Source organism: Deinococcus sedimenti, from assembly GCF_014648135.1.
GTDB classification, from domain to species: Bacteria; Deinococcota; Deinococci; order Deinococcales; family Deinococcaceae; genus Deinococcus; species Deinococcus sedimenti.
Genome location: NZ_BMQN01000011.1, coordinates 1 through 102649 on the forward strand (window position 1 = coordinate 1; position 102649 = coordinate 102649).

106 protein-coding genes and 4 pseudogenes are annotated in these 102649 nt (G+C 66.3%); 99 read left to right on the forward strand and 11 right to left on the reverse strand.

Annotated features, from left to right (window positions below; all coding sequences use genetic code 11):
* From IEY69_RS15930 to IEY69_RS15950, 5 genes and pseudogenes are all read left to right on the forward strand, one after another.
* Positions 1–291, forward strand: a pseudogene (locus IEY69_RS15930) (hypothetical protein); the annotation flags it as partial.
* A gap of 217 nt (positions 292–508) precedes the next feature.
* Positions 509–1126, forward strand: coding sequence for a hypothetical protein (locus IEY69_RS15935; protein ID WP_189074140.1), 618 nt, complete (start codon positions 509–511; stop codon positions 1124–1126).
* A 107-nt stretch (positions 1127–1233) separates the two neighbouring features.
* Complete coding sequence (locus IEY69_RS15940; protein ID WP_189074141.1) at positions 1234–1542, forward strand: hypothetical protein; 309 nt, start codon at positions 1234–1236, stop codon at positions 1540–1542.
* A 305-nt stretch (positions 1543–1847) separates the two neighbouring features.
* Entirely contained in the window at positions 1848–2840 is a 993-nt protein-coding gene (locus IEY69_RS15945; protein WP_189074142.1) for a tyrosine-type recombinase/integrase, read from the forward strand.
* On the forward strand, positions 2830–3045 hold the full coding sequence (locus IEY69_RS15950; RefSeq protein WP_189074143.1) for a hypothetical protein: 216 nt from the start codon (positions 2830–2832) through the stop codon (positions 3043–3045). Before IEY69_RS15945 ends, IEY69_RS15950 begins: the two co-directional genes overlap by 11 nt.
* Before the next feature lie 6 nt (positions 3046–3051).
* Here the strand turns inward: IEY69_RS15950 and IEY69_RS15955 are convergent, their stop codons facing one another.
* On the reverse strand, positions 3052–3585 hold the full coding sequence (locus IEY69_RS15955) for a hypothetical protein (RefSeq protein ID WP_189074144.1): 534 nt from the start codon (positions 3583–3585) through the stop codon (positions 3052–3054).
* Positions 3586–3940: 355 nt separating this feature from the next.
* Here IEY69_RS15955 and IEY69_RS15960 point away from each other — a divergent pair, with 355 nt between their 5' ends.
* The 5 genes from IEY69_RS15960 (at position 3941) to IEY69_RS15975 (ending at position 6499) form a co-directional block, all read left to right on the forward strand.
* Entirely contained in the window at positions 3941–4312 is a 372-nt protein-coding gene (locus tag IEY69_RS15960; protein WP_189074145.1) for a hypothetical protein, read from the forward strand.
* 62 nt (positions 4313–4374) lie between these two features.
* Complete coding sequence (locus IEY69_RS15965) at positions 4375–5352, forward strand: IS4 family transposase (protein ID WP_189074146.1); 978 nt, start codon at positions 4375–4377, stop codon at positions 5350–5352.
* Positions 5339–5473 carry a hypothetical protein gene (locus tag IEY69_RS21990; RefSeq protein WP_268243874.1) on the forward strand — a complete coding sequence of 45 codons (135 nt, stop codon included), beginning with the start codon at positions 5339–5341 and terminating at the stop codon, positions 5471–5473. The genes IEY69_RS15965 and IEY69_RS21990 overlap by 14 nt, the downstream gene beginning before the upstream one ends.
* Positions 5470–6042: a hypothetical protein gene (locus IEY69_RS15970; protein ID WP_189074147.1), complete on the forward strand. Its 573-nt coding sequence runs from the start codon at positions 5470–5472 to the stop codon at positions 6040–6042. Before IEY69_RS21990 ends, IEY69_RS15970 begins: the two co-directional genes overlap by 4 nt.
* Positions 6043–6046: 4 nt before the next feature.
* Entirely contained in the window at positions 6047–6499 is a 453-nt protein-coding gene (locus IEY69_RS15975) for a DUF2227 family putative metal-binding protein (protein ID WP_189074148.1), read from the forward strand.
* Here IEY69_RS15975 and IEY69_RS15980 read toward each other — a convergent pair.
* The gene (locus IEY69_RS15980; RefSeq protein ID WP_189074149.1) at positions 6479–7027 is read right to left on the reverse strand and encodes an HD-GYP domain-containing protein; all 549 of its coding nucleotides are present in this window, start codon (positions 7025–7027) and stop codon (positions 6479–6481) included. The two genes, IEY69_RS15975 and IEY69_RS15980, sit on opposite strands and share 21 nt — an antisense overlap.
* Before the next feature lie 134 nt (positions 7028–7161).
* Here IEY69_RS15980 and IEY69_RS15985 point away from each other — a divergent pair, with 134 nt between their 5' ends.
* The 24 genes and pseudogenes from IEY69_RS15985 (at position 7162) to IEY69_RS16100 (ending at position 35149) form a co-directional block, all read left to right on the forward strand.
* On the forward strand, positions 7162–9228 hold the full coding sequence (locus IEY69_RS15985; protein ID WP_189074150.1) for a GspE/PulE family protein: 2067 nt from the start codon (positions 7162–7164) through the stop codon (positions 9226–9228).
* A 14-nt stretch (positions 9229–9242) separates the two neighbouring features.
* A complete protein-coding gene (locus tag IEY69_RS15990; RefSeq protein ID WP_189074151.1) occupies positions 9243–10373 on the forward strand; it encodes a type IV pilus twitching motility protein PilT in 1131 nt (376 codons plus the stop codon).
* Positions 10370–11662 (forward strand): hypothetical protein, encoded by a 1293-nt coding sequence (locus tag IEY69_RS15995; protein ID WP_189074152.1) that lies wholly within the window; start codon positions 10370–10372, stop codon positions 11660–11662. Before IEY69_RS15990 ends, IEY69_RS15995 begins: the two co-directional genes overlap by 4 nt.
* Positions 11659–12267 (forward strand): type IV pilus inner membrane component PilO, encoded by a 609-nt coding sequence (locus IEY69_RS16000; RefSeq protein ID WP_189074153.1) that lies wholly within the window; start codon positions 11659–11661, stop codon positions 12265–12267. The genes IEY69_RS15995 and IEY69_RS16000 overlap by 4 nt, the downstream gene beginning before the upstream one ends.
* 1160 nt (positions 12268–13427) lie before the next feature.
* The gene (locus IEY69_RS16005) at positions 13428–13838 is read left to right on the forward strand and encodes a hypothetical protein (RefSeq protein ID WP_189074154.1); all 411 of its coding nucleotides are present in this window, start codon (positions 13428–13430) and stop codon (positions 13836–13838) included.
* A complete protein-coding gene (locus tag IEY69_RS16010; protein ID WP_189074155.1) occupies positions 13835–16096 on the forward strand; it encodes a secretin GspD/PilQ domain-containing protein in 2262 nt (753 codons plus the stop codon). Before IEY69_RS16005 ends, IEY69_RS16010 begins: the two co-directional genes overlap by 4 nt.
* Positions 16097–16147: 51 nt before the next feature.
* The gene (locus tag IEY69_RS16015; RefSeq protein ID WP_189074156.1) at positions 16148–17266 is read left to right on the forward strand and encodes a hypothetical protein; all 1119 of its coding nucleotides are present in this window, start codon (positions 16148–16150) and stop codon (positions 17264–17266) included.
* A gap of 115 nt (positions 17267–17381) precedes the next feature.
* Complete coding sequence (locus IEY69_RS16020) at positions 17382–18605, forward strand: type II secretion system F family protein (RefSeq protein WP_189074157.1); 1224 nt, start codon at positions 17382–17384, stop codon at positions 18603–18605.
* 150 nt (positions 18606–18755) lie between these two features.
* The gene (locus IEY69_RS16025) at positions 18756–20123 is read left to right on the forward strand and encodes a replication initiator protein A (protein WP_189074158.1); all 1368 of its coding nucleotides are present in this window, start codon (positions 18756–18758) and stop codon (positions 20121–20123) included.
* A 92-nt stretch (positions 20124–20215) separates the two neighbouring features.
* On the forward strand, positions 20216–20500 hold the full coding sequence (locus tag IEY69_RS16030; protein WP_189074159.1) for a hypothetical protein: 285 nt from the start codon (positions 20216–20218) through the stop codon (positions 20498–20500).
* A 322-nt stretch (positions 20501–20822) separates the two neighbouring features.
* Entirely contained in the window at positions 20823–21200 is a 378-nt protein-coding gene (locus IEY69_RS16035; protein ID WP_189074160.1) for a type II secretion system protein, read from the forward strand.
* Entirely contained in the window at positions 21197–21592 is a 396-nt protein-coding gene (locus IEY69_RS16040) for a pilus assembly FimT family protein (protein ID WP_189074161.1), read from the forward strand. Before IEY69_RS16035 ends, IEY69_RS16040 begins: the two co-directional genes overlap by 4 nt.
* An 11-nt stretch (positions 21593–21603) precedes the next feature.
* A complete protein-coding gene (locus IEY69_RS16045) occupies positions 21604–21990 on the forward strand; it encodes a hypothetical protein (RefSeq protein WP_189074162.1) in 387 nt (128 codons plus the stop codon).
* A 94-nt stretch (positions 21991–22084) separates the two neighbouring features.
* Positions 22085–23839 (forward strand): type II secretion system protein, encoded by a 1755-nt coding sequence (locus IEY69_RS16050; protein WP_189074163.1) that lies wholly within the window; start codon positions 22085–22087, stop codon positions 23837–23839.
* A 167-nt stretch (positions 23840–24006) separates the two neighbouring features.
* Positions 24007–24750 (forward strand): CAP domain-containing protein, encoded by a 744-nt coding sequence (locus tag IEY69_RS16055; protein ID WP_189074164.1) that lies wholly within the window; start codon positions 24007–24009, stop codon positions 24748–24750.
* Positions 24751–24830: 80 nt separating this feature from the next.
* Complete coding sequence (locus tag IEY69_RS16060; protein WP_189074165.1) at positions 24831–25703, forward strand: hypothetical protein; 873 nt, start codon at positions 24831–24833, stop codon at positions 25701–25703.
* 79 nt (positions 25704–25782) lie between these two features.
* Positions 25783–26607, forward strand: a complete 825-nt coding sequence (locus tag IEY69_RS16065) for an IS5 family transposase (protein WP_189074166.1) — start codon at positions 25783–25785, stop codon at positions 26605–26607.
* A 66-nt stretch (positions 26608–26673) separates the two neighbouring features.
* Positions 26674–26781: pseudogene (locus IEY69_RS16070) on the forward strand (IS982 family transposase); the annotation flags it as partial.
* A 21-nt stretch (positions 26782–26802) separates the two neighbouring features.
* Complete coding sequence (locus IEY69_RS16075) at positions 26803–28461, forward strand: gluzincin family metallopeptidase (RefSeq protein WP_189074167.1); 1659 nt, start codon at positions 26803–26805, stop codon at positions 28459–28461.
* 514 nt (positions 28462–28975) lie between these two features.
* A complete protein-coding gene (locus IEY69_RS16080) occupies positions 28976–30433 on the forward strand; it encodes a hypothetical protein (RefSeq protein WP_189074168.1) in 1458 nt (485 codons plus the stop codon).
* A gap of 60 nt (positions 30434–30493) precedes the next feature.
* On the forward strand, positions 30494–31201 hold the full coding sequence (locus IEY69_RS16085) for a hypothetical protein (RefSeq protein WP_189074169.1): 708 nt from the start codon (positions 30494–30496) through the stop codon (positions 31199–31201).
* A gap of 155 nt (positions 31202–31356) precedes the next feature.
* Complete coding sequence (locus tag IEY69_RS16090; protein ID WP_189074170.1) at positions 31357–32664, forward strand: RNA-guided endonuclease InsQ/TnpB family protein; 1308 nt, start codon at positions 31357–31359, stop codon at positions 32662–32664.
* Positions 32665–32682: 18 nt separating this feature from the next.
* Positions 32683–33696: a hypothetical protein gene (locus tag IEY69_RS16095; protein ID WP_189074171.1), complete on the forward strand. Its 1014-nt coding sequence runs from the start codon at positions 32683–32685 to the stop codon at positions 33694–33696.
* A gap of 31 nt (positions 33697–33727) precedes the next feature.
* Positions 33728–35149, forward strand: coding sequence for a type II secretion system protein (locus IEY69_RS16100; RefSeq protein ID WP_189074172.1), 1422 nt, complete (start codon positions 33728–33730; stop codon positions 35147–35149).
* 8 nt (positions 35150–35157) lie between these two features.
* Here IEY69_RS16100 and IEY69_RS16105 read toward each other — a convergent pair whose 3' ends face one another.
* Complete coding sequence (locus tag IEY69_RS16105; protein ID WP_308425469.1) at positions 35158–35832, reverse strand: C39 family peptidase; 675 nt, start codon at positions 35830–35832, stop codon at positions 35158–35160.
* On the opposite strand from IEY69_RS16105, the gene IEY69_RS16110 reads away from it, so the two are divergent.
* Positions 35717–36205, forward strand: coding sequence for a hypothetical protein (locus IEY69_RS16110; RefSeq protein ID WP_189074241.1), 489 nt, complete (start codon positions 35717–35719; stop codon positions 36203–36205). The genes IEY69_RS16105 and IEY69_RS16110 overlap by 116 nt on opposite strands.
* On the opposite strand, the gene IEY69_RS16115 is transcribed toward IEY69_RS16110, so the two are convergent.
* Both IEY69_RS16115 and IEY69_RS16120 read right to left on the reverse strand, forming a co-directional pair.
* Positions 36168–38813, reverse strand: a complete 2646-nt coding sequence (locus IEY69_RS16115; protein ID WP_189074173.1) for a MalT transcriptional regulator family protein — start codon at positions 38811–38813, stop codon at positions 36168–36170. The genes IEY69_RS16110 and IEY69_RS16115 overlap by 38 nt on opposite strands.
* A gap of 661 nt (positions 38814–39474) precedes the next feature.
* Positions 39475–39873: a hypothetical protein gene (locus IEY69_RS16120; RefSeq protein ID WP_189074174.1), complete on the reverse strand. Its 399-nt coding sequence runs from the start codon at positions 39871–39873 to the stop codon at positions 39475–39477.
* A gap of 130 nt (positions 39874–40003) precedes the next feature.
* Between IEY69_RS16120 and IEY69_RS16125 the strand changes: the two genes are divergently transcribed.
* From IEY69_RS16125 to IEY69_RS16155, 7 genes are all read left to right on the forward strand, one after another.
* Complete coding sequence (locus tag IEY69_RS16125; protein WP_229784036.1) at positions 40004–41029, forward strand: hypothetical protein; 1026 nt, start codon at positions 40004–40006, stop codon at positions 41027–41029.
* Position 41030: 1 nt separating this feature from the next.
* A complete protein-coding gene (locus IEY69_RS16130) occupies positions 41031–41870 on the forward strand; it encodes a hypothetical protein (protein WP_058979474.1) in 840 nt (279 codons plus the stop codon).
* Complete coding sequence (locus IEY69_RS16135) at positions 41867–42364, forward strand: hypothetical protein (RefSeq protein WP_189074175.1); 498 nt, start codon at positions 41867–41869, stop codon at positions 42362–42364. The genes IEY69_RS16130 and IEY69_RS16135 overlap by 4 nt, the downstream gene beginning before the upstream one ends.
* Positions 42348–43544 (forward strand): bifunctional DNA primase/polymerase, encoded by a 1197-nt coding sequence (locus IEY69_RS16140; RefSeq protein WP_189074176.1) that lies wholly within the window; start codon positions 42348–42350, stop codon positions 43542–43544. Before IEY69_RS16135 ends, IEY69_RS16140 begins: the two co-directional genes overlap by 17 nt.
* A 185-nt stretch (positions 43545–43729) precedes the next feature.
* Complete coding sequence (locus IEY69_RS16145; RefSeq protein WP_189074177.1) at positions 43730–43912, forward strand: hypothetical protein; 183 nt, start codon at positions 43730–43732, stop codon at positions 43910–43912.
* Positions 43913–44083: 171 nt separating this feature from the next.
* Positions 44084–44962, forward strand: a complete 879-nt coding sequence (locus IEY69_RS16150) for a single-stranded DNA-binding protein (protein WP_229784037.1) — start codon at positions 44084–44086, stop codon at positions 44960–44962.
* 210 nt (positions 44963–45172) lie between these two features.
* Complete coding sequence (locus IEY69_RS16155; RefSeq protein ID WP_189074179.1) at positions 45173–45541, forward strand: VOC family protein; 369 nt, start codon at positions 45173–45175, stop codon at positions 45539–45541.
* A gap of 14 nt (positions 45542–45555) precedes the next feature.
* On the opposite strand, the gene IEY69_RS16160 is transcribed toward IEY69_RS16155, so the two are convergent.
* Positions 45556–46041, reverse strand: a complete 486-nt coding sequence (locus IEY69_RS16160) for a GNAT family N-acetyltransferase (protein WP_189074180.1) — start codon at positions 46039–46041, stop codon at positions 45556–45558.
* Positions 46042–46353: 312 nt separating this feature from the next.
* Here IEY69_RS16160 and IEY69_RS16165 point away from each other — a divergent pair, with 312 nt between their 5' ends.
* The 8 genes and pseudogenes from IEY69_RS16165 (at position 46354) to IEY69_RS16200 (ending at position 53539) form a co-directional block, all read left to right on the forward strand.
* The gene (locus IEY69_RS16165; RefSeq protein ID WP_189074181.1) at positions 46354–46827 is read left to right on the forward strand and encodes a hypothetical protein; all 474 of its coding nucleotides are present in this window, start codon (positions 46354–46356) and stop codon (positions 46825–46827) included.
* Between the two features lie 100 nt (positions 46828–46927).
* Positions 46928–48937, forward strand: coding sequence for a hypothetical protein (locus tag IEY69_RS16170; RefSeq protein WP_189074182.1), 2010 nt, complete (start codon positions 46928–46930; stop codon positions 48935–48937).
* Positions 48938–48992: 55 nt separating this feature from the next.
* Positions 48993–50444 (forward strand): GreA/GreB family elongation factor, encoded by a 1452-nt coding sequence (locus tag IEY69_RS21795; protein WP_229784038.1) that lies wholly within the window; start codon positions 48993–48995, stop codon positions 50442–50444.
* A 159-nt stretch (positions 50445–50603) separates the two neighbouring features.
* On the forward strand, positions 50604–51260 hold the full coding sequence (locus IEY69_RS16180) for a putative Ig domain-containing protein (RefSeq protein WP_189074183.1): 657 nt from the start codon (positions 50604–50606) through the stop codon (positions 51258–51260).
* On the forward strand, positions 51257–52216 hold the full coding sequence (locus IEY69_RS16185) for a hypothetical protein (protein ID WP_189074184.1): 960 nt from the start codon (positions 51257–51259) through the stop codon (positions 52214–52216). Before IEY69_RS16180 ends, IEY69_RS16185 begins: the two co-directional genes overlap by 4 nt.
* Positions 52217–52224: 8 nt before the next feature.
* Positions 52225–52758: a hypothetical protein gene (locus IEY69_RS16190; protein WP_189074185.1), complete on the forward strand. Its 534-nt coding sequence runs from the start codon at positions 52225–52227 to the stop codon at positions 52756–52758.
* Between the two features lie 104 nt (positions 52759–52862).
* Positions 52863–53032, forward strand: a pseudogene (locus tag IEY69_RS16195) (transposase); the annotation flags it as partial.
* A gap of 159 nt (positions 53033–53191) precedes the next feature.
* Entirely contained in the window at positions 53192–53539 is a 348-nt protein-coding gene (locus IEY69_RS16200; protein ID WP_189074186.1) for an Imm51 family immunity protein, read from the forward strand.
* Between the two features lie 424 nt (positions 53540–53963).
* Here IEY69_RS16200 and IEY69_RS16205 read toward each other — a convergent pair whose 3' ends face one another.
* Together IEY69_RS16205 and IEY69_RS16210 are read right to left on the reverse strand one after the other, a co-directional pair.
* Positions 53964–54572 carry a hypothetical protein gene (locus tag IEY69_RS16205; protein WP_189074187.1) on the reverse strand — a complete coding sequence of 203 codons (609 nt, stop codon included), beginning with the start codon at positions 54570–54572 and terminating at the stop codon, positions 53964–53966.
* A complete protein-coding gene (locus tag IEY69_RS16210; protein ID WP_189074188.1) occupies positions 54569–56326 on the reverse strand; it encodes a hypothetical protein in 1758 nt (585 codons plus the stop codon). Before IEY69_RS16210 ends, IEY69_RS16205 begins: the two co-directional genes overlap by 4 nt.
* Positions 56327–56468: 142 nt before the next feature.
* Between IEY69_RS16210 and IEY69_RS16215 the strand changes: the two genes are divergently transcribed.
* From IEY69_RS16215 to IEY69_RS16255, 9 genes are all read left to right on the forward strand, one after another.
* On the forward strand, positions 56469–56825 hold the full coding sequence (locus tag IEY69_RS16215; RefSeq protein WP_189074189.1) for a hypothetical protein: 357 nt from the start codon (positions 56469–56471) through the stop codon (positions 56823–56825).
* A gap of 46 nt (positions 56826–56871) precedes the next feature.
* Positions 56872–57159, forward strand: a complete 288-nt coding sequence (locus IEY69_RS16220) for a hypothetical protein (RefSeq protein ID WP_229784039.1) — start codon at positions 56872–56874, stop codon at positions 57157–57159.
* Positions 57160–59748: a VirB4 family type IV secretion system protein gene (locus IEY69_RS16225; protein ID WP_189074191.1), complete on the forward strand. Its 2589-nt coding sequence runs from the start codon at positions 57160–57162 to the stop codon at positions 59746–59748. It abuts the gene before it with no gap.
* Entirely contained in the window at positions 59738–60814 is a 1077-nt protein-coding gene (locus IEY69_RS16230) for a hypothetical protein (RefSeq protein ID WP_189074192.1), read from the forward strand. The genes IEY69_RS16225 and IEY69_RS16230 overlap by 11 nt, the downstream gene beginning before the upstream one ends.
* A 185-nt stretch (positions 60815–60999) precedes the next feature.
* A complete protein-coding gene (locus IEY69_RS21995; RefSeq protein ID WP_189074242.1) occupies positions 61000–63498 on the forward strand; it encodes a hypothetical protein in 2499 nt (832 codons plus the stop codon).
* Positions 63499–63661: 163 nt separating this feature from the next.
* Positions 63662–66349: a type IV secretory system conjugative DNA transfer family protein gene (locus IEY69_RS16240; RefSeq protein ID WP_189074193.1), complete on the forward strand. Its 2688-nt coding sequence runs from the start codon at positions 63662–63664 to the stop codon at positions 66347–66349.
* Between the two features lie 39 nt (positions 66350–66388).
* Positions 66389–66895 carry a hypothetical protein gene (locus tag IEY69_RS16245; RefSeq protein ID WP_189074194.1) on the forward strand — a complete coding sequence of 169 codons (507 nt, stop codon included), beginning with the start codon at positions 66389–66391 and terminating at the stop codon, positions 66893–66895.
* 5 nt (positions 66896–66900) lie between these two features.
* Positions 66901–67296 carry a hypothetical protein gene (locus tag IEY69_RS16250; protein ID WP_189074195.1) on the forward strand — a complete coding sequence of 132 codons (396 nt, stop codon included), beginning with the start codon at positions 66901–66903 and terminating at the stop codon, positions 67294–67296.
* Positions 67297–67298: 2 nt separating this feature from the next.
* Complete coding sequence (locus IEY69_RS16255; RefSeq protein ID WP_229784040.1) at positions 67299–68321, forward strand: AAA ATPase domain-containing protein; 1023 nt, start codon at positions 67299–67301, stop codon at positions 68319–68321.
* Positions 68322–68381: 60 nt separating this feature from the next.
* On the opposite strand, the gene IEY69_RS16260 is transcribed toward IEY69_RS16255, so the two are convergent.
* Positions 68382–68813 carry a hypothetical protein gene (locus tag IEY69_RS16260; protein WP_189074196.1) on the reverse strand — a complete coding sequence of 144 codons (432 nt, stop codon included), beginning with the start codon at positions 68811–68813 and terminating at the stop codon, positions 68382–68384.
* 167 nt (positions 68814–68980) lie between these two features.
* On the reverse strand, positions 68981–69481 hold the full coding sequence (locus tag IEY69_RS16265) for a hypothetical protein (protein ID WP_189074197.1): 501 nt from the start codon (positions 69479–69481) through the stop codon (positions 68981–68983).
* A 1166-nt stretch (positions 69482–70647) separates the two neighbouring features.
* Here IEY69_RS16265 and IEY69_RS16270 point away from each other — a divergent pair.
* The 40 genes from IEY69_RS16270 to IEY69_RS16460 all read left to right on the forward strand — a co-directional run bounded on the left by IEY69_RS16270 (position 70648) and on the right by IEY69_RS16460 (position 101431).
* Positions 70648–70938, forward strand: coding sequence for a hypothetical protein (locus IEY69_RS16270; RefSeq protein WP_189074198.1), 291 nt, complete (start codon positions 70648–70650; stop codon positions 70936–70938).
* A 37-nt stretch (positions 70939–70975) separates the two neighbouring features.
* Complete coding sequence (locus tag IEY69_RS16275; RefSeq protein ID WP_189074199.1) at positions 70976–71113, forward strand: hypothetical protein; 138 nt, start codon at positions 70976–70978, stop codon at positions 71111–71113.
* Positions 71110–71304 (forward strand): hypothetical protein, encoded by a 195-nt coding sequence (locus IEY69_RS16280; RefSeq protein ID WP_189074200.1) that lies wholly within the window; start codon positions 71110–71112, stop codon positions 71302–71304. Before IEY69_RS16275 ends, IEY69_RS16280 begins: the two co-directional genes overlap by 4 nt.
* Before the next feature lie 77 nt (positions 71305–71381).
* Positions 71382–71993 carry a hypothetical protein gene (locus IEY69_RS16285; protein WP_189074201.1) on the forward strand — a complete coding sequence of 204 codons (612 nt, stop codon included), beginning with the start codon at positions 71382–71384 and terminating at the stop codon, positions 71991–71993.
* A complete protein-coding gene (locus tag IEY69_RS16290; protein ID WP_189074202.1) occupies positions 71980–72123 on the forward strand; it encodes a hypothetical protein in 144 nt (47 codons plus the stop codon). The genes IEY69_RS16285 and IEY69_RS16290 overlap by 14 nt, the downstream gene beginning before the upstream one ends.
* An 84-nt stretch (positions 72124–72207) precedes the next feature.
* The gene (locus tag IEY69_RS16295) at positions 72208–72900 is read left to right on the forward strand and encodes a hypothetical protein (RefSeq protein ID WP_189074203.1); all 693 of its coding nucleotides are present in this window, start codon (positions 72208–72210) and stop codon (positions 72898–72900) included.
* Positions 72901–72942: 42 nt separating this feature from the next.
* Positions 72943–73407, forward strand: a complete 465-nt coding sequence (locus IEY69_RS16300; RefSeq protein ID WP_189074204.1) for a DUF4326 domain-containing protein — start codon at positions 72943–72945, stop codon at positions 73405–73407.
* A 40-nt stretch (positions 73408–73447) separates the two neighbouring features.
* Complete coding sequence (locus IEY69_RS16305) at positions 73448–73876, forward strand: hypothetical protein (RefSeq protein ID WP_189074205.1); 429 nt, start codon at positions 73448–73450, stop codon at positions 73874–73876.
* 315 nt (positions 73877–74191) lie between these two features.
* The gene (locus IEY69_RS16310) at positions 74192–74626 is read left to right on the forward strand and encodes a hypothetical protein (protein WP_189074206.1); all 435 of its coding nucleotides are present in this window, start codon (positions 74192–74194) and stop codon (positions 74624–74626) included.
* A gap of 56 nt (positions 74627–74682) precedes the next feature.
* Positions 74683–75006 carry a hypothetical protein gene (locus IEY69_RS16315; protein ID WP_189074207.1) on the forward strand — a complete coding sequence of 108 codons (324 nt, stop codon included), beginning with the start codon at positions 74683–74685 and terminating at the stop codon, positions 75004–75006.
* A complete protein-coding gene (locus tag IEY69_RS16320; RefSeq protein WP_229784041.1) occupies positions 74999–75520 on the forward strand; it encodes a hypothetical protein in 522 nt (173 codons plus the stop codon). The genes IEY69_RS16315 and IEY69_RS16320 overlap by 8 nt, the downstream gene beginning before the upstream one ends.
* A gap of 76 nt (positions 75521–75596) precedes the next feature.
* Positions 75597–75719, forward strand: a complete 123-nt coding sequence (locus IEY69_RS22000) for a hypothetical protein (protein WP_268243875.1) — start codon at positions 75597–75599, stop codon at positions 75717–75719.
* A 140-nt stretch (positions 75720–75859) separates the two neighbouring features.
* Positions 75860–76147, forward strand: coding sequence for a hypothetical protein (locus tag IEY69_RS16325; protein WP_189074208.1), 288 nt, complete (start codon positions 75860–75862; stop codon positions 76145–76147).
* 146 nt (positions 76148–76293) lie between these two features.
* Positions 76294–77115, forward strand: coding sequence for a ParB/RepB/Spo0J family partition protein (locus tag IEY69_RS16330; protein ID WP_189074209.1), 822 nt, complete (start codon positions 76294–76296; stop codon positions 77113–77115).
* Positions 77115–77402 carry a hypothetical protein gene (locus IEY69_RS16335; RefSeq protein WP_189074210.1) on the forward strand — a complete coding sequence of 96 codons (288 nt, stop codon included), beginning with the start codon at positions 77115–77117 and terminating at the stop codon, positions 77400–77402. The genes IEY69_RS16330 and IEY69_RS16335 overlap by 1 nt, the downstream gene beginning before the upstream one ends.
* Positions 77403–77603: 201 nt before the next feature.
* Positions 77604–79124, forward strand: coding sequence for an AAA family ATPase (locus IEY69_RS16340; RefSeq protein ID WP_189074211.1), 1521 nt, complete (start codon positions 77604–77606; stop codon positions 79122–79124).
* 76 nt (positions 79125–79200) lie between these two features.
* The gene (locus IEY69_RS16345) at positions 79201–80697 is read left to right on the forward strand and encodes a vWA domain-containing protein (protein WP_189074212.1); all 1497 of its coding nucleotides are present in this window, start codon (positions 79201–79203) and stop codon (positions 80695–80697) included.
* A gap of 46 nt (positions 80698–80743) precedes the next feature.
* A complete protein-coding gene (locus IEY69_RS16350) occupies positions 80744–81856 on the forward strand; it encodes a hypothetical protein (protein ID WP_189074213.1) in 1113 nt (370 codons plus the stop codon).
* An 81-nt stretch (positions 81857–81937) separates the two neighbouring features.
* Entirely contained in the window at positions 81938–82342 is a 405-nt protein-coding gene (locus IEY69_RS16355; RefSeq protein ID WP_189074214.1) for a hypothetical protein, read from the forward strand.
* A 208-nt stretch (positions 82343–82550) separates the two neighbouring features.
* The gene (locus IEY69_RS16360; protein WP_189074215.1) at positions 82551–83162 is read left to right on the forward strand and encodes a 3'-5' exonuclease family protein; all 612 of its coding nucleotides are present in this window, start codon (positions 82551–82553) and stop codon (positions 83160–83162) included.
* A 104-nt stretch (positions 83163–83266) separates the two neighbouring features.
* Positions 83267–84001 carry a hypothetical protein gene (locus IEY69_RS16365; RefSeq protein WP_189074216.1) on the forward strand — a complete coding sequence of 245 codons (735 nt, stop codon included), beginning with the start codon at positions 83267–83269 and terminating at the stop codon, positions 83999–84001.
* A gap of 100 nt (positions 84002–84101) precedes the next feature.
* Positions 84102–84875, forward strand: a complete 774-nt coding sequence (locus IEY69_RS16370) for a type II toxin-antitoxin system prevent-host-death family antitoxin (RefSeq protein WP_189074217.1) — start codon at positions 84102–84104, stop codon at positions 84873–84875.
* Between the two features lie 35 nt (positions 84876–84910).
* Positions 84911–85762, forward strand: a complete 852-nt coding sequence (locus IEY69_RS16375) for a ParB/RepB/Spo0J family partition protein (RefSeq protein WP_189074218.1) — start codon at positions 84911–84913, stop codon at positions 85760–85762.
* Positions 85763–86173: 411 nt separating this feature from the next.
* A complete protein-coding gene (locus IEY69_RS16380; protein WP_229784042.1) occupies positions 86174–91408 on the forward strand; it encodes an N-6 DNA methylase in 5235 nt (1744 codons plus the stop codon).
* 40 nt (positions 91409–91448) lie between these two features.
* The gene (locus IEY69_RS16385) at positions 91449–91928 is read left to right on the forward strand and encodes a hypothetical protein (protein ID WP_189074219.1); all 480 of its coding nucleotides are present in this window, start codon (positions 91449–91451) and stop codon (positions 91926–91928) included.
* Positions 91929–92180 (forward strand): hypothetical protein, encoded by a 252-nt coding sequence (locus IEY69_RS16390; protein WP_189074220.1) that lies wholly within the window; start codon positions 91929–91931, stop codon positions 92178–92180.
* A gap of 63 nt (positions 92181–92243) precedes the next feature.
* The gene (locus IEY69_RS16395) at positions 92244–92453 is read left to right on the forward strand and encodes a hypothetical protein (RefSeq protein WP_189074221.1); all 210 of its coding nucleotides are present in this window, start codon (positions 92244–92246) and stop codon (positions 92451–92453) included.
* A 43-nt stretch (positions 92454–92496) separates the two neighbouring features.
* A complete protein-coding gene (locus IEY69_RS16400; protein ID WP_189074222.1) occupies positions 92497–93708 on the forward strand; it encodes a hypothetical protein in 1212 nt (403 codons plus the stop codon).
* A gap of 35 nt (positions 93709–93743) precedes the next feature.
* Positions 93744–94004: a hypothetical protein gene (locus IEY69_RS16405; protein WP_189074223.1), complete on the forward strand. Its 261-nt coding sequence runs from the start codon at positions 93744–93746 to the stop codon at positions 94002–94004.
* 36 nt (positions 94005–94040) lie between these two features.
* Complete coding sequence (locus IEY69_RS16410; protein ID WP_189074224.1) at positions 94041–94268, forward strand: PRTRC system protein C; 228 nt, start codon at positions 94041–94043, stop codon at positions 94266–94268.
* Between the two features lie 165 nt (positions 94269–94433).
* Positions 94434–95423, forward strand: coding sequence for a hypothetical protein (locus IEY69_RS16415; RefSeq protein WP_189074225.1), 990 nt, complete (start codon positions 94434–94436; stop codon positions 95421–95423).
* A gap of 38 nt (positions 95424–95461) precedes the next feature.
* The gene (locus tag IEY69_RS16420; RefSeq protein WP_189074226.1) at positions 95462–96172 is read left to right on the forward strand and encodes a PRTRC system protein B; all 711 of its coding nucleotides are present in this window, start codon (positions 95462–95464) and stop codon (positions 96170–96172) included.
* A 36-nt stretch (positions 96173–96208) separates the two neighbouring features.
* The gene (locus IEY69_RS16425; protein WP_189074227.1) at positions 96209–96397 is read left to right on the forward strand and encodes a hypothetical protein; all 189 of its coding nucleotides are present in this window, start codon (positions 96209–96211) and stop codon (positions 96395–96397) included.
* A gap of 26 nt (positions 96398–96423) precedes the next feature.
* Positions 96424–97371: a hypothetical protein gene (locus IEY69_RS16430; protein WP_189074228.1), complete on the forward strand. Its 948-nt coding sequence runs from the start codon at positions 96424–96426 to the stop codon at positions 97369–97371.
* Positions 97372–97588: 217 nt separating this feature from the next.
* On the forward strand, positions 97589–98035 hold the full coding sequence (locus IEY69_RS16435; protein ID WP_189074229.1) for an Xre family toxin-antitoxin system antitoxin: 447 nt from the start codon (positions 97589–97591) through the stop codon (positions 98033–98035).
* Positions 98032–98541: an RES family NAD+ phosphorylase gene (locus tag IEY69_RS16440; RefSeq protein ID WP_189074230.1), complete on the forward strand. Its 510-nt coding sequence runs from the start codon at positions 98032–98034 to the stop codon at positions 98539–98541. Before IEY69_RS16435 ends, IEY69_RS16440 begins: the two co-directional genes overlap by 4 nt.
* Before the next feature lie 134 nt (positions 98542–98675).
* Positions 98676–99362: a PRTRC system protein B gene (locus IEY69_RS16445; protein ID WP_229784044.1), complete on the forward strand. Its 687-nt coding sequence runs from the start codon at positions 98676–98678 to the stop codon at positions 99360–99362.
* Positions 99363–99405: 43 nt separating this feature from the next.
* The gene (locus IEY69_RS16450; protein ID WP_189074232.1) at positions 99406–100194 is read left to right on the forward strand and encodes a PRTRC system ThiF family protein; all 789 of its coding nucleotides are present in this window, start codon (positions 99406–99408) and stop codon (positions 100192–100194) included.
* Positions 100191–100397 carry a hypothetical protein gene (locus tag IEY69_RS16455; RefSeq protein WP_189074233.1) on the forward strand — a complete coding sequence of 69 codons (207 nt, stop codon included), beginning with the start codon at positions 100191–100193 and terminating at the stop codon, positions 100395–100397. The genes IEY69_RS16450 and IEY69_RS16455 overlap by 4 nt, the downstream gene beginning before the upstream one ends.
* A 26-nt stretch (positions 100398–100423) precedes the next feature.
* The gene (locus tag IEY69_RS16460) at positions 100424–101431 is read left to right on the forward strand and encodes a hypothetical protein (protein ID WP_189074234.1); all 1008 of its coding nucleotides are present in this window, start codon (positions 100424–100426) and stop codon (positions 101429–101431) included.
* A 306-nt stretch (positions 101432–101737) separates the two neighbouring features.
* On the opposite strand, the pseudogene IEY69_RS16465 reads toward IEY69_RS16460, so the two are convergent.
* Positions 101738–102643: pseudogene (locus IEY69_RS16465) on the reverse strand (transposase); the annotation flags it as partial.
* Between the last annotated feature and the right edge of the window lie 6 nt (positions 102644–102649).

Below are 102649 nucleotides of genomic sequence, written 5' to 3' on the forward strand. Positions count from 1 at the left end.
CAGGTCGTGTCCGCGGCCCGGTGCAACAACTTGGTCGAGCAGTCGCATCGACCCACACGGCAACAACCGCGCAGCGTCCAGAGCCGCCTCTGGACGCGCAGTCAGCGCGGGGAGCAGCGAAGTCAACTGGGATTCAAACGACGACAGAGAACGCAAGAATTCCTGGCCCTGCATGCCCGAGTCTCGAACCTTCACCGCCACACTCGGACAACCGTTTCCGCCGATCTTCGAAGACGCAACCAGACCGAGACACTTCGCCTCTGGCGAGAAGTGATGCAGCAGGTCGCTTGATTCTCAAGCGATCTGCTGAGCTTCTTCGGCTCCGCCGAGGTTAAGTTGCCAGAACCCTTCGAGCCCAGGTTCACGAGCCCAACGGCCGGAGCAGACGTCACGTCCGCCGTGACATCCGCCGCGTTGCGGCGCAGCTTCGTGATTCGTGGCCCAAGCACTGCCCCCGACCTGGTGGGTCCCCACCGCCTCGGCGCTACACTCGCCGGGGAGGTAAGGCGTGAACACACGGCTCAGGTGGGCGCTGGTGGTCGGCGCGGTAATCTTCGCATGGTTCGTATGGCCGACACGGTACGACCGGTACACGTACCAGGGCATGACGGTGCTCCGGGACCGCTGGCGGGGCTGCGAGAAGATCCTGACGCCCGCAGGGCCGCGCTCAATCGGTGGAGACGCGAGGTGCTTCCTGCCGGGTGAGGATAAGACTCCATCGGTGATTCACGTCCTCGCGGACGCGGAGTTGACCGCTCCGGACCACGTGACCCAGATCGTCGATGACGTCATGCAGGGCGCTGGCTTCATCAATGACACTTCATCGCGGCAGCGGCAGGTGATGGATGGGCTGGACGTCACCGTGACGCTCGACCGGCCGCTGCCAGTGCTGCGAGTGATCAACCACTCGTCGTGCATGGTGGAATGGTTCTCGCTTCGGATTCTTTCGCGCGGGGAGGAGTTGAAGCCGGTCAGGGTCGACATCGGTCATTTGGAACCGGGACAGGAGAGGCAGACGGACCTGCCGGTTCGGATCTTTCCGACAGACCCACAGATCACCCTCGAGAACGTGACCTTCCATGATGGAGACTGGGACCTGCAAAATTCATTCTGCGCCACACCCTGACCTCTGCCGCGCCACGAGGAACGGGCCAGAAGTACGCCAAACCGGACCCCGTCACCGAGTAAGCACCCGTCATGACATCAGGCCCCCCGATTCGCTCGGAGGGCCTGATGTCAGTCCTTCAGCGGCAGCTGTTGCCGGTCGTGTGGGTGGTCACCAACGAACCGTTGATGGTCACGCTCACGCCCGCCATCCCGGGGCACGCGGTCCCGGTCGGTGAAGCCAGGGACGACGACGCGGACGAGTTCGTTTCCGAGGACATCTCCTGCTCCTCGCCGTACGTCCCGGCGAGGTTCACGGTCGCGAACGACCGCGGGTACCGGGCCGAAGAGCAGGTGATCCAGGCGTTGGCCCGGATGCCCGGCGCGGACACCATTGGGGGGGGTTGGGGGGGGTGCGAGTGGCGGCGCTCGGGGTGACTGGCGTGGATTCGCTCGTGAAATTGTGCGTGCTGGACGGCATGAAAAATGCCTTCCTCACAGGAGGGCCAGGAAGGGGCCTCCGAGCGCCGCTGAGGGGTACAGGAGGGGGGGCAACGGGTGGCTTATATCGGACAACTCAGGCGTTTGGTGTTCCGCGCGGCCGGGCGGACTCTGCGGATGCACCTGCGGACCTGTGGAGCTGGGGCGGAAGGATGGCCCGGACGTTCGGACGTCGAACAGACATTTCTCTTACCTAAAAACAATTAGGTAAGATAAGGCATGCCCGCTCTCCGGACAGCCCCATGACACTTGACCACTACCGCGGCGACCGTCTCGCCCAGGCGCAGACCTGGGCTGGGCTGCCAGATGACGAGCTGCGCCGCCGCGCCGTGCAGGCCGCCGGTGAAAAAGACGTCGACGGCCTGATTGCCCTCACCCAGGCGTATCTCACCCACGAGGGTGCCAGTGGGCTGCTCACCAGTCCCCGAACTGTCGAGGCCTACACCCTCGGCGTACGGCAGTTCATAGAGCACGCCACCTTAAACGCCGTCAATCTCCTGCGGCCCGGCCGCCGTGACGCGTCGGGCTACGTGGCCGCAATGCTCAGCGCGGGCCGCAAGCCCACCGGGGTACAGCTCAAGGTGGCGGCCGCAAACTGCCTGTACCGCGCGCTCCGCTGGGCGGGTGCCACCGACGCCGACCCCTTCAAGGACGTCAAGATCCCCAAAGACCGCACGCCTGGGATCGTCAAACGCCCGCCGTACCAGGAAGACGAACTCGCGGACGTCCTCGATCACGCGGACGTGCACGTGAAGTTCCTGCTGTTTCTCACGGCGCACGCGGGCCTGCGGATCAGTGAGGCGCTCGCCCTGACGTGGGAGGACCTGGACGAGGCGAACCGGCGCGTCCACGTGCGCAGCGGCAAGGGCCGCAAGGAGCGCCTGGTCGCCATGAGCACGAGCCTCGCCCGCGCCACCCGCCACTACCGCGGCCTCTACGCGCCCGGCGGTCCCGAGCACACGGACGGCAAACGCACCACACCCCGCGACCGCGTGTTCCGATACGCCTCACCCATGACCGCCCGGTATCACCTGGACAAAGCCTTCCAGGCCGCCGGTGTGACGTTCCGAGGCTTTCACCCAGGCCGCAAGTACGCCGGGACGCGCCTGCTGCAACAGGTAAAGGACTTCGGGCGGGTCGCGGCGCACCTCGGACACGAGAGCATCGACACGACCCGCAAGGGCTATGCGAAACTTGCCACCGATGACCTCAAGGATGATCTGGTTGGCTGGTAACCGCATCTGGTACTGCCACACCAGGAGACTCCCCGGGCTCAACACCCGACTCGTTCTCAGCCTGACCGACCGGCTGACGGCGCGCGCCCCCAACCGCCGCCGCGACCCATTCCTGCAATTCGGCCAGCTGCGCGGCATTGGCCAGATCGTGGTGATTCACCCCACCACCTTGACATGTCACGCCCACGCCCGCTGCCGCACCTGACACACGTCACCCGGCCCGCCACCGCCACGCCGACAGATCCACCCACTCCGCCGTGCCCCCCACCCCCGCGCCTTGCACCTCCGCCCGCGTCAACGAGAGCCACAACTGCTGATACGCCGTCTCCTGCCACTCGAAATCCGCTGGGACCATCAACCCACCGTCCAGGACGGCGCCCTCCAGCAGGACCGTGATCACGCTGGGCCGCACCAGCCAAGCGCTGGTCACCAGCAGCGCGGGCAGCGCCTCCGGCACGATCCCCTGCGCCCGTAACGCGTCATCGTTCTGGGCCATCAGCCGGACGATTCCCAGCGGCTCGTGATGCCGGTAAGCACCCACCCGGAGACCCCCTGCCCACACGTACCGCTCCAGCGGCATGCCTGGCACTGACCGTGTCACCTCCGCACCCCAGACCACCCGGCCGTCCGCATGCACCGCCCGCAGTGGTGTCCACAGGTCCGCGCCGTCCACGACCGCCGCGCCTTGCACCAGGGCACACCCCGCCGCGACAGCCGCGCCTTGCAGTTCCAGGTGATCCGCCAAGGTCAACACCGTGGCCTGAACTGTGCTCCGGAGCAGGGCCCGCTCTGCACGACTCCTCAGATCGAAGCTCCCCCCGCGCCCCACGGCACGGGCGCCCTGGACGATAAACGACTCGTACCCCCCAGGCCCGTGCAGCGTGAAGGCCGCAACACGGCCCTCCCGCATCGATACGTCCACCTGCTCGGCCGGTCCGGCCTCCGTCACCTCCCGAACGAGGTGCCGCGCCGGGTCAAGCGCGCTCGTCACTGCCGGGACGCGCCGGCGACGCCAGAAGGACTGGAAGAAGGTCATGCGTTCACCGTAGCTGCGCTCGGGGTGACGGGCGATCACCCCTACGACCCGCACACTGCCGGACATGATTCCCGCACTCCAGCAGCTTCTGGTCGCGCCGGACGGCGCGCTCCCCACCGCCCACGCGGTCACCCTGGCCCACACATCCCCCACGGGCGACACCACCAAGTTCGCCGTGCTGGCCACCACACCCGCCGCGGCACGTCGCCTCCGGGCGCTCATTCCCCTGATCGATGGCCAGACCTCAACCGACCATCACCTCGTGACGCAGGGGGATGAGCACTGGCTCATCACGGCGGCCGGCCACGCAGGTCGCTTGCGCCCAGCGCCTCACGGGGGCTTCAACCTCAGTACCCGACACTTTCCCGGGGGGCTTGAGAAAGGTCGGCTGAGACGCGAGAACAGAACGCGTCTCCCGATGTCCTGGCCAAGCTGACCCGCTGCTTTACCGCGCACTTCCCGGAGTTCCGAAAGAACCAGGTCGAGCTGCTTTCCCTCATGGTGCTCGCACTCCTTGGGGGCAAGGACGTCCGGCATGCCGAACTCGCCGCGCGCTTCCCAGGAAGCGCGCAGACTGACTCTGTCATCCGCCGTGTGGAACGCTTCTTTGACCGGCATCCCATTCAGCCAGCCGACGTCGCCCGGGTCGTCCTGACGCTCCTTCCGTCCGCGCAACCACGCGAATTCATCCTCGACCGGACAAACTGGAAATACGGGCAGACCGACGTGAACGTCCTGCTCCTGGCCGTCATCTGGCGGGGCGTCGCGATCCCCCTCCTCTACGAGCTGCTGCCCCATGGGGGCGGCAGCCATACGGAGATCCGGCACACCCTGATGGACGATGTCCTCTGTCTGCTTCGTGCAGCGGACATTCGGGTCCTCTACGCCGACCGTGAATTCATCGGCTACGACTGGATTCAGGGACTGGCGCGCCGTGGAATTCCCATCTGCGTGCGACTGAGGAGTGACACGCTGATGGACGACTGGACCGCACAGGACTGGCTGAGTCGTTTGCAGACCGGCATGGCCGGTCTGCTGGTCGATGACACGGTGGTCTACGGGCAACCGATGAATGTGGTTCTGACGCACACGCGAGATGGTGAGGCTCTGATCATCGCCAGTAATGCGGGGTCAGTGACAACGATCCAGACGCGATATCGCCGGAGGTTCCTGATCGAATGCCTCTTCAGAGCACTGAAGAGCAAGGGCTTTCAACTGGAGGGGACGCACATGACGCTCCACGATCACGTGGAGCGCCTGCTGTGCCTGTTGACGTTGACCTACACGTGGTGTGTGCTGGTCGGGATCACGTTGGACTGCCCGAAGAAGGCGCATGGTCGCCGAGCCTGGAGCGTGGTGAAGATGGGCTTGCGAGAACTGGTCCGGTCGTTCAGCCGGGAGTCATCACGCCTGTGTGACTTGATCCACCTGTTGGTGGCGTCCCAGACGAAATCGCCGGAAAGTGTCGGGTACTGAGGGCTTCAACCTCGACGACGGCTTCGAGCATCACCTCGGCCACCTGCCCACGTCTCAGCTGGACCGTGCCGTGCAACTCGCTTCAGACCACCTCAACGCGGCGCATCAGGAGGCCAAATGAACCCCACGGATACTATTGTGCTCATCACACTCGTCCTCCTGGGGGCCGTCAGCGCTGCTAGCGCCTCGCGGATCGGCGGCACGCTCCCCTTCACGCTGCTCCTCCCACCGGCCGCCGTCCTCAGCGTGACCCTCCTCAGCCACCCCGCCGGACTCCTCGTCGCGGCCGCCCTGACCGTTCTTGCCTTCACGTTGACCTTCACGCCCAGAGCGACCGCACTCCCCATCACCTCCAGGGACGCTCTCCTGATCACCCTTACCCTCTTTATCGGCCTGGTCGGTTACGCCACCCTGCAAGGCGGGGTGCCCGCCCCTGCGTACGCCATGATCATTGGCCTGACCGCGGGGTGCCTCGGCGCCGTTCATGCACTGAACCCCGCGCCAGAACTCGCCCTCTTCGGACGCCATGGCTGGCACACCGCACTCGCTCTGTTCACCCTGCTCACTTTCGCGATCGGCGCCACCTTCACGGAGTGGTTGGGCCTCCTCAGCGCTGCTACCCTCCTCCTGATCACGTTCGGCCTGCGCGCCCTCCAGACCCGCCAGTCACCTCTAGGCGACTCACGCTGACGCCATGCACGGGTACCAGCACACCACCGTCAACCTGACCGCCACGTCCATCACGTGCGGCGCCCTGATCCTCGCGGGATACGCAGAAACCGCCCTGGCCCTCGGGGCGGGTCTCGCCTTCGGCACACTCCTCGTCACGCCAGATCTGGATCTGCACCGCAACGACGCCAGGCGCCGCTGGGGCAAGCTGCGCTTCATCTGGGCACCCTACGCCGCCCTCAGTCGCCACCGCGGCATGAGCCACACCTACCTCGCCGGACCCACGATCCGCCTCGCGTACCTCGCCCTCTGGGCGGCACCCCTGGCGTGGGGCGCACAACACTTGCAGATCACCCCGACGCTCCCCAGCTGGAACCACATGACCATCGCGATCATCGGGTACTTCCTCGCACAGTGGCTTCACCTCCTGTGCGACGGAATCGTTCCGCTGGGCCGCTCAGACCACTCGCGTCACTGAATCCGTCACCGCCGCATCCAGGACAGCGTGAATCACGTGCGCGGGCAGAGGCTCGCTCCAGAGAATCTCCGCGCACGCCAATGCCCCCACCGGTTCCCGGTATGGCCGCGCTTCGCGCAGCGCCACGTACACATCTGCCGCCGCAACCAACGCCGTCAGATCCGGCAGCGCGCGCAACTGGTCCGGGTACCCCAGACCATCCAGGCGCTCATGGTGATGCCGAACCGCATGCAGCAGGGCCGCCGGCGCGTCCGGCCACCACGTCCGGATCAAGCCCTCCCCTTCCACCGGGTGAGCCCGCACCAGTGTCCATTCCGACTCGGAGAGGGCGCGCTCGGCCATCAGGATGTCCAGCGGCACGCTGATCTTCCCCACGTCGTGCAGCAATCCTGCCAGATACGCCAGATCAGGATCGACGTGGAGGGATGGTGCAGCCTGCCGCGCCAGGCGCGCGACGTCCAGGGCGTGCTCACGCCCACAGACGTCAAGGACGCCACGAACGGATGGCCAACGGTTGATGTCGTACATACCGGCAGGATCATCGCCGTAGGGGTGACGAGCGGCCCCTCACCGCCCCCCCCGCCGGGGGGGGTACCCATCACCGGTCACCCCTACGACACGCACCGTACAGCCATGCCAACCGACCAGATCACAGGGGCATCATGACCAACCACACGCCACCCCCAGTGGAACGCCACGCCGCACCGTACACGGCCAGCTTCCTCCAGGCGCTCACCCGGTACGGCCATGACACCACCGCCCTCGACCACCCACACCACTCCCCACTCGCGCTGGCCCGGCGCGCCGGCATCCCCGAAGGGCACCTCACCGGCGCCCTGAACCTCATCCAGTTCCCCGTCGTCGAACAGGCCGAACCCGCAGAGGGTGCCCCGCACGGGATGTACATCGGTTCCCACCGGGGACAGGATGTCTGGGCCGCCGACGACCCCTGGGACCTCACGGCCGAGGAGTACGCGCAGGGCCTGGTCGCCTTCCGTCAACAGGCCCCCGCCACGCCCCCCCCACCCACCGCCCGCACCACCGAAGCGCCCACCCCCGAGCGGGAGCGCCCCATGCGAACGGTCATGGACGCCCTTTACCTCCTCGGCCACGGTGACATCCGGCCGGACGAACTCACGCAACCCAACTACCAGGAAAGCCTCCTGCGTGACGGCCGCATCACCCCTGAACAGCTCGCGCAGGCGTACGCCAAGTTCACAGGCACGACCTACATCGCCGCTCGCCGCGACCCACCCCACCCGGACGTGCGCCACATCCTCAGTGACGCCACCATCAACCAGTACCGCATCGTTCCCCACTCCAAACGCGGGAACGTCCTCACCATCCTCGTCCAGGACCCCACCGACACGTTCTCCCTGACCGCCGTCGAGGATGAACTCCAACACATGGAAATCGAGGTCGCCGTCGCGTCCGAACCAGACCTCGACCACCTCATCCTCACCCTGTACACCCGCGCCGCGCAGGACGCCGAACTCGAACGTGAAGCGGCCGGACGCCAGCGAGATCAGGATGTCGTCGACCTCGATTCCGCCGACCCGAACAGCCCGGTCGCCAAACGCATCAGCAGCGCGATCATCGAGGCGGCCAGCAACGACGCCAGCGACATCCACTTCCAGCCGGAACGCACGGGCCTGATGATCCGCGAGCGCCTGCACGGCAACCTCATCGAACGCAGCCTGGTTCCCACCAGCCTCGCCACACAGATGATCAACCGCCTGAAGATGCTCGCCGGCATGAGCCTGGAAAGTCAGCTCCCACAGGACAACCGCATCGCGATCCCCCTGGTCGTCAACGGGAAAGAACAACTGCTCCGCATGCGCGTCTCCAGTCTCCCCAGCAATCACGGCGACAGCATCGTGCTGCGTCTCCTCAAAGACAGCGGCACCCTCCCCACCCTCGACGACACGGGGTTCAGCGAGCACAACCTCGCACTGATGCGGGACGCAGCGACTGGATCCAACGGCCTCCTGCTCGTCACCGGACCCACGGGCAGCGGCAAGACGACCCTCATGCACACCGTCCTCAAGGGACTCAACACGCCCGGCCGGAAGATCAGCACCATCGAGGACCCCATCGAGTACGAGCAGCCCCGCATCGTGCAGACCGAGATCCGGCGTACCGATGACCCCAGCACCTCCCTGAACTTCGCGCGGGTGTTGCGCGCCATCCTCCGCCAGGACCCGGACATCGTGTTCGTCGGGGAGATCCGCGACGAGGAAACGGCCGAGACCTCCGTGCATGCGGCCCAGACCGGACACTTGGTCCTCTCGACGCTCCACACCAACAGCGCCCTGGCCACCATCTCCCGCCTGATCGACCTCGGTGTGCCGGCGTACGCCGTGGCCGAGACGCTCCGCGTGGTCGTGTCCCAGCGTCTCGTGGGCCGCCCCTGCCCGGAATGCAGCGTGGAAGAACTCATGCCTGAGCAGTACGCCCCCACTCCCGGCGCCACCATGCTGCGCGGAACGGGAGAGAAAGGCGGCGTGACGTGCCCCCTGTGTCACGGCCAGGGCGATTACAAGCTCATTCCCGTCCACGAGGTCCTGCCAGTCACACCGGACGTTCGGGCCGCCATTGCAGCCCGCGACCAGGGCGCCCTCGAACTCGCGGCCACCATGGCCGGACTGAAAACCCTTCACCAGGACGGCATGGAGAAAGTCGCGGCGCACCAGGCCAACCTCCACAGCGTCCTGACCCGCGTCAAGTGATCCCCGAGGCCATCATGATTCCAGTCACCCCCGAAAACGTCAGCACCGTCCTCGACGACCTCACCCGCGCGGGCGCCTCCGACATCCAGCTCAAGACAGGCCAGCCCCCCCTGATCGCCCTGCACGGCTCATGGACCCCGCAGACGCAGTACGCCCTCCTGACCGGCAACGACGTCACGAACCTCCACCAGAAACTCTGCCGGGACACCCGCTACCGGGACATCCCGGACAGTCAACCCTGGGACGCCGACTACCGCACGTCCACCAGCCTCAGCAACTTCCGCGTGAGTGGCGGCAAGGAGCACGGGCGACCCTACCTCGTCCTGCGCCCTCTCCCCCGCGAGATCCCCAGCTTCAACGAACTCCGCCTGCTCGACGACGAGATGGGCGAAACGCCGCACGGCGTCGGCCACCTCACCGAGGGCTTCAAGTGGGTCATGCGCCAGAAGCGCGGCCTCATCCTCGTGACCGGCCCGACCGGCAGTGGGAAGAGCACCACCCTGGCGAGCTTCGTCGATCACGTCAACCGCACCCAGTGCCACAACATCATCACGATCGAGGACCCCATCGAGTTCGTGTTCCGCAGTAAGCAGAGTCAGATCCTCCAGCGGGAAGTCGGAGTGGACACGGGGTCCTTCAGTGGCGCCCTGCGCGCCGCGCTCCGGCAGAAACCGGACATCATCCTCGTCGGCGAGATGCGGGACGCGGAAACCATCAACGCCGCGTTCCGCGCGGCCGCCACCGGCCACCTCGTGCTCTCCACCCTGCACAACAACGAGAGCGCCGCCACGGTCGAACGCATCATCAACGAATTCCCGGCGGAGGAACAGAACCGCGCCCGCCACGCCCTCTCCGAAATCCTCGTCGGCATCTTCGCGCAGCAACTCGTCCCCACCATGGCCGGGAAGCGGCAGGTCATCCATGAAGCCATGGTGCTGACCAGCAACCAGCGCAGCATCATTCGCCCCAACGGCGAATCCGACAACGGCTACCTCCAATCCCTCCGGGACACCCTGAAGACCCGCAACCCGTACGGGAACCGCAGCATGGACAACGAACTCCGGAGGGCCGTGCAGGCCGGCCTCATCAGCGAAGAGGTCGCCCGGGAGTACGCCATCCAGCCCGACAAGTGGAGTGGCGAATGAACATCCTGTACGTCGACGGCACCCAGGCCCTCCTCCTGGGCCCCACGAAAACTACGGAACAGGGTCCCCTCAAGAACCTGCGCGCCATGGCCAGCAGCATCAAAGCCAAAGGCCCAACCGTCCTGGTCCTGCACGGGCAGCTTCAGCAGGAGAAGGCGCCCCCCTCCGTCCCGAAAGACAACCTCCTGCCGTTCCTGGACACGAAATTCCAGGGATTCGTCTCCACCACCCCAGGGGCGGATACCCTGTTCACCCTCCACGACCGGGCCCTGATCGCCCAGGTCAGCGCCGCCGCGCGTGGCACTGGCCTCCGCATCACCGAGGTCATTCCCTTCGCCAGTGCGGTCCTCCGGGCCGCTGGCGTCCCCGACAGCGCCGTGATCATCCACACGCTCGACGACTCGTACGAGGTCACGATCGCGTCCCCAACCCAGCTCGTCACCCGAACCCAGACCCGGAATGACCGTCAGGACCTGGAGAAAGTCGCGCAGACCGCCTTGAGTCGACCCGTCGCCAATGGCGATACGCCGCACCTCATCCTGATCGGAGCGCCGTCGCCCGCCGTCACCCTGCCCCCCTCGATCACTGCGGAGTGGATGCCGCTCGACGTGGCCCTCCGCGGCGCTCGCGTGCCCGCTCCGAAGCAACCCACCACGACCGGCGCAATCGTAGCCGCGTTCTCCCGCCGTCTGGACGCCGCCACCCCCATCCACCCGAGCCTGTACGCCGCCGTGGCCGTGGCCGCACTCGTCAATGGCGGCCTCTTCGCCTTCGGGACAGCCACGAACGGACAGAATGCCGTCCTGGAAGAGCAGCGGGTCACGCTCGAACAGCAGGCGCTCGAAACCCAGCGCCTCCGGGCCAGCAACGAGCAGCTCGCCACCAAAGTCCAGCAGGCTCGCAACTTGATGGAGAACAAGGGCCCCCTCGCGGCGGACCTGCCGCTGATCGCTGGACGAGCCGGATCCATTCAGGGTGCCCTCGTCCGCCTGGCTGGACCCAACTCACCGACGGAGACCGATACCCGCGCTTTCGGAACGGCTGTGGAGCGCACGTACGACCTGAACGCCACCACCAGAAGCCCCCAGGATCTCGTTCGCGCGTACCAGATGGGCGGCCTCAGCGTCGACGTCCGCAACATTCATTGCAAAGCGCAGGCCTGTGACGTCACGTTCCGCACGGCCCCGATCACGCAGACCCAGCCGAAACCTCCCGTGACACCGACATCCTCAGCGGAGCCCGCGACCGGGGTGGCGTCCACCGCCCCTGCCACTGGAGGCACGCCATGAATCAGAAAGCCCTCGTACCAGCCATTGCCGTCAGTCTCCTGGGCGTCCTGGGCGTCGTGAAAGGCACCTGGCCGATGGTGCAGACGGCCCGCACGGAGCAGGCGCGCCTGCGCAGCGAGATCGAACGCCTCACCGCCGACGCGGCCGCCCTCCCGGCCGAACAGACGCGCGAGGCCACCCTGCTCCGCGAGGACGCTGAACTCCAGCAGAGCCTGCCCGACAGTGAGGAATTACCTCGCGTACTGGACACCCTCCAACTGGCCGCTCAGCGTCTCGGAGTGACCACCGGCAAACTCTCCCGCAGCGTGCGCGTCAGTGAGATTGCGGGCGTGACTGCGGTGGATCTGGACCTGGACATCAGCGGGACGTACGCCCGCACGCAGGCGTACGTGCAGACCATTGCCGCGCTCCCCCGCGCCTTCACGGCCCGCGGGATCAGCCTGTCGGCAGGCAAGGACGGGCAGGTCACGGGCTCCCTGAAGCTCACCACATACACGCGTGACAGCACGCCGGTCAAAGCAGCTGCTCCGACCACGACGCCGACCACCCCGACGACGCCCCCCACCCCGACGACGCCGACCACCCCGACCGGAGGGACACCATGACCACTGACGACCAACAGCGCCCCATCCCCCGACCGGTACCGGCCCGGCCCGCACGGGTCCCTGCACCTGAGGCGGATGCCGGATCGCCTCAGCCCGTGACCACACCCGTTCCTGCTGTGGCTCCCACCCCTGTTCCCCCTGCCAGCACGCCGATGCCTGCACCTGCCGTGACGCCTGCCCCAACGCCAGCACCCGCCAAGTCAGCCCGGCGACCTGTTCCCACACCCGAAGCGCCCACCGCCGCCGCTCCCACTGATCCAGTCCCAGGACCCGATCAGGAACCCGAAGCGCCCGATCAGGCATTTCAGATGCCTGGCCCAGCCGCCGAAGCAGCATCCAGTGAACCTCAGTCGGACTCTCCCACAGCACCACAGGATGCACCCAAGAAACGCGGCCTCAAGAAACCCGCACGTCCTGGAGCAGCGCTCAAGAAACAGAAGAACCCGGTGCAGACTGACCAGAACAGCGTCCCCGCCGCACCCCAGAACGAAGCACCCATCTCCACGAAAGCCACCACGAACGTTCGTATGCCTCAGCCGCGCCTGCTCCTCATGACAGCCGCCCTCAGTGTCCTCGGCGTCGTCCTGATCGCCCGATCACTCCAGCCCAATCCCACCCCTGCCCTGATCCCCGGGCCGCCCGGAACTGCCGCGCCCGTCACCCCCAGTGACGCAGTGACCGCACCACCTCCTGGCAGTGCGGGAGCGCCGGCGTCCCCCAGCACGCCCGGGCCGCAGAGTCCGCCTGTCGCGATCAGCACACCAGCGGGGCAACCCACCCCACTGCCCAGTACCACCCCCGACACGTCTACACCTGCCGCGACGTCGGCGGCCACGCCCGCCAACCAGCCTGGCACGGTTCCTGCCCCCCCTGAATCTGCGGCTGAACAGCCGCCCGTGAAGGCCACCCCCAGCGAGGAAGTCGCGTCGGCGCTCGTCACCCCAGATCCAGCCCTCTCCAGATCGTTCGGTTCAGCAGCCTCCAGCACCGCAGGCGCCTCACGCACCACCGTTCAGAGTGCCGTGCAGCAATCAGCGCCAGCGCCCTTCCAGACTGCCACCCCCACGGTGGTTCCCATTAACGCAGCTCCGGTCGTTGCCGTTCCCGTCGTAAGCGCACCCACGCCGTTGCCCGTTCAGCCGGTAAGCCGGGTCCAACCCGTGCAGGCTGCACCGATCACGTATGCGCCACCCCGGTACGTGCCCCCCGCCCCCGAGGCCGTTCCCCCCCTGCCCGTCACCGCCCAACCCGTCGTGGTCCTTCCCGCACCCCGCCCGCAGAGCACGGGCAGCGCCGTCGCTGTAACCGTCCTCACCCCAGCACCCACCGAGACCGCAGCGGCCCCTGTTGCGCCCGTCACCCCCACGACTGCGCCCGTGACGTACCTCGGAACCGTGGAGGCCGATGGTCAGACCATCGCGCTGCTCACTGTTGGTGGGCGGGATGAGACGGTCGCAGCCGGTCAGGTCATCCCGGGGACCAGCGTGAAGGTGGTGTCGGTCACCCCTACGCAACTCACACTCCGAGACGCAGGCGGCACACGCACCGTGCCGCTCCAGGAGGCCGAATGAACCGCATGTTGACCCTGATGCTGGCCCTGTCCAGCGCGTCCCTCACCGCGTACGCCGCCACCCCGGCGGCCGTCACCGCTGCGCCCGCACTCGCGGTCACGCTCCCCAGCAACCCGAAGCTCGCCAAGACGGTCACCGTCACGCTCCCCAGTGGCGCGCCACTCTCCACCGTCCTGACGGCCATCGCCAAGGCGACTGGCCTCACCCTTCTCTCCCGGGACATCCCGAACGTGCCCGTCACTCTCTCCATCAAGGGCCTGACCGGCAAAGCCGCCCTCGAACGTCTCCTCAGCCTGTACAGCGACAAGATCGCCGCGCAGCTCATCGGCGACACGCTGGTCATCGCCCCACCAGGCGCCATCAACGCCCTGCTGACCGCGCCGAAACCCGTCCTCGTGACCGTCCCCATGCTGCTGACGGCCGATGACGCGGCCCGCCTGGCCACCCTCACCGGCACGACCATTGTGCCCGTGGGTGAGACGAGCATCATCAGCGGTACGGCCGAGCAGGTCGCCCAGGTGCAGGCGCTCCTCACGCCTCAGGTGACCGCGCCCACCGCGCCGGGCGTGGTGACGGAGAGTGTCCCGATGGTGCGGACCGACCCGGAACTGGCTCGCACGACCCTGGCCGCTCTGCACGACGTGAAACTCTTCGCCGCGTACGGTCGAGCGTACCTCCAGGCACCCAGTACCGCCGCCCTGACCGCCGCGAAGATCACCCTCGCGCAGCTGGAGAACGACGCCCCGGACCGGCCAGCAGCTGGGTCTGACCAGGACCCAGTTCCCCTGGCCGTGCCCCCGGCCGACGTGCAGCAACAGCGCACCATTCAGACGTCCCTCAGTGCTGACCTCGTCACCCGCATCGCCGCAAGCGTCAGCAGCACCCTGAAGCCCACCCCACTTGACGCGGGCACGTACGTCATCCGGGGACCCGTGGATGACCTGACCGCCTTCCAGACGGCCCTGAGCGCGGCTGAAGTGCGGGAGGCCATGCGGGTCATCGTGGTGTACACGGATGTGTCCAGCGGGACGGACGCCACTGTGAAGGAGATCTTCCCGAACGCGTCCGTCCGCGTGGTCAGCGGCGGCCTGGAAGTGCGCGCCACGCCGATCGAGCAGGTGCGCGTCAGTGCCTACCTGCGGCAGGTGCGCCTGGGCGCGCCCGCCCCTGCGCCAACGATGGAGGACGTCACCCTGCGCGTCTCGCTCGCGTACGCCACGCCGGCCACCCTCGTGCAGCAGCTGGGCACCCTGTACGCACAGGACGGCACCAAAGGGGAGGGCGGCGAGAAGGCCACGACCGGCACAGCAGCCCAGGGGACGGGCAGCACGGCGGCATCCACTACCCAGGGCGGTACCCCTTCGACCAGTCAGAGCGGAGGGCAGAGCACGGGCGCCACCCTGATCGGGGGCGTGCGGGTGGTTGCGGATGACCGGACGCGAAGTGTGGTCCTCACGGGCAACCCAGACGCTGTGGCCCGCGTGAAGCGCACCATCCAGGATCTCGACGCGCGACTGCCCGATGTCCGAATGGCGCTGCGCATCGAACAGATCAGCGGCAGCAACGGCTCAGACCTCGGCCTTGACTGGAAGGTCGGCGTGGGCGGCTTCAGCATCGGGCACACGGACGGCGCACTCACTGCCGGGTACTCGGCTGGCCTGAGCCCCGTCAGCGTGGAGGCGAAACTCCAGGCAGCCCGCACCAGCGGCCGCGCCAACACCCTGCTCGACACCTCGTTTGTCGCGCAGGACGGGCGGCCCAGTGTGTTCCGCAATGGTGGCCAGCTGCTCCTCCCGGTGACGAATACCAGCACGGGCGGCGGAACGAGCACCACCACGCAGACCCGCGAGACCTACGACTACGGCCTGAACGTCACCCTGACGCCCCGCCTGAGCCCCGACGGCCGCGTGGAACTCCAGATCCAGCTCGACCTGGGGCAGACGCCCCGCGCCGGCGTCCAGAATTCCATCCTCGTCGAGAAGCAGACCCTCACCACGATCGCCACCGTCACCCCGGGCGAGACCCTCCTGCTGGGCGGCGTCCTGTCCACTGATGACAGCGCCACGAAGAAGGGCGTGCCGATCCTCAGTGAAATCCCCGTGCTCGGCGCCCTGTTCGGGAAGACCAGCGTCACGAAGGGCACCAGTGTGCTCCTCATCAGCCTGCAGGCCGCCGACCGGTCCGATACGCGCGGCCCGGCCGCCCCCATCGTGACCCCAGGCGCGGGCGTCACGCAGATCAAGATTCCAGGCCGATAAGCCCGTCCCGTCACCCCCACGTCACCCACACTGCACCCAGCGAGGTAGTCCATGAAGAAGTTCCTCACCGTTGTCCTGACCGCCGTCCTCAGCACCTCCAGCCTCAGCGCCGCGCAGACCCTCACGAATGCCGTGGTCACAGCGCCCGGCGCGCAGCCCATGGTGATGCCCCTCAATGTGCAGCTCCTGCCGTACGGCACCGTCACCATCGCGAACGGCACGTACTTCATCCCGAATTACGAGGGAACCGGCGTGAGCATCTACATCCAGAGCCCGCAACCCATCCGCGTGGCCACGCTGGAGGAGACCGTGCGGTACCAGGCGGAATGGATGCGGATCACGCAGGCGATTTCGTCCGGGCGATCCACCACGCCCGCTCCAGCGCCCCTGGCCGCCACGCTCCCGGTCATGCCGCAGGCCACCGCGCTAGGCCAGGCCTTCCCGACCAATCCGGCAGCTGCCATCAGCGTCCCCAGCGCTGCCCTTCCTCCCATGGCCGCAGCTGCCCTCCCTGCCACGGCGGCGCCTGTAGTGAACTGGACGGCACCGAGCACAGCAGCGGTGAATACTCCCGCGCCAACGCTGGCGAACTTCCCCACTGCGGCAGCCCCCCTCCAGCAACCCGCCGCACCAGCACCAGCAGCCTTCCCTTCGGCGAACAACCTGTTCCAGCAGGCCGCGTTCCCGAGCGCTCCCAGTGCGTTCCCGGCCAATACCAATGCCTTCCCGGCGGCCGCCACCGCCTTCACGCCAACTGCGACGGCTCCGCAAGTGGCCCCTGCAGCTGCCACGCCAGTCCCCAGCATGGCACCGCAGGTACAGCAGGCTCAGTACACCCCCACCACGACGCTCGTCCCCGAGTACCTGCGCGTGAACTTCCGCGGGCGCGGCACCAACGTCACCTACTCACTCAGCAACACCAGCAGCAGCCAGGCCATGCAGATCGACCCCGCCTCCCTGCGCGCCTACCAGAACGGCCAGCCCGTCGAAGCGCAGCTCGCGCAGCGGGACAGCAGCGGCGGCACGAACGGCGTCCTCATGCCCCGCGCGATGCTCGTCGGCACGATCTCCGTCCTGACGCGGTCCGCCGCGCCCATCACGATCACCTGGCAGGCAAAGGACACGCAGGGCCGCGTCTACCCCATCGCCTACGCGTGGATGCCCGAATGAGACGCCCCGTGACTGCGCTGGCCACGGTTGCCCGCCCCGCGTGCGTGGATTGGCTGCTCGGCGCCGCCCTGATCGGGGCGGCCTGGGTCCTCCCAGCCGTGAGCCCACTGACCGCATGAAGTCCTGGAACTACAAGGGCTTCGATGCCCGAGGCACCGAACGCAAGGGGAAGATCGTTGCCGCGACAGAGGAAGAGGCCCAGAAGCTGGTGACCGGGATGGGCATTCAGGTCACCAGCATCACCCGGAACCAGGACCTCACCATGCCGTGGGAGAACCGGCCCCCCAGCCTGAAGGATCGGGCCATGTTCACGCAGCAGTTCGCGCAGCTCCTCGGATCGGGGAGTGTCGCGCAGAGCGAGGCGTTGGGCGTCGCAGCCCGGACCACCACCAATCGTCAACTTCGCGCGGCCATCGAGAGTGTTCGCAAGGAAGTCGACGAAGGACACCCCCTGGACGAAGTGGTGGCCCGCAAGCAGTACGCCCACGCGTTCGACCCGGTGTTCGTCGCGTTCATCCGCATGGGTGCTGAGGGTGGCAGCATCGCTCCGAGCCTGAAGGAACTCAGCGAGATGTACAAGTGGCAGCTGCGGATCGCGGGCATGGTCAAGAAGGGCCTGACCCTCCCCGCCATCATCATGGCCGCGTGTTTCATCGTGACGTACTTCATCATGGCGAAGGTCGTCCCCACCTTTATGGGCATTCTGGACGGTCTGAAAGCGGAATTGCCGCCACTGACGAAAGCCGTGAAAGCGATCAGTGAACTCGCCTCCAACCCCATGGTCACGTTGGGGATCGTCGGGGTGATCGTGGCGATCGTGTTCCTCTTCCGGTGGTACCGCAAGACGCCGGACGGGCACTACCGCGTCGACGAGTGGATTCTTCGGTTGCCCCTGGTCGGCCCGATGACCAGGACGTTCATTCTCGCCCGCGTCAGCAGGGGCCTGTCCGTGATGCTGAAGAACAGTATTCCGCTGGATGACGCGCTCTCCATCACCGCGCAGCTCGCCGCGAACGACGTGTTCCAGAAATACTTCCGGGAAATGCGCGCCCGGGCCATTGATGGGCTGCCGATGTTCCCCGTCATGGCCGCAAACCCGAAGGAGTTTCCGGAACAGTTCTGGCTTCAATTCCGCGCGGCCGAGGAGAAGAGCAAACTCAAGGAGACGCTGAACTACCTCGGGGAGATGTACAACGACGAGGTCACCACGCAGGTCGAAGGCCTGACGACCGCCATCGAGCCGATCCTGATCGTCTTCCTGGGCGGTGTCGTGGGGGTCATCGTTGTGTCCGTTTTTCTGCCCATGACGACCATGATGAACAGCCTCGGCGGTTCCTGACCGACCGAACAGCGCAATGCATCAGGCGCAGCGCCCTCTTCAACGGGGGCGCTGCGCTGTTTCACCGTCCCCCGCTGGTCACCCCTACGCGTGGGACGGTGCTGACATGACGCCCCAGAGTGAACCACTCCAAAACCGTATGATTGTCCTATGGTCACAGGGCTGCCCATGAAGCCGATTCGTGAAACGCAGTATCACGATGAGCTGAACCTGGCTCGGCTGAACGTCATCCTGGCGACAAACCGGACCAAGCTGCAGCACTGGCAGAAGAGGCTCCAGTTGGACGCATTTGGGGAAATTGCCGTCGAGTGCACCGCGGCCAAGGGCCACGTGGTCCCACACGGTCTCGACAATGACGTCCTGATGGGGCTCATCACGGGAGCCGTACTGCAGAATGTTGAGCCTGGAGGCGAGATCCGGCTGACCGCGACCGAACTCATTCGGCTGAGCGGTCTCCCTGACTGTGAGCGAGTCTTCCAGCGCCTTGAGGAATCCCTTGAACGGCTCCAGTGGACTGCCCTGAAGATCAGCGAGGCCTGGCTGGACGAAGGCAAACAGCACGCGCGCAGTATCAAACTGTCCATCGTCAGCAAACACTGGGTTGAGAACGTTGTAGATGCCACGGTCAAGAATCCGGGTCAATGGCAAAGCACGACGAAGCTGGTTATCCGGCTGGACCCGGAGCTGACGAGAAGTATTCGCATCGGGTACATCAGGCCGCTCAACAGCGCCATTCTCGGTCAGATCAAGCAGCCGATGGGGCGGAGTGTCTACCGCGCACTGTCGCTCCTGCGCACCACCTCAACGACCAGTGGAGCGCCGCTGTATATGGAACTCCCGCTCGTCGCCTGGGCCGATCACCTTGGGTTGACGCATCACCTCCCAGAGCTCAACTTCGTTCAAAAGATTCAGCGGGCGCTGGAACCTGCACATGCCGCTTTGCAGAGCGCAGGCTACCTGAAAGAGGTCAAATATAGTGGCCGAGGGGACGCCAAAACCGTGTCATACACGTTCGCTGCGGAAGAAATGCAGCCAGCCAATCCAGAGGTTGCACAATTGCTCAGGCCACACCTCGGAGAACAGCGCGCCATTCAATTGTCCACTGAACTGACGCCAGAGCATGTCCGGACGGTCCTGGGGCAATTCGAGAGGCTGCTACAAACTGACTACAGCCGGAAAGTTCGTAGCCGACCAGGTCTGCTCCACGACATGTTGATCAACCCAGGTAAATACAACAGCGTCACCGGCCTGCCGGAAAAGCCCGCAGCCAGACAGCCGATCCGGCAGCTCTTGCCCATCGACGACGTCATGCCGACACCCAACCAGGCTGCCTTCGAGATGACCTTCAAAGTCGTGTCCAGAACTTGGCAGGAAGCCACCATCCGGCAGTACAAGCCAAGGCTATGGGAACTCTACAAGAATGGTCGTATCACGACATTCGACCTGTCACAGCAGCTATCCAACCTGGACCCATCGTTAGTGGACGCACAACTTGACCGTTGGGAACAGGCCATCTGACCCGTTCGCCCAACTGATAGAGCACCGGTAGCGGAGGGAAATCCCTCCGCTACTTTGTTGAATTGCCGCCGACTTTTTGGGTGAGTTCTGGAGTGACTGCCACCGACTCTTTGAGTGAATTGCCGGAACGCACCTCCGACTCTTTGGGTGAATTGCCTCCGACTTTTTGGGTGAGTTCTGGAGTGACTGCCACCGACTCTTTGAGTGAATTGCCGGAACGCACCTCCGACTCTTTGGGTGAATTGCCTCCGACCCTTTGGGTGAGTTCTGGAGTGACTGCCACCGACTCTTTGAGTGAATTGCCGGAACGCACCTCCGACTCTTTGGGTGAATTGCCTCCGACCCTTTGGGTGAAAAAATCATTTTTTGACGTCTGAGAAGGGATTTTCATCGGACCCCAGAAGAAGATCTTCTTATTTTTTTACATGCTTTTAAACATAAGAAAAACTTCATCCATAAAGGGTCAGAGCGTTGTCGAGTTGGTCACCCTCCGCTTCAGAGCACAGTCCCATTGCGTCACGGCACCCATGCGGGACCGCTTGTGTCCCAGTGCCCCTGCCTAGAACCGCTGACCACACGCTCGACCGAGCAAAAAGCCCATGTCGGCGAGGAGGTCGACGCGCGATCCCTCCCCTCATCCCCCCTCCCCCCCTCTGGGGGTAACGGGGCGGTCACCCCTACGCATCCCACCCTGCAAGCATGCGCCAAGGATTCACGCTCATCGAACTGCTGGTGGTGATCGCCATCATCATGGTCCTCGCCGTCCTCCTCCTCCCCAGTTACGCCGGCGCGATCAACGACATCGACCGGAAAGCCGCCACCCTTCACGCCCAGGCCGTCCGACTCGCCCTGAACACCGCCCTGGCAGGCAATCCCAGCGTCACCACGGCCGCCTGGGGGAACGTCGCCTGCACAGCCGCTCAGGACGTCACGTCAAGCGGCGTCACGGCGCCCAACGGCGGCAACGGCTGGTCTGCCGCTCCCCGCGGCGCACCGTGCGTCGCCACCGCAGAAACGCAGCGCACCTACCGGGTCACCGTCACGCTCGCCGACGGAACCACTGCGAGCGCGCCGTGAACCACGCAGGATTCAGCCTGGCGGAAGTCCTGGTCGTCATCGCCATCACGGCCCTCCTCACTGCGATCGGCGTCACCGCACTGCCCAAACAGAACAATGACGTCACCCTGGACGGCCTGCCCGCCCGGTTCGCGAGCGCCCTGGAAAGCGCACACAGCCAGGCACTCGCTGAACGCGCCGCAGTCACCCTCACCGGCACGGCCCGGGAGCTCAGCGTGACCTCCCTCGATGGCACGGAGCGCGTCTCGTTCTCACCTGCGCAGGTCGCTGGCACGATCACCATCCAGCCGGGCGGAACCACGACGGGCACGGTCACCCTCACCATGCCCAACGGCACGTGCAGTCTCTACAGCCTGACCCTGTACGGCACCAGTGCAGCCGGGACCTGCTGATGAGGACCTCCATGAACAGAACATCCGGACTCACCCTCGTTGAAGCCCTGGTCGGGACCACCCTCCTCCTCCTGGCCCTGACCGCGTTCGCGGCGATGGCCGCGCAGTCCGCTCGTGTCGTCTCCACCGGGCAGCTCACGTCATTCGCCGCCGACGCCCTCAACGCAGCCGCTCAGGCTGCCCAGCGCGGCAACACTCAGTACACCCAGGCCCACACCTTCACCTCGAACGAACTCCGCCTGCTCGCTCAGAGCACGGGCCGACGACATGACCTCTCCGCAGCCCTGACGGGTGACGTCGTTCCGCAAGCAGGCAACCCACCCCGGGTGCGCATTTCCATTCGTGGGCCCGGAATCAACGTCAGCCAGGTCGTCACCGTCCCCGGTGGCTCGCCGTGAATCACCTGCACGCCCGGCGTTGCCGGGTGCCGCCATTCACCACTGGTCCCCCCACCCATCTGCCGGCCCCCACACCATCCCGTAAGGAGTCACCATGATCAAACCCACACCCCCACCCACAAGCGGATTCACCCTCATCGAAGTCCTGGTTGCCATCACGATCGCTGTTCTGGTCGTGGGCTTCGTCGTGGCCATCATCCCTCGCGCGACCAGCGCGTCCGCCGAACAGGCCCAGACCGTTCAAGCGACTGCACGGGTGAATGCTGTCACCCAGGTCCTCGCTGAGCAGTTCAACGACGACACCTTTCAAGGCTTCACTGCGGGATCCAGTTCCACTCTCACCGCGGTGTTCGCGACAGGCGCCCCAGTCACGGTTCCCCTCCAGCGCGACTTCGCCACCCTCTCCACCATCAGCGTACCTGGCCTGAGTGCGCCGGTGGGCAGTCAGGTGCTGCTTGTCACCTCATCCGGCATCAGTAAAGTCGCGTCCGTGACAGCCGTGCCGGGCACGGGGCTGATCACACTCGACTGTCAGCCCGGTCTGCCCACCACCGGAGCGATTCTGGCGTACCCCGCTCGCACGCTCACGCTGGCGCTTCATGGTGGCACCATCACTCGCACGAGTCACGGCGTGACGAGCACGCTGGGCAGCAGTGACGGCGTCGCGTTCTCCTACCTCTACGAGACCCCATCCGGCAGTCTCGTACGTGACCCGGCAGGTGCCCCCGCGAACCGCGTGAGCGCCGGGACGCTCGTCGGACTCGTGCCCGTCAGTACCACGGCCCGAGCCGACCGCGCCACATCCGTGCCGCTCCAGGTGAATACCATTCGCCGTCTGCTCGGCTGTACCGAATCGGCCGCCGTCACCCCGAACGAGGCGCGCCTGAACGTGACCATCACCGGCCTGCCCACTGGCGTCACCCCGGACGTCAACCTGAGTGGCCCGGACGCTTCCGTGAACGGTCAGAAACCCACGTCCAGCCGCAGCTACCAGAACGTCCAGCGCGGCACCTACGCCATGACCGCCCAGCAGGTCAGCGCGGGCGGCCGTACGTACGTCCCGCAAGTTCGCGGCTCACCCGCCACGCTCCACAACACGTGGGGGCAGATCTTCATGGTGGCCAGCTACCGCGAAGCCCGGGGAATCATCACCTTCAACGTGACAGGACTCCCGAACGGCGGTCAGGGCACGGTGACCCTGACCGGACCAGACCCACAGACCGTCAACGTGTCCAACGGGAGCACGGCCGTCGACGTCGCTGCTGGCTCGTACATTGTGTCCGCACCGGCAGTGACTCGGGGTGGCGTGACATACACGCCGACGTTCCCTGCCACCACCACCGTCACCTCAGGTGGAAACGTCAGCCTGACGATCAATTACACCGCACCCACGGTCTCCACACTGAATGTGACGGTCGCCGGCCTGCCCGCCGGTGTATCGGCATACATCTCCGCGATTCACTCTTCGACGAGTTTCAATAGCACGCGACTGCTCAGTAACGGCACATCGAGCTTCGTGTCGATTCCGCCGGGCACGTACATCGTGAGTGGTACGCCGTGGGGTTCATACGAAACGGGGGCTTCTTCCGTGAACGTCCCGGCAGGGGGCACAGGTAACGTCACCGTCACCTACGCCATTGCCAGTGTACCACCAGACCCCCCGATTCCCCCTGTCTCGCCAAGGATCGACCCACCACCTCCGAGTAGTCCGACACCAACTCCATTACCACCGAGTGATCCGACGCCAACCCCGCCGCCACCAAGCGAGCCCCCTCCAAGCGGTGGAGGTGGGGGTGGCCCCCCACAGTGTTTCTATGACGGCCACGGCGATGGATCGTGCGGTTTTTAGCACCCGACTTCATTTCCGCTTGACAAGGCGTCTCGGTATTGCTCTTTAAGAGGAGAGGACTTGGTTGGCACTCCAGTGGCCCACGACGCCCAAACGTGAGTACCGCCAAGTCCTCCCCATCCTTTCTCTAACGCTCAGGCGCCACGTCCGCCACTAGGAGCTACACCATGAAACGTTTTGCTGCCTGTCTGATCGTTCTGAGCTCTTTACTCGCTTCATGCGGTGGTACGACTTCAACCACTCCTGTCACTCCACCGATTACCACGATTCCAGATCCTGTCCCGCCAACTCCCCCCGCTAATCCCACACCTACTCCTGATCCGGTACCGACCACGATATTCATCCCATCCGCAGGTGCTGCAAGCGGGAGCGGGGATGGAACCATCACAGGCACCGTCCGTATCAGCCCGAGCGTTCAGGAAGTTGAGTTACTCACTCTCGCCAACGAACTGCGCACAAAGGGCACTGTGAATGGCCAAGACTTCACAGCAGGCACCTGCGTAGACGGCACATTCAGGAAGGACACTCTTCAACCCCTCACGTTCCATGGGCTGCTGTCCTACGCAGCGCGCAAACACAGCACCTATATCGCCGAAGTCGGCTATGACGGTCACAATGAATTGCAAACTACCTCTCCGTTCTTCTATGGCGGCACACCGCGTGAGCGTAAAAACAGAGCGTATTCAGATTTCGCAGTACCAGCATCCGATTTGGGCCTAGGGGAAATTGTGGCGACTGGTCGTACTCGACCAACCCCTGAAGCCGCACTCCGCGACTGGATGGCTAGCTCACCCCATTGCTTAATCCTGATGAATACCACGTTGAAGTTCATGGGTGCAGGCTACGCATATGCGGCGCCAAACACCGCTGCCAATCGCTGGGGTCACAGCTGGACCATGATGTTCTATTGAGAGGTGCGTGCTCAAGGCCCCGATGTGGGGCCTTTTTTCGTGCTCGGTGCGGTCACCCCCAGGTTCACTATGGTCAAGGAGTGTACAAACATATCCTGGCGGCTGCTTTGGCCCTGAGTTGCACCACCCACGCCCTCACGATCCGTCTGCCCGAGAGTCTCGAAGTCGGCCGTCGCATTCCCCTGACGACCATCGTGGATAGTCGCTCGGCTACGGTGACCAGCAATGCCCCCGACGTGATCGAGGTGAGCGGGGGCGCGTTGATCGTCAAACGTCTGACGCCGACCGGCACGGTCGTAACGCTCACCGCGAAGGAGGGCGTGACGCAGGCACAGGCGAACGTCCGGACGCACGGTGTGGAGGTGATGCCCGGCCTGGGCACACTCCTGCCCGGCACCTCAGCGCCAGGCCTGCATCCGTTCGTCGTGGTTCGAGCACGCACCACGAGTGGGAAAGGTCCCGAGAAGATGACGATCACGCTGAAGAAGGGGGACCAGGTGATTGGGAAACCCCTGCAGGTCACGCCCTTCCAGCTGGGCGGCATGAGTGCTTTCGCGTCGACGTTGCCGGTGACCGGGCCGGTCACCATCGAGGTGAGAGCGGCCGACGTGGGTCTCGCAGCAGCCTTCAGTACGGGTGGCATTGTGCCTGCAACGGCCAGCCTGGTGCAGGGTGTGAGGGGATCCGTGCAGGGGCGAGCGCTGCAGCTCACCGGGACTCTGCCAGCTGCGACGACGGTCTCGGCACGGCTGATCCGACAGGGAGAGGTCGTGCGAGAGCAATGGTTGAACGTCGCCGCATTCCCGGCGACCGTGCTTCTGACTCAGGCCCCCGCAGGTACAGCAGATCTGGATCTGCGTGTCTATAGCGAACCCGTCTTCAATGACAGAACGGTGTTGCCGGGCAGTGCCACCTTCGTGCAGTACCGGGCAGCCAAGCTCAATCTGCGTTAAAGTGCGTCTGAAAAACGTGCTGGCGCAGGTTATCGTCGCTCATGCACATGGAGGACGATGAGGCGGAGGTGGAGCGTTCATGACCCGATCCGCGTACCCGAATGACCTCACCGATGCCGAGTGGAACGTCCTCCAGCCGTTCCTCCCACCCGAGGCGCGACGTGGTCGCCCGCGGATATGGTCATTGCGGGAGATCCTGGACGGCATCTTCTACGTTCTGCGGGGCGGCATCGCTTGGCGAGCGATGCCGCACGACCTTCAACCCTGGCAAACCGTGTACCACTATCACCGACTGTGGCGGCTCCGGGGCGTCTGGGAGGAACTTCACACCACGCTTCGCGAACTAGTACGTCAGCGCGAGGGTCGCGATGCGACCCCAAGCGCAGGGATCATCGACAGCCAATCGGTGAAAACGACCGAGGCCGGTGGGCCCCGCGGCTATGACGGAGGCAAGAAGGTCAAGGGGCGGAAACGTCATCTCCTGGTCGATACGCTGGGCCTCGTGATGGCCATCAAAGTGCATGAAGCGGACATCCAGGACCGCGCCGACGCGGTCTTGCTCCTGCGTGAGCTACCGAATGTCTTTCCGCGCATGAAACACCTCTGGGCCGATGCGGGCTATACCGGCAAGCTGGCGGGCGACATCAAGACCTACCTGGGCTGGACGCTGGAGATCGTGAAGCATCCCTGGTCGGGCTGGCAGGGTACCTGGGCGCCGAAAGACGCACCTCCACGAATCGTGGAGGTGCCGAACGGCTTCGTCGTCCTGAAGCGCCGCTGGGTGGTCGAGCGGACGTTCGCGTGGTTGGGCAAGTCTAGGCGGATGGCGAAAGACTACGAAGCGCTGGTGGAAACCGCAGAGAACCTCGTGTATGAAGTCATGATCCGCTTGATGGTGCGCTGACTAGCAAAATCCCCGCCCTGACCTTTATCAGACGTACTTTAATCACAGACGTTCCAGCCAACTACCTCTGGTTTGGTCGAGGCTCAGATTCGCTCCGTGCAGACGAAAACGTTGCGGTCACTGCGTCTCCGCGTCGTCCTGGCCGTCCTCGTCCACAACCTTGCCCAACCCTAAACGGGGTATAAAGGAAAAGACATGATCAAAAGTAGCTTCGATTGGAACTCAATACAAAAGTCTCTTCATGCCTTGAAATTAACCACATTGGAGCCGAGCAATGTCACAAAATACGTGCACGATCTCGACTTGTTGGAATCTAAGATCTATGAACGCCAGTCGAGCCTTGCTCGCGATTACTACACAAATCCAGGTGACGCATCTGCTCGCGCTGCCTTGCAGAGCTTTTATGCAGACATTCAGCCTGACGCGAGTGCGCTTGTCCAGGTTTGCGCTTCACGCTTAAGAGATGTACAAGATGCGCTACCGGAAAAATGGATTCCAACTTTACTTCCCTTTATCCAAAGTGATGAAGGGGAGATTTCGCGCGCGATTGCCGAAATTCAAGGTGAAGCCGAAGCCTATAGCTCACTCTCGGCGCTTGTTACATATCAATACTCAGATCGACAAGGTGATCTTCTGGCTGATCGAGGAAGTGATGACCGTTCCATCCGGGAGCGTGCTCATCGAGCTATGATCGATGCTGAACGCACAGCTGCGGAGCGGAAAGCAGAGCTTTTCGTATCCCTTCATGCGAAACGTCAATCCATTGCAAGGGATGCAGGTTTCAAATCCTACACCGATCTGGCATGGAGTCGACCTCCACTATCTGAACGCGATTACTCAAAAAATGATGTCATAGCTTTGCGTGAAAATGTCCGAAAGCACATCCCAGGCCTACTGCAAATTTTTGCCAATACAAGAAAAAGCACGGTTGGTGGATCTAGGCCATGGGACGATCAAATCGCATTAGACGGAAAGCTCCATAGGTCATCCATCAAAGATCCAGATCAAGCACTTGATGCAGTCGGCAATATATTAATTGAATTGTCACCCATACTTGAAAAAGATTTTTCCCAAATGAGAAAAATGGGCGTGTTTAATATTGCTGGATCATGTGAGAAGTATCGGCAACCGATAACAAACTATCTGCCCATTTCTGGTCTACCCTGGGTTAGCTGTTGGTACAGCGGTGTTTCATCATCGGTATTTACACTGCTGCATGAAGTGGGGCATGCTTTACATTTATATCGCATACCCAAGGAATCTTTATTTAGACAGCATTATCCATCTAAAGAATATATGGAATTCGTTGCCCAGGCCACTGAAACAGCAAGCTTGCCATACTTAGGGCATTTCTTCGACGAGGCTTCACTGCCTGGGGTGAGATTATCTCTTATAGAAAGGGCATTAAAACTTATTGTTAATATGACGATCTTGGATGAATTTCAAGAAAGGGTATATTCTTTGGATGAAGTAGATACAGAAAATCTCAATGAAATATATATAGATGTTCTAAAGCAATACCCGAACGGCGTTGATGTTGATGAAATTCATGATTTGGTCAAGTTTGATTGGGCTTCATGGCATGTAATTGTTCATCCGTTTTACAACTTTGAGTATGTATTGGCTTGGATTGGCGCATTGACGATGCTGATAGGAGACAAAGCATCGGGGGCACTGCTTGAAAAAGCTTCCTCTCGTGCCCAAGACGCACCAACAAGTTCGCTTTTCCGAGATGTGGGGCTCAGCATTCCACCCACTGAAGCTGACGTTGCTCACCTAGCGGCCCAACTCACGTCGCTCGTGCACATCAGCTTGAATGACCTATCAGACCACTCTATTGTGGGGACGAAATGAAAACTATCAGCGTGTTGATGTGGATGACGCTCCTATCGTCACCAGCTCTGGCCTGCATGCACTGCCCTCCACCCGCTCCATCGCCAATCAGCGCATCTGCGTCGCCCAGCGCTAAATTTTTCTTCACCCCGCTCGATACCATCGTCCCGATGGGCGAACCGATCGGTCTCGGCGCAGGCGACGACCGTCCTCCACCACGCTAATCCCAGATGAGTGAAGGGAGCGTGCCGACATACGCTCCCTCTTTTGATGGGTGATAATCGGTAGTGCCGTGCCCCTACAACTGCCTAATCTCCAGAACTATGCTGATGTGCTTGAACACATCAGCACCCATGCACAGACCGAAGAGGGTATGCGCGCAACGGTCGTGGCCTTAGCAGCGGAAGGTTCCCCGTTGGGCCATTTTCGTGCGGCAGTCCTAGCGTATCGAATGCATCCTCGCCCGGAAGCAGATGTTGAGAACTGGCTTAGAGACGCGTACATCAACGGGGACCGAGCGCTGCAGATGATGGCCATGGCGACTATGCTCCATCTGCAGGTGAATATTCCATTTCTGGCCGGGATCACTGATACCGGCACCTCAATGGATGCCATCACAACACTGGAGGGCCTGCTCAAAAAAGTGCATGAGCTCCCCCCTGAATCGCTGCGGCTGGAGGCCGAGCTGCGCATGACGCATGCCTTGTTTCAGGCCAATATCACGCTGGGCGACACATCAAGCGTAAATGAGCTCTCTGCACGACTAGTTCAGATCGCCACGTTGTTCCGCAATTCTGCACTCATCGACACCTACCGAGGCCTGAGGGCCTACGCACTGATGGCTGGTGCCCAATACGACCGAAGTGCTGGACTGTATACGCAGTTGCTGAGTGAGGAACGTCCGGGCACGGCTCGATTCCAGAACTTCAGTGCGCTGACGGCGCGCGCGCTCGCGAACCTTGGGTCGTTTCCCCGCGCCATAGAGATTCTGGAAGCCGCGCTGTTGAACAAGCCGGAAGACCCGGAAGTCCGCGGGTGGTTGCAATGGATGCGGGCCATGACCGGCTTAGAGAGCATCCATGCGCCCGTTGTGTTGCACGACGATTGGCGGGAACGGTATGGATGGCAAATTGAGGCGCTCCAGGCCTTCGCTGCGGCCGAATGTGAGCCACCGCTCGGGAAAATGCTGGCCACACGCGAAGAACACCTCCGGAATGTCCTGCGCCTGTCAGAGCGTGGCCTGAAGCACAACCGCGTGAGCAGCGATACGCTTTTTGATCGGTGGATTCGGGCGCGCGCTCGGCTGCTGCTGGGTGAGTATGGAGCGGCAGCACAGGAAGTAACGGGGCTGGTCAAACCTGAACCAGAAGACCTCCTGAACCGGGCCCTGCTTGCTGCGTTGTTCGTCGATCTGGCCATGACGCCGCTCGAAAATCTTCCGCTCTCGATCACGGCCGCTGAATTTCAGCTGCGGGAAGTATTCGAGCTTGCCCGGTCGCTAGCCTATGCGGATGCGAATGCCATGGCTCAGTTGATTACTCGTTGGCATCCTCAAGTTGCCGTCTATGCCGCGCTGATGCCCGTCCCCATCCAAGAATTCCTGCCTGCCCTGGATCTGCTTGTGAGAGTCGGCCCGCGCAGTACCTGGCGCGGACGTGCGGTGCCACCGAAGTTCATCACGCACCTCATTCGTCTTGGCTTAAGGGTCCCAACTTTCCCCCTCGCTGTTGGCGGGAACATGTACTTCCAGGTGTCCCGCCTGAGTTCTGCGCCTGAGATCTGGGGTCCGCTCGTCTCCGCATTGCCCGTCGCCACGGCCCTCTTGCGCGGTGACTCAGCCCACCACACCAGGGCTCGGACCGTCTTGCTCGAATACGGTGGTGTCCCAGAGGGCGCTGAACGGGCTGTCGCTGAAGTCGCTCAGGCCGCACAGGCAATTGCGGTGGAACGCGCTCCAATCAAGCGATTGTGGACCGCGCTGGACCAGCTTTGAAACAGTCGCCTGTGTTTGAAGCGCCTACTCGATTTGAGTAGAATACACTCATTTTTTCTGATGCAAATTGTTTACCCACCTAATGCTTTTCTACGCTCTCCGTCGTGCCATAACGTTAATGGCATGTCTGGGACTTCAACTTCCACTCACTTTCCCCATCCAGATTCAACTCAAAACAGCGAGTCCAATCTTCCTTGCTCGGTCATTCCGACATCAATCGGCACACTCAACTTAATCCACGGCGGTGACGGCGGGTCCACCGGTTTCATTGCCCTCCACCCTCAGTTAACGCGCCACCATGCTGCACCAAACATTTCAATCTTTCCAGACGGTACCTTCAATATCGATTGCGATTTTCTGAGCTCAAGCCTGGCGCATGAACTGATCACTGTGATGCGAACGCTCAACACACCATCCACCACACTCCGCTTTCCAGCCGCATTCAGTCAAGTACACGTTTATGGCGACGCTCTTGTCATGGCATTCGAAGGCACCGCTGTTGAGATCCGCCTCGACCACAGACTTTTCACCGTGAACTGGGATGCGGAAGGCGAGGCAAATCGATGGGCCGTCGGAGTGGATGGAACCATGATTCTTCGCCCTCCCATCAGCTCGCCAGCAGCGCAAATTTTCCAGGCCGAATTCTCTGCTGCTCTCGCCGACCACACCACACCACTCGGCACTCTTATCACCGCCTTCCTCACGCATCAAGAACGGCGCGTTCAGCACGAGGCACAGCACATCCAGTTCTGGCAGCACGTGGAGTGACACCTTTCGCCCGAAGGCTGCACCCGTCACCTCCCGATATGCGACGGTTCACCGAGAAGCTCCGGGGAAGCCCCTGCCTTTAGGCATGGGGAGGGACCGGAGTGCCGCCCATGGGCGGCCTTGCTGTTCATACCAGAATGATCTAGTCTTTTTACGTGAAAGCCACGCTGACCGCCAAGCTGAAGCTACACCACACCAGGGAGCAAAAAGCTGCCCTGGACGCGGTGACGCTGGCCTACCGGGGCGCGCTGAACTACACCTCACACCAGGCGTTCGAGATGAACAAAACCTCCAACGCCGCCAAGATTCAGAAGGAGGTCTACACCACCCTCCGACAACGCTTCGGGCTCGGTGCTCAGATGGCCTGCTCGGTCCCCCGGAAGGTCGCAGCCGCCTACAAGACCCTCTGGACCCGCGTCAAACAGGCCGCCGCAAAGCGGGCAGCGAACCCCAAAGCCCGCCGGTACAAGGGACTTGACCACGCACCGAAGTTCGTGAGCCGTACGCTGTCGTACCAGTACGGGCGTGACTACTCCTTCAAGACCGGCCAGCAGGTCAGCATTTCCACGCTGGCGGGCCGTCTGGTGCTGCCCTACGAGGGTTACCGGAAGCATCTGGACTGGATCGCTGATGGTGCCCAGATCGGCGCCGCACAACTCTGGTATGACAAGCGGAAGCAGCAGTATTTCTTGCTCGTCCCGCTGGAGATCGAACTTCCAGACCCTGAACCCGTGACACACCAGCAGGTGGTGGGCGTGGACGTGGGGATGCGGTATTTCGCGGTCGCATCGAATCTCTCAGGGAAAGCGTTCTTCAAGTCGGGGAAGGAAACGCTCCGCATGGCGGAGCGTTTCCAGAAGGCCCGCAAGTCGCTTCAGCAGAAAGGCACCCGTTCCGCAGTCCGCCGTCTGGTGGCGCTGTCGGGACGGGAAAGACGGTTCATTGCTGACACCAATAGTTCTCTTGCTTCTGCACTTCTCAAGACCTACCCCCATGCCTTGATCGGTGTCGAGGAACTGACCGGAGTTCGTGACCGTACGGAAAGACGCTCGCGCCCCACCAGTTCCGAAAAGACCCGCGAGGCCAATCGTCGCCGTGCGAAGTGGAGTTACGCCGAGTTGCTGGGATTCCTGGCGTACAAGGCGCCGCTCCTGGGCAGTATGGTGGTGAAGGTGGACGCGCACTACACCTCGCAGACCTGCCCGAAGTGTGGGCATTGCAGCTGCGACAACCGCCCACGGAAAGGGTTGATGTTCGTCTGTGAAGGGTGCCGGTACCAGTTGCACGCGGATCTGGTGGGGGCCAGGAATGTGGGACTCAGGGCATGGCTTGTCCGGCAGGACTGGATGAGCACGGGGCGGTTGTCATGCGCCCCTGATGTGTCGGACGCTGAAACCAAAGCGGCTCGCCTTTCGAGGTACGCCGAGTTGCGGTGGAGTCCAGACACAAGCCCCCGCCTTTAGGCGTGGGGTCATGACGGCATGGATATCACCGAGGGCACGCTCACGCTCCGACCGAACAGTTCGGCCTACGCGCCGAAACCGGACCAACAGGACCTCGCCCTCCTCACGCAGCACCTGCAGAAGCGGTACGCGCTCAACAGCCTCCAGGATGGTCTCCTCTATCGAGCCGTCGTCGGTGCGGCCATCGCAGACCTCATCACCCGCGACTCCCCAACCGCATCCCCGCTGGCGGAGCAGCTGCTGCGGCAGACCATCGACGTCGCCCGGCTCTCCTGGATCGTGGACCACGCGGGCGGACAGCCACGCGTCCGCATTTCCCGGCCACTCCTGTCCTCACAAGGCGTGTGGTACGGCCCGGCAGAGCAACGCCTGAATCAACGCGACGTCTCAGTTCACTGCGCCGCTCACACTGCCACGTACATGCAGGCTCAGTACCCGCTCCAGCATTTCCTTCACGACGGGTACTGGGACGGCCTGGAAGCCTGCCTGTATACCGCCCCGGTGCCGATCATCCTTCCCCCGCACATGCGCGTGCTGATCACCGATATTCGTGGGCGCCACGAGAGTCATCACACGACCCCGATCCTGTGGGATGCACAGGTGCCGGCTGGGTATCACACCGCCACTGCCGTGCACCTCTCACATCCTGAGTCGTCAATCGGCGAGGTGGTCATCGTTCTGGATCTGCCTCAACCCGACGCACAGCGGGCCGGAGTGCATGGTGGTGCGCTCCGGTGCGTCACGTACCTCACGCGGACGACGTCCTGGCAGCTGGGTTGGCAGACCACGCAGCTCGTCCAGCCGGACGGCAGCGCGGAGGTCGCACCCACTGTTCAGTATCAGGCGGCAGAACGGGGACAGTGGGGTCCTGTTGAGGCACGGCACCTGGCATTGGCTCTCGCTGCCGTGCCACGTGATCTGCTGCCCTGCACGCACCGCACCGAGCTCAACTGGCCGGTCGCGTACTACCCACTGCACCCCGGTCCCGCGCCGCAACCATCTGAACCGGCGACCAAGATCTCTGTGACGTGATCGTCACCCCCACGACCGCCACGCTGGTGGTATGCGAACGAAGGGTTTCACCCTCATCTGGGTCCTCATCATGCTGGTCGTCCTCGCCGCCGTCAGCGGCGCCATGCTCCAATCCGCCAACACCAGTGACCGAACCGCGCGAGCAGTGGCACGAGGCGCCCTCATTCGCATTCAGGAGCGCAACACCCTGACGTACAGTCAGCGTCTCCTGGAAGCCAATGCGGGTTCACTCCTCAGGGCACTCCCAGCGCCGAGTGCGTTCGCTGCCGGCGACATCCAGAGCCAGTTGCAGCACCAGGTCGACGACTGGTGTCCCCGGGACGTCGATGGCAGCGGAAGTCAGGTGTTGATCTACTTCGCCTCAACGGCCTGCGGGACCGCACTCCCCGCTGGGCACCGTGCGCCAGCAGTGCAATTGAAGAACAGTGGACCTGACCTCTGGACCATGGAAGCAGAATTCCTCCTCGTCGCGGGGCCGTCCACCCACCCCACGGTTCGCCGAGGTCTCCTCAGCGCGAGCTACGGCGCGTCACCAGCGAGCACTTACGCTCTCTTGAGTACCGGCGATACCACCCTCGACTCGCGCGTCCAGATCCAGGGTGACGCTCACGTCGATGGCCACCTCACGCTCCGGGGCCCGGTCGAGCTCTCGGGAGCGCTGAGCACGAGCAACTGTCAGGTGGTGACGTCTGGCTGCGTCGGGACTGCTCAGGTCACGCTCAGTGACGCGCGCACGAGCGCCATGTCGATTCTTCCCACCCCCGCTCATCCAGCGGGGCTGACTGGCACGCTCGGCTTCGGTCAGGCAGGAGAAACCGCTGCTATGACTCTTCCGACCCTCTCTGGCCTCACGATCGTCGCCAGTACCGTTGACCTCGGCGTGCTGTCCAGTGGAGAGCAGTACATCCGAGCCTGCGTGACCGTCATGGTGTGCACGACCTACCTCGGGACGGCAGACGGCGCCCTCCGCCTGGGGAACGTGCAGAATGCCCCACTGATCTCAGCGTGGAATGGGGTGATCGGCATCACTCCAGTGGGTGGCGAAGTGGTGATTCGGCCGGTCAATCCTGATGCGCCGAGTGTGAGCCGCTCATTGAGCCTGGTCGTGACTGGTGCTGGGGCGGCACGGATCGATGGGAACCTCATGTACACGCAGACCAGCTGCTCAGCAGATGCGTGTACCCCGGACCTGACTCATGATGCCCTCTCCCTGCAGGCCTCCAGAGTGACCGTGACCTCGCGGACCGTGCGGACCCATGCGACGGTCATCACGGATCAGTTCATCGTGACGGCCCCATTGACCCTGTTCGGATCGCTCATCGGGACTCCAGCCGGAATCAGTGCTCAGCTGTCCATTCAGACGGATGCCAGAGCCCGCACGGGCTTCGCGCCGGTCGGCGTGCCCCGACTGGCCGCGCGGTGGCGCCAGTCGGCCGTGACGGTGGACCCATGACTGCACCCTTACCCGATCGCGCGGCGCACCAGGTCCCGCAGGTTGGGCGGATACAGGACCGCGAAGGTGCCCTGGTGATCTGCCCAGACCCGCTCGAAATCTGGGTACGGCATGGTGACGTACCCCAGCAGTGGGTCCATGAGATAGACCACCTGGCGGGCGTCGTCGAATCCAGTGACGACGCGCCAGTGAGGAATCCGGCGCGTTGGAGTCACGTGCGTCTGCAGGGCGATCAGCGGCAGTCCGTTCCGGATCGCCGTACGGACTGTGTGCACGCTTCCTCCTCGGAACAGGCGGGCTTCCATTCCGACCTGTGGAGCGTAATCGACGATCGCGCGGGCGGTCATGTAGGAACGGGGTGTGGGGCGCGTCTGGGCCGAGACCGCTGCCTGGGTGGTTCGGAGGCCGTAATACGCCAGGACTTGTGTGATACTGGCCGGTCCGCAGGCGTTGTATGTTTGCCTGACAAGAGGGATGCCCTGCAGGACGTAGCCGGAGGGCTGCGCCTGAGCCAAGGCAGATGCGCCCAGTGTAATATGGGCCACCGTTGCCAACAGGAGTGCAGTTATGCGATTTGAACACTTCACACTTGAGAGTTTCAACGGTACAGGGGTGACCGAAATGGCTGGACGTGTCTTCACATTCTTGGATCCGAGGCCCATCGCGCCTGGTCGCGCGCGCATGCTGATGCCCGACCGAACAGTGAACACCGTAGACACCATTCCAGACTGGTACTGGAAGAGAGCGGAACGAGTCGTTGGCTTCGCCGATCTCATGTTGCGCGGAGACGTGTACGTCTACACGTACTTCACCTGCGAGGAAGCCGACGACGGAACGATGTTCGAAACGGCGTACGCCACACCAGAGGATTACAGCCGCTGGACGGTGATTGCGCGGGCGCGCACCATCCAGGAGGCCCAGGAAATCCAGGCCACCATCCGGGCCGCATGGTGGGAAGGACCAGCGCAGCACCGGTACCCTCCAGCAGACCGGGGCCTTCGCGTGCCTGCGCCTGGTTTTACGGTGCCGGTGCACCCACTGGATGAAGCTGGCTGATCAGCTCAGGATCTCGCTGACATAACTCGACCCGGGCCGCGTCTGCGGCGTCCGGGTCGACTCGTGACCACTGCGCCAGACGGTGCGCCAGCACCCGCCGGGCTTCCTCCCGCAGATCCGTCAGGGCTGGTGTCGGCTCGTGCCGGGCGTACACCGGGGCGCGATACAGCCGGAGCAGATCCTGGAATGGACACTCGCTGAGCGCATTCAGGTCACTGCGCAGGTGCCAGCCGGAGATGGTCAGCGTGCCACGTTCGGACCCGAGGGGTGCCGTGTGCCCCGTGGCTGCCTTGAACGCGGCTTTCAGTTTGTAGTGGTTCTGCTCCGGCTTCCCGCGGTAGCCGGGCGCGTACACGTCCTGCGCTGCTGAGACTGCCAGTTCACCCCGCTGGGCCAGCATGGTCATGGGCAGCAGCAGGACGGGTTGCAGCTCGAGTACTGTCCCATTCACGCGAATTTCTGGCATGGGCCGGAGTATGGACACTTCCAGGGTCTGCCGGTTGTCCAGCCCCGTCAGCAGTGGAGGAATCGTGACCTTCAACAGCTGCCCGTAACTGTTGATGACACCGGCGCCGAGCCGACGGTACAGGAAGTCCAGTTCGCTGGACAGCGTGATGTCAAGGGTCTGCGACCGGAGGGCGGCGACCACCAGGAGTGCTCGCAGTTCCAGGGGCAGCACCAACCGACTGCCGGATACCCGGCGATTGGGGTTGAGGAACGCCTGGTCGAGGTACGCCAGAGCCGTGTGGACGTCACGTTCATGACCAAGACGGTCGCGCAGGCGCTGGAGCCGGATGGACGTCGCGTCACCGACAGGAAGGACGGCAGTGGCGGCCAGGAGGATCAACGCTTCGCGCAGCGCGGGCTGATGATGCATCTCCTCTGCGAGCGACGCAGCCTGCGTGGCGTAGTGCGCGCAGGAGTCCGCATCACCATGTCTCAGGTACAGGCGCGCCCGAGTGACCGCCACCTGCAGGGCGGTATCCCGCTGAGCCGTGTCCATGGACACCGCCAGGGCGAGGAGCTCGGTCGCGGTGTCCAGATCGCCGTCATCCGCCCAGTACCGGGCCAGCTGGTGCAGGGCCGTCAGGACGTCCAGGCTGGGCGTCAGGACCTCAGCGGCCTCCCGGGCGAGGCGTGCGCTTTCACGGGCCGCCGGACGGGCATCCAGGACCGCGCAGGCCAGGGTGCGGGCGACGCGGGCCAGGACCATGGCGCTCCCCAGCTCTTCTGTCAGGTCTCCGGTCGCCAGGACGGTATAGGCGGCCTCATCGGCTTTCTGAGCGAACTCGCGGGCGGCGTCTCCTGTGAGCTGCTGGGCATGCTGTGCGTACACCAGGCCGAGCTGCGCGAGGAGGGTGTGTGGCGGAGCCTGGGTGGAGAAGGTGATGGCGGCCTGCAGGTGCTGGATGGCGAGCTCGTAGTTGCCGGTGCGGTACCGGAATTGTCCGATCAGCGCGTGTGTGCTGGCGGGGTCAGCGCCGGCACCGAGGGCTTGCTCGGCCATGCTGAGACCGCGGACCAGGGCGCCCGCTTCGAAGAGTGCCTGGGCGAACGCGACGTGCAGGGGTGAACCAGGTTCAGGTGAGGCGCGCTGGAAGAGAGGGAGGGCCGCCGACAGCTGTTCTGCACTCCGCAGGGTCGGCAGCATCCGCTCGAGGAGTGCGCGGGCCTCCGTCCCGGCGCCGCTGGCCAGGTACGCCTCGACGGCCGCCATGGGTTGGTGCGCCTCGAGTGCCCCAGCGATCGCCTGTTGCGCGCTGGCGTACTCCGATGGCCGGGCTCGCAGTTGCAGGCGCAGTTCGTCCCGCACGATGGGGTGCGGCACCCATGCGTCGTTGTCGAGGCGAGTACAGGGCACGCCGTACGTCAGGGCCGTCGCGAGCCACCCTTCCGTAAGGTTGAGGGCCGTGTTGACTGGATCAAAGGTGCGCCAGGTGGGCAGCAGGCTTGCGCGGCGAAGGGATGGAATGATGGTGTCAGGCACGGTCAGGAGGAGTTCCTGGGCGACCACGCGGGGATCGTCGCCCAGGGCAGCCAGGGAGACGGCGGCTGGCCAGCCCTGGGTCAGTTCCATCTGCGCGTCGGTCAGGCCGAGATCACGCATCTCGTTCGTGCTGAGGGCGAGCTCACGGTCGGTGATCAATTGGGTGGGCACATTGCGCAGGCGCAGGGTGCGGATGGGGAAGTCTTCTGGCGTGGTGCTGGCGACGATCCAGCGGATGTTAAAGAGTTGGGGGAGCAGGTTGCTGAAGAACCGACGGCCGTCGTTGTTCAGCGTTTCGGCGTCGTCGAGCAGGAGCGTGAGGGGGGCGTTCAGGTTCAGGTCATGTCGTAAGGCGGCCGCTGCCGCGCGCTCAGTGACGGTGCTGCGCGAGAGCTCGTACGCAAGTTGGTTGTTGGGGTTGGCGGGAAGGACGTGAGCGATGACCCGGGCGATGCTGACTGGGTCAGGGTCGGCGTCGCTTAACCGGATGTAGAGGTGGCCTGGATCGGTGCTGAGGGCGACCAGATGGGTCGATTTGCCGTACCCGTTTCCGGCCACGAGGGAGACGACGGTGGTCGCTGGGTTGCGGAGGTCGGTGAGGATGTGTGGGCGGTTTGGCATGGGTACGGCATCCTCTTGGCGGGGTGGACGGGCGTCATTGATCAAATATGTCTAGACATGGAAGCCCCAATCTCTCCAAGTCTGACTGAATTATGAGTGAAATTTGCCAAAAACGGGCATACTTCTCTCCAACTCTCATAAAACTTCTCTCCAAATTTCACTCATGATACTCTCAAACCCTCACAAGGCTCTCAATATCTCCAAGTCTGACTGAAAGATTAAGAAAATTTTGTTAAATATTTTATTCTGAGTGAAATATAAGAAAATTGAAACTGGAGAGATTAGGCGAAAAAACCGTCCCAAACAACGAAAAACGCATCGCTCTCTCCATCAGACTTGGAGAGAATTAATTTGACACGGTGCGCGCATGAGCCGCGTCCTCCACCACCTGAGCACAACCGGGAAGTGCATGACCACCATGCACATCCTCGCGGAGCTGCGCGCGGCTGCGCCCACCTGCAAAAATCACGTCCGCAGGGAATTAACACAGGGCCTGGCCGACGGCACGATCACCCGCGTGGCCGGCGTCTACTACGTCGTCACCGCCCAGATCAACGCCGCCCGGACCCAACACCTGCACCTCCTCGCCGAGGACCTCAAGCGCCACGGTCCCAGCGTCCGGCTGCCCATCATCAAACGCCTCGGTATCAGCGCCGCCTTTCTAGCCTGGCTGATCGAGCAACCACAGTCCATCGTGACGATCAGCCTGCACGGCAAACGCACCCTGATCCTGAGCGCCATACAGCCCGAGCAACCTGCGCCTGACGCCACCGAGCAGGATCTGCAGCGCATCCTTGACTACGTCAAAAATCTGAACGCGCGCCGGGACAGCATCACCCGCATGGTGACCGAGCTCAAGCTCGCCCGGTCCACCATCCTCCAGGCCGCCGAGCAGTTGGTCGAGCGAGGCTGCGCCGCCCTCCGCAGTGGCTCGTTGCTTGTGCTGGAGTACCTCCGTGACCTGCCGGCACCCCAGCCCGCGACCGCACCGATCGCCGAGCCCCTGGTCGCCGCCACCCGCCGCGCGCCCGTGCGCCCCGCACCCCGCACGCCGGTCCACCGGCCTCACCCTCGCGGTCCGCGTGCGCCGCAGGGTCACCCTCCGCGGGCCACCCGGCGCACCGGTCCGCCCGTGAGGGCAACCGGCCGCCCTGCTCCACCCACACGCGGCACACCGCTGGAGGTCACCTATGAGCGATTCACCCATCCCAAGTCCAACCCCCGTGCTGGCCCGCCCAGCCCAACCAGTCGCCGCACGACAGGTCGTGGAGCCGCAAATCGTGGAGCCGACCATCGGAGAACCGCAGGTGGCACCCGCGTTCACACCACCGCCCCCGCCACCCGCAGCTCCCCAGCCCACGGCACAGCTGCCCGCTCAGGGCCAGACGGCCGAGCCAGCCCCTCAAAAGCGGTCATACCGTCAGTTCGACGACATCTACATCACCCGGTTCGCGGGCATCCTCACCTACGTCCATGTACTCAAGGACGCGCGCCTGGACGCCACGATCGGTAACTACCACTCCCAACCACAGGACGACAACTGGGTCGTGCAAGCCCTGACCGAGGCCGCTCGTCTCAGCCGCACGCGCAGCACCATTCGTATTCACACCACCGAATCCGAAATCACCAGCGCCATCCGTGACCTGCGGAGCAAGAGCGACGAATACGGTGAACTGGCCCGCGCCCTGGCGAAATCCGGCAAGAGCTTCGTCCTCGCGCGCCCCGAGCGGGAATCCCCCATCTGGCGTGACCTGATGAAGCTCATGAAAGACGGGAAGATGCCCACCCCCAGTCCCCTCGTCACCTACGTCGTCCACACAGCCGCGATCACGGACTACGAACGGGTGTACACCGGCGTCGTCATGGTTGGCCTCGGCACCATCGTTGTCCACGCCACAGCTGCCACTGGTGACGATCTGATCGACGCGGAACTGAACATGATGGAATGGGTCCTCCAGGTCGGAGGCGGCGGCGGCCGCATCGACGTCCACCACTCCACAGATGGCGCGCGGCGAATCTGGGAACAAGCCGATCATCTCGCCAAGCAGGAAGGCACGCATGATCTGGGCCGCAGTGGGACCCGCCTGCGCTCCCTGGCCCGCGAGGCATTCCGCATCCGCACGCAGATCCAGGCAGCCCGGGCACCCAATCCACTCTTTGACCGCTTTGCCCGGTTCGCGGCCAGTACCTGCTGGGCAGACGGCAACATCCTCTGACATGCAGACCCTCGACCAGTACGCGCGAACGGGGCTGATTCCAGCCCCGGTACTGGCCAGCACGGCGGCAGAACTGAAGGATGGTGGCAGCGTCCTCAACGCCCTCCACCGGCACCTGGGCGCCCAGACCGACACCGTCTGGGCGCAGCTCGCCCAACGCAGCAACCGCACGTTTGTCCCTCACCCGGCCGCTGCTGGCCCGATCGACGCCCGCCTGCTGCCCCTCCACCTCGCCCTCGACCACCTGGTTCTCCCACGTGTCAGGGCCTTCACCACCATTCACCTGCTCAGCCCTGACCCGCTCGCCCGCGTGACGGACTTCGCGTCGCTGCGCGCCCACTTCAACCCGCTCGTGCCGGGCGGTCAGGCCACGCTCCGCATTGACCTGGCCCCGCCCGCGACCTTCCGGGAACTCTTCACGCTGGTCTACCCGGATGCGCGGGCGCACTGGCGGGACGTGGAGGACGCTGCCGCCCTGGCGGCGCTCCTGCCCAGGTCCGCCTGGGAGAACTACCGGCCCAACCCGGAGGAGGAAGCGGACGCGCGAGCTGCCATGCTCGGCTTGCCCTACATCGACCCCACGACGTATCCGCCGACCCCTGGCGTTCTGCGAGACCACCCGGTCGTCCCCTTCACCACCAGACGCCTGTACCCACACAGCACGGAGAACGGGCACCTTCTCGTGCTGGGCACCCTGATGCACAACGACGAGCTCCCCGCCCTGCAACACAAGGTTCAAACCCTTGAGGACGCACTCCTGCAACCCATGAAACTCTGCCTGACCAGCCCGCGGCAACTGGCCCGCCTGCTCAGAACCCTCAGCGAGGTACACCCCGCATGACCCCCACCCTCTCCAGCCAAGCCGCCCTGACGTTCCCCGAAGCGCTGCGCCCCCTGTTCGGTCGTCTCGTCCACGAAGCTGTCCGCAATGGCACGCTGCCCGCTGTGCCCGTGGCCAGCGCCGGTGAGCAGCAGGAATACCTGATGCTGCTCGACACCAACTCCCAGGTCTGGCTGAGCGATCTGGGCACCAAAATCCGGGCCCTCCTCAAGCCCAGCAACACGCCCATCCCGGCGAACATTGCGGTGCACATTGACGCGTCCCTCCTGGCGGCCATCATTGAGGCTCGCTCTCAGCCCCGTCCGGAGCGCACCCCAAAAGCGACCGCGCAAGAGCGCCAACCCGGGAAACCCACAGCCGTGACCTCGCGGAAAGAAGGTGCCAGGCAGGCCGTGAACGAGGGTCAGCCCACCAGCGAACCCCAAGTCGAAGCGAACGAGGTTCAACCGAGCACTGAACCCCAGGTCGAAGTGAACGATGGCAGCGCTGCTTGATGAAGCCCTCGCGTGCCTGGCACGGGGGTGCTCCATCCTCCCCGTGCACGCAGGCAACGACCGGGACAAGGATCCACACAGTGCCCTGTTGATTCGCACGGGTTACCACCGTCCTGACCCGGAGAACCCCGCCCGTCTCCGGGCCAGCTGGAAGCCCCTCCAGACCGCCGCACCCTCCGCAGAAGCCGTCACGGCGTGGTTCGCCAACACGCAGAACGTCGGGATGGCACTCGTGACCGGCCGCATCAGTGGCCGGATCGTCATTGACTTCGACGGTGACGAAGGCCGCGCGTACGCCCACTCGCTGGGTATCCGGCCGCACGTCCGCACGGGCGGCGGCTATCACTGGCACTTGCAGGCACCCGACTGGCGCGTCGGGAACCTGGTCGGGAAGTCCACCTACGGCGCGCCCGACTGCGTCGATGTCCGGGGCGACGGCGGGAACGCCATCCTGCCGCCGACCGTGACCCGCAAGGGGCCTTACGTGTACTTGCGGGACCCTGCGGACCTCGACACGCTCGACGACCTGCCCCTGACCCTGCGCGAAGCCCTTCGCCTGGTGCCGCCACTCCCAGCGCCACCACCAATGACCGGTCCTCTCCCCCGCGGCGACGACCGATACCCCAGCGGCCGCATCCTGGACTGGGCCCTCCAGAAAGTTCAGGACGGGACGCTCGGCGGCCGGAACGACACGGGGTATCACCTTGCGTGGGCGCTGTACAACAACGGGTACAGCCACGCGGAAGTGCTCCAGGTCGGCCAGACGTACGTCAGCCAGGTCGGCCATCAGCACCCGGATGGGCGGGGCGCGCCGTACACCCTGGATGAGTACCGCGCGAGCATGCGCACCGCGTACACCGCGCCGCGCGGTGAGCCATGGGGATACGGCACCACAGATGCCCGATCGACGCCACAGACCGCCACTCAAGCCCTGGAGGACGTGTACGCCCAGCTTCCACCCGAAGATCAAACGCGGGCGGCGCACCTTGTCGCGCGCGAGTGGGCGGCCACTGGACGGCCCATCGAGGACACCATCCGGTACCTGCGCTTGATTGGCCATGTCGCGGCCCCGAAGACCGCTCGCGCGGCCTACGTCGCACACGAGCGTCGTGAGGCCATGCCCGGGTCCTTGGACGCCTTCCTGCGCGCCCGGCGGGTGCGGTACGGGAGGAGCACTTGACGCGGGCGCTGGACTCTGCCAACAATGGCAGCACGAAATCCTGCAGGGTTCACCCCCTGCCCCCGTTGTCAAAACCCCACCGTTCCCGTTCGGGATTGCACGCACGTGCACGGTGGGGTTTTGCTTTGCCCGGAGGCTGCTGATGCGGCCTCCGGGCCCCACTGCAGCCTCCGGAAGGAGGCCACATGTTCGTACTCGAATACACCGTCGGCGGCACGTCCAAGTTCCAGTTCGTGGCCTGCCCCAGGAGTCTCAGAGCAGCTGTGAGAGCACAGGAGCACGGCAGCAGCCTCGCCCTGAGCGAACCCATCCGCACCGACCGACTCTACCTCTTCCCCGCCGTTCAGGCCCGCCTGAACCACCAGTAACCCTTGTGGGTCGCCTCGAGCGGCCCGGCACCGTCCAAAGCGTGCCGGGCTCCCCCGACCGCACTCGACTTCACCCGCGCAGCTGATCCCCCTTCTCACCGGAGGGCGGACAGCCCCCCCGGACCTGAAGTCCTCCGAATCGGAGGCAAGGAGTACACCATGGCACGAGGCATGAATCACGTTTTCCTGATCGGCGTTCTCGCTCGCGAAGCTGAACTGCGCTACACCCCCAGCGGCACCGCCGTCTTCGAAGCCACCATCGCCGGTGAAGATCACATCATCGGCAGTGACGGCCAGCCCCGCAAACTCCCCTGGTACCACCGCGTGTCTATCCTCGGCAAACCCGCCGAATGGCAGGCCGAACGCAACCTCAAGGCCGGCGACGCCGTGATGGTCGAAGGCAGCGTGGAGTACAGCCAGTGGGACGCTCCGGAAGGCGGCAAGCGCAGCATGGTCCGCGTCAAAGCCCAGCGCATGGAGCAGCTCGGGTACTCGCCGGAACTCATTCAGGATGCCGGAGGCGGTGTGCGAATGAGTGGCGGCATGAACGAGGTCATTCTGATCGGGAACGTCACTCGTGACCCCGAACTCCGCTACACCCCTGCCGGCGACGCTGTGCTTGGACTCGGCCTGGCCGTGAACGAGACATGGAATGACCGTCAGGGTCAGAAGCAGGAGAAGACCCACTGGATCGACGTCACGCTGTGGCGCGACCTTGCCGAACGCATGAAGGACCTCCGCAAAGGGGACCCCGTGCTCGTGCAGGGACGCCTCACCAACGAAGCGTGGACTGACCGCGACGGCAACAAGCGCAACACCACCAAGGTGGAAGCGTCCCGTGTCGAAGCGCTCGCCCGTGGCACCACTACACAGGGCAGCACGCCGACCCGCAGTGCCGCGCCCGCCCCCGCACGTCAGCCTGTCGCAGCCGGAGCCTCCCGCTCCAGCAGCCCGGCCCCGACGCGCCCCACCCCCACCCACTCAGGAGGACTCGACATCGATCAGGGACTGGATGATCACTTCCCGCCCGACGAGGACCTGCCTTTCTGAGTCACCCCGTTGAGATGCTGTACGCGCCGAGTTGACCTTGCGTCCTCGAACCGTACAACAACAGCCCTATCCGGCTGGATGATCCCCGATTGACCTTGCGTCTCGGGGATTTTCTCATGCAGAGGCAACGGCAGAAACGGTTCTGCATTCAGCAGCGATGTCCCTGAAGGAGTACCGCCTGCACGCTCTGATCACGTCTAGCGTTGACACATGATTCAGGGTCTCGACCACGTGCAAGTGAACGCCCCTCACGGACACGAGGAAGACGCCCGCGCGTTCTTCGGTGCTTTCCTGGGACTGGAAGAGCTGCAAAAGCCCGAGGCCTTGCGGGGGAATGGAGGCGTGTGGTTCGCACTGCCCGATGGCCGGCAGATCCATACCGGCGTGACAGCGGCGTTCGTACCCAGTGAGAAGGGACACGTCTGTCTGTTCTGCAACGACTTGGATGCGGTACTTGTTCGCGCTGAGCAGTTCGGGGTTGTCTGTAGCCTGGACACCCGTCTGCCCTTACGGCGGCTTTACTGCTCCGATCCCTGGGGAAACCGCACGGAAATTGTCGAGGGACGCCACACCCAATAGATGGGGCTTCGCCGTCAAAGGAAGCAGTGCATGACGTGCAGGCCGACGAGCCCGAGCCTCGGATGCTTGAACGCCTGAGGCACAGTCCCAATCACCTGAAAGCCAAGGGTCTGATACAGCCGCACCGCGGCAGTGTTGGATTCTACGACCGCATTGAACTGCATGGCAGCGAACCCCTGCTCACGAGCCCAGGTCAGCGCGTACTCGCTCAGTGCGCGCCCGACGCCCTGTCCGCGCGCCTCCCCAGCCACCATAAAGCTTGCCGTGGCGACGTGCGCTCCTGGACCAGGACGGTTTCGCCCCATATGCGCGGTGCCCAGGATTTCAGCACCTTCACAGGCGACGACAGTGTGGTACGGGGGTGGCTGAACCCAGACAGCGTGCGCCTGATCGGCTGACCAAGCAGGGTCATACGGAAAGGTGTCACCGGTGGTTACGACGTCCTGAAAGATTGACCAGACGGCGGGCCAATCGGCCTCGGTGTACTCGCGGATATGCACCTGAGTAGTGTATCCGCCTCCAATCAGTGGTCGATGCCCGAGTGTCAACCCAAGGATGCAGCATTTCCCGCTGTAGCGCGGCGCAGAAGGTGCTACAGTCATCTTAGTTTCTCCGCGAAGGTCACTTCGCCCCCGTTGTCGAAATCCTGCCGGCCCCCACGAGGGCACCCCCTTCACGGGGACCGGCAGGATTTCTCTTTTTTCGCTCAGGAGTGCGCCAGCAAGCAGTGTGCTGGCGCCCTCCCGGGCCCACACATTGACTGCTGGCGCACTTCGCCTTCACCGCCCACCCGTGGGCACAAGGAGTGCGTCATGCTTATCATCACCCGTCAGCAGTTCGCCGTTGCCGTCATCGCCCTCGCCCTGATGGCCGCCGTCATCCTGCTCGACCTGCCCGCCGGTTTCGGCGTGGCCACCCTCGCCGCCACGCTCCTGAGTGGCCTGATCGTCACCCTGCAAGGCTGGGAAGAGCACAGCAACCGCCTGACGCTCGTTCAGCGCAGCACGGACAACCTGAAGGATGGCCGCATGGTCATCCGCCTGCAGGCCGCTGGCCTCGCGCCCGTCACGCTGCACGTCGGCGACCTGATCGACACGATCAAGGACGCTCAACGCGAAGCGCGCTGGGACCGCATGCAGTCCAGGACCGTTCCCGTGAGCGGGTCCGTGCGTCTGATCATCCTTACGCAGGGCGACACCAGTGTCGTCAACTTCCGCCCCACCAGTGGGGTCGGCTACCGGGTCATCGTGCCCACCAACAAACTGCAGCTGCTGCTGCCCCGTTAAGTCCCGTCCACCCGATCCTTCCCGGCACGAACTGCGTGCCGGGGGACCCTACGGGTCACGGCGCTGCAGCTTCGGTCCGGACCTCCACCAGGAGTCTCCCATGACCATGAAACGTGAAATCTGGAGCCAGAAGCGTCACGTCACCGTGCAGGCCGTCCCGAACGTGCAAGGCGAGGACGTGTTCCTCGAAGTGCTGCGCCAGGTGAAACACGATTACGTCCGACTCACGGACGTCGAGACCTTACACCTCGCCGACATGGCGACCTCAGGAACCGCCGACCAGCAACTCTTTGCCCGCGACCAGCTCGCGCGCAACGCCGGTCCCCTGATCCTGGAAGTCGCGTACGAGTACAGCACCCGCTTTGGCGGCCTGCTCGAAGCGTACGATGGCGCCCTGCACCAGCTGAACAAGTTGCTGCCCAGGGTGACGGAAACCGCCGACGGGAAAACCCGCCGAACCGGTTGGAATCCCCATCAGAACGGATTCCGCTGGCTGGCCTGGGTGCAGTACAAACTGCCCGCAGAGATGCCCATGGCGGCCGAACGTCTGGTCGACGAGAAACGCGCCAGTGGCGCACCCGCTGCGATCGCCTCCGGGCGTTCCAGGCTCCTCGCCACGGTCGGCAACGACGGCGCCCTCTTCGACGAGTGGGTCCGCCTGGCCAAGACACCCCGCCCAGCGAGTCACCTCCCGAAAGGGCGTAAGAACCTCATCGTGAAAAAAGGCGGTCTGCGCCGCGTCACCGCAGCCTTCCTGGCCGCCGGTGTCAACGGGAAGACCACCCCCACGACAACCCTCCCGGAAGCCCGCACCAGCGTGCTGCCCCTGACTCCCGCGTGGATCGCCCGCGCTGTGCGAGCGAATGCCCGCGCCATCCTGGCCCGCCCGAAACTGAGCGAGTCGACGATGCGGCAGGCCCGCGCCCTGGCCACCGTCACGGAATTCTGGGTGAACCGGAACGCCAAAGCGCACCGCCTCGACGCTGTCACCGGCGAAGACGGCGACCAGCGCCTCGCGGACATCCTCACCGCTGAACCCGTGGCGCCCCAGCGCTATGAAGCCCCACTTCACCAGCTGGACCAGGTCCGCGCCCTGCGCGCCTACCAGCGGTTCGGCCCCATCCACGGTGCAGTCCTCACCCGCCTGCCGGTCCGGGAACTCCTTCCCGTGCACCGGAAGCGGCAGCAGGAACGTCAGGTGCGGGACCGGTTCGTTCAGTTCTGCGAGCAGGCCGGGATCACCGGCCAGGGACATGACGCCATCGCGGCGGCACGCCTCGCGCTCACCCTGACCGGCACCCCCTTGGATGCGCCCATGGATGATGTCCGTGAAGCGCTGCGTGGGGTGCAGGCTGCCCTTCGCGGCAGGACCGCCGTCTCCCGTCCGTCCCAGCTGGGCTCCGCCCTCCTGACCGCACTGATCGGTACCCCCCTCCAGCGTGCGTCCAAGGACGACGAAGCCGTCGCCGGTGCCCTGCACCGGGCCAACCCCACCCTCCTCTTCCGGTTCAACCTGGCGGCCGCCGTGCTCTATGGCCGGAAGCTGGATCGTCAGGGTAAGGCCGACCGGACCTTCGTGGCCGCCTGCGTGAAAGCCGGTGTGCGCATCAAACATGCGGAAGACGCACTTGATCAGCTCGCCCACGTGCCCATCACGACCCGCCGCGCCCAGCGCGTCCGGGTTCAGGGTGGGACCCGCTACGTCCGGCCCATGCAACTCGCGCTCGAAGCCTGTGCTCAGAGCGCCGACGCGCGGGCCCGTGACGCGCGACTGACCCTCCTCCGCCTGGAAGGCGAACTCGCTGCTGCTGAAGCTGCTGCGGACGTCGCCCCAGAAGCGGAATGGATCGCCGCCCTGGATCACGCCAAGGACATCCGGACCCGGTACCTGGCGGCGCATCGCGTCAGCGAAACGCTCACGAACTGCGCCGAAGCGCTCGAACAGAGCGGCACCGACCTGAACCTGGGCCGCGCACTCCTCGCCCTGGTCGATCAGGACAACATCCTCGACGATCACCTGGCCCTGCAGAACCCACTCGCGTGGTGGGCTGACGCCTGGTGGGCTTGCCCCACCGAGATGGACCGGGATGTGGTTGTGGTTCCCTTCTAACGTTCTTTCCCCATTGCGGTGGGGAGAGATCCCCCACCGCTCCCCTGGAGCACCCATGAATGACCGACTTGATCTGGCCCAGCTCGCCCCCCACGCCCCCAAGCGGAACGTCGCCGATTTCCTTCGCCGGACCATCGACCCTGACTTCCTCGAACGCTGCGTGGACAAGCAAGCCAGTGTGGCCGCCCAGCGTGCCGCTGCCCGCAAACGCGGCGATGACGTGACGATCACGGCGCCCCTGGCCGGCGTCCTGATAGGCACCAAACAGCAGTACCCCGCCCTATACGACGCGTTCTTCGCCCTTGTGAAGGCTGGGGTCATGGCGCGCCACCAACGCACCGCGATCACCGAAGGCATGCCGTTCGCTGGCGTGAAGTCCGGCGACCGCGTGGCCGTGACGGAACGCGACTTCATTGACCCCTTGACCGTGCACACCCGCGAGGGCGTGGACATCGACCTACGCGCCGAAAGCGCCCTGGTTCGTCTCTCCCGCTCATGGATGGAAGTGGACCGCGTGTTCAACGCGGAAACCGTCCTCTCCAGAGGCGAAGCGGGCGCGCTGGAAGCCACGCAATTCGCGCACAGTGAGTACCAGGTCCTCAGCGAGAGCCTCCTGACTGAGGTGCTCGACGTCGAAGGCCTGCTCATCCCCTGGGACGCCTCACCTCGTGACGCCCGGGTCCTCGCCGAAACCATCAATGACACGTACCTGCGCGCCCGCGTGCTGGCCGCGCTCGATCAGATGGACGGCGTGGATGACACCCACCGCGTCTACCTCCACAGCGAAGGGCAACCCGCCTTCCGCGTCCGGAAGACTGCGCCTGCCGAGAAGTGGAAGCCGTACACGCCCACCACTCCTCAGCGGACCGTCCCGGAACCCACCCCCCAGAAACGGCGCCCCAGCCGGACCACCACCGCGAAGAAACGTGTGGTCTCCGCCGCTGCACACGCCGACATGCTCACCCGCCTGAGCGCCCTCCGACAGGAACGGGACGCCATCTCCGAACTGATGGGCAGCGCGATCGAAGACGGAGACCTGCGTGAAAGTGCCGCCTACGATGAAGCCCGCACCCGCATGTTCGAAACAGACGCCGCGATCAGTCAACTCGAACGCGACCTGCTCGACGTGGAACCGGGCGACGTGGACAGTACCATCGGCCGGACCTTCGAGATCACCATCGCCGGTGTGCCGAAAACCGTCCGCCTCACCGACGGACACCCCCAGATTGGCGAGGTCAGCACAGCTGCCCCTCTCGGTCAGGCTCTGCTCCACGCCACCGCTGGACAGACGGTCACCGTCACCTCCACGCACCACCGCCTCGTGCCCACCACCAGCCGTCAGATCATGACCGCCGGAGCCATCACGCGCAAGCGCCACGTCCCAGACGGCGTGACCGCACCAGCCATCAACGACGTGCACACCCAGTACGCGTCCACACTCGTCACCTACAAGCGGGAACAACCCGTCCAGGTTGTGAACGTGATCCACATCCTCAGCATCACCTGAACCCTCAGCATCACCCCGTTGACTTCGACTGCCCGACTGGTTGACCTTGCGTCCCAGGCCTGCACGCGACCTGCGCTCACCCGCAGAAGATGCCCCCGATTGACCTTGTGTCTCGGGGGTTTCCTGTTTCGTCACCCCTACGTCACACACACTCGGGGCATGCGACGACTCAGCACCGTGCTGTTGCCCGCCGCCCTCCTGCTGTCTTCGTGCGGCACTGGGGCCTTCAGCAATCCGTTCATTCAGCCCATCGAGGTCACCCTGAATCCCAGTGCGGTGGCCCTCGCACCGGGCAGCTCCACCCGCGTGCAGGTGACCGGCAAGGTCAGTGGTACGGCCGACGCCGTCACCGGCCTGAACATCACGGCCCGCGAAGTCCCGGCCGAGTTGTCCGTCACCCCCAGCACGGGCGCCCTGACCGTCACGGTGAAGCCGGGATCAGCGCCGGGGACCTACAGCGTGCCGCTCGCCATCACCGCCACCGGCGGGAGCGGCACGGCTGTCCTGGCCGTGACGGTCACCCCCACGACCCGTACGCCGTACACCATCACCCCCATCACGTCCCTGACAGTGCAACCCGGCCAGCAGCGCCGGGTCTCCATCACACCGGACCGCGCTGGGGAACTCGCGACCGACGTGCGCATCACGGGCATCACGGGCGCACTGAACGTTACGCGGGACACCGACCCGCTCGGCTTCACGATCAGCGCGGCCGCTACTCAGACCGTCGGCACGTACGTCATGCAGATCACCACCACGGACGGAACCCAAACCCTGAACACGCCACTCACCGTGAACGTCGAGGAGAACAAATGAAAACGCGTCTGAAAATGGTCATCCTGGGAGCGTCACTGGCCTTCGGTTTCGCCTCCGCAGCTCCCGTGGAAGCCCCCCAGAACACGTACATGGGCGGCAGCATCACCCGCGAGTACCGCGCCAGTGATCTGAAGCAGGCGTACGGCATCCTCGATATCGCCATGGGCGAAATCTGGGTGCTCAATCTCCCTGACGACGTGGTCGACGTCATCACGTCCCGCGAGGGTGTCCTGCAGTTCTCCCAGCGCGGTCAGCGGGTGGTGATCGGGGCGACGGCCAGCACCGGCTCGTACCCCATCCTCGTGATGACCGCCGACAGCGTGTACTTCTTCCAGGCGCGCCTCTCGCCGTCGCGCGGTGGTGGCGTGCGGAACATCGTCGTTCGCGCTGACCAGGCGCCGGAACCTGAGCAGCAGATCCCCGGCTTCCCCACCCAGGCCGCCCCCACCACTCCGCTGCCTCAGACCAGCGTGCCGGTGGCCGTCCCTGCATCGCTGACCACCACGCGGGCACCCGCAAGTCCCCCTGCAGCGGCCGCACCCGTATCCCCGGCTCGGACCAGCGTGTCCACCTCCACGCCGACCAGGGCGGTCACGTCGCAGGTCACCCCACAACCCTCCGCCCCTCCTGTGCCTGTGCCCCTGCCGGCACGGGCGGACGTCGAGTTTCGCGCCCTGACCAACGGGCAGCAGACCAGGGTCTACTACCGGATCACCAACTCGGGGAGCGTCCCCGTCACGTTCGACGAACGGCGCCTCACCCTGAACGGCGTTCAAGGGCTGGGCTCGACTGACGCAACGATTCGCGTCAACCCAGGCGAAACGAAGTACGGGCAGGTCGACCTGACCACGGCCCCCACCAGCATCAACGCCCAGTGGCAGGGCAGCAGCATGGACGGGCAGGCGGCCGCCGAGGTCATGCGGACGGTCACGGTCGAGCGCCTGGGTGCCAGTTGAGTGAACCCATGAATCAGGACACGTCCGCCGAGGGTCTGGCGGACGTGTCCTCTCTCCTGCACGATCTGGCTATCGGAAGCCGCAGACTCGCGGAACTCGAAGGTCGCGTGGACGTGGGGACCCTGGTGCGGCAGGACCTCATCCGAATCGTGCATGGCGTCCTCGGTCCAGTGGTCACTCTGGGTACTGCGGGCCGGGCAGCGTGTCAGCTCTCCAACCCGAGGCCCATTTCCGCCAGCACGGCCACGGATGAAGTGGCGCTGCGTGAAGCGACCCTCATGGCCGTTGCGCGGGGGTATACCGTCGCGCTCGTTGGGTCGCGGTCACTCCGCCTGAACGATCAGGCTGGGCGAGAGCATGTGCTCTACATCCGCGTGTCGAGCGGCCCCCCGAGTACGGCTTGGGTGAAAACCCTCATCCGGCGGCACCGCAGTACACTCCGTCTGCACTCCAGCACGCTCATTCTGGTCGTCACGCGACCGGAGAACTACGACCGGCAAGTCCAGTACCAGCGTCACCTTCAGGTCTGGGCCCTCCAGTGATCGCACCTGTGCCGAGGCGACGAAAGAGCGTCTGAAAAACGTGCTGGCACAGGTGTCCCCAGAGCGATCATGCGTGCACGGTGGAGGTCGGAGGTGGGGCACTCATGACAAGAGCTGCGTACCCAAATGATCTGACCGACGCTGAGTGGCACGTGCTTTTCCTCTTCTTCCTCCAGAGTCCTCTGTTGGCCCTCCACGGAAGCGGTTGCTGCGAGAGATCCTAGACGGGATCTTTTACGTCCTGCGCGGAGGAATTGCTTGGCGAGTAATGCCGCTCCTGCACAGTCTCGAGCGGTTGCGGCACCGTCCAAGGCGGCTGAGCAGGTTCAGCTGGCGCTCCTGACGGTGGCCGCACAAGCAGAAGCAGACCCGTCGCGCGAGGTCAACGAGAGGCTTCAGCGTCCACCCTCATCCGCACGGACTACCGTCAGGTATGTCGCCCACTGCCTCCAACGATCTGCTCCCATTCCGCATGGTCGAGCATGCCAACTCCACCAGCCTGATCCTGACCACCTTCGATCAGGGGGCCGACGTGTTCGAAGCCTATGGGTATGACGCAGGCGGCTATGCATGGCAGGGGGTGGCTCAAACACTGATTCAGTTACGGGCGCCCCACTTGGCCTCTCAGGTGAAGTTTGATTCTGAATCCAGCATGTTTACCGCTTACGGCGCTGCTCCTGCTGCCTTGGTGGAACTGGCGCACCTGATGCGGGAAGCGATGACCACACGAGCTGTGCTCGAGAACGCGCTGAGCCAGGTGACGCCGGAACAAATGGATTAAGAGCTGACAGAGGCGGTGGGCCCTGTGCCGACGCCACCCGTAGCTGACACGAAGCCGCCCGCCTCTGACGTCACTGAGCTGCCGGGAGTCCACGAGAACTCACGGTCCAGGGCTGTGACTCGAGAAATCAGGGAGCAGCAGCACTTTGAGGCGCCGACCCTCCCCGGCTGCCGGTGCAGCCTCAGAACCGCGCACGCATGATCGCTCTGGGAACACCTGCGCCAACACGTTTTTCAGACGCACTTTATCGGGGAGGTGGTGGGGGTAAGCCGCAGGATACAGTCGGGTCAGGTGGAATCGGGCACCCGTTTCCGTCCACCCGCCAGGTTGACGATGTCGTGGGGGCACACGCCATCAACAGCACCGTCAGCAAGGCAAGAGCGTACGTTCGGTACCGCGCGGTTGGCGTTCACGCACCTGCGGATCACCCCTCAAGCAGGGGAGCGTCACCGTTCTGAGGATTCAGGCCCGATTGGTCCGTCCAATAATCGACTGTGATGACGTCCACGTGGGGGTAATCCGCCTTCATCCGGGCGGATCGGATCGCGCTGGGGGTCGCCCAGACCAGTCTGCTGTACGGTTCAAACTGACGCACCTTGCGGCGGATCGTGCGGCGGTCGTATCCCGCGTCGTACTCCATGGCGATTAGCTCTTCCCCGTCCTTCATGACGGCGTCCGGTCGGTGAAAACGGCCACCACGGTCAATCTTCCACTGCTCGGCACTCGCGGCCAACTGCCACCGCATGGCCGCCGTGCCTGCCGCGTGGGACAGGGAGCTGATCGGCGCGTCCCGCAGCCTGGAGTCCGAGGCCGCGCGAAACGTCACGTCCACCGTCCAGGAACTCTTCCGCATGGGCTGCACGGACAGGGTCAGCCCGGGGAAACGCGTGCCGTCCAGCCCCACCCTGGACAGCATCGCGTCGGTCAGCACGTCGTCAACCGCGAGGAGATCCGCAATCGCCTGACGCTCCCGGTTGGCCTGAGCCAGGCGGTCCAGGGGCGTCGGGCGAGAACGGGGCGGCGCTTGGATCACTGCGCACTCACGTCGATGCGGATGGCCAGCGGTTCTCCGGCTGCCAGCTGCCCCACAGACACAACCTGCGCTTTGGTATCCGGCACGACGAACGCCTGGGCCAGGTTGCCTCCCAGCGCGAGCCAGAAGTTCTGCGGGCGCTCCTGTGTCGTCACCAGACCAGAGGAGGAGTACGTGGTCGTTTTGGCTGCCTGCGACTGCACGAAGCTCTGAACGGCGGTCAGAATTCCGTTCAGCGCGGTCCTGGCCGCGTTCGGCGATGCCGTCCGGGCGCGGCCGCCAATGCCAGGTCCGTCTGACGACTCCGCGTAAGCCGTGACGGGGACCTGCGTGCCGGTCTGCGTGAGTACCGTAGTAAAGCTGAGGAGAATCCGCCCGCGCTCGTCGAGTGTGGCCGTGCCACGCCACATGGCCCCGTCATTCGAACGCGCCCAGACGGGATGTGTGACGCCGGGATACACAGCGACCGGCGTCGTCAAGGTCGCCTGCACCACGCTCCCCGGCAGCGCCACACTGCGGGCGTCGCCAGACGCCTGAGGTGCTGCGGAAGGCGTAGGGGCGGGTGAAGACGCAGGGGTTGCCGGGGTGGGTGCTTCGGCCTGCGCGGTGCGCGCCGAGCTCGTGGACACGAAGCCGCCTGTGGTGGCGGTCTGTGAAGCAGCCGTGCTGGCGCTGACCAGGGCACCAGACTGCGCGGGCGTAGCAGCAGCACTGGAAACGAGACCGCCCGTCGAGCTGGCAGATGGCCGCTCCGTAGCCGCGCGAGACACCAGTCCGGTCGCCTGGGGTGCAGCCGATGCCGCAGGCGTCGTGGAGGTCAAGGCCGCACGCGGCGCCGCTGGCGCAGGCGTCGTCGCCACGACCGCGGGACGAGTCTCCGGCTGGCTGGCTGCTCCTGCAGGTTGCTGCGAGATCAGGGCCTGTCGTTCGGCGGGTGCCGCAGCCGCAGCAGGGGTCGTACCGGTGAAGGCCGGCGTAGGGGTGACCGTCACTGGCGTGGCCTTGGCCGTCACGGGCACGGGTGCCGCCGTGATCGGCTGTGGGGTCACAACTGAGCCCCCGTACGGATCAGGGAGGCGCGTCGACGTGACGGGCACCGGCGTAGGGGTGACGGGCGCCGAGGTGACCGGCATGGGCGTCACGTCCGGGTACGCACTCTGCACGGGCGTGACCGGCTCGACTGGCGCTGGAGCAGCAGGCGTAGGGGTGACGGGTGTGGGCGAGATGGGTTCCGGTGCAGCCACAGGTGTGCTGCTCGGCGTGATCGGCTCAACAGGTGTGGGGGTGTCCTGGGTGCTCTGCGGCAGGCTACTGGTCGGCGCGGCCGCGACCGTAGGGGTGACGGCCTCCGACACGGCTTCCTCGCTCTTGGGTGCTGCGGACTTTTTCTCCGGCATGACGGCCGTGATCAGCACGGCCGCCAGCAGCAGTCCCCCGGCGCCCACCGCGAACGTGGCCGGACGCACCCGCCCCTTCCCGCGCGCACTTTTCCCCTGAGCCCGCTGGAATTGAGTGGTCAGGACGGTCATGGCGTTGCCCTTCTGACTCGCCTTCCCGAACAGTTCACGGGCTTCCTCAGCCTGCTCGTCGATCACGGCCTCATTGATCCGCCGGGCGAGCGTGGCGTCCTGGGCGGACACCTGCCCGAGGAAGGTTGAGAAGTCGGGGCTCTCTGGCTCGACCAACGTCAGGTCGGGATCCAGAGCATGGAGTTGACGTTCGATCTCAGCGCGCTGATCAGCGTGGTATGGCATGCCGTTAGCGTGCCTGTCCTCGGGGTGACGACACGCGCCCTGAAGTCTGCACGCGCATCCGGAATACACCCGACGGGGGGGTGCTTCCCTCGCGCGGGCGGTCACCCCTACGTCCCTCACGGTGCGGGATGGAGGTCCACCCATGAACACTCAGAACCCTGTCCGCCCCGTTTCCGCCCTGCACGCCGTGAACGCCCTGTACCTGCGCCTCGTGGTCCTGCTCACGCTGGCCTTCTCGTCCAGCAGCTTCGCACAGGCGACCCCCGAAGCCTTCCAGAAGAACATGGACGCCAAAGCCGGGGTGTTCTGCAAGTACGTGAACATCCTCCCCCAGAGCAAGTGGGTCACGCTGGGCGCGCTTGTGTTCTTCATCATCGGCGCCGTCCTGATGATCTTCGGCGGACGCGGCGGCAACGTCTACCTGATGCGCGGCATCGGCGCTGTCGTGATCATCCCCGCCCTGATCTCGCTGGGCTCCTCGTTCGGCATCGTCTGCTGACGGATTACCCATGGACGACATGCCGTTCCCACAGTACCGAAAGGGGGTGCCGAAAGCTGGCCTGGACGAGGTGGCGCATTTTATGCTCGCCGTCGTCCTGGCCGTCTTCCCCTACTTCTTCATGCAGCTCGCCCTGGGGGACTGGGGGTTTGCCCCAGTCGTCTCGGGCGCCGTCGCGTGGGCGTCCTTCCGGTTCATGGCGGTGCCGATCGTCCGGTACGTCTTCCAGCAACTGCCCCCCATGTTCCTCGAGCACTACGTCGCCACCGTCTTCTTCCGGGGCGGCCTCGCCACCCGTCCGGACCCGGAACCCATTCCCTTCAAGGTGGACTGAATGCCCTACCACGACGTCGGCAACGCCCTCAAAGTGGCGGAGAATCAAAGCAACCTCACCCAGCAATTGACGTACCACGGCCTTGAAAACGGCACGGTCTTCACGCTCGACAACCAGATGACGTTCGGGCTGAACGTCGATCTCGTGTCCGCGGCCCGGGCCACGCCGGACATCCGGGTGTCCAACCGCGACCGGATCATGGCCGCGATTCAAGGGGCGCTGCCCGCCGGCGCTGTGGTGCGCTTCTACCTGGACAACCGCCCGGCCACCCGGACGGCCCTCGCACAACTCGCGCCCATCGAACGGGATGGCAGCGCCGTCGAGCGAATGCTCCAGGCAAATCACGCGGTCCTCGAACGCATGCGGCGGAGCCACTGGGTGAGCGACAGCTCCGCGTACTTCACGGTGACCCTCACCGTACCGGGACGCCCGAAGAAAACGCCGTACAAGAACGTCAACCTACAAGCCCTGGTCTCCAAAGCCGCCACGCTCCAGAGTCGCCTCGCGCGGCAGCTCACCCTCAGCGGTATGCGCACGAGCCCCATGACCAATGACGAGGTCTGGGCGCGCATCCTCGATTACTTCAACCCCGACATGGCGAGCGCGGAAAAGCCAGCCTATCAACGAGACCTCGACGCCGGTGATCTGGCCGCCTACCGCGTCGGCCAGAAACTGAAAAACGCACCCAAGGCAACGCGCCCATACGTGGCGACCATGCGCGCTCAGGTCGCGTGCAGTGGCATCGATCTGGACCACGACGCCTGCTTCACCGTGGGCCACACCCGGGTGGGCATCGTGTCGTTCCTCAAGCCGAGCCGGGGCACGCACGTCGGCGCCACCGAGGAGATCATCCAGGCCCTCGGGGGGACGCACTCCACCTTCATGGTGGAGTACCTCGTCGTGGACGCCCCGAAAATCCGCGCGCAGATCAACGAGTCCCTGGATAAGCAGGAAACCGCCGCCAGTGATCCGTCCATGAAAGCCGGGCGTGAAGTCTACACACGCATCGCAGAAGGGACGGCCCTGGTGCAGGCCCTGGAGATGGGGCAGGTCCTCACGGAAATGAGCATGCACGCCATCATCTTCGCCCGCTCCCAGGAAGAACTGGACGACCGTCGCGAACGAACGCTCGCGGCCTTCAGTTCGGTCGGGGGCAGCATGCCCCGCGTCGCGTCCCATGCCGACGCCATTCACCTGTACCTGCAGAACGCGCCCTTCAGCGGGAAACGCAGCGCGTATCAGGTCGCGGCCTACTACCGCAACGCAGTCGACTGCATGCCTCAGGCTGGCCCCTGGGCAGGGACGCCCGAGGGCGTCCTGCCACTCCGCGGGCGACGGGGAAACGTCTTCTCGATCTCGCCGGTCGCGCCGGGCATCCGCAACGCGGGCGTGGTCGTGGCAGGCAGCGCCGGGGGGGGGAAAAGCGTCTTCATCAGCATGCTCGCCGCTGGACTCGTCCACCGGCATCAGGCGTCCCTCACGGTCGTGGATCCCAAGCGCGACTACCTGGCGCTCTTCACGGCACTGGGCGCGGCGGACGCCATCGTGAGCATCCGGCCGAACGCCCGGCTCCCCTCCGGGGAACGGGTCCGGATCAACCCGTTCGACCTGCCTCAAGCGGACGATACCGTCACCGCCACGAAAATCTCCTCCATCCTGGAGTTGATGCGCGCCCTGCGCATCAATGACCTGAGCGGCCGGCGCGTGAGCATCCTGCATGAGGCCATCCAGGTGTTCTACCGGCGGTTCTCCCGGCCCGTAGACCGGGGCGGTGAGGTCGTGGACCGGTACACGGGCGAGGGCACCCTCACGGACTTCGCCGATATCATTTCCCGCCTGAACATCGTGGGCGACAAACCCGTCCTGGCTGACCCTGAACTCCGCCGCGAGGTCAGCGACGTCGCCAATGAACTGCGGGCGTACACCGCTGAAACCCCGATCGGCACCCTGCTGGACGGCCCGACCACGGTGAACGTTCACTCCAGGTACCTGTACCTCGACATCAGCGGCATGATCGATCACCCCCAGCTGCTGGCGATTGGCACACTCCTCACCAACGAACTCGTGTGGAACCGGAGCATGACCATGGAGGGCCGCAAAGTCATCGTGATGGAAGAGGCCGGCGTGGCGAAAAACCTGCCTGGCCTCGTCGAACTGACCAACCGCCTGTACAAGACCGGCCGTTCCCTGGGCGTCATTCCCATCCTCGCCATGCAGGAAATTGAGGACGCCCTGGCCTACAAGGGCGTGATCAACAACGCCAACACCCGCATCCTGCTCGAAAGCAAACCGTCCGAGCGCGCGCAGATTGCCGACATCTTCGACCTGAATGCCTCCATGCGTGGCCTGCACGCCTCTCTGGGCGGCGAAGCGAACCGGTTCCGCGAGGTCCTGATCCTCCAGAACGGCGGGAACGGTCAGCTGGACGGCGACGTCGGCCAGTTGTGGCTGTCCCGCGAGGCGTACTGGATGAGCACCAGCGTCAAGGAGGAAGCCGACTACCGCGCCCACGTGGCGACGGAACTCTACGCCGGGGATGAAGCCCGGGCTGCCATACACATCGCGCAGGAGGAGCAGCATGCCGCATAGATCCGCAGCGACCCGAACCCTGGTGCTCACGGCCTTCATGTCCAGCGCCGCGCTCGCGCAGGACGACCCGTTCGAACCCATCAATGGAGCACTGAACGGCGCCAACAACGTCATCATGACCGTCGACTCCACCATCGCCATGCTGTCCCGGGCCATCGATCTGCTCTCGATGGTGCCGGCCATCGGCCCGTTCGCGCAGATGCTCAAACCCATCATCAACACCTACATGGACATCAAGACGACCATCATGCCCATCATTGAGGCCGGGAACCGCGGCATGGCGTACGTCAAGCAGATCAACGACGCCCGGAACACCGTTCGGCAGATGTTCAGCAACAGCAACTTCTCCGACCGCGTGAACAGCATCAACAGCCTGGTCGGCCAGTTCGGCGGCCTGAGTTCACTGACCGGCGGCGCCCGAACCATTGACCCGAATGACCCCCGGGGCAGCGTCGCGCGCATCCTGTCGTCCGCGGACCGGCAGATCGCGGACGTTCGTTCGCAGATCAACCAGGCGCAGTCCCAGCGGGACATGCCGAGGTACCGCGCCCTCGTGCAGCGGGAGGAGGAACTGAAGGGCCTCCGGACTCGGATCCGGCAGGCGGGCGAAATGGCGGCCAGTCAGCGGGATTCAATGAAGCTCGTGACTCGCACCAGTCAGGTGGCCGCGGACGCCGCGCGCCGTGCGCCGGCGCAGGCCGCCCAGCTCCAGGCGACCCTGAGTGCCGAGGGCGCCCTGAAGATCCTGGGCACCATGGCCATCGAGCAACTGAACGTCAACGCGGGCGGCTTCGATGCCCTCAGTCAACAGCTCGCCACGATCAGTCAGAACCAGACCATCACCAATGAGCAGAACGACCAGCTGCTCAGCCACTTCCAGCAGCAGGAGCGGGAGCGGACCGCCCGCAACCGGCAGCTCATCGAGGAGACCACGCGCCGTCAGGAGGAAGAGTACAAGTCCATGATCAAACGCACGGACCTGCTCGCGGACAGCATCGGGCAGACGCTCCGCCCAAGTGATGAGCGGCGCAGTGACATCCGCAGCCTGATGGGCGGCAGCAAGTGAATCGTGCGCTGCCCCTGCTGGTCCTGCTCGCCGGGGTGGCGCACGCCGCAGGCACCCCCGTCGAGTGCCCGACCGCAGCCGTCGCGTCAACGTCCGACGTGACCCTCAGTGCCTTCCTGCCCAACGCGCCCTGCCTGTTCGCTCAGAACATTGACCTCTGGGCGCGGTGGGGCCTCTGGACTGGCATGGCGACCGTCGGCCTGACCCTGGCGGCCGCGTTCTTCTTCTGGAAGCTCTTCGCTGCGGTGCTCGGCGGGGCCCCGGAGAAGGCCCTGACCCCCTTCCTGATCGCCGCTGTCATTTTCTTGCTCGTGTCCCCCGCCCGGGAGGGCAAGGGCCTCCTGCCTGACATTCAGGCGAGCGCCATGGAAGGCTTCGTCAGCCTGTACAGCATCTCGGCAGCTGTAGGAACCCGTGCCATGACGGAAGGCCCGACGAGCGTGCAGGAGCAAACGCGAACGTTAGGGAAGAACGTCGCCCTGCTCGTCGCGCGTGGCTCTCAAGCAGCGGAGATCCGCAAGCAGTTGGACGCGATCAAGGCTGGAGAGATTTCGGGCGACCTGAAGGACCCCAACCTCGTGAACAGCCTGTACGCGCAGCAGCTGGAGAAGGATCAGTCCGGCATCAACCAGGCCTTCTCCGGGAACGGCTGGGTGTTCAACATTGGCTTCCTGCTGCTGTATGGATTGTTCGCCATTTTTGCCGGGATCATTTTCGCTGTAGGGTTCGGCCTGCAGCTGTCCCTGCTGCTCTTACCCATCGCCATTGCGTTCCTGGTGCTGGGTCGCTTCCAGCCCGCCGGTTACGTCGGTGCCTCGTACCTCGCGGCCATGTTGACGGCCGTGCTTATGCCCATCGGTGTGGCCAGCGTCACCACGGTGGGCCTGAGCATCCCCGCGGCTCGCCTGACGCCAACGGTGACCAAGATGAACAGCGAAGTCGCCGCCAACCTCCAGCGGTATCAACGGAGCATTGATCAGGGGTGTAGCTTCACGGAGATCGGGTGCCAGCTCAACGAACAGGTCATGCTCCCGATTCAGTCCGACCTGAGCAGCCTCAAAGAGCTCTTCGGTCAGATGATCCTGATGGTGGCCGCATTGATCGTCGGCCTCTCGATTGCGGCGTCCGCGCTTCGCAGATTGCCGAGTAGCATTGCCGGCCTGGTTGGAATCTCCGGCGGTGGTGAATCCTCCGGGGTGGAAACCAGTGCCATCGGGAAGGTGGTGGGCGGCGCCGCGAAGATGATGGGCGCTGAAATGCTCATGAAAGCCGTGCAGGCCAAAGCCGTGGGCGGCATGCTCGGGAAAGGACGAGGTGGCGCCTCCTCCGGTGGGGAGAGTCCCGCAACGGGTGCGTCCAGTGGGACGGTCCATGCATCCGGAAGTGTCCCCCCGGAGAGCGTCACGGAAGGCGCTCAGGGCGCGGCCGCCACCCATCCCAATGTCCCGCCCGAAACGGTCACGGCACCCAGCACGAGCACGCCGATTGGCGCGGGGTACGCGGCCTTCCGGAGTGCCCGCGAGAGTGGTCAGGGACGCGCGGGCGCTGCGGTTGCGGGCGCGCGCGGTGTCGGCACGGCTGTGGGTGCACAGGCTCACGAATCCCTGAGCACGGGCGCCCAGGCTGTTCGCGCGTCCGCTGGTCAGGGCCTCCAGGCTGCTCGGGCGCAGGTTGCCGCGTCCGCCTGGGGTGGAACGGCCAACGCGCAGAAGGCTGGCCAGGCCTGGGAGGCCGGTGTCGCTGGACCTGCGCGGGCCGTGCGGAGTGACCTTCAGGCCATTCGCGAGGACGTTCAGGCGAGGCGCGGGCCGGACAGTACCAATCAGTTCGGGCCGCGCGACGCGGACGCGGCAGAACTGCACCCCCGGGTGACCGCTGCCGAGGCCGAAGCGACCGCGACGGCAGACCGGGCGGCAGCCATCCGGGGCGCGACCGCATACGCGGACGACGTTCGCCCCCCGAGCGGCCGGGCCATCAGTGCCATGCGGGCCCAGGGCGGCAGTGAAGGCTCTGCCCGCCCGGGACCCGCCATCGTGACCCCACGGCAGGCAACGCAAGACGGCCAATCACTTCGGGGAGAAGGAACGAACCTACCGGCGTACTCCGGAACGCCGAACCAGGCGCCCCCACCCGCTCCGAATCCGCTGGATGTGGAAGCGGAACGGAACCGGCAGCGGGCGGAGCAGGGTCCGAGACCCGCAGTGGTCCTGGGGGGCGTGCCGAGACGGGCCATGTCCGCGGCGTCCAGTGGCGGGCGTGCAATTCCGGGCGTGGATGTGAGTCCACTGGGCCCAAGTCCTGCCCCTGCGCCCGCACCGGCCCCTACGCCCACGCCCGCACGTGCGCCGTCCCGGAATGAGATCTCCCAGGCCCGGCTGGCCCATCGTGAATCTGCAGCGGCCAGTGCCCCGGCACCAGCGCCGACCGCATCACCTGCCCCAGCACCATCGGCCCCGACTGCTCCGGTGACCCCGACGCCGACCCCTGCACCTCGTCCAACTCCTGTCCCTGCACCAGCGCCGACGCCTGCACGTGCACCTGCACCGCAGTCCGCTGCAGTGACCCCGGCAAGCACCCCCACGCCACCAGCACCCGCGGCCACCCCCACCCCGGCACCCAAGGCCACGCCCGCCAGCGCCGGACAGACGAATCCGCCCTCGACGTCAGATCAGAAAGAGGAATGACCATGACGCACGCCCGTGAAACGGCGTGGAGAGTCCGGGGAGGCGCCGTTCGCGTCTCCCCCATCTTCACCCCCACAGCCCCCCCACCGCCCCGCATCACCCACCTCACCCCTCCCGTCAGCGTGGCAGCACCAGCCATCTGGCGGCGTCTCCGGAGCGCCCCGTGACGCCCTCACAACCTGAACGGCCGCAGGCCAATCCGCCAAGCCCCGTCGCCATTGCCGCCCTGAGCAGCACCATGCTCAGCGCATCCATCCTCCTGATGCAAGCCCTGGACGTCGGCCAGCGGTCGGCTCCCCTGATCTACAAACACACCGGACTCGCGCAGGCCCGGCAGTTGAAGGAAGACGCCATGGCCGCCCTGCTGATCTCCTGTGGCACGGATGAGAAGTGCGGGCCCTGGCTGAGCGCGCAGTTCTCCGCGGGCATGGCCGGGTACTGGCTGGCCCTCCTGCTGCCCGTCATCGCCATTCCCCTCACGATGAAGTTCTTCCCCAGCCGCAAGGCCGTGCCGCAGAAGGACCCCGGTCTTGCCCGCTGGGAAAACAAGGCGGCCCTGAAGCGGTACATGTACGGCAGCGACTCCACGAACGACCCGTTTATCGGCTTCCTCGGGTACCTCAAGAGCGGCGAGGTGGGCGGCACGTTCGACTCCAAGGACCTTCCCCCGATGTACATCCCGCTGGAGGACTGGTGTCAGAACACCCTGGTGTGGGGCGGCATCCGGAGTGGCAAGACGACGTCGTTCTTCCAGCCGAACATCTTCCTGGGCGCGCACCTGGGCATCACGTGCGTGGTCTTCGATGTGAAGTGGCCGCAGAAGGACAGCGGGTTCTACGAGACGATCGGGTACTGGCACGCGCGGAAGCGGCGCACGGTGCTGCTCGCGCCGTACGAGCCGTACGGGGCGCGCGTCAACCTGATCGCGGGCGTCTTCTCCTTTTCGGACGCGCTGGAGGTGGCGGACGCCGTGTTCCCACCCCCGGAGTTCATGGAGGAGCGTGGGAAGCACTACAACGACAAGAAGCGCTTCATGATCGCCGCGTTGATGTGGCTCCTCCGCACGGAGATGGGTGACCAGGCCCACATGGGTCACGTCCTGGAACACGCCATGCTGCCCGACGACCGCCTCATGGAATGGGTCGAGACGGCCAGGGACGAGCAGGCGAAAGCGATCCTCACCGGGTACCGGGACGCGGGCGAGAGCAACTTCGCCGAGACCAAGAACGGCATCATCAGTGCCCTCAAAGTGTTCTTCAATCAGGACGTCGTCCGAGCCACGAGCGGCCTCCCGACCGAGACCACTCAACTGGAGGAATGCTTCCGCCAGCCGTCCCTGGTGATGGTCGGCATCAACCAGAAGAACATGATGGACGGCTCGGGCGAGGTGCTCTTCCGACTCTACAAACGCCTGCTGGATGCAGCAGCCATGCGTGTAGCGGCGGAGCAGGGCGGCCGCCTCAGAGTGCACCTGGCGTACATGATGGACGAGCTGCCCAGCATCGGGAAGATCAACTACATGATGCGGTCCCTGGGAACGCTGCGCTCGTACAACATCTCCCACCACCTCGGGATTCAGAACGACGCGCAGGGCCAACTGGTGTACGGGGAGGCATACTGGAAGGCCATCACGACGAACGTGGTGGCCCGCGTGATCGTGTTCCCGCGTGGCATCAACGGGGATGACGCGAAGAAGATCCGGGACCTGATCGGCAAGACGACCGCCACGGAAGTCGGGGTGACGGGTAGCCGCTCCATCCGCGTGCTGGAGCACGAGGGCAGCAATGCCGTGTCCGCCAAGCTCGTCGAGCGAGACCTGCTCTCCTACGAGGAGTTCTCTCAATTCACGCTGGGCGAAGCGGTGGTCCGCGTGAACGGTCACCAGCCGATCAGGACGCAGCTCGCGCCCATGACCATGGCGACCGTGGAGGGAAGTGGCATCACGCCAGGGTCGAAACCCAACCTGCTGCACGCGTTCTACCGGGAGACCATCGCGCGGTGCCCGGGCGGCCTGGTGGCGTACACGGCCCGAATCATTCAGGAGGGCTCACTCGCAGGGGCCACCAGTGCATCGTCCCAGCGGGGCACCCAGAATGCGCCGTCACACCCCGTGCCCGCATCGGTGGCACCACAACCCGTCCCCGCCCAGGAATCGGCGCCAGGCGCGACGGGGAGTGCCGCCAACCTGTCGGTCACTGAAGTGGTGCAGTGGCTCCGGGCGTGCATGACTGAACTCATCGAGATCGAGTGGCAGCTGCCGGAGCGGGTGATCACGGTGCGGGTCGATGCGGAGGCGGACACCGTCAACGGCACGACTGCCGTGACGCGCCTGGTGATCGGTGGACTGCTGGAGCGGACCCGGACGGCTTCCCACGCCCGCCTGACGAAGAAGGCCCACGCCGCACTTCCGGCCGACCTGCACGCTGATCTGGCGGACTATCCGGACGCCTACGCGGTCTACCGGTGGCTGCGGGACAACGCCCTGAGCATCAGCGGCACGCCCGAACGTGCAGCGTACGAAGCCCAGTGCGCGAGCACCGACCCCCCCACCACGCCGACCGAACCTGCCGCTCAGGTGATCGACGGGACCCTGCTCTGCACCATGACCCGCACCCGGGAGATCTTCAGAGGTGAGGGCGTTCTCCGGTTCCCGCAGAAGCGGATCGGCAGTCGGGATCACAACCAGATTCCTGTGCAGTCACTCGCTGCGACGGCGGCCGCCGTCCGCCAGGCACGGGCCGCGGAAGCCGAACCGACTGGGGAGGGCAAGCTGTCCCGGAAGGACCGGAAACGTCAATCGAAGACGGACCTGGTGAACAGCGTCGTGGGTTCATCACCTGACGCGCCCTGACGGTCACGTCGTCACCCCGGCGCATGTCACGCTCGCGACATGCGCCGAATTCTCTGTTTCTTGATGCTCTGCGCGTCCTCCGTGGACGCGCAGAGCGCTGCCGACGTCGCGAAGTCCATTCAGGGTGCCCGCCGGGAGGTGATCGCCGTTCTCCCCCGCGTCATGAATGAGGCCGTCGCAGCTGCACTCAAGGTGGCAGCCGCCCGAGGTACCCGCGTGTTCCTCATCACTGAGCGGGCCACCGTGAAGCGCGGCGGGTACCTTCTGAACGTCTCGCACGGACCCAGCTCCATCAACACGTACCTCTACCCGGGTGCGATCACGACACCCTGGATCCTCGTGGACGGGGCGTGGCTCGCCTCAGGGACCGCCCTGGACGCCGACCTCACGGCGCCGGTCACGATCAGCAGGGACGCCCCCACGCTCACCCGGTTGAACCTCTGGGCCACGCAGGTGACCGCGGCTGGTCCCACCCCGCGAGTGGACCTGCTGAAGCTCCGGTACGACCAGCCGACACGGTCGTCACCCCCACGTCCTGCACGGTGAGGGGTATGGAACCCACCATCGACCGTCTGCTCCAACGGATCACGTACCGCTATGAACTCCTCATCGGGGTCACGGTCATTGGCCTGCTGTTCTGGCCCATGTTCGCTGGCTTGCCAGGATTCGTCGGCGCTTTCTCGGTCATGCTCGTGCTCCTGCATGCCCGCAATCTCAGTCAGTACAAACGGGGCACAGAGGACGACACCATCATGGACCGATTACTCAGCGCACTCCCCTTCCGCTATGAACTCCTCCTCCTGATCGCCACCGTGCTCTGGGCGGTGTGGTGGTTCGCCGCCGGCATGACCGGCTGCATGCTCGGCCTCGGCATCGTGGCCCTGGCCCTCACGGCTCGGTCCAGCTCGCAACTCAAGCGGGGCACCGTCACGATCGGCGAGGCCTGACCGTGCACGCCGACATCCCAGGCATCGCCCGCGTGACGCGGCGGGTCACGCTGCCCCCACAACCGGTCTTCGATGTCAGTACCGCCAGTGAGTTCGAGCAGCTGCTGCGCATGTTGCCCGGCCGGGTGCAGGTACTCGTCGAGTCCCGCATCCGGGAGGTCGAGGAGATCCGCATGCAGGCGTACGGCCCGGTCGAAGTCCTGTACCAGCACGCGCATGTCATCTACCCGATTGAACTGACCCTGGAGGACATGAAGATCCTGGACTCCGTGGGGCAGTGGCGTGCGGACGGCCGTCTCGGCCTGGAAGGCACGCTGCACCGCTTCGGTCGACTGGACACGATGGGGCACACGAGCCTCGTCACCGTCCGCGTGGCGAAGGCCTTCGTCGGCCTGGCTGAACCGCTCCGGGAGTGGCTGTCCGCCGCGCAGGACGGCCTGGTGATCATGGGCCTGCCGGGCAGTGGGAAGACGGCGCTGCTGCGGGACGGCATCCGCATTCTGAGCGAGCGGCTGGCCGGGCGACTGTTCGTGAACGACTCCTCGAACGAGATTCTGGGGGACGGGTTTCAGCCTCACCCGATCACAGATTGGGTGAGCCGCGTGCCGATCGGCGACCCGTCCCTGCAGTTCGAGAAGCTCAATCAGACGGTGAAGAACTTCCAGCCGCGGTGGATGGTGGTGGACGAGGTCAGCAGCCCAGGGGATGCCCGTGCGATTGCATACGCCCGGTCTCGCGGGGCGCGAGCGGTCATGACCTGGCACGCCGGCAGCCTCCGGAGTGCGTACCAGGAGAAGGACGAGCGGACCCTCTGGCCGCTCATTCAACGGAATGAGGAGGGCATCACAGGACCACCTGTCGCGTCTCTCGGCATCCTCGTGCGCGGCCGTGGGGAGTACGTCATCTTCGAGGACCTCGAGGCCTGCTTCCACGAGGTTGCCCACGACCGGTTGCCGCCCGGCGTGCAGGTGAGCGTGGCGCAGGGCAGTCGCTGGGGGCACCGCGAACAGGCCTTGACTGGGTGACAGGAAGGACAGGAAGAGGGGGGAAGCACTGGCTTCCCCCCTTCTCTTGTGTGGGGCCCATCACGGACGGGTGACGGGAATCACTTGTTCGCTGACCTGCACGCGGCCCTCCTGCGTCCTGATCCGCACACTGCCCACATCATCTGTCCGGAGGAGCAACGTGACGGTCTGGTGGTACGTCCCGCAGGGTGTCATCAGTTCCACCGGCAGGAACGCACCACCCTTCCACGGCAGGTCCAGCACGAGAACACTCAGGCCCGGCACGCGCTGGAAGTCTGGCGCCCGCAGCGTGAAGGCCCGGCCGGGCAGCTGCGCCCGACCGAACCACCAGTGCCGCGTCGCATGAACCGGCAGGCCGTACAGGCGCACGTGCCCAGCTGGTGCAGCATGCGCCGCGAGCTGTGCCTGAGCGACCTGGAGGTCCTCGCTGAATTCCAGGTCGGCGGTGAGTTGCAGCTCGTCGAGGCGTCGGTCGAGGTCAGTGGCGGTCACCCATCCAGGGCGGGCGTGAATGAAAGCGAGGCACGCCTCACGTTCGTTCCGGGCGTCCATGGCGCGAGTGGTTGTCCGCCAGAACGAAGCACTCCAGAGCGGGAACGTGACGAAGATCAGCACCAGGGTCGGGCGTGTCCAGCGGTGGCGAGGACCGGCCTGTCTGGTCACTCGCGCGGCTCACGGCGGGCAGGAGCGGGCACGGGAGTAGGTGTCGGTGTTGGAGCCGCTGGCAGCAGACTGACGACATGATGGAGGAGGTCAAGCTGCTGTTTCATCACGGTCTCCTGCTTCTGAAGGAAATCCGTCAGGCTGGCCTCGATGCGGGAGACGGCCTCCTCCTTGATGTTCGACGGATCCGATGAACTGGTCTCTTCAGAGCGGCCGAGGAGTGCCCAGAGGAGCGGACTGGTGGATTGCCGAAGCGTCTGCACCTGTCGAATGTTGAGCCCAGCACTTCGCAGCGCGTTCGCGAGTTCGACCACTCGCTCAAAATCTGCACGACTGATCTGCAACTGGTTGCGGCCCGCGACATGGATAGGGATGCGCAATTGAGTCGCGCAACTGTTCAGGAGATTGAGTGCTCCCCGGCGGCTGAGATGGAGGCGCTGAGCCAGTTCGGCAACGGTGGCGTAATCGGACTGAACGGACCGGTGAGGTGTATTCATGACCGCACCGTAGATGCACTGGGGGTGACGAAGTTGTACAGGGAGGCCGAGGGCTCAAAGTGCGGCGTGTCGATGAGGTGACAGAGAGGTGTGGGAATCAGGTGCCGCGCCTTACAGGGGCATCGTTCCTCGGGGCTATGAAACACGATCCTCGTGGCGATCAGTTGACAGGTAGTAGTTCACGGCTGTCTGTGCTCCCGTTTGTCTGCAACTGAGCTGTGCCTCCTATCCTGTGCTGTCAATGCTGGGCTGTCATCGGTCTTCGTGTTCCCCAGTAGAGAATCCGAGGAGGCTTCTTCAGTCCCCTGCATTCTGGGAGCAAGGTCGTTGCACGCCAAGTCATCCATAGCCTTCAGGAAGTCATGCAGCCATATCGAGTGGGTGTGGGGTCGACGAACTCAGGCTCAGGGGTCGAGTCATCTGGGCATTTGCAGGGCAGTAGAGAGCAGTAATTTCATCTGGTACAGCTGGTACGCACAATCAATTTGGCAGTTTTGGAGTTGGCAGAACTGGTTCCAAGTGACTGGATGAACCCTTCTGCCACTTCGCACAAGTGGTACCAGCAATCTGTAAAGCCATACGAGCAGAGCAAATGACAGACCCCTGTCGAAAGGTGGAAGAGTTGGTACCACTTGGACATTGCCGCATGAATCACCTGGAAATGTGCGTACCCGTTGTCCGCCCGGACGTGATTGGAGTAGGCAGATCTGGTACCAACAGACATGAGGTGAACGAGTTGAGAGAGGTGAAGCGCCTGAATGTACTAATGCATCGCCTCTTTCTGAGGTGTTTTTCACATGTTTGATGAGGCGTCTTCATGTGTGATGTGGGTTTCGTTTGGTCGAAAAACGGCTTTACATAAGCGTCCCATCTGGGATATTCCGGACCCCCCGGTCGAAGTGCCGTTTTTTTCCTGGTGGTGGGGGTGAAACCGTTACATCGGCTTGGTTTCAAATTGGGGATTTTAATGTGATTAGTTTTGTATTGTGATTTATTTTTTACACCATCGCACCCGATGTTTCTGAGCATTCCGTGAGTCCCTGCCTTTTCGCGCCACCGGCTCATGCCCCAGCGCCTTTCTGATCATGCCGACCAGGCCCACCCGACGACGCTCGAACGGGGCCGGAGCACAGCGGTGGCCCGCTCACGCGGGCCCGGCCGAGCGCATGTCGAAAGTCCTCGCCAGCACTCAACTGCCTGACGGCACCACCCTCTCGTTCGACGCGGGCTTCGATCCGCCCCTCAACATCCACTTCCTGGACGTGTACCGGGAAGGGCAGGAGGACCCGGTGTTCGAGTCGCTGTTTCATCACCCGGGCGGCCGCTTCTCGTACTCCATCGCGGACCTCACGGCGGATGTGACGCGTCTCGCCGGTCGCCCCCTGCCGGAGTTGACGACGGCCATCATCGCGCTCGGTCCGGTGCCGAACGCGGTGCGCAACCTCGGCCGCCTCTGACAGTCCTGGCCCGCGCATCGCGGGCCACGCGGCGTGCATGAACCGACGCTTCAACCTCCGCGCTGTCACCCTGACCCTCATCGCCGCCAGCTGGATCAGCCTGTTCGCGTTCCTGTCGTTCACCACGCAGGCGACCCTTCACGCCAGCTCCCCCGCATGGTCCGGTACCCCATGAGTCCCCGCGAGCATGAGCGACTCGCCCGGTCGCTCCTGCAGGCGGCCCTGGATCATCAGCGCACGGCGCTCGCCTGCCCGGACGACTACCGGGCGGGCCTCGCCGCTCGCACCCTGGCCCAGGACGCTCTGCATCACGCCCAGCTCGCCGAGCTCCGGGTGACTCCGGTGGGCGTGATCATCCACACCTGAACGGGGCCCGGCATTCACCCTGCCCGGACCGCCTGCCGTCCAGTCCTGGCCCGCGCACCGCGGGCCACGCGGCCGTCATGCAAGGCACCCTGACCGGCGTGATCCTGAACGCCACGACCACCGACACGCAGACCACCGTGAAGCTCGCCGGGATCACCGACAACGGGCACCGGGGCGTCACCTGGATTCACACGGTGACCTTCACCGGCCCCCGCAGGCTGGCCACCCTGCCCGCTGAGGGGAGCGTCGTGCGCGTCACCTGCATGGCCACCCAACAGGTCTTCCAGGGCCGTGATGGGCAGAAGGCCAGTGCCGTGACGCTGCTTGGCGTGACCCTCACCCCCCACGCTGGACCGATCACGCGCAAGGGGTCCACCCCCTTCCTCCTGCAGGCCGTGAACGAGTTCCGCTTCGCCGCGTTCCTCACCCGCGACCCCGTCCGTAAACCCGTCGGCGTCACTGAAGCGCGCGTGGGCGTGCGCGACCGGAAGGGGCACACGCACTACTTCAACTGCGAAGCGTGGCGCGCCCTCGCCCCCACCCTGGGCGCCCGACGCGCCGCGGCGGAACTCACCCTCACCTGCATCCTCCGCCGCGACCGCGTGGACACGACGGCCGGCGCGCGTGCGTTCGACGTGATGGAAGTCATCGCCCTGACCGCCCAGGGGGTCGCCAATGCCGCAGATTGACGCCCGCGAACAGGAGATCCAGGCCCTCCTACGCCTCATGACGACCGGCCGCCACCCGGACGGCCGACGCGCCACGTGGATGGACGAGCAACACGCGAATACGCGCCTGAATCAATTACGCCGGACCTGACCGGTGGGGGGAGGCCACGCGCCTCCCTCCCTTCATTCCTGCTCAGCGAGTCGTGGCCCGCGCACCGCGGGCCAGGCCGCGCGCATGAGCCCACCCAACCTCATCCTGCACGCCACGACCTGCCTCACCCTGCTCGGCCTCACCGCGAAAGCCGCCCTCCGGGCCGTGGAGGACTCGTGGCAGATCCTTGACGCGGAGACGGGCCGCGCCCTCGGTACCCTCCAGGGAGACCGGGTCACGGTGGACGCGGCCACCCTGCTCCCGGAGGAGCTGGACCGCTGCGTCGCCCCCCTGCTCGGCCCCCCACTCGCCACGCGGTTCTTCCAGCAGTTCCCCGCCGCGGGCGGTGACTGGTTCCTCTGTGTGCAGGGTGGACACGAGATCTCCCTGCGCGCTCGGGATGACACGGTCCTCGCCAGCGGGCACCTGTTCGAACCCACGAGCGGCGTCCTGTTCGCCACCGTGAACACCTGGAATCCCCTCCTGCACACCCTGCTCCCTGCACCCATTCCAGTCGGGCCGGGCAGCAACCAGAAGCAGGCGCGACTGCTCGACTGGCGGACGCTGAACGTCACACCCAGCATCACCGACCCGGAAACGCTCGCCTTCTACCTCTCCCGGACGGCGCTCGACGCGACCGGCCACGATCACCCGTACCCGTACGGCTGCTGGTACGACCCGGGGAACGCGGCCACCCGCACCGTGCTCCTCCTCTCGCAGGCCCTCACCCTGGAGACGGGTGAAGAGTGGCCGCACGGCCGCGCTCCGTACGTCTGACCCAGCCCTGGCCCCACCCACGCGTGGGGCCAGCCTGGCGTCATGATCATCACCGTCGGCCGCCTCGGCGATCACCACGAGTCGGGCCACACCGAGTACGTCGGGCGAGGCCGGGGCAGCGTCCTCGGCAACCCCCTGCCCGTCATCGGACGGGGCCGCTGGACGGGAGAGGCCGCCGCGTGGACGAGTCACCTGATCCACGCGGCGAACCTCACGGGCACCGAGCGTGAGCAGGCGCAGCGGGCCCTGCAATGCCTCGGCTTCGAGCAGGGTGAAGCCGCTGCGCTGTACCTGCACGTCCTGCGGGAGCAGTGCCGGACGGACACCCCACAACGCCGCGCGGTGCTGCGACTTGCCGCCCTCGCCACGCAGGGACCCGTGCACCTCCAGTGCTGGTGCACGCCCAGACCCTGTCACGCTGAGCACATCCGCACGGCCATCCTCGGGTACGCCCAGATGTTGATCGAGAGACGCGCGACCGCCGCACGGGCTGCCGTACCCGGCTGAACAGACCTGGCCCCGGCACGGCCGGAGCCACGCGCCGGGCATGGACCTGTACACCCTGACCCTCGCCCCGGAAGAGACATTCGAGGTGACGGCCTTCGAAGCCGCCGAGTACTGCACCCCGAACGGCCACGGCCTCGGTCGCGCCGACGGGCACGGCTTCCTCGACCTCGCCCTGCTCACCCGCGAGGACCGCCAGGTCATCCGCGCCCCCGCCCGCCTGTTCACCGCCGACGTCCGCCGCGCCGCTCAGCAGGGCTGGGCCGTGTGGATCATCCACCTGCACGATCAGGCGCCACGCGGGTACGAGGTGCTCGGCGTGACCATCGTGACCCCCACCGATCAGGCGGCCGACGACCTCACCGATCAGCTGCAGGCGGCCGCCACGCCCCGCGACTGGGCGGACGTGATCGCCCCCATCCGTGGCGCGTTGCTCACCCCGCTCAGCGCGTACCTCACCGGCGAGCCCTGAACCTCGACGCGCCCGGCGGGGCGTGGGCGGAGACGGCGGCGGGCGCACGGCGCGCCCACCGCACCCCAGGACGCCAGGCCCGGAGTGCGCCGGGGGGTGGCTGCCCGCAGTCCGCAAGCGGCCTGCGCGCGAGGGCGGCGATCGGGCGCCGACGAGTCGTAGACCCCCTGGATCGCCCCACTCCTCCATCACGCGGAAGGGGAAGGGACCGGGGTGGCGCATGCCGAACGCCCAGTGCGAGACCCCCGCTCACCGCTCCAGTCCTGGCCTGCGCCCGCAGGCCACGTCCCTCCCATGCTCAGCCGCTTCGATCTCGTGACCGATGGCCCCGATGGCCCGAACACCTGGCAGTGCGCCGTCTACGCCCCCAGTGTCACGACCGCCTTGCAGGCCGCGCGCGCTGCTGGATATGCCGGGACGAGTGTCTGGGACCTCGGACAATTCGAACGGGCGGAAGGCACCACGCCATTCGTGCTCACCCCCTCTCAGGCGTGGGACGTTCGGGGCGAGCGGCACGCGTCGCTCAGGCGCGCCCAGGTCCTCTCGCCCCTTCTGCACGTCCACCTCTCCCGCGGAGAGGGCGGCACGTCCAGCGAACTGCTCACACGCTGCACCTTCCCCTCAGACGTTCGGGCTCTGCTCGAAGCGGACGCGAGCAGCCCGGGCGAGGTGAGCTGGCGCTGGATGCACGGCGACCTGCTGGGACGCCCTGCTGACCAGCCCATCCGGCTCGTGGCACGACCCTCGTGACGCGGCGACCTGCCCGTGAAGTGCTGGCCCCCTGCGTCGGGGGCCACCTCGCCTGCATGACCGGGGACGAAACATTGAGTGCGCAGCTGGACCGCCTGCGCGAGAGTTATGACGACGCGATAGAGGCGCTGGCCGAGCAGTTCGGTCTGATGTGGACCGAGATGCACCCACGGGACGCCACGGCGCAGAGCGTCTGGCCACGCCTCAGCATCGACGCCACGCCAGAGGGCACCATCACCTTCCAGGGCTTCCACTTCGAGTTCCGGACGTGCGTTCCCCTGGACTGCCGAGGTGCGTTTCTCACGGCGGCCGTCGCCCACCTGGACGCGTACCCTCGCCACGCGTACGACTGGCAGGCGATCCCTGACACGGATGACTGAAGCCCTGGCCCCCGATCTCGGGGGCCACCTCGCCTGCATGAACGGAATTCAAGCAGTTGGAGGTCGCCGACTGTGCGGCAGTGGACGCACCGCCGGGGAACTGTACCTGGAGTGCGGCCTGGTCAGGGGCGGCTCGCCCATCGAGGACCGCCTCATGGACCTGCCCCTCGAGGTCGACCCGGTGGAGATGGGGGTGAGTGCCATCGGCATCAGCACCTTCACGGACGAGCATGGTGTCACGCACGTGCTGGACTGGGTGGGCGCGGACTCCTACCCGGAGATGGCGGACTTCATCGAGGAAGCCCGCCGCAAAGGCGTCAGTCGGAAGGTCAGTCGCACCGCGCCCCTGGGGGACCGCCCAGAGTTGCCTGTACCTCCTGCACCCGCGGGCCGTCGTCACGAACGCGAGCACGCTGGCCACCCCCGACGGCTTCGCCTGCCCATGCGGGAAGGGGCACACGGCGCAAGAGGGCTGCATCGGTCTGGGCTGGCACGTCCAGCCGAACGCCGGTGACGGCCAGCGGCGCCTGGCGGACGGCACCTACCCCGTCAAGGCCCCCCTCTCCCCTGCCCCGGACTACGCGCTCGGCGTGTTCATGGTCGTGCCCATCACGGCCCTCACCGTCATCCAGCACCCCGACCCCACCATCCAGGCTGACCGGGAGAAGCGGGCGGGACAGAGCGGCCTCCCGGTCTTCGTCGCACAGGAGTAACAGACCGGGGTGGCGCACGCCGGACACCCAGTGCGAGACCCCCGCTCCCGCTCAGCCCTGGCCCCCAGATGCCTGGGGGCCAGGCGGCCGTCATGCCTGACCCGAACCCACCTGCGCCTGTCCCTTCCACACCACCTGGCATGGAACGCTTCACCCTGACCGTCACGCGGGCGCGAGTGAGCAGCGCCGGTCACGTGTTGCGCCCAGGCCGACCCCACCCCATCACCGTGCTCGACTACGGCAACGGCACATTCGAACTGGAAGACGGCAGCTGCTTCCAGTCTGTCAGCGGCCACTGGGCCACCCGCGACGCGCTCGTGCCAGGAGCCACGTTCTTCGTCGGGAAAAACGATGAATACCTCTACACCGTGACATCCGGTTCACCCGTGTCTGCACCACGGCCACCGACTGAACTGGACGGGCGGTGAGCGCAGGTCACTGGACACACGCCTCACCCTCACCCGGGAACGCATCCGCGACGCACTCCGCCTGGACGGTCACCGCGCCGCCGATCGCGGTGCACCCGGACTCGAGTAGCACTGGCCCCCGGACACCCGGGGGCCATGACATTCGTATGCCGACCGATGCCCCCCCACCCCTGCTCAGCGTCACCGTGCCCGCGCCCTTCAGCACCGCCGTGCCCCTCGACGACCTCACTGAGGACACCCACGGCGCCAGCAACCACCTCAAGGGTGCGCTGCGCTGCACCGGGCAACTCCAACCCATCGTGCTGGAATCCCTGCCCAGCGGCGAGTACCGCATCCGGGACGGGAACCGCCGCGTCGCGGCCGCCCGGTCCCTCGGCTGGACGCACGTGCAGGCGGACGTGTACGCCGGACTGACCGAGGCGCAGTGGGCGCTGGTGATCGCCGGGGTGCACAACCGCAGTGCCAACCCCGTGGAGGAAGCCCGCCTGTACGGCACACTCACCCAGACCCTGACCGAGGCGGGCATCGCGGCGAACACCGGCGTTCCTGTGCAAGTCATCCGCGCCCGCCTGTCCCTGCTGAACCTGCCGGGCGACGTCCTGGACCTGATCGGGACGCGCACCCTGAGCCTGAGTGTCGCCGAGCGCGCCGCGAAACTCCGGGGTGTGCACGCCGACCGGGCCGTGCGGGAGATCCGCGAGGCGGCCCAGGCGGGCAAGCCCTTCACGGCTGCGCAGCTGAAGGTGGTCACCGTGGCCCGCGCCAGCAGCCTCGGTGCGCGCCTGATGGCCGCGGCGCCGCCCCCGCCGACCCTGCTGCCCCCAGAGACGATCCTGGCCGAAGAAGTCCGGGCGCTGTGCGAACGGCGGGGCGTGAGCGTGCAGGCCCTGACGCAGGTCCTCACCGGGTCGGTGCCGCCCGTGACCCCCGTGCACGCGGCGCACGTCCACCGCGCCGTGGTGCACTGATGGCTCGCACGCCGAGCTCGAAACGGAAGACCCGGTCGCGGAAGGGCACCCTGCACGAGTCGCTCTACCCGGCCGTTCGCCGCATGTACCCCACCGCGACGCGGGTCGTGCGGCACGAACGGTTGACCACCCATGGCCGTCACCGCCGTCCGGTGATCGACGTCACGCTCGCCGCGTTCGACGCGCAGGGCCGGACACTGATGGCCCTCCGGCCGGAGGAGATGCCCGAACTCCACGACGCGGTGACGGCCCGACATGGTCCGGGGTACGTCTCCCTCGACCTCTGAGGTCGTCACCCCCACGAGCCGCAGGGTGTGGATTGTGCAATCCAATCCCACCCCGCAGACCTACGCGGAACTTCAGACTGCGTTCCAGGTCCAGGTGTGGGGGAAACCAGGCCTGAATGTGGCGTGCCTGACGTGCAACCAACCGCTCAGTGCACTGCCGGACTGAGCGCTGGCCCACCGCGGGTGGGCCACGACACGAGCATGACCATCAACACCAGCAGCGTGTTCGCCTTCAAGACGGCGAAGTTCCCTGGGCTCGGGAAGGGCGGCCGGGTGCAGATCCCACAGCATCTGCACAGCCAGCTCGACACGTCCAACCGGATGCGCGTGATCCCCTGGGCTGCGGCTGAAGCAGTCGCGCAGGTCCTGCTGGGCCGCGTGGAGGCCGAACGCACCCCCAAGGCCCTCACCCTGCAGACCATCGACAAGGATGAGCAGACCGTCCTCATGGCCTCCCACCCCACTCAGGCGACCTGGGTGAACGCCGGGCAGACCGTACGCCCGTACATCCTCCTGATCGCCGAAGCCCAGCTCGCGGCCAAGCACACCGAACTCGCCGAACGCTGGGGGAACCTCCTGCACACCATCGACCGGCACGCGGTCACCCTCCCCACCACCGAGGACCGCCTGGCCACGCTCAGCCACAAGATCGACTTCAAGGACGATCTCCTGCGCGTTCTGGACACCCTGTACTACACCGGGAAGCTCTCCGCGGACACCTGCTCCTGGATCACCGGGCCCCTCTCTGCCCCCGCCGCGTGGACGCATTCCCCGGTCCTCCTCGGGCAGTCCCCCCGCCAGCCCGGCGAGCCCGGTGCGGATCTCAGCGAGGAAGGCCGCCTGACCCGGCGCGCTGCGTACGGCATCCGCGCCCTACTTGTCGGGCCCACCGGGTGCGGGAAGACCGAACTCGGCAAGCGCGTCGCCCTCTCCACCGGCTCGACCATCGTGTCCCTCAAGGGCCGCCCCGGCCTGGAGGACCGCGACATGATCGGCTTCATCTCCCCCACCCTGCAGGGCGCCCGCTGGGTGGATGGGCCGCTCGCCCGCGCCATGCGCCTCGCGCAGCAGGGCACGCGCACCACCCTCCTGATCGACGAGCTGCTCCGCCTGGACGCGTACCACCGCAACGCCCTGATCGGCCTGCTCGACGACGTCAGCGCCACGGAACTCAAAGCCACGCTGGGCGTCGACGTGCCCGACGGGCGGTACTACACCCTGGATCTCCCTGGCGCCGGAGAAGTCCTGTACGCCCCGACCCGCCTGCTCAGCGTCCTGTGCACCACCAACGCCGGCAGCTCGTACACGCAGAGCGGCGAACTCGACCCCGCCCTCATGCGGCGCTTCCAGCGCGTCATGTTCGTCTCGTACCCTGCCGAGGCGGTCATCATGCCGGTCTACGCGAAGGCGGCCACACCTGGGACGGCGCGCGTCGCATACGCCCTGGAGGTCGCCACGCGCAGCATGACGGTCGACCAGGGCCAGCTGCTCGCCCGGCCCATGAACACCGGCGTCACTCTGAACTTCCTCGCGGAAGTGCAGGACCTCGTCCAGGCGGGTCTCTCCGAGACGAACGCCCTGCGCGAGGCGCTGCTCGTCACCGTCACGCCGTTCTGCTGCGAGCTGACCGACGAGGGCCTGCCCGACCCGGCCGCCGTGAACGCCCTGAAGGCCCGCCTGGAGGAACAGCTGCGCAAGGGCCTGCTGCACAAGGCCGCGTGACGCGGTGGCCCCCTCCGGGGGGCTTTCTTCACGTGGGGAGTTCTGGCCCCCAGACGCTGGGGGCCACTTCGCACGCATGACCCAGCCAAAATGGTGGCAGACCCCCCGCATTCAGAAGTGGGCGTGGGACGCCTGGCGGTACTACTCCTGGCGCCCCACGTACCGCCTCACCCTCACCCCCAGCGAACCGTCCGCGTACGTCGACATGGTCAACCACGTCGTCGTGTGCAACCCCGAGTACCCGTACCCGCCCCTGCACCTCGCCCGGCACGTGCGCGGCCTCCCGGCGGACCTGCACGAGTTCCAGCAGGCCTACCTCGAATCCCTCATCGCGCACGAGGCGGGGCACACGCACCACTCCGGCCTGCTGCCTGCGGGCCTGCACGGCCAGCTCGTGAACATGCTCGAGGACGAACGCATGGAGCGCCTGACCGCCGTGGACTTCCCGCACCTCACGGCGCTGTTCCAGCTGGCGGCAGACGTGGACGCCGCGCACGCCATCGAGCAGGGCGGCCTGGGCGGGGACGTGCTGCGCGGTTGCCTGCTGCACCGCTTCACCGCCCACCACCCCACGTGGTCGTTCACGCCGGATCAGGCGGACGCGGCCTTGTGGCCCGAGGTGAAAGTGATCGTGGAGGAGGCCTGGGTCGCCCCCACGTACGACGCGGTCGTCGACGCCGCCCGGCGCATCCTGCAGATCCTGAACCTCCCCGAGCAGGCGCCCGAACGCGAGGAGTTCCGCTTCTTCCTCGACGGGGGTGGGCAGGCTCTCCTTCCACCGGAGCCCGGCCCCACCCTGCCGGGCGGACCTGGAGATGGACCCGGCCGCCTGCATGGTTCGGAACCCCGCCCGCTCAAACCGGAGGTGGACCCGCAGGTGACCCCCCGCGCGGAGTCCCTCCAGGCCCAGGTGCAGGGAGAGGCCCGCCGCCTCGCTGCGGCCCTCTGCCCCCCGGCGCTGCCCGACCGCGTGCAACCCAGCCGCGACCGGGGCCGCTACCGGTACGACCGGCACGAGACGGGCAGCGAGCGCCCCTTCGACCTGAAGGTCGGCTCGAAGCGTCCCGGTCCAGCGCACCTACGACTCGCGATCGACGTGAGCAGCAGCATGGATCACCAGGACCGCCTCACGCACGCCCGGCGCATGGCGTTCATCCTGACGCTGGCCGCGCAGCAGAGTGGCACGCCCATCCTGGCCACCGCGTTCGCGGATGATCCGCGGCCACTCATTCAGACGACCACGCTGCCCACCGCCGCCCTGAACGCCGTGGCGGACCTGCGAGCGTACGGCAACACCCGCCTCGCCCCCACGCTCCAGGGCCTGTGGACCCCCGTACTGCCAGGGCGGAGTGTCACCGTGATCCTCAGCGACGGCGCCCTCATGGAGCGTGACTACACCCAGTGCGCCCAACTGCGTGCGCGCCATGACGGCCTCGTCGTGCCGATCCTGCTCGACGTGAAGCCGGACGTCGCGGCCGCCTACGAGCGTACGTTCGGACCCTGCGTCCTGATGACCGATCCGGCGCAGCTCACCACGCACGTCCTGACATTCCTGCGCACCCTCCTCCGGTGAACCCGGCAGGAGTGGCCCAGCCAGTGGGCTGGGCCACGGGAGGCGCATGAGTCTCACCACAGCCATCGATGCCTGCGACCTGCGCGCCCTGATCGCCACGCACTGCGGCGCACCGGCCGCCCGGGGCCTCGGCACCAAGGGCGGCACCATCCATGATCCCCGCCCCGGCATGCAGGAAGCCGACCCCAGCTTCAGCGTCTGGCGCAACCGCGCCGGAACGTGGATGTGGAAGAAGCGCGGGCGCAACGCCGGGAGCGGCACCGCCTACACCTTCCTGCTCAGCCTCGGCTTCAGCGGCCCGGACGCCCGCGCGGAACTCCTCCGCTTCACCGGCACGCCCGATCAGGGCTTCACGCCCAGCACCGCCACGGAGAAACCCCCCGTGGACGTCCTCGCCGTGGCCCGGGAGGCGCTGGCCGACCTGCGGGCTGTCACGCACCGGGAGGCCGAGGCGCTCCGTCGGCGACTCTCCCCCTTGCACGAGGACCACCCGGCGGCGAAAGACCTCGCCCGTCGCGGCCTGTGGCCCCCCAGCGAACTTGACGTCGCGGCCCTGGGAAACGACCTGGTCTTTGCCGTCCGCGGCCCGACCGGGCGCGTCGTGAACTTCAAGCGGCGCGTGCACGGCGCGGCGCGCAGCAAGTACAGCGTCATGGTGCCTGGTCACGGCACGCCCGCCTGGTGCAACCCCCGGTACGGGCAGGCCCGCCGCCTCCTGATCATCGAGGGCGAACTGAACGCCGCCGCGGCCTGGCGGGTCATCCGCGAACTCGGGCTGGACTTCGACGTGCAGGGCCTGCCCGGCACGGACACCACGCCTTTCCTCGACGGCCTGGACCGCGAGGTGTGGGTGTACGCCGACGCGGACGAGAGCGGCCAGCGCATGCGGGCCCGCATCCAGGACCTCGCGTTCCGGGTGGGTGCGCCCCGCGTGCGGCAGATCCCCGCCCTGGCGGAGGGCGACTTCTGCGACGTGCTCGGCCGCGCCGGGGTGCTGGCCTTGGCCGATGTCCTGCACGCTGAGCAGCACCAGGACGTGGAACCGGACTCCATCGCCCTCTGGCCAGCGCAGCTGGAAGTGCAGCACGCCGCGCGCCTCACGCCTCTGCTCGGCGTCACGCAGGATTATGCAGGCTGGCCCCTGATGGCCCGCTCCTGAAGCGAGTCTGAACTCCGCTCCCATGCCCCCCACTTGACATGGTGGGGGGCGTGTTGCTCTTCATTGAGCATGATCAAGGTGATGACCAGCAAGGATGGACCCGTGTGTGCCGCGTACCGCTGGCCGATCGGCGAGGCGATCGTCGACGCCTTGCGCGCCATGTACCCCGCGCAGCGCGTCTGGATGGTCCCCAGCACTGCCGCCGAGGTGGAGAAACTCGGGCTGGAAGTCCTGACCACCGTGCAGGATACGGAACGGGCTGACGCGTACCGGGTGGCCATCCAGGGGGAGCGCGTGGAGCGCGCCCTGCACCGCCGCACCCTGCGCGGTCTCGTGCGCCGGGGCGCGGTCTTCCACAACGGCACCGCGACTGGGGAAGCGACCAGCATGGAGGAAGCGGAACGACTCGCCCGGGAGGCGTACGACGAGGCCGTCCCGAAACTGAACCTGAACCTGCGCGATCTGCTCGGCCTGCCGCCTCTCTAGGCGTGGCCTCCTGGCGGAGGCCAGGTCAGGGTCATGCACCCCACCCGACTCCGCCGCGAGAGCGCCCCGCACCGTGCCCCCCGCAGTCTCCCCCACCGGCCCAGCCCGCACCAGCCACGCCTCCCCCACCGATGATCCCACCACAGGCCGCACGCGAACCGCGTGCGGCCACGTCCTGCATGGAACGACCTTCCACAAGGAGACCCTCATGACCGAGATCCCGAAAACCTTCGAAGAACAGGCCGCGCAGCGCATGACCCTCTACGCGGACGCCCTCCACACTCATGGCGTGCTGCCCGGCGCGCCCCTCGCATTCGTGGGCGTCCTCACCACCGGCCTGCCCGGCGAGGTCATCGAACTCGCCCTGATCACCCCCACCGGCGAGCACGTCTGGCGCGCCCAACCACTCGGGCCCATCGAGGGAGGTGCGTACCGGCGGCATGGCCTCACGACTCTTGACCTCGCGAGCGAGCCACCCTTCACCCAGGTGTACCCGCAAATGCTGGAGGTCCTGCAGTCAGCCGGTCCAGTCACCCTGATCGCGTGGGCCGGGCGCTTCATCACGGCGGCCGTCACGGCCAGCCTGCCACCAGGCACGCCGCCCCTCACGCCACTGGACCTTCAGGCGCTCGTGGACGAGCAGGACCGCACGCTGAATCCGTATGCGCGGTACCTGCCGAGTCTGCCCGGCATGGGGTACACGGTGGAGACACCGCAGATCGACCCGTCCAGTGCGCTCAGTCACGCGCGCGCGCTGCAGGCCGTCACGGCCGCGCTGCTGGAACGCTGTCCCACCCGGACCGTCCCGCCCCGCTGGTAATGCCTCACGTGTGTCCCAGGGACGTGGCCGCCATCGCGGCCCCGTTCCCCTGAGGGCCGCCAGGGGTGGCCGGTCCGCAGAGCGGATCGGCCCCGCCAGTGCCCATGTTGTACTTCGCGAGTACCAGCAGTGATCTGGACGATCTGGACGCCCACCCGGACATCGGCGTGATGACCGGGCCGCGCGTGGGCGGCCTGGGCAGCATCCTCACCTCCCAGCGCCCCTGGGCGTCGGACTGCGACGCGCTGAGCAAGCACGGATTCCACTACGACGAGTTCGTCCAGCACCTGCGGCGCGTCCACGATCCGGCATTGATGGAGCGCTGCCGGTTCGTGGTGGTTCCCGACGTGCCCGGGTGCGGGCGCAGCACCCTCGCGGCGTTCCACGCGGCCGCGCCGGACCTCGCCGAGCTGGGCTTCCCGCTCGCGTACTGCCTTCAGGACGGTGCGGAGGACCTGGAGTTCCCGCTGTGTGACGTGGCCTTCCTGGGCGGCAGTGACGATTGGCGGGAGGCGGTGGGCGCGGCGCTGCTGGAACGCGCGGCGGACGAGGGGCTGGGCACGCACGTGGGGCGCGTGAACAGTGCGCGGCGGGTGCGGCACCTGAGTTTCTGTCACTGCGACAGCGTGGACGGCACGTACGTGGGTTTCCGGGGCGTGGAGCGGGGCGCGCGGGAGATCGGGTCGTGGTTGCGGGGCGCGGCGGACGAGAAGCTGCTGGGCGCGGCGGACCTGCGGGCTCTGCTGCTGGACCCGGCGCGCGTGGCGCGCTGGCGGGAGCGGCGCCGCGCCGCGCCGCGGTGGGGGGAGATGCAGCCCGGCACCGAGGGCCTGTTCTGAACCATCAGTTCATCCCTCGGGGTGGGGTGATCGGCGCTCGCTGGACTTCGCGGCCTGCCGCCCGCATTGACAGTTGTGTACACACGTGTACACTTGAGGCATGGCGAACAAAACACTCGGCGTGCGCTCCCTCCGCGAAGAGCTCCCGGAAGTACTGCGCGAGGTCAAGGAGACAGGCCGTCCTGTGACCGTCACGCGGCACGGGGAGGCGCTGGCGACCATCGTGCCCAGCACGGTCGTAGCGCCAGAGCGTGCGCCCCGGATTCTGGCCCTGAATTCCCTGAAAGGGGGCGTCGGGAAGACCACGATCACGATGCACCTCGCTGCCGCCATTGCGGCCACCGGGGAACGCGTGATCGTGCTGGATGCCGACGAGGAAGTGAGCGCACTCCGGTGGCAGCAGCATGCCAACGCTGAGAACCTGAGTCTGCCCTTCAAAGTGGTGGCGGCGGACCGGAACAGCCTGATGCGTCAAGCCCGCGAGTTGTCCAAGGATGGCACTATCGTCATCATCGACACGCCACCCAACAACCGCGAAATTCTGAAGAGTGCTGCGACGATCGCGGACGTCGTACTGGTGCCCGTCCTGCCGACGGCTATGGATCTCGACCGCCTGGGGACGACGCTCGAATTACTCGCTGATCTTGAGGCAGCTCTCCCCCAGTTCAATTACGCCATCCTGCTCAACCGCTTCGATGCCCGCAAAGGCATGGCGCACGAAGCGAACGCCGCGCTTGATCATCACCCCAGGTTTTCCACCGTCATCCGCTCGCTCGCAGCGTATGAAAAAGGGTTCGGAACCGCGCCGTCCGAACTCGCGCAATTCCAGGAGCTGTGGCATGAGCTCCTGGCGGTCATGGGCGGGGACGCATGAACAAGTTTTCTCCGAGAGGGCGTGGAGGCGACCGTATGACAGCCGTGCTCGACCGCGCACGGGACTACTCGGCGCCTGGAGCCGCGAGCGTGCACCCTGACGCGATTGAGCTTTCCAGGATTGACGTCAACCCGAATCAGCCTCGCCGACACTTCGATGAGGATGGCCTCGCGGATCTGGCGCGCAGCATTGAGGCCCAGGGCGTCCTGCAACCCATCCTCGTCCGGCCTGTCGGCGCGCGCTATGAGATCGTCTTTGGCGAGCGGCGGTACCGGGCCTCCCTCATGGCGGGCAAAACCACCATTCCAGCGATGGTCAAAGCGGTAAGCGAGGTGGAACTCCCAGTTGTGGCCGCCCTGGAAAATCTCCAACGCTCGGACCTGAACCGTTTTGAAGAAGTGCGCGCGAAGGTGCACCTGCTGGCCACAGTGCTCGGTCTGTCTGCCGACGACGTGCCGGGTCACATGAAGCGGCTCCGGTCACAGCCGGATGAACATGCTGACGACGTCCTCGTTGTCGAGCAACTGTTTGCGCAGCTGGGCGGGGAACAGTGGCGGTCCTTTGTGGTAAATGGGCTCCCGGTTCTCACGCTTCCGGAGGTGATTCGGCGTGAGGTTGAGCGTGGTGCTCTGGCCTACAGCAAGGCCATCGTGATCGCCAGGGTACCCGCTGAACATCAGAGTGGGCTGGTCCAGGACACCATTGAATTACGCCTGTCGCAAGCCGAGCTGCACGCTCGCATCCGCGCCCTGGCCCCCCTACCTGCTGCGGACACATTGGCGACGGTGAAGCGGCGCCTTTCTCAGCGCCGTCTGAGTCAACTTTCGCCAGATCAGAAGGTCGAGGCGGAGCGGCTCATCGAGGCGCTCCACCGCTTGCTGACATAGGCAGACAGGCAGGGCAATGAGCCTGAATATCAATATTCGGCGCCTCGACGACGGTCGGTGGCGCCTTGAATATTGATATTCAGGCTTCGGAACAGTTCAGCCGAGTCCATGCCTATCTGCTGCGGGAACCAGCAAGCATCGCGCATTGACCGCAGCCCAGTTGCATGGTGCCTCTTGCTGACATAGGCAGACAGGCAGGGTAATGAGCCTGAATATCAATATTCGGCGCCTCGACGACGGTCGGTGGCGCCTTGAATATTGATATTCAGGCTTCGGAACAGTTCAGCCGAGTCCATGCCTGTCTGCTGCGGGAACCAGCGAGCATCGCGCACTGACAGCAGCCCAGTTGCATGGTGCCTCAACGAGACGCTCTGCATCTGGACACCATAGGACTAGTCAAAAAGAAAAGTCATGGCCCGTGACCAGGTCACGGGCCCAGTCGGGCACATGTCACTGATCAGCCTGTTCGATGCCGTCACGCCCGCAGCCCAGCCTGCCCGCAAGGCCAGCCAGGGCAAGGTCAAGAGCAAGGGCGCCGCACACCCCACTCAGGCCGCCCCCGCTGTGGTCACGGCCGATCCAGCGCTCGAGGCCTTCCGGATGCGCTCCGCGCCGACGTACGCCCCCGCCGCCACTGCCGAACGCTACGGGGTGGAAGCCCTGCCGACCGTCAGTACGGACGCTCGCCTGAAGGCCAACCAGGCCGTCCGCGACATCCTCGCCCGCGGCGTCACCCCCGCCGACCACGCCGCCCTGCGCGCCTGGAGTGGTGAAGGCGGCCTCGGCGAGCACAGCGCCAGCACGAGTGCCTTCTACACCCCGGAAGCCCTGGTTCGCGTGGCGTTCAAGCTGTGCCAGCGGATCGGGAGCACCCGGCGCGTCCTGGAATTCAGCTGCGGTGGCGGGGCCTTCATCGCCCGCACGCCCATGGGCAGCGAAGTGGTCGGCGTGGAACTCGACGAAACCAGCGCGGCCGTCGCCCAGGCCCTGCATCCGCACGCGACCATCTGGAACGTCCCGTTCGAGACGTACGCTACGCAGAGTGAGGATGCCCCGTTCGATCTCGTGATCGGCAACCCGCCCTTCGGCACGCGCGGCGCCCAGGCAAGATTGCACCGCCCCGACCTCCGCCAGGCGCACTGGTACTTCGTCCTCGAAGGCCTGCGCCGCCTCGCTCCCGGCGGCGTCATGGCCGTCGTCGTGCCGGAGAGCATGCTCCGCCTGGACGGTGACCGCGCGCAGCGGGAGGCCCTGATCGACCTCGCGCACCCCGTCCTGCTCAGCGCCGTCCCCGAGGGGGCCTTCCGGGCCGCTGGGGCAGGCGTCACCACCGTCCTGATGATCCTGCGCCGCCACGACGCCGGGGTGACCGAAGCCCTGCACGCCCTGACCAGTGACGAGCAGGCCCAGCTGCGCGAGCACCGCCTGACAGCCAACGGCGCCCTGCGCCAGCTCGTGGACGGTGAAGGCGTGTTCTACCGCAGTGGGAAAGAGTGGAAGCTCCAGCCCACGTACGAACCGCTCGGCACCCCCCGGCACCAGGCCAAGATCACCGAGGGCCGCTTCGGGGACCCCATGTACAGCGGCCCGCTGCGCATCGACCAGGACGAACTGGCCAAGTACCTGGACTTCCGGGCGAAAAGCATCCTCACGCTGCCCGGCACGCTCGCCGCCATCCAGACCCTGCTCGGCGCGGACGTCGAAGCTCGTGCCCGCCAGGCGCGCCCCACGGCCCATCCCATCGCGGACGGCACCATCAGCGCGTGCGGCACGTACCGCTTTCAGGGCGGGCACTGGCAGTACGGCTCCCACCTGAGCAACCCCGCCGTGCTGAGCGCCCTGAGTGTCGCCCAGGCCGTCACGGCCGCCCGCAGCCGCCACCAGAGCGCCGCGCGGGACGCGGCCCTGCGCGCCCATGAGGCGCACCTGGTCACCCACGGCGCGTACGACCTCACCCTGCTGCGCCGCGCCGCGAAATCCGCGCCTGCCCTGCACGCCCTGGTCGAAGCGAACGGGGATGTCCCCGCGCTGCTGCGGGAGGTGTCGGTCAAGGCTCCTCCGATCACGCCGGGCACGGTGGGCGAGGTCGCCCAGCAGCTCGAAGCATACGGCCTGCTCACGGTGGCCGCCCTCGCCCAGTACGCTCACGTCACCGACGGGGAGGCGGCTGCACACCTGCTTGCCCAATACGCCTTCACCGGGCACACCTGGGAGGCCAGCAGCACGTACTACCGGGGTCGCGCGCACGAGAAAGCCCGCCTCGCCGAGACCCTGGCCGCCGATCACACCGGCACCGAGCGCCAAGCGCTCCTGCAGCAGGCGCAGACCTGCCGCGAACGCGCCCTGTGGGTGGACATCACGGACATGACGCTCGAAGCGCGCGACCCGCTGATCCCTGAGCACGTCCTGGCGGACTGGGTGAACGCGAACCTGGGCACCTGCGTGGCGATCAAGCGCAACTCCTGGGACGCCGATGGTGCGCCCGTGAACCTCATCCAGGCGGTCCGCGGTGAGCACGGCGTCACCCTGCGCCTGCGCAACGCCCTGGACGACGAGCTCGCGCGGCAGGAACGGCAAGCCATCAGTGCCGGGCGCGTGCGGGAACTGGAGGCCTACCTGAACTTCCGCACGCCGGTCGAACCCGTCGTGAATCAGGACGTGAAGACGCCCGAGCAGATCACCGCCGAACGCCACGCGCACCAGGCCCGCGCGGTGCAGTTCGAACGGCAGCTCGCCGCGCACTTCCGCACGTGGCTGCTCGGCAGCGAGCACGTCGGCACGGTGGAACTCACCCTGAACGAGCACCGGTACGGCCTGCTGACCGCCACGCCCGACATGCGCCCCCTGACGCTGCCCCGGTACCAGGGGCCGCTCGCGCATCCCTTCCAGGCCGGGCACGTCCGCACCGCCGCGCGCATGGACGGCGTCATCATGGACTTTTCAGTTGGGCTTGGGAAAACTTTGAGCGCGCTGATGCTGGCTGAACTGCTTCTCCAGTCCGGCCGGGCGCGCCTCGCGTCGGTGGTCGTGCCGCTCTCCCGTCTCGGGGACTGGGTGATGAACGCCGCCACGGCCCTCCCAGGGTTGCGGGTCAGCGTGATCGGTGGTGAACCCGTCCGCGCGCCGGACGGCAGTGTCGCGCTGGACGAGGACGGTGAGCCCAGGGTCCTGACCGACACCGGGGACCGCCGCCGCGCGAAGATCGCCGCGCTGCTGACCAGCCCCCCAGACCTCGTGATCATGACGTATGAGGCGTTCGAGATGATCCCCATGCTCGAAGAGACCCGCAAGCGCTTCGTGCGGGAGGACGAGACGCTCATGAGCGCACTCGCCACCACGACCACGTTCGACGAGCGGCACCGGAAAATGGGTGGGCACCGCGCGCTCGCCACCGCTGAGAAGTTCACGCAGCGGCACCTGGGACGCGTGAAGGTCGCCACGAGCACCGACGTGCCCTTCGAAGCGCTCGGCATCGACGCGGTCCTGTGGGACGAGGCGCACGCCCTGAAGAACACCTACGCCGCGCCCGCCGTGTACGGCGACAGCAGCCCCAAGTTCCTGGGTGGGGGAGGGGAGAGCAACCGCGCGCTGGACGGCAATCACAAGGCCCGCTTCGTGCGCGAGCGCGGCGGGTGCACGGTCGCGCTGAGCGCCACGTGGTTCACGAACAGCCCGCTGGAGATCTGGAACATGCTCTCCCTCGTGACCGACGCCCTGCCCGCGTACGGCATCACGAACGTGCAGGCCTTCACCGCCCGCTTCTGCGTGATCGAACCCCGCCTGATCACCCTCCCGGAAGGGGACGTGGAATTCCGCTCGTGCGTCGTGGGCTTCCGGAACCTCGATGAGCTGCGCGCCATCATCGGCCAGCACGTCATCCGGGAGACGGAGGACACCTGCCAGATGCACGACCGCGTGGGCATGCCCCTGCCGCCCCTGACCACCGTCGAGCACCTGTTCGATCTGCACCCGGTCGTGCAGGACGCGTACGACGCGGAGCAGGCCACCATCAGCGAGGCTGAGAGCGACGGGGAGAAGCACCTGTTCTCGATCTTCTCCCGGTTGAGCAAGCTCACCCTGCATCCCCCGCTGATGAACGTCCAGGCTCCGAATGCCCGCTTCGCCGCGTGCGTCGAGGCGTGCCTGGCCGCGCGCGCCCAGGGGGGCCGGAACGTCGTGTTCATGTACACCGGCGGCGAAGGCGGCCTCACGTACACGGCCCTGCGCGATCAACTCATCGCGGCCGGGTATCCCGCCGGTGAAATCGAGATCATCACCGCCAGCACCCACCAGGGCGGCGAACGCCTCACCGTCGAGCGCCGATTCCGACGTGGCGTCCTGACCTGCGTCATCGGTAGCAGCGTGATCGAACAGGGTGGCAATTACCAGGGCGCGACCGACCTCCATCACCTTGATTACCCGCATCACCACATGGCGTTCGTGCAGCGCATCGGACGCGGCCGCCGTCAGGGCACCTGGGTGAAGGAGATCCGCAACCACGTGTACTTCGCCCGGGGCAGCTTCGACGTGATCCGTTTCCAGAACATGATGGGCAAGAAGGGCTGGGCGCAGCAGGTGTTCGACCCCACCCTCACCAGCTGCGAGAACACCGACGTGGGCTTCGACGGGGAGGAACTCGCCGTGATGCTCAGCCGCGACCCGGACGCCACCCGGCACGCCATCCGCACCAAGCGCGAAGCCCGTCAGGCGGAAAGTCACGCCGCGAGCCTGCTCGCCGACCTCACGGTCATCCGCGAGTACCTCGAAGCGCTCAGCCTGCTGGAGAAGCGCGACCGGACGGCCCGCGGCCGTGAACACGGCCCGAGCACGCAGGACGTCGCGGGCATCAATCGCCTCGTGACCGCCCTGCGCGGCCTGCACGGTCAGGTGCAGGCCCTGCGCGCTGCGGCGAACCCCATGGCCGCGCTCACCCGCCTTCAGCAGCCGATCCTATGGGTGGAAGGCCTGCCCATCCACGCCGGGCTGACGTTCGAGCACCAGGGCAACCCCGTGACCGTGCGGGACCTGCGCGGTGGCGACACGGGCGTGCGCGTCACGGACGTCGGCGGGAACCTGGACCTCATTGCGCCCGTGGACCTCGCCAGGGCCCGGCACGTGCAGCCCACCCGCGCGGAGGGCGCGTACGGCGCTGAGGGCCTCACCCGCCTGCGCGCCGAACTTCAGGAGCGCATCCTGAGCGCCGACGTCGCGCCCCAGGTACCGACTCAGCCTGCGGCGCCCATTCAGCCCGCCCCGGCGCAGGAAACGGCTCAGGTGCCGGAGATCCAGCCTGTTCCGCTGGTCGCGGCCGCGGACCCGGTGGAGACCACGCCCACCCCGCGCCCCGCGCCCACCGTCCGGACCGCCCAGCGGCCCCCGCTGCGCCTGCGGTACGGCCTGACCGTCACCGAGCAGCTGCCCACCCGCCCCGCACAGGTGTACGCCATCCAGGGCGACACGCTCACGCCCGGCGCGGTGGACGGGTGCCCGCTCGTGATCGTCGAGTACCGCGCCGAGCGGGACGTGCGGATGGTCACCCTGGTGTTCCCGGACTCCACCCGCGCGGCGCAGACCCGCACGCTCCTGCGGCAGCACGACCCCCGAGTCCGTGCCCGAATGGATCAGCTGCTCCTCGCGGCCATCTGATCAGAAGCTCTGGCCCCCAGCAGGGGGCCACGCGGGCATCATGCACACCTCCACGATCTCCTTCCAGCAGCCCCAGCCGCCCCTGAGCACCACCCTGACCTGCACGCCCGACCCACAGCAGGAGCACATAGCCGACCACAACCTGGGGACGCTCACCCCGGACCCCACACCCACCAGCGTGCCCATCCGGGACGGCCTGCACTTCACGCCCGCCTGGAGTGAAGCGGACGAGGCCCGCGTGCGGATCACATTCCTGGGTTTCACGCCTGAACAGGCCCTGCGGGAAGCGCGGACGGACGTGATGCGCGCCGCGCGCCGCCGGGCCCTGTGCGGTGTCACGTGGCACGTCCAGCGGGTCACGTGCCGGGTCACGAACGCCGCCGGGGAGGTCCTGGCCTGCCGCACGATCGGCGGGATCTCCAGTGACCTCAGTGGCGGAGCGCGTGCACAACTGGAAGGCGACCTGACGGGTGAAGCGCTCGCCGAGGCGCGCGACTGGGCCATCCTGGGGCTGAACTGAGTGCCCGGCCAGGACCCGCCCGGTGACGCCCCCACAACCTTCACCCTGGACGGCCTGAACGCGGGCGACCTGGTCCTCGTGAACGACCGCTGCCCGCACCCGGAATGCCACGGGGAGATCGGCATCATCGACTTCATGTTTCTTGCGCGGCCCGAGTGCGGCACCCCAGCCGAATACGTGCTGGACATCCGGGGCTTCCTCACGCCCCTCGAACGCGAACACTTCGACCCGCTCCCCCCAGCTGATCAGTGATGGCCCACCCGGCTGCCGGGTGGGCCAGGTCGCCGTCATGCCCACACGCACGAGGTTCAGCTGATGCAGCGACTCACCACCCTGGAGGGCCTGAACGCGGGCGACACCGTGACCGTCGGCCCGCAGTGCCGCATCCTGGAGTGCCGCGGACGACCCGGCCACCTGCAGTACATGTACGCCGCGCAACCCGAATTCGGCACCCCGGCGGAGTTCATCGTGTCCGTGGACGGCATCTCGCGGCCGCTCACGCGAACGGACTTCGACCCCGCCTGACAGCAGTGGCCCACCCGGGAGCCGGGTGGGCCAGGTCGCCGTCATGACCTATACCCAGCCCCGTCCGGTCCCCTCCGCCCAGCACGCCCCGATCCTCCCCGACGACAAGGCCCGCGCCGCCCAACTCTGGGAGTCGGTCAAGGGCACCGCCCTAGAGGACGACTTCCGCCGCGTCAGCCGGGAGCACCCCGACAAGGACGCCAGCCGCATGCACTACCTGGCGTTCCTGGCGGACATCGAGGGGCTGTTCGCCGCACCTGAAGCGGCCCCGTGGGAAGCGACGCCCCCCGCCCCAGTCACGCAGCCTGCCCCAGTCACGCAGCCCGCCCTGGTCGCTCAGCCCGAGCCCACCCCAGAGCCCGAGGGACAGCCCGCGCCCGCCGCGGAACCCGCCCCGGAACTCGAGGCTCAGCCCGACGCGACCCCCGCGCCCGAGGACGGCGCCGCTGACCCCGGCCGCGACGCGCAGGACGCCCCCGCGCCCACCGCCACGCTCGCCGCCCCGGTGCACAGCGGCCTGATCGCTCAGCTCGCCGGACTGCTCGCCGACGGCGGGGAACTCACCTTCCAGCTGCTCCGCGTCGGGACGGACGTCACCATCGGCATCTTCCCCAAACCCCACCCCGGCGAGACGGCCCCCGTGCCGTTCGTGCTCACCGAGACGCCCGACTGGATGGACGCGAACCTCGTGACCGCCATGCAGGGCTACGCCGGGGCGCGCCGGGATGCCTTCAGCGTCGCCCAGCAGGCCGCGCAGCGTCAGCAGGCCGCGAACAAGAAGGCGACCGACAAGCCCGCCCCCACCCCCGCCAAGGCGAAAACGAGCGTCCTGACGCTGAAAGCCGCCGAGGGCACCACCCTCAAGGGCACCCTGGGCGGCAAGGACGTGCCCCTGGTGGTCGGGAAGAACAACGTCCCGCTGGGCGGCACCCTGGAGATTACCGCCACGCACCCCACGTTCGGGGAGGTGAAAAAGACGCTCGGCACGCACTTGAACAAGGAGCACGACTTCACCGAGCAGCAGGGCGCGCGCGTCACCGTGAACGTCACCCCGCAGAGTGCGGCGCTCGAAGCCACCAAGGGCGACACGGTCATCGCCCTGCACCACGGCATCGAGGTCCTGCTCGCGCCCGGCACGTGGGTCGTGAACGCGCAGGCGGCCGAGCACGCCACGGCGAACCAGACGATCACCGTGAAGGCCGGGAAACCCCAGGTGATCGAGATGACGCTCAAGGAGGAGCAGCGCCTCTTCTGACAGCCCTGGCCCCCTGTGGGGGCCACGCGGCCGTCATGACCCTGCCTCACCTGCACGCCGCCCTCACCCGCACCGACTGGGCCGCCCTCGCCGAACAGAAAGAGGTCCTGGCGAACGAGGTGGCCAGCATCCGCTCCGCGAGGGCGCTCCTCACCGAGTACGAGTGCACCTCAGCCGCTGACCTGGCCCTCCATCACGCCGACGACCTGGACGGCATCCTGCACTGGCTGGACGCCCTGATGGACGCCGCGCAGCAGGACGGGTTTCCCGTCGTGTTCCACACGACCCCCGAATGACAGTGCTGGCCCCCTCCCGGGGGCCACGCGGCATGCATGACGAACCCCACCCCCGGTCAACCCCAGGCCCTCAAGCGCGTCTTCAAGTTCGGCGATCAGGTCCTCGACGACCCCAACCCGAACATGACGCCCGAACAGGTCAAAGGCTTCTACGCCCCGCAGCACCCGGAACTCACCACCGCCGGAATCGGCAGCCCCGTCACGGACCTCAAGGCCGGGACCGTCACCACGGAGTTCATCAAGAACTATGGCCGGAAAGGTTGAGCCGTGCCGACCGCCGCTCGTGCTGGACGTGCCCCGTCAGGGGCCGTCCGGGGCACTCGACGCGCTGCGCCGCGCCCTGAAGTCCACGCGGGGCGCGCCCGAACCGAGGCCCGCCCAGGTCCCCCTGCTGCCGTAGGCCACACCACCCCAGTCCTGCCGCGCGCCGTGCCCTCCCTGGCCGGCGTGCGGCCCCTCGTGCTGCAGGCGGACCTGGACGCCGCCGAGCGGATGTACGAGGAAGGCCTGCTCAACGACCCCGTCCCGCTCGTGACCCCGTTGCTGGGTACCGTGCTCCCGGACCCCGGGCCGGACGGCCCGCTCGACCAGCGCCTCCAGCGCGCCCTGAGCGGCGTGCGCACGGACGGCTGGACGCTGAACGTGCAGAACGAACGCGGCCTCCTGCACTTCCGGGGGGAGACGGACGTGTCGTGCATGGTGGACCTGCACCGCCTGCACGCGGCCCTGTGGCCCGTGGACCGGCACCTGCTGCCGGGCCTGCTGTTCGCGCTGGAGGTCGGGTCGAGCCGCGTCACGCCCGTCGTGGGCCCGCACTCGGCGGCCGCCATCTGCGAGCAGCACTTCAGTCTGGAGCACCTGGCGGAGTACGGGCTGCCTGACCGCCTGGACCGGCCGGACCTGGTCCTCACGGAACGGGACGCCATGCGCGCCGCGCGTCGCCTCGGCATTCCACACGGGCAACAGGTGCAGGACGCGCTGCCCTGGCCGTACTTCCGCGCCCTGCTGAGCCTGGAGGACACCCTCGCGCGCCTGGAGCGCGTGCTGCCCCGGATGCCCGCCCTGGGTCCCCTCCTGACGCTCCTGCCGGAGTTGCGCGCCGCGGACGACGCGTTCCTCCCACCCACCGACGACGAGTGGAGTGACGTCGTGCAGGACCCCATCCCGCACACGCTGCTGACCGTGACGGGCCGCGAGGACGACCTGAGCCTGGACACCGTGAACGAGTTCCTTCAGAACCACTGGGAGTGCGGGAACGTCAGCCCGCAGTGGTGCGTGCAGGTCGGCCTGAATGGAGAGGGACACGACCGGCTCGCGGCGTACCTCCAGCACGCGCCGAGGGTCGCGCAGCTCGCCGCGCAGTGCGTCGGCGTGCTCGACTTCGCCAACCGGAGCCTCCCCGCCCGCAGGCGCACTTGACAGGCGTGGCCCACCCCGGGGTGGGCCACCCGACGGGCATGGCCAACGTGTTCCTCACCCCAGCCCCGCAGCGGCGCACGCCGACCCCGCTCGCCCCGGAACTCGCCCTGCTCATCTACGGGAACCATCAGCGCAGCGCGATCCTCAAACATCCCGTGCACGACACGCCGCAGGGGTACGTGCTCGGGCCGGGCCAGCTGCTCAGCCGCGAGGACCACCAGCGCCTCGTGGACTTCACCGCCGGGACTGGGTTGACCTTCACGGCGCCGACGACGCTGGCCACCGGGTTGCACTGCGTGTGCTGGTGGGTGCCGCCCCACGAGCGGCCCCTGCTGTTCGACGCGAAGTACGACGCCGCCCGCACCATCGCGCGCCTGAGCGGCGTGCCCGTCCCGCACCCCGGCCTGGTGTTCACCGCGTCCCGGGACGGCCTGCACGTGTACGCCGTGCGCGGCGACCAGCGCCCCACCCCGGACACGGCCCTGTGCCACGCGCCGTACTGGAACATGTTCAGCACCGCGCAGGTGTGCCGCGGCACCACCCTCTACCCCAGCCGTTTCACGCCGGACACGCAACCCGAGTGGGAAGCGGCGTTCTTCCAGTCGGTGTTCACCGGACCCAGCCGCACCGACCGGTACATGAACTGGGGGCGCAGCTACGAGGAACTGCTGACCGAGGCCAGGGCGCAGGGCGCCTTCCCGCAGGGCGTGCTGCTGGACGCCGGGAAGACCCTGGCCGACCTCGCGTGAGGGCTGGCCCACCTTGGGGTGGGCCACCACGCGCGCATGGAGGAGCCCTCATGCCCCGACTTCACCCCGACCCTGCGCGCCCTGCTGCCGAGCGGCACGCGCGTCATCCCCGCGCCCAAAGCGGCCGACCTGCAATCCCCCGACCTGAAACGCCTGACCGTCACCCTGAGGCAGAGCGGAGCCAGTCCCGCGCAGAGCAGCCCACTCGCGCCCCTGTTGCTCTGATCCCGACCGTTCCCCGCCCGGATGGCGTGACGCCCCTGATCCTGGATGCGGACCTGCGCAGCCTGGACGCCCGCGTGCAGCTCGCCCTGCACCAGGACCCGGCAGACGTGCTCCGCGCCCTGTTCCGGGATCTCCTCCCCGACGAACCGGGCAGCGCCCGGACCCTCCAGGCGGAACTCGACCTGATCGCGCCCCTCACCGATGCCGAGGTGCACCTCAACGCCTGCGCGGACGAGGTGACGGTCTCCGTGACGGCGGCCCCGAACGGCTTCACGTACCTGCCCGCCCTGCACGCGGCCCTCGCGCGGCGTGACCCGCACGTCCTGCCCGGGATTCTCGCGGCGCTCGAAGATCACTCCGCGCGCCTCACCCCGCAGTTCGGCCCGCGTGAAGCACATGGGCTGGCCGAGCAGTGGCACCACGAGGACCGCGTCATCGAGGACCTCCTTCAGGAGCACCCGCAGTGGGATGCCCTGAAGAAGCGGGATGTCATCCGCCTCGCGCGGCGCCGCGGCATCCCCCACCCCTGGGTGGTGCGTGACGAGATGCCCTGGCCGTACCTGCGGGACGTGCCGGGCCTCGACGAGACTGTGGCGCGCCTGCGACCCCTCATCCCGGACTTCCCGGCCCTGCAGCCTCTCCTGCGTGCCCTCCCGGAACTGCGCGAGGCGCATGGCGCCCTGCCGGCCATGACGGAAGCGGAGTGCGGCAGCGGTCTGCTCGACCACCTGCCCAGCCGGGCGTATAGCCCTCTGGAGGAAGGGGCAAGCGCGATGGTGGACGTGCTCGACGAGGTGATGGAACTGCACTGGCAGGGCGGGGAGACCGGCGCGTCCCTGCACCTCGTCCTGCACGACTGCGACGCGGACCGCGCGCGGCTCACGGACCTGCTCACGCACGCCCCGCGCGTCGACGCGGCCCTGAACCGCATCCACGACGCGCTCGTCGCCGCCGAAGACCAGTGCGGCCCGTGACGACAGGGGAGAGCCCGACGCGGGCACGTGGCACCGTGGGGATGCCACCTCCCACCGTGGCCAGGTGGCATCCCCACGATGCCACCCGTGGACCAGAGTCAGGCTGGACGGGGAAGGTCTGACCGCTGCGCGGCTGACCTTCAATACGTAGTTTGAAACTGCTAAAATGAAGCAGGCAAGATGGGCACCGCCTGTGCCCACCCCCGGAGGTCCCCCCATGACCCACACCTTCACCCCCACCCGTACCGTCCCCCCACTCCCCGGCACGACCCTGCTCGGCCTGACGGCCACCACGCTCCTCGAACTCGGCGACGCCGCCCGCCAGGGCTTCCAGACCGCCGCGCTCGAACGCTTCGCCCGCCACCTCGGCCTCACCCTCGCCGACACCCTCGACCTCATCCGGCTCAGCGAGAGCACGTATCACAGCTACCGCCGCAAGGGGAAACCCCTCAGCAGCGACGACAGCACCCAGCTCTACCACCTCGCCCGCGTCACCGAAGCCGCCGAAGCCTACTTCCAGAGCGTCACCGAAGCCCACCGCTGGCTCATGACTCCCCGCGCCACCTTCGGCGACCACACGCCCCTCCAGTTCGCCTTGCTGCCCGGCGGCGCCGAGTACGTCACGACCGTGCTCAGCCGCCTGGAACACGGCGTGTATACGTGAGCCTCACGCTTCACCGCATCAGTCGCCTCCAGTACGCCCAGCACCCTGACCTCGCTGAACACGGGTATGGCGCCGCGCTGTACGGCGGCCGCTGGAACAGCCCTGACCCCGGCATGGTGGCCAACCGCCGCCTGATCTACACCAGCGACACGCTCGCGCAGGCCATGCTCGAAGTGATCGTGCACGTCGACAGCCCCGTGCTGAGCAGCGTCCCGCACGCCTTCGTGCGCTTCCAGGTGAATGAAGCGTTCATCAGTGACCTCGACGTCACCCAGCTCCCGCTCAGCTGGAACGCCCACCCGGGCACCCCCGCCACGCAAGTGATCGGCGACCAGTGGTTCGACGAGTGGATCTCCCCGGTGCTGCGCGTGCCGTCGGTCATCCTGCCCCTGAGCGTGTACGGGCCCGGGCAGAGCAACTACCTGATCAACACCCGGCACCCCCAGATCACGCAGGCGGTCACCCTGCTGGGCTTCGAGCCCCTGCCGTTCGACCCGCGCCTCTGAGAGCATCGGGCATGGTGCGGGTCGCATAGTCCGAACACTGGCCATCACGCGCCCAGTCCTGGCCCACCCTGGCGGTGGGCCAGTGCACGCCCATGTCCTTCCAGGTCACGTATCCACCCAGCCCCGCTGAGCTCATGCCCCGGCCTCTCCTGCCCACCCTGGCCCTGCTGATCTACGAGCGGGCCGGTCAACACGGCAGCGAGGTCCTCCTGCGTAAGCACGCCGTGCGGCAGGACGAGGGCGCGTGCACGCTCGGACCTGCCCAGGCGCTCACCCGCGCGGATGTCACCGACCTCACCCGTCTCCTCGCCGGTCATGGCCTGCAGCGCACCCGCCCCACGACCCTCGCGGTCGGCCTGCAGTGCGTCGCCTGGTGGCGGCCGCCCGGCCTGCGCCCCATGCTCTTCGACGCGAAGTACGCCCAGTCCAAGAGCGTCGCGCGTCTGTCCGGCGTCCCTGTCCCTCACCCAGGTCTGGTCTTCGTCGCCACGCCCGGCACCCTCAAGGTGTACGCCGTCACCGGGGACGCCCCACCCACCGACGACACGCCCCTGATGCACGCCCCGTACTGGAACATGTTCCCCGGCGGGCAGCTGTGCCGCGGCACCACCCGCTACCCCGACGCGTGCACCCCCACCGCGCAGGACGACTGGGAGACCGCGTTCTTCCAGTCCGTGTTCACCGGCCCGAGCCGCACCGACCGGTACATGAACTGGGGCAAGAGCTACGAGGAACTCCTCGACGCCGCCCTGACCGCCGGGACGTTCCCCGAACAGGTCCTGATTCCCGCTGGACTGACCCTCGCGCAAGCCCTGAGCTGAACCCTGAGAGTCCTGGCCCCCTCACGGGGGCCACGCGGCCGTCATGCACACCCTGACCTTCGACCCCAAGGAACCCGTCCGCCTCATCCTCGTGGGCGTCGGCGGCACCGGCAGCCTCATGCTCACGCACCTCGTCCGCCTCGATCAGGCCGTCCGCGCCCTCGGCGGCGCCGGGCTGCACGTCACCGCGTTCGACCCGGACGTGGTGAGCGAAACGAACCTCACCCGGCAGAACTTCGCCCCCGCCGACATCGGCCGCCACAAGGCCACCGTCCTCGTGGAGCGCTGCAACCTGTACGCGGGCCTGTGCTGGGATGCCTACCCCCGCACCCTCCAGGACGGGGACGTGAAGGGCGCGCACGTCGTCATCAGCTGCGTGGACAGCGCCCAGAGCCGCCGCGCCATCCACGCTGCCTTCCGCGCCCAGCCCCCGCAGTACTGGCTGGACTGCGGGAACGACGCCACCACCGGACAGGTCATCCTCGGGCAGGTCCGCCCCTGCCCCACCCGCCTCCCGCACGTCCTCGACCGCGACCCCAGCATGCTCACCGGCACGGATGACGACCGGCCCAGCTGCTCCGCCGCCGAGGCACTCACCCGCCAGCACCTGTTCATCAACCCGGCCGTCGCCCTTCAGGCCGCGCAACTCCTCGGGGAACTCCTCCTGAACGCGAAGACCCCCACGTGCGGGGCGTTCATCAACCTCGCCGAGCCACTGCGCGTGGTCGCGCTCCCCGTGCCGGACGGGCAACCCGAGGTGCCGCGCGCGCGTCGCCCCAAACCCCTGCTCAAAGCCCGCCGGGAGCGCCGCCCCCGCCGCACCGCCGCATGACGGCCTCCGACCGACCGCAGGCCACCGTCCCGACCATCTCCGAGGAGGAGTTCGCCACATGGCTCGACTCGCACCGTACCCGGCAGCCCCCGCTCCGCACGCTCGCCCCCGACACGCTCACCCGCGTCCTGGTCACCCTCACACGGACGCAGGAGCGGACGCCGCCCGACCCGCGCTTGCCCCCACCCCCCCTGCTGCCCTGACCACCCCCCGCACGGCACCCCTGAACGTGCCCCGCGCGCACCGCCTCCCCACCGGGTACGTCACCCGCCCCGTGCAGGAGGGCGTCATGGACGCCGCGTGCACCCTCGCCCTGCAGCTCACCCAAGCAGGCCTCATCCCCCGCCGCGCCCCCCGTCCGGGCGAGACGCCAGAGTCGTACATCCTGAACTCGTACGTGGAGACCTGGCGGACAGATCTCAGCACGCCGGACGTACTCCTCGATGTCACCCTCCTGTGCGGGTACTCGCAACACAACACGGCCACCATCGGCATGGAGGTCCTGCCCCAGTCCGGCCGGGTGCTGGACCTCCGGGCCCTGCGCGCGGATCTGCGTGCCCGGGACCGGCACCTGTTCGGCGCCCTGATGTTCACCCTGCGCGCAGCCCTCGCCCCGTACCAGCCCGTCTTCACCGGTCAGGACGCCGTCCAGGGCGAGGAAGCCCTACGGTTCGGGGAGATGTGGTGGGATGACCACCTCGAAGCGCTCAGTGAAGCCGAACACGCGGAACGTACCCAGGAGCCCCGCGCGCGGGACCTGTGCGGCTGGCTGCAGCGCCAGGGCGCACCGACGCCCTACGACCTGGGCCGCACGTACCCCATGGACACGTGGACTGCGCCAGACGACGTGGCCCGCTCCCTCCAGGCCCGCCTGCACGCGCACCGCGCGGTCCCAGGGCTGACGGAGGCCGCGGACCTGCTCGCGCACCTCGCCACGCTGCCCTTCGAGTGGCGCACCACGCGCGCCTGGGCCGAGGACCGCCTGCACCCGGGCGTGATCGACGTGGTGATCTGCCAGGACACCCCGGACCGGGACCCCGTGCTGGAATTCCACCGGGACGTGACCGACATGCTGGGCATCCCACACACGGAGAGCACCGTCGAATCCCTGGCCATGCTCGAAGTCCGCGACTGGGCTTCACACGAGGCCGCGCTGAAATATTTGCGCGCGGTCGCGGACGTGCAGGCCCGCACGCGCCTCATGTGGGACGCGCTCACCCGCGGCGCCACCTCGTGACGGGGGTCGCACTAGAGTTGGAACGGAGACTTACGCTAAGGGCCGTGTGCTGGGGGGGCGAGAACCCCCAGCACACGGCTTGCCTAGCCTCTCCGCCGTTAGCTCAGAGACATGGGCACCTGCGGGTAGTAACCAGATTCACCCAAAAACAGCCGTTAAGAGAAAATCCTCTTCTGGGACTAAGTTCGCAGAATCATCATACTGCGTACTCTTTTGGCCCGAACCACCTCTGTACCGGACATCTTGCCTTCAAGCCGCGCCTGGCGCGTGAAATGGCGTGCTCAGCAGCCTGATCAGTGCGGGTCACTCGGGGAGATTCCACCGCAGGGCATGGCACAGCCGCTCGGCGCCGTACCGCACGAGGCTCATGGCCGCCCGGCCATGAGCCTTCACCTTGACCGGAACCTGCGCCTGGAGCCACACGCCCACCCGGAGGCAGCTGATCCAGGCCAGGACGACCAGCCCGAACAGACGTTCCAGCCGGTCCAGGCGGGTGATGCCGGTCCGCTCCACATCGAACCCGCGGACCTTGAGGCTCGCGAACGTGCACTCCACCGACCAGCGAGCCCGGTACAGCACGCAGGTGTCCCACACGCTGAAATCCGTGGCAATGGCCACCAGGTCCCCTGCGGGGGACCTGGTGGCCACGACCTGCATCACCTCACCGTAGACGTACGCCTTTTCAGCCATGCACCGCACCTCCCCAACCTTCAGATCACCGAACCACGCGTCCACGCGCAGTTCGTCGATCACAGCGTTCTTTCGGATGCGGATGGCCCGTTTGATGCCCTTACGCCTCAGGAAGCGGAACCACTCCCCACCGATGAACTCCCGGTCAGCGACCAGGCCCTTCCAGCGGCCCGCTGGAAGGGTCTTCAGGAGTCGTGAGACCAATTGGATGCGCCGGACCGTGCCGCTGTTGCCGTCGTGATCGAGAGCGGTCCAGACGAGCGGCACCGTGTACCCGTGCAACACGACGCCGAGGAACAGGAGGTTCAGGGGCGACTCGCCACGCTCCCAGGTCGTCCGGTCCATGCTGAGCAGAAGTTTCCCAGGGGGCAGCAGGGCCAGCAGGAAGGCCAGGAACACCGGTCCGGTCAGCTGGGGATCCCGCCATCCTCGTTCCACCCGGCGTTTCTTCGCGTTGAGGGACCTTGCTCCAGGCAGGTGGGCGCACAGGTCACTCTGGTTCACGCTCCTCGCGGTCACCATCGCGAA

Bases quoted from the DNA above. Each gene is read 5' to 3' on its own strand.
- IEY69_RS15980 (WP_189074149.1), bottom strand. From the start codon at position 7,027: ATGTACGACATCAACCGTTGGCCATCCGTTCGTGGCGTCCTTGACGTC.
- IEY69_RS15975 (WP_189074148.1), top strand. From the start codon at position 6,047: ATGCACGGGTACCAGCACACCACCGTCAACCTGACCGCCACGTCCATC.
- IEY69_RS16435 (WP_189074229.1), top strand. From the start codon at position 97,589: ATGACCCACACCTTCACCCCCACCCGTACCGTCCCCCCACTCCCCGGC.
- IEY69_RS16135 (WP_189074175.1), top strand. From the start codon at position 41,867: ATGACCCCCACCCTCTCCAGCCAAGCCGCCCTGACGTTCCCCGAAGCG.
- IEY69_RS16165 (WP_189074181.1), top strand. From the start codon at position 46,354: ATGCTTATCATCACCCGTCAGCAGTTCGCCGTTGCCGTCATCGCCCTC.
- IEY69_RS16295 (WP_189074203.1), top strand. From the start codon at position 72,208: ATGAGCCCACCCAACCTCATCCTGCACGCCACGACCTGCCTCACCCTG.
- IEY69_RS16145 (WP_189074177.1), top strand. From the start codon at position 43,730: ATGTTCGTACTCGAATACACCGTCGGCGGCACGTCCAAGTTCCAGTTC.
- IEY69_RS16210 (WP_189074188.1), bottom strand. From the start codon at position 56,326: ATGCCATACCACGCTGATCAGCGCGCTGAGATCGAACGTCAACTCCAT.
- IEY69_RS16420 (WP_189074226.1), top strand. From the start codon at position 95,462: ATGGCCAACGTGTTCCTCACCCCAGCCCCGCAGCGGCGCACGCCGACC.
- IEY69_RS16355 (WP_189074214.1), top strand. From the start codon at position 81,938: ATGACCAGCAAGGATGGACCCGTGTGTGCCGCGTACCGCTGGCCGATC.
- IEY69_RS15970 (WP_189074147.1), top strand. From the start codon at position 5,470: ATGAACCCCACGGATACTATTGTGCTCATCACACTCGTCCTCCTGGGG.
- IEY69_RS16325 (WP_189074208.1), top strand. From the start codon at position 75,860: ATGGAACGCTTCACCCTGACCGTCACGCGGGCGCGAGTGAGCAGCGCC.
- IEY69_RS16170 (WP_189074182.1), top strand. From the start codon at position 46,928: ATGACCATGAAACGTGAAATCTGGAGCCAGAAGCGTCACGTCACCGTG.
- IEY69_RS16365 (WP_189074216.1), top strand. From the start codon at position 83,267: ATGTTGTACTTCGCGAGTACCAGCAGTGATCTGGACGATCTGGACGCC.
- IEY69_RS16395 (WP_189074221.1), top strand. From the start codon at position 92,244: ATGCAGCGACTCACCACCCTGGAGGGCCTGAACGCGGGCGACACCGTG.
- IEY69_RS16050 (WP_189074163.1), top strand. From the start codon at position 22,085: ATGATCAAACCCACACCCCCACCCACAAGCGGATTCACCCTCATCGAA.
- IEY69_RS16180 (WP_189074183.1), top strand. From the start codon at position 50,604: ATGCGACGACTCAGCACCGTGCTGTTGCCCGCCGCCCTCCTGCTGTCT.
- IEY69_RS16065 (WP_189074166.1), top strand. From the start codon at position 25,783: ATGACCCGATCCGCGTACCCGAATGACCTCACCGATGCCGAGTGGAAC.
- IEY69_RS16140 (WP_189074176.1), top strand. From the start codon at position 42,348: ATGGCAGCGCTGCTTGATGAAGCCCTCGCGTGCCTGGCACGGGGGTGC.
- IEY69_RS16125 (WP_229784036.1), top strand. From the start codon at position 40,004: ATGAGCGATTCACCCATCCCAAGTCCAACCCCCGTGCTGGCCCGCCCA.
- IEY69_RS16280 (WP_189074200.1), top strand. From the start codon at position 71,110: ATGAGTCCCCGCGAGCATGAGCGACTCGCCCGGTCGCTCCTGCAGGCG.
- IEY69_RS16275 (WP_189074199.1), top strand. From the start codon at position 70,976: ATGAACCGACGCTTCAACCTCCGCGCTGTCACCCTGACCCTCATCGCC.
- IEY69_RS16360 (WP_189074215.1), top strand. From the start codon at position 82,551: ATGACCGAGATCCCGAAAACCTTCGAAGAACAGGCCGCGCAGCGCATG.
- IEY69_RS16370 (WP_189074217.1), top strand. From the start codon at position 84,102: ATGGCGAACAAAACACTCGGCGTGCGCTCCCTCCGCGAAGAGCTCCCG.
- IEY69_RS16345 (WP_189074212.1), top strand. From the start codon at position 79,201: ATGACCCAGCCAAAATGGTGGCAGACCCCCCGCATTCAGAAGTGGGCG.
- IEY69_RS16100 (WP_189074172.1), top strand. From the start codon at position 33,728: ATGCGAACGAAGGGTTTCACCCTCATCTGGGTCCTCATCATGCTGGTC.
- IEY69_RS16225 (WP_189074191.1), top strand. From the start codon at position 57,160: ATGCCCTACCACGACGTCGGCAACGCCCTCAAAGTGGCGGAGAATCAA.
- IEY69_RS16300 (WP_189074204.1), top strand. From the start codon at position 72,943: ATGATCATCACCGTCGGCCGCCTCGGCGATCACCACGAGTCGGGCCAC.
- IEY69_RS16330 (WP_189074209.1), top strand. From the start codon at position 76,294: ATGCCGACCGATGCCCCCCCACCCCTGCTCAGCGTCACCGTGCCCGCG.
- IEY69_RS16315 (WP_189074207.1), top strand. From the start codon at position 74,683: ATGACCGGGGACGAAACATTGAGTGCGCAGCTGGACCGCCTGCGCGAG.
- IEY69_RS16285 (WP_189074201.1), top strand. From the start codon at position 71,382: ATGCAAGGCACCCTGACCGGCGTGATCCTGAACGCCACGACCACCGAC.
- IEY69_RS16045 (WP_189074162.1), top strand. From the start codon at position 21,604: ATGAACAGAACATCCGGACTCACCCTCGTTGAAGCCCTGGTCGGGACC.
- IEY69_RS16350 (WP_189074213.1), top strand. From the start codon at position 80,744: ATGAGTCTCACCACAGCCATCGATGCCTGCGACCTGCGCGCCCTGATC.
- IEY69_RS21795 (WP_229784038.1), top strand. From the start codon at position 48,993: ATGAATGACCGACTTGATCTGGCCCAGCTCGCCCCCCACGCCCCCAAG.
- IEY69_RS16110 (WP_189074241.1), top strand. From the start codon at position 35,717: ATGCGATTTGAACACTTCACACTTGAGAGTTTCAACGGTACAGGGGTG.
- IEY69_RS15985 (WP_189074150.1), top strand. From the start codon at position 7,162: ATGACCAACCACACGCCACCCCCAGTGGAACGCCACGCCGCACCGTAC.
- IEY69_RS16375 (WP_189074218.1), top strand. From the start codon at position 84,911: ATGACAGCCGTGCTCGACCGCGCACGGGACTACTCGGCGCCTGGAGCC.
- IEY69_RS15995 (WP_189074152.1), top strand. From the start codon at position 10,370: ATGAACATCCTGTACGTCGACGGCACCCAGGCCCTCCTCCTGGGCCCC.
- IEY69_RS16130 (WP_058979474.1), top strand. From the start codon at position 41,031: ATGCAGACCCTCGACCAGTACGCGCGAACGGGGCTGATTCCAGCCCCG.
- IEY69_RS15945 (WP_189074142.1), top strand. From the start codon at position 1,848: ATGACACTTGACCACTACCGCGGCGACCGTCTCGCCCAGGCGCAGACC.
- IEY69_RS16185 (WP_189074184.1), top strand. From the start codon at position 51,257: ATGAAAACGCGTCTGAAAATGGTCATCCTGGGAGCGTCACTGGCCTTC.
- IEY69_RS16265 (WP_189074197.1), bottom strand. From the start codon at position 69,481: ATGAATACACCTCACCGGTCCGTTCAGTCCGATTACGCCACCGTTGCC.
- IEY69_RS16155 (WP_189074179.1), top strand. From the start codon at position 45,173: ATGATTCAGGGTCTCGACCACGTGCAAGTGAACGCCCCTCACGGACAC.
- IEY69_RS16335 (WP_189074210.1), top strand. From the start codon at position 77,115: ATGGCTCGCACGCCGAGCTCGAAACGGAAGACCCGGTCGCGGAAGGGC.
- IEY69_RS16305 (WP_189074205.1), top strand. From the start codon at position 73,448: ATGGACCTGTACACCCTGACCCTCGCCCCGGAAGAGACATTCGAGGTG.
- IEY69_RS16055 (WP_189074164.1), top strand. From the start codon at position 24,007: ATGAAACGTTTTGCTGCCTGTCTGATCGTTCTGAGCTCTTTACTCGCT.
- IEY69_RS16000 (WP_189074153.1), top strand. From the start codon at position 11,659: ATGAATCAGAAAGCCCTCGTACCAGCCATTGCCGTCAGTCTCCTGGGC.
- IEY69_RS16230 (WP_189074192.1), top strand. From the start codon at position 59,738: ATGCCGCATAGATCCGCAGCGACCCGAACCCTGGTGCTCACGGCCTTC.
- IEY69_RS16410 (WP_189074224.1), top strand. From the start codon at position 94,041: ATGACGAACCCCACCCCCGGTCAACCCCAGGCCCTCAAGCGCGTCTTC.
- IEY69_RS16010 (WP_189074155.1), top strand. From the start codon at position 13,835: ATGAACCGCATGTTGACCCTGATGCTGGCCCTGTCCAGCGCGTCCCTC.
- IEY69_RS16190 (WP_189074185.1), top strand. From the start codon at position 52,225: ATGAATCAGGACACGTCCGCCGAGGGTCTGGCGGACGTGTCCTCTCTC.
- IEY69_RS16250 (WP_189074195.1), top strand. From the start codon at position 66,901: ATGGAACCCACCATCGACCGTCTGCTCCAACGGATCACGTACCGCTAT.
- IEY69_RS16025 (WP_189074158.1), top strand. From the start codon at position 18,756: ATGGTCACAGGGCTGCCCATGAAGCCGATTCGTGAAACGCAGTATCAC.
- IEY69_RS16095 (WP_189074171.1), top strand. From the start codon at position 32,683: ATGGATATCACCGAGGGCACGCTCACGCTCCGACCGAACAGTTCGGCC.
- IEY69_RS16290 (WP_189074202.1), top strand. From the start codon at position 71,980: ATGCCGCAGATTGACGCCCGCGAACAGGAGATCCAGGCCCTCCTACGC.
- IEY69_RS16385 (WP_189074219.1), top strand. From the start codon at position 91,449: ATGCACACCTCCACGATCTCCTTCCAGCAGCCCCAGCCGCCCCTGAGC.
- IEY69_RS16080 (WP_189074168.1), top strand. From the start codon at position 28,976: ATGGCGACTATGCTCCATCTGCAGGTGAATATTCCATTTCTGGCCGGG.
- IEY69_RS16035 (WP_189074160.1), top strand. From the start codon at position 20,823: ATGCGCCAAGGATTCACGCTCATCGAACTGCTGGTGGTGATCGCCATC.
- IEY69_RS16380 (WP_229784042.1), top strand. From the start codon at position 86,174: ATGGCCCGTGACCAGGTCACGGGCCCAGTCGGGCACATGTCACTGATC.
- IEY69_RS16320 (WP_229784041.1), top strand. From the start codon at position 74,999: ATGACTGAAGCCCTGGCCCCCGATCTCGGGGGCCACCTCGCCTGCATG.
- IEY69_RS16270 (WP_189074198.1), top strand. From the start codon at position 70,648: ATGTCGAAAGTCCTCGCCAGCACTCAACTGCCTGACGGCACCACCCTC.
- IEY69_RS15990 (WP_189074151.1), top strand. From the start codon at position 9,243: ATGATTCCAGTCACCCCCGAAAACGTCAGCACCGTCCTCGACGACCTC.
- IEY69_RS16020 (WP_189074157.1), top strand. From the start codon at position 17,382: ATGAAGTCCTGGAACTACAAGGGCTTCGATGCCCGAGGCACCGAACGC.
- IEY69_RS15960 (WP_189074145.1), top strand. From the start codon at position 3,941: ATGATTCCCGCACTCCAGCAGCTTCTGGTCGCGCCGGACGGCGCGCTC.
- IEY69_RS16340 (WP_189074211.1), top strand. From the start codon at position 77,604: ATGACCATCAACACCAGCAGCGTGTTCGCCTTCAAGACGGCGAAGTTC.
- IEY69_RS16245 (WP_189074194.1), top strand. From the start codon at position 66,389: ATGCGCCGAATTCTCTGTTTCTTGATGCTCTGCGCGTCCTCCGTGGAC.
- IEY69_RS16455 (WP_189074233.1), top strand. From the start codon at position 100,191: ATGACGGCCTCCGACCGACCGCAGGCCACCGTCCCGACCATCTCCGAG.
- IEY69_RS21995 (WP_189074242.1), top strand. From the start codon at position 61,000: ATGGCGACCGTCGGCCTGACCCTGGCGGCCGCGTTCTTCTTCTGGAAG.
- IEY69_RS16400 (WP_189074222.1), top strand. From the start codon at position 92,497: ATGACCTATACCCAGCCCCGTCCGGTCCCCTCCGCCCAGCACGCCCCG.
- IEY69_RS16450 (WP_189074232.1), top strand. From the start codon at position 99,406: ATGCACACCCTGACCTTCGACCCCAAGGAACCCGTCCGCCTCATCCTC.
- IEY69_RS16200 (WP_189074186.1), top strand. From the start codon at position 53,192: ATGTCGCCCACTGCCTCCAACGATCTGCTCCCATTCCGCATGGTCGAG.
- IEY69_RS16215 (WP_189074189.1), top strand. From the start codon at position 56,469: ATGAACACTCAGAACCCTGTCCGCCCCGTTTCCGCCCTGCACGCCGTG.
- IEY69_RS16105 (WP_308425469.1), bottom strand. From the start codon at position 35,832: ATGCGCGCGCGACCAGGCGCGATGGGCCTCGGATCCAAGAATGTGAAG.
- IEY69_RS16445 (WP_229784044.1), top strand. From the start codon at position 98,676: ATGCCCCGGCCTCTCCTGCCCACCCTGGCCCTGCTGATCTACGAGCGG.
- IEY69_RS16115 (WP_189074173.1), bottom strand. From the start codon at position 38,813: ATGCCAAACCGCCCACACATCCTCACCGACCTCCGCAACCCAGCGACC.
- IEY69_RS16425 (WP_189074227.1), top strand. From the start codon at position 96,209: ATGGAGGAGCCCTCATGCCCCGACTTCACCCCGACCCTGCGCGCCCTG.
- IEY69_RS15940 (WP_189074141.1), top strand. From the start codon at position 1,234: ATGTCAGTCCTTCAGCGGCAGCTGTTGCCGGTCGTGTGGGTGGTCACC.
- IEY69_RS16015 (WP_189074156.1), top strand. From the start codon at position 16,148: ATGAAGAAGTTCCTCACCGTTGTCCTGACCGCCGTCCTCAGCACCTCC.
- IEY69_RS16150 (WP_229784037.1), top strand. From the start codon at position 44,084: ATGAATCACGTTTTCCTGATCGGCGTTCTCGCTCGCGAAGCTGAACTG.
- IEY69_RS16075 (WP_189074167.1), top strand. From the start codon at position 26,803: ATGATCAAAAGTAGCTTCGATTGGAACTCAATACAAAAGTCTCTTCAT.
- IEY69_RS16405 (WP_189074223.1), top strand. From the start codon at position 93,744: ATGACCCTGCCTCACCTGCACGCCGCCCTCACCCGCACCGACTGGGCC.
- IEY69_RS16085 (WP_189074169.1), top strand. From the start codon at position 30,494: ATGCAAATTGTTTACCCACCTAATGCTTTTCTACGCTCTCCGTCGTGC.
- IEY69_RS15965 (WP_189074146.1), top strand. From the start codon at position 4,375: ATGGTGCTCGCACTCCTTGGGGGCAAGGACGTCCGGCATGCCGAACTC.